The 115,343-nt window shown below is 28.7% G+C and carries 104 protein-coding genes, 1 tRNA gene, 1 other RNA gene and 1 pseudogene (2 of these 107 cut by a window edge); 96 read left to right on the forward strand and 11 right to left on the reverse strand.

Going from position 1 to position 115,343, the window contains the following annotated elements:
* The 11 genes from IPM32_10620 to ffs form a co-directional block, all read left to right on the forward strand.
* Positions 1–16: the 3' end of a glycosyltransferase gene (locus tag IPM32_10620; protein ID MBK8945706.1), read on the forward strand. Its footprint begins 1,076 nt before the window's first position; 16 of the gene's 1,092 nt are visible here — the last part of the coding sequence; its start codon lies beyond the left edge, outside the window; its stop codon occupies positions 14–16.
* Positions 16–996, forward strand: coding sequence for a radical SAM protein (locus tag IPM32_10625; protein MBK8945707.1), 981 nt, complete (start codon positions 16–18; stop codon positions 994–996). Before IPM32_10620 ends, IPM32_10625 begins: the two co-directional genes overlap by 1 nt.
* A gap of 5 nt (positions 997–1,001) precedes the next feature.
* Positions 1,002–1,889: a DUF1207 domain-containing protein gene (locus IPM32_10630; protein ID MBK8945708.1), complete on the forward strand. Its 888-nt coding sequence runs from the start codon at positions 1,002–1,004 to the stop codon at positions 1,887–1,889.
* A 123-nt stretch (positions 1,890–2,012) separates the two neighbouring features.
* The gene (locus IPM32_10635; protein ID MBK8945709.1) at positions 2,013–2,867 is read left to right on the forward strand and encodes a site-2 protease family protein; all 855 of its coding nucleotides are present in this window, start codon (positions 2,013–2,015) and stop codon (positions 2,865–2,867) included.
* Positions 2,868–3,065: 198 nt separating this feature from the next.
* Positions 3,066–3,860 (forward strand): hypothetical protein, encoded by a 795-nt coding sequence (locus IPM32_10640; protein MBK8945710.1) that lies wholly within the window; start codon positions 3,066–3,068, stop codon positions 3,858–3,860.
* Between the two features lie 2 nt (positions 3,861–3,862).
* Complete coding sequence (locus IPM32_10645; protein ID MBK8945711.1) at positions 3,863–5,428, forward strand: hypothetical protein; 1,566 nt, start codon at positions 3,863–3,865, stop codon at positions 5,426–5,428.
* A 41-nt stretch (positions 5,429–5,469) separates the two neighbouring features.
* Positions 5,470–6,441: a hypothetical protein gene (locus IPM32_10650; GenBank protein MBK8945712.1), complete on the forward strand. Its 972-nt coding sequence runs from the start codon at positions 5,470–5,472 to the stop codon at positions 6,439–6,441.
* 76 nt (positions 6,442–6,517) lie between these two features.
* The gene (locus IPM32_10655) at positions 6,518–7,417 is read left to right on the forward strand and encodes a PorV/PorQ family protein (GenBank protein MBK8945713.1); all 900 of its coding nucleotides are present in this window, start codon (positions 6,518–6,520) and stop codon (positions 7,415–7,417) included.
* Between the two features lie 95 nt (positions 7,418–7,512).
* Entirely contained in the window at positions 7,513–8,472 is a 960-nt protein-coding gene (locus IPM32_10660) for a GNAT family N-acetyltransferase (GenBank protein ID MBK8945714.1), read from the forward strand.
* 8 nt (positions 8,473–8,480) lie between these two features.
* A complete protein-coding gene (locus IPM32_10665; protein MBK8945715.1) occupies positions 8,481–9,599 on the forward strand; it encodes a glycosyltransferase in 1,119 nt (372 codons plus the stop codon).
* Between the two features lie 208 nt (positions 9,600–9,807).
* Positions 9,808–9,904, forward strand: an RNA gene (gene ffs, locus IPM32_10670) — signal recognition particle sRNA small type.
* 9 nt (positions 9,905–9,913) lie between these two features.
* Here ffs and IPM32_10675 read toward each other — a convergent pair.
* Positions 9,914–11,758: an excinuclease ABC subunit C gene (locus IPM32_10675; protein ID MBK8945716.1), complete on the reverse strand. Its 1,845-nt coding sequence runs from the start codon at positions 11,756–11,758 to the stop codon at positions 9,914–9,916.
* Positions 11,759–11,832: 74 nt separating this feature from the next.
* Complete coding sequence (gene glgC, locus IPM32_10680) at positions 11,833–13,068, reverse strand: glucose-1-phosphate adenylyltransferase (protein MBK8945717.1); 1,236 nt, start codon at positions 13,066–13,068, stop codon at positions 11,833–11,835.
* A gap of 143 nt (positions 13,069–13,211) precedes the next feature.
* Between glgC and IPM32_10685 the strand changes: the two genes are divergently transcribed.
* From IPM32_10685 to IPM32_10785, 21 genes and pseudogenes are all read left to right on the forward strand, one after another.
* Positions 13,212–14,882, forward strand: a complete 1,671-nt coding sequence (locus IPM32_10685) for a M1 family metallopeptidase (protein MBK8945718.1) — start codon at positions 13,212–13,214, stop codon at positions 14,880–14,882.
* A 63-nt stretch (positions 14,883–14,945) separates the two neighbouring features.
* Positions 14,946–15,668, forward strand: coding sequence for a UDP-2,3-diacylglucosamine diphosphatase (locus tag IPM32_10690; GenBank protein ID MBK8945719.1), 723 nt, complete (start codon positions 14,946–14,948; stop codon positions 15,666–15,668).
* On the forward strand, positions 15,668–17,953 hold the full coding sequence (locus tag IPM32_10695) for a PBP1A family penicillin-binding protein (protein ID MBK8945720.1): 2,286 nt from the start codon (positions 15,668–15,670) through the stop codon (positions 17,951–17,953). The genes IPM32_10690 and IPM32_10695 overlap by 1 nt, the downstream gene beginning before the upstream one ends.
* Before the next feature lie 176 nt (positions 17,954–18,129).
* Positions 18,130–18,312, forward strand: a pseudogene (locus IPM32_10700) (GIY-YIG nuclease family protein).
* A gap of 58 nt (positions 18,313–18,370) precedes the next feature.
* Positions 18,371–18,454 (forward strand) — tRNA-Leu (locus IPM32_10705).
* A gap of 25 nt (positions 18,455–18,479) precedes the next feature.
* Positions 18,480–19,352, forward strand: a complete 873-nt coding sequence (gene hpnC, locus IPM32_10710; GenBank protein MBK8945721.1) for a squalene synthase HpnC — start codon at positions 18,480–18,482, stop codon at positions 19,350–19,352.
* A 1-nt stretch (position 19,353) separates the two neighbouring features.
* Positions 19,354–20,208: a presqualene diphosphate synthase HpnD gene (gene hpnD, locus IPM32_10715; GenBank protein MBK8945722.1), complete on the forward strand. Its 855-nt coding sequence runs from the start codon at positions 19,354–19,356 to the stop codon at positions 20,206–20,208.
* Positions 20,193–21,479: an FAD-dependent oxidoreductase gene (locus IPM32_10720; GenBank protein ID MBK8945723.1), complete on the forward strand. Its 1,287-nt coding sequence runs from the start codon at positions 20,193–20,195 to the stop codon at positions 21,477–21,479. Before hpnD ends, IPM32_10720 begins: the two co-directional genes overlap by 16 nt.
* A gap of 244 nt (positions 21,480–21,723) precedes the next feature.
* On the forward strand, positions 21,724–23,043 hold the full coding sequence (locus IPM32_10725; GenBank protein ID MBK8945724.1) for a citrate (Si)-synthase: 1,320 nt from the start codon (positions 21,724–21,726) through the stop codon (positions 23,041–23,043).
* Between the two features lie 92 nt (positions 23,044–23,135).
* Entirely contained in the window at positions 23,136–27,917 is a 4,782-nt protein-coding gene (locus IPM32_10730; protein MBK8945725.1) for a GNAT family N-acetyltransferase, read from the forward strand.
* A gap of 93 nt (positions 27,918–28,010) precedes the next feature.
* Complete coding sequence (locus tag IPM32_10735; protein MBK8945726.1) at positions 28,011–29,639, forward strand: CTP synthase; 1,629 nt, start codon at positions 28,011–28,013, stop codon at positions 29,637–29,639.
* Positions 29,636–31,123, forward strand: coding sequence for a hypothetical protein (locus IPM32_10740; GenBank protein ID MBK8945727.1), 1,488 nt, complete (start codon positions 29,636–29,638; stop codon positions 31,121–31,123). Before IPM32_10735 ends, IPM32_10740 begins: the two co-directional genes overlap by 4 nt.
* A gap of 63 nt (positions 31,124–31,186) precedes the next feature.
* Positions 31,187–31,810 (forward strand): phosphoribosylglycinamide formyltransferase, encoded by a 624-nt coding sequence (locus IPM32_10745; protein ID MBK8945728.1) that lies wholly within the window; start codon positions 31,187–31,189, stop codon positions 31,808–31,810.
* Between the two features lie 2 nt (positions 31,811–31,812).
* Positions 31,813–33,327 (forward strand): bifunctional phosphoribosylaminoimidazolecarboxamide formyltransferase/IMP cyclohydrolase, encoded by a 1,515-nt coding sequence (purH, locus tag IPM32_10750; GenBank protein ID MBK8945729.1) that lies wholly within the window; start codon positions 31,813–31,815, stop codon positions 33,325–33,327.
* Between the two features lie 8 nt (positions 33,328–33,335).
* Positions 33,336–34,361, forward strand: coding sequence for a rod shape-determining protein (locus IPM32_10755; protein ID MBK8945730.1), 1,026 nt, complete (start codon positions 33,336–33,338; stop codon positions 34,359–34,361).
* The gene (mreC, locus tag IPM32_10760; protein ID MBK8945731.1) at positions 34,361–35,197 is read left to right on the forward strand and encodes a rod shape-determining protein MreC; all 837 of its coding nucleotides are present in this window, start codon (positions 34,361–34,363) and stop codon (positions 35,195–35,197) included. The genes IPM32_10755 and mreC overlap by 1 nt, the downstream gene beginning before the upstream one ends.
* Positions 35,188–35,679, forward strand: coding sequence for a rod shape-determining protein MreD (gene mreD / locus IPM32_10765; GenBank protein MBK8945732.1), 492 nt, complete (start codon positions 35,188–35,190; stop codon positions 35,677–35,679). Before mreC ends, mreD begins: the two co-directional genes overlap by 10 nt.
* 1 nt (position 35,680) lies before the next feature.
* Entirely contained in the window at positions 35,681–37,468 is a 1,788-nt protein-coding gene (gene mrdA / locus IPM32_10770) for a penicillin-binding protein 2 (GenBank protein ID MBK8945733.1), read from the forward strand.
* Between the two features lie 2 nt (positions 37,469–37,470).
* On the forward strand, positions 37,471–38,700 hold the full coding sequence (rodA, locus tag IPM32_10775) for a rod shape-determining protein RodA (protein ID MBK8945734.1): 1,230 nt from the start codon (positions 37,471–37,473) through the stop codon (positions 38,698–38,700).
* 14 nt (positions 38,701–38,714) lie between these two features.
* Positions 38,715–39,539 (forward strand): orotidine-5'-phosphate decarboxylase, encoded by an 825-nt coding sequence (gene pyrF / locus IPM32_10780; protein MBK8945735.1) that lies wholly within the window; start codon positions 38,715–38,717, stop codon positions 39,537–39,539.
* A gap of 66 nt (positions 39,540–39,605) precedes the next feature.
* Positions 39,606–41,075 (forward strand): DUF2851 family protein, encoded by a 1,470-nt coding sequence (locus IPM32_10785; protein MBK8945736.1) that lies wholly within the window; start codon positions 39,606–39,608, stop codon positions 41,073–41,075.
* A gap of 89 nt (positions 41,076–41,164) precedes the next feature.
* Here the strand turns inward: IPM32_10785 and IPM32_10790 are convergent, their stop codons facing one another.
* Positions 41,165–41,767, reverse strand: a complete 603-nt coding sequence (locus IPM32_10790; protein ID MBK8945737.1) for a bifunctional nuclease family protein — start codon at positions 41,765–41,767, stop codon at positions 41,165–41,167.
* Between the two features lie 99 nt (positions 41,768–41,866).
* Between IPM32_10790 and IPM32_10795 the strand changes: the two genes are divergently transcribed.
* The 5 genes from IPM32_10795 (at position 41,867) to IPM32_10815 (ending at position 47,105) form a co-directional block, all read left to right on the forward strand.
* Positions 41,867–42,172 (forward strand): ATP-dependent Clp protease adaptor ClpS, encoded by a 306-nt coding sequence (locus tag IPM32_10795; protein ID MBK8945738.1) that lies wholly within the window; start codon positions 41,867–41,869, stop codon positions 42,170–42,172.
* Positions 42,173–42,256: 84 nt separating this feature from the next.
* Positions 42,257–43,336, forward strand: a complete 1,080-nt coding sequence (ychF, locus tag IPM32_10800; GenBank protein ID MBK8945739.1) for a redox-regulated ATPase YchF — start codon at positions 42,257–42,259, stop codon at positions 43,334–43,336.
* 29 nt (positions 43,337–43,365) lie between these two features.
* The gene (locus tag IPM32_10805; GenBank protein MBK8945740.1) at positions 43,366–44,820 is read left to right on the forward strand and encodes an aminoacyl-histidine dipeptidase; all 1,455 of its coding nucleotides are present in this window, start codon (positions 43,366–43,368) and stop codon (positions 44,818–44,820) included.
* 107 nt (positions 44,821–44,927) lie between these two features.
* A complete protein-coding gene (locus tag IPM32_10810) occupies positions 44,928–46,631 on the forward strand; it encodes an AMP-binding protein (GenBank protein MBK8945741.1) in 1,704 nt (567 codons plus the stop codon).
* A gap of 210 nt (positions 46,632–46,841) precedes the next feature.
* Positions 46,842–47,105, forward strand: coding sequence for a hypothetical protein (locus IPM32_10815; GenBank protein MBK8945742.1), 264 nt, complete (start codon positions 46,842–46,844; stop codon positions 47,103–47,105).
* Here IPM32_10815 and IPM32_10820 read toward each other — a convergent pair.
* Both IPM32_10820 and IPM32_10825 read right to left on the reverse strand, forming a co-directional pair.
* On the reverse strand, positions 47,102–48,022 hold the full coding sequence (locus tag IPM32_10820) for a hypothetical protein (protein MBK8945743.1): 921 nt from the start codon (positions 48,020–48,022) through the stop codon (positions 47,102–47,104). The genes IPM32_10815 and IPM32_10820 overlap by 4 nt on opposite strands.
* Before the next feature lie 83 nt (positions 48,023–48,105).
* The gene (locus IPM32_10825; GenBank protein MBK8945744.1) at positions 48,106–48,303 is read right to left on the reverse strand and encodes a hypothetical protein; all 198 of its coding nucleotides are present in this window, start codon (positions 48,301–48,303) and stop codon (positions 48,106–48,108) included.
* Between the two features lie 516 nt (positions 48,304–48,819).
* On the opposite strand from IPM32_10825, the gene IPM32_10830 reads away from it, so the two are divergent.
* Positions 48,820–49,794, forward strand: a complete 975-nt coding sequence (locus IPM32_10830; protein ID MBK8945745.1) for an integron integrase — start codon at positions 48,820–48,822, stop codon at positions 49,792–49,794.
* Between the two features lie 476 nt (positions 49,795–50,270).
* Here the strand turns inward: IPM32_10830 and IPM32_10835 are convergent, their stop codons facing one another.
* Positions 50,271–50,594, reverse strand: a complete 324-nt coding sequence (locus IPM32_10835) for a hypothetical protein (protein MBK8945746.1) — start codon at positions 50,592–50,594, stop codon at positions 50,271–50,273.
* A 352-nt stretch (positions 50,595–50,946) separates the two neighbouring features.
* Between IPM32_10835 and IPM32_10840 the strand changes: the two genes are divergently transcribed.
* The 40 genes from IPM32_10840 (at position 50,947) to IPM32_11035 (ending at position 91,100) form a co-directional block, all read left to right on the forward strand.
* Positions 50,947–51,519, forward strand: a complete 573-nt coding sequence (locus tag IPM32_10840; GenBank protein ID MBK8945747.1) for a hypothetical protein — start codon at positions 50,947–50,949, stop codon at positions 51,517–51,519.
* 277 nt (positions 51,520–51,796) lie between these two features.
* Positions 51,797–52,393 (forward strand): hypothetical protein, encoded by a 597-nt coding sequence (locus IPM32_10845; protein ID MBK8945748.1) that lies wholly within the window; start codon positions 51,797–51,799, stop codon positions 52,391–52,393.
* 247 nt (positions 52,394–52,640) lie between these two features.
* A complete protein-coding gene (locus tag IPM32_10850; protein MBK8945749.1) occupies positions 52,641–53,003 on the forward strand; it encodes a hypothetical protein in 363 nt (120 codons plus the stop codon).
* A gap of 288 nt (positions 53,004–53,291) precedes the next feature.
* Complete coding sequence (locus IPM32_10855) at positions 53,292–53,738, forward strand: hypothetical protein (protein ID MBK8945750.1); 447 nt, start codon at positions 53,292–53,294, stop codon at positions 53,736–53,738.
* 297 nt (positions 53,739–54,035) lie between these two features.
* Positions 54,036–54,407, forward strand: a complete 372-nt coding sequence (locus IPM32_10860; GenBank protein ID MBK8945751.1) for a hypothetical protein — start codon at positions 54,036–54,038, stop codon at positions 54,405–54,407.
* 463 nt (positions 54,408–54,870) lie between these two features.
* On the forward strand, positions 54,871–55,128 hold the full coding sequence (locus tag IPM32_10865) for a hypothetical protein (protein ID MBK8945752.1): 258 nt from the start codon (positions 54,871–54,873) through the stop codon (positions 55,126–55,128).
* 251 nt (positions 55,129–55,379) lie between these two features.
* Entirely contained in the window at positions 55,380–55,739 is a 360-nt protein-coding gene (locus tag IPM32_10870) for an SdpI family protein (protein MBK8945753.1), read from the forward strand.
* A 244-nt stretch (positions 55,740–55,983) separates the two neighbouring features.
* Complete coding sequence (locus IPM32_10875; GenBank protein ID MBK8945754.1) at positions 55,984–56,568, forward strand: hypothetical protein; 585 nt, start codon at positions 55,984–55,986, stop codon at positions 56,566–56,568.
* Positions 56,513–58,153 (forward strand): hypothetical protein, encoded by a 1,641-nt coding sequence (locus IPM32_10880; GenBank protein MBK8945755.1) that lies wholly within the window; start codon positions 56,513–56,515, stop codon positions 58,151–58,153. The genes IPM32_10875 and IPM32_10880 overlap by 56 nt, the downstream gene beginning before the upstream one ends.
* 227 nt (positions 58,154–58,380) lie before the next feature.
* Positions 58,381–58,860, forward strand: a complete 480-nt coding sequence (locus IPM32_10885; protein ID MBK8945756.1) for a hypothetical protein — start codon at positions 58,381–58,383, stop codon at positions 58,858–58,860.
* A 269-nt stretch (positions 58,861–59,129) separates the two neighbouring features.
* The gene (locus IPM32_10890) at positions 59,130–60,560 is read left to right on the forward strand and encodes a TlpA family protein disulfide reductase (GenBank protein ID MBK8945757.1); all 1,431 of its coding nucleotides are present in this window, start codon (positions 59,130–59,132) and stop codon (positions 60,558–60,560) included.
* A 167-nt stretch (positions 60,561–60,727) separates the two neighbouring features.
* The gene (locus IPM32_10895; GenBank protein MBK8945758.1) at positions 60,728–61,702 is read left to right on the forward strand and encodes a hypothetical protein; all 975 of its coding nucleotides are present in this window, start codon (positions 60,728–60,730) and stop codon (positions 61,700–61,702) included.
* A gap of 249 nt (positions 61,703–61,951) precedes the next feature.
* Positions 61,952–62,290: a hypothetical protein gene (locus IPM32_10900; protein MBK8945759.1), complete on the forward strand. Its 339-nt coding sequence runs from the start codon at positions 61,952–61,954 to the stop codon at positions 62,288–62,290.
* A gap of 918 nt (positions 62,291–63,208) precedes the next feature.
* Positions 63,209–63,634 (forward strand): DUF3021 family protein, encoded by a 426-nt coding sequence (locus IPM32_10905; GenBank protein MBK8945760.1) that lies wholly within the window; start codon positions 63,209–63,211, stop codon positions 63,632–63,634.
* A gap of 388 nt (positions 63,635–64,022) precedes the next feature.
* Complete coding sequence (locus tag IPM32_10910) at positions 64,023–64,448, forward strand: VOC family protein (GenBank protein ID MBK8945761.1); 426 nt, start codon at positions 64,023–64,025, stop codon at positions 64,446–64,448.
* Positions 64,449–64,704: 256 nt separating this feature from the next.
* Positions 64,705–65,562, forward strand: a complete 858-nt coding sequence (locus tag IPM32_10915) for a hypothetical protein (GenBank protein ID MBK8945762.1) — start codon at positions 64,705–64,707, stop codon at positions 65,560–65,562.
* A 239-nt stretch (positions 65,563–65,801) separates the two neighbouring features.
* The gene (locus IPM32_10920) at positions 65,802–66,356 is read left to right on the forward strand and encodes a hypothetical protein (GenBank protein MBK8945763.1); all 555 of its coding nucleotides are present in this window, start codon (positions 65,802–65,804) and stop codon (positions 66,354–66,356) included.
* A gap of 943 nt (positions 66,357–67,299) precedes the next feature.
* Positions 67,300–67,974 carry a LamG domain-containing protein gene (locus tag IPM32_10925; protein ID MBK8945764.1) on the forward strand — a complete coding sequence of 225 codons (675 nt, stop codon included), beginning with the start codon at positions 67,300–67,302 and terminating at the stop codon, positions 67,972–67,974.
* A gap of 274 nt (positions 67,975–68,248) precedes the next feature.
* A complete protein-coding gene (locus tag IPM32_10930; protein ID MBK8945765.1) occupies positions 68,249–69,493 on the forward strand; it encodes a tyrosine-type recombinase/integrase in 1,245 nt (414 codons plus the stop codon).
* Positions 69,494–69,769: 276 nt separating this feature from the next.
* Positions 69,770–70,510 (forward strand): hypothetical protein, encoded by a 741-nt coding sequence (locus IPM32_10935; GenBank protein MBK8945766.1) that lies wholly within the window; start codon positions 69,770–69,772, stop codon positions 70,508–70,510.
* Positions 70,511–71,308: 798 nt separating this feature from the next.
* Positions 71,309–71,926: a hypothetical protein gene (locus tag IPM32_10940; protein ID MBK8945767.1), complete on the forward strand. Its 618-nt coding sequence runs from the start codon at positions 71,309–71,311 to the stop codon at positions 71,924–71,926.
* Positions 71,927–72,741: 815 nt separating this feature from the next.
* Positions 72,742–73,485: a hypothetical protein gene (locus IPM32_10945; GenBank protein ID MBK8945768.1), complete on the forward strand. Its 744-nt coding sequence runs from the start codon at positions 72,742–72,744 to the stop codon at positions 73,483–73,485.
* A gap of 254 nt (positions 73,486–73,739) precedes the next feature.
* A complete protein-coding gene (locus tag IPM32_10950) occupies positions 73,740–74,465 on the forward strand; it encodes a T9SS type A sorting domain-containing protein (GenBank protein ID MBK8945769.1) in 726 nt (241 codons plus the stop codon).
* Between the two features lie 254 nt (positions 74,466–74,719).
* Entirely contained in the window at positions 74,720–75,562 is an 843-nt protein-coding gene (locus IPM32_10955) for a class I SAM-dependent methyltransferase (GenBank protein ID MBK8945770.1), read from the forward strand.
* Between the two features lie 423 nt (positions 75,563–75,985).
* A complete protein-coding gene (locus tag IPM32_10960) occupies positions 75,986–76,942 on the forward strand; it encodes a cysteine synthase family protein (GenBank protein ID MBK8945771.1) in 957 nt (318 codons plus the stop codon).
* Positions 76,943–77,167: 225 nt separating this feature from the next.
* Positions 77,168–77,842 carry a DUF4332 domain-containing protein gene (locus IPM32_10965; GenBank protein ID MBK8945772.1) on the forward strand — a complete coding sequence of 225 codons (675 nt, stop codon included), beginning with the start codon at positions 77,168–77,170 and terminating at the stop codon, positions 77,840–77,842.
* 841 nt (positions 77,843–78,683) lie between these two features.
* On the forward strand, positions 78,684–80,789 hold the full coding sequence (locus tag IPM32_10970) for a methyl-accepting chemotaxis protein (GenBank protein ID MBK8945773.1): 2,106 nt from the start codon (positions 78,684–78,686) through the stop codon (positions 80,787–80,789).
* Between the two features lie 95 nt (positions 80,790–80,884).
* Positions 80,885–81,724 carry a diaminopimelate epimerase gene (locus IPM32_10975; GenBank protein ID MBK8945774.1) on the forward strand — a complete coding sequence of 280 codons (840 nt, stop codon included), beginning with the start codon at positions 80,885–80,887 and terminating at the stop codon, positions 81,722–81,724.
* Positions 81,725–81,732: 8 nt separating this feature from the next.
* The gene (locus tag IPM32_10980; GenBank protein ID MBK8945775.1) at positions 81,733–82,035 is read left to right on the forward strand and encodes a hypothetical protein; all 303 of its coding nucleotides are present in this window, start codon (positions 81,733–81,735) and stop codon (positions 82,033–82,035) included.
* A 29-nt stretch (positions 82,036–82,064) separates the two neighbouring features.
* Entirely contained in the window at positions 82,065–83,108 is a 1,044-nt protein-coding gene (locus tag IPM32_10985) for a PHP domain-containing protein (protein MBK8945776.1), read from the forward strand.
* 56 nt (positions 83,109–83,164) lie between these two features.
* Positions 83,165–83,848 carry a tetratricopeptide repeat protein gene (locus tag IPM32_10990; GenBank protein ID MBK8945777.1) on the forward strand — a complete coding sequence of 228 codons (684 nt, stop codon included), beginning with the start codon at positions 83,165–83,167 and terminating at the stop codon, positions 83,846–83,848.
* Between the two features lie 20 nt (positions 83,849–83,868).
* Positions 83,869–84,435, forward strand: coding sequence for an elongation factor P (gene efp, locus IPM32_10995; GenBank protein MBK8945778.1), 567 nt, complete (start codon positions 83,869–83,871; stop codon positions 84,433–84,435).
* 8 nt (positions 84,436–84,443) lie between these two features.
* Complete coding sequence (accB, locus tag IPM32_11000) at positions 84,444–84,914, forward strand: acetyl-CoA carboxylase biotin carboxyl carrier protein (protein MBK8945779.1); 471 nt, start codon at positions 84,444–84,446, stop codon at positions 84,912–84,914.
* A 13-nt stretch (positions 84,915–84,927) separates the two neighbouring features.
* Complete coding sequence (accC, locus tag IPM32_11005; GenBank protein MBK8945780.1) at positions 84,928–86,265, forward strand: acetyl-CoA carboxylase biotin carboxylase subunit; 1,338 nt, start codon at positions 84,928–84,930, stop codon at positions 86,263–86,265.
* A 15-nt stretch (positions 86,266–86,280) separates the two neighbouring features.
* Positions 86,281–86,661, forward strand: coding sequence for a glycine cleavage system protein GcvH (gcvH, locus tag IPM32_11010; GenBank protein MBK8945781.1), 381 nt, complete (start codon positions 86,281–86,283; stop codon positions 86,659–86,661).
* Between the two features lie 62 nt (positions 86,662–86,723).
* Positions 86,724–88,265, forward strand: coding sequence for a glutamine-hydrolyzing GMP synthase (gene guaA / locus IPM32_11015; GenBank protein MBK8945782.1), 1,542 nt, complete (start codon positions 86,724–86,726; stop codon positions 88,263–88,265).
* An 8-nt stretch (positions 88,266–88,273) separates the two neighbouring features.
* The gene (gene radC, locus IPM32_11020; GenBank protein MBK8945783.1) at positions 88,274–88,951 is read left to right on the forward strand and encodes a DNA repair protein RadC; all 678 of its coding nucleotides are present in this window, start codon (positions 88,274–88,276) and stop codon (positions 88,949–88,951) included.
* 102 nt (positions 88,952–89,053) lie between these two features.
* Complete coding sequence (locus tag IPM32_11025; protein ID MBK8945784.1) at positions 89,054–89,329, forward strand: hypothetical protein; 276 nt, start codon at positions 89,054–89,056, stop codon at positions 89,327–89,329.
* A 29-nt stretch (positions 89,330–89,358) separates the two neighbouring features.
* Positions 89,359–90,036 carry a LysM peptidoglycan-binding domain-containing protein gene (locus IPM32_11030; GenBank protein ID MBK8945785.1) on the forward strand — a complete coding sequence of 226 codons (678 nt, stop codon included), beginning with the start codon at positions 89,359–89,361 and terminating at the stop codon, positions 90,034–90,036.
* Positions 90,037–90,143: 107 nt separating this feature from the next.
* Entirely contained in the window at positions 90,144–91,100 is a 957-nt protein-coding gene (locus IPM32_11035; GenBank protein MBK8945786.1) for a PhoH family protein, read from the forward strand.
* Positions 91,101–91,156: 56 nt separating this feature from the next.
* Here IPM32_11035 and mazG read toward each other — a convergent pair whose 3' ends face one another.
* Positions 91,157–91,918 carry a nucleoside triphosphate pyrophosphohydrolase gene (gene mazG, locus IPM32_11040; GenBank protein ID MBK8945787.1) on the reverse strand — a complete coding sequence of 254 codons (762 nt, stop codon included), beginning with the start codon at positions 91,916–91,918 and terminating at the stop codon, positions 91,157–91,159.
* Between the two features lie 87 nt (positions 91,919–92,005).
* Between mazG and IPM32_11045 the strand changes: the two genes are divergently transcribed.
* The 5 genes from IPM32_11045 (at position 92,006) to IPM32_11065 (ending at position 95,590) form a co-directional block, all read left to right on the forward strand.
* Positions 92,006–92,458 (forward strand): RidA family protein, encoded by a 453-nt coding sequence (locus tag IPM32_11045; GenBank protein ID MBK8945788.1) that lies wholly within the window; start codon positions 92,006–92,008, stop codon positions 92,456–92,458.
* A gap of 51 nt (positions 92,459–92,509) precedes the next feature.
* Complete coding sequence (locus IPM32_11050) at positions 92,510–92,989, forward strand: hypothetical protein (protein ID MBK8945789.1); 480 nt, start codon at positions 92,510–92,512, stop codon at positions 92,987–92,989.
* 89 nt (positions 92,990–93,078) lie between these two features.
* On the forward strand, positions 93,079–93,573 hold the full coding sequence (locus IPM32_11055) for a LytR C-terminal domain-containing protein (GenBank protein ID MBK8945790.1): 495 nt from the start codon (positions 93,079–93,081) through the stop codon (positions 93,571–93,573).
* 2 nt (positions 93,574–93,575) lie between these two features.
* Positions 93,576–93,926: a ribosome silencing factor gene (gene rsfS / locus IPM32_11060; protein MBK8945791.1), complete on the forward strand. Its 351-nt coding sequence runs from the start codon at positions 93,576–93,578 to the stop codon at positions 93,924–93,926.
* A 32-nt stretch (positions 93,927–93,958) separates the two neighbouring features.
* The gene (locus IPM32_11065; protein MBK8945792.1) at positions 93,959–95,590 is read left to right on the forward strand and encodes an arginine--tRNA ligase; all 1,632 of its coding nucleotides are present in this window, start codon (positions 93,959–93,961) and stop codon (positions 95,588–95,590) included.
* Here the strand turns inward: IPM32_11065 and IPM32_11070 are convergent.
* From IPM32_11070 to surE, 4 genes are read right to left on the reverse strand one after another with little or no spacing between them, the layout of a single operon-like run.
* Positions 95,587–96,276 (reverse strand): ComF family protein, encoded by a 690-nt coding sequence (locus IPM32_11070; GenBank protein MBK8945793.1) that lies wholly within the window; start codon positions 96,274–96,276, stop codon positions 95,587–95,589. The genes IPM32_11065 and IPM32_11070 overlap by 4 nt on opposite strands.
* 12 nt (positions 96,277–96,288) lie before the next feature.
* The gene (locus IPM32_11075; protein MBK8945794.1) at positions 96,289–96,675 is read right to left on the reverse strand and encodes a hemerythrin family protein; all 387 of its coding nucleotides are present in this window, start codon (positions 96,673–96,675) and stop codon (positions 96,289–96,291) included.
* 16 nt (positions 96,676–96,691) lie between these two features.
* Positions 96,692–98,791: a hypothetical protein gene (locus IPM32_11080; protein MBK8945795.1), complete on the reverse strand. Its 2,100-nt coding sequence runs from the start codon at positions 98,789–98,791 to the stop codon at positions 96,692–96,694.
* 20 nt (positions 98,792–98,811) lie between these two features.
* Positions 98,812–99,576, reverse strand: a complete 765-nt coding sequence (surE, locus tag IPM32_11085) for a 5'/3'-nucleotidase SurE (protein MBK8945796.1) — start codon at positions 99,574–99,576, stop codon at positions 98,812–98,814.
* A 112-nt stretch (positions 99,577–99,688) separates the two neighbouring features.
* Here surE and IPM32_11090 point away from each other — a divergent pair, with 112 nt between their 5' ends.
* The 13 genes from IPM32_11090 to IPM32_11150 all read left to right on the forward strand — a co-directional run.
* Complete coding sequence (locus IPM32_11090) at positions 99,689–100,516, forward strand: hypothetical protein (GenBank protein MBK8945797.1); 828 nt, start codon at positions 99,689–99,691, stop codon at positions 100,514–100,516.
* A complete protein-coding gene (locus IPM32_11095) occupies positions 100,517–101,377 on the forward strand; it encodes a site-specific DNA-methyltransferase (protein MBK8945798.1) in 861 nt (286 codons plus the stop codon).
* Positions 101,377–102,555 (forward strand): exodeoxyribonuclease VII large subunit, encoded by a 1,179-nt coding sequence (locus IPM32_11100; protein ID MBK8945799.1) that lies wholly within the window; start codon positions 101,377–101,379, stop codon positions 102,553–102,555. Before IPM32_11095 ends, IPM32_11100 begins: the two co-directional genes overlap by 1 nt.
* Positions 102,552–102,764: an exodeoxyribonuclease VII small subunit gene (gene xseB / locus IPM32_11105; GenBank protein ID MBK8945800.1), complete on the forward strand. Its 213-nt coding sequence runs from the start codon at positions 102,552–102,554 to the stop codon at positions 102,762–102,764. Before IPM32_11100 ends, xseB begins: the two co-directional genes overlap by 4 nt.
* Positions 102,765–102,781: 17 nt before the next feature.
* Entirely contained in the window at positions 102,782–104,698 is a 1,917-nt protein-coding gene (locus tag IPM32_11110; GenBank protein ID MBK8945801.1) for a 1-deoxy-D-xylulose-5-phosphate synthase, read from the forward strand.
* Positions 104,695–105,699 (forward strand): Gfo/Idh/MocA family oxidoreductase, encoded by a 1,005-nt coding sequence (locus IPM32_11115; GenBank protein MBK8945802.1) that lies wholly within the window; start codon positions 104,695–104,697, stop codon positions 105,697–105,699. Before IPM32_11110 ends, IPM32_11115 begins: the two co-directional genes overlap by 4 nt.
* A gap of 2 nt (positions 105,700–105,701) precedes the next feature.
* Positions 105,702–106,391 carry a response regulator transcription factor gene (locus IPM32_11120; GenBank protein MBK8945803.1) on the forward strand — a complete coding sequence of 230 codons (690 nt, stop codon included), beginning with the start codon at positions 105,702–105,704 and terminating at the stop codon, positions 106,389–106,391.
* Positions 106,387–107,418 carry a GHKL domain-containing protein gene (locus tag IPM32_11125; protein ID MBK8945804.1) on the forward strand — a complete coding sequence of 344 codons (1,032 nt, stop codon included), beginning with the start codon at positions 106,387–106,389 and terminating at the stop codon, positions 107,416–107,418. The genes IPM32_11120 and IPM32_11125 overlap by 5 nt, the downstream gene beginning before the upstream one ends.
* A gap of 132 nt (positions 107,419–107,550) precedes the next feature.
* Positions 107,551–110,445: a TonB-dependent receptor gene (locus tag IPM32_11130; protein ID MBK8945805.1), complete on the forward strand. Its 2,895-nt coding sequence runs from the start codon at positions 107,551–107,553 to the stop codon at positions 110,443–110,445.
* 12 nt (positions 110,446–110,457) lie between these two features.
* Positions 110,458–112,137: a T9SS type A sorting domain-containing protein gene (locus IPM32_11135; GenBank protein MBK8945806.1), complete on the forward strand. Its 1,680-nt coding sequence runs from the start codon at positions 110,458–110,460 to the stop codon at positions 112,135–112,137.
* 80 nt (positions 112,138–112,217) lie between these two features.
* Entirely contained in the window at positions 112,218–113,852 is a 1,635-nt protein-coding gene (locus IPM32_11140) for a M28 family peptidase (GenBank protein MBK8945807.1), read from the forward strand.
* On the forward strand, positions 113,849–114,664 hold the full coding sequence (locus tag IPM32_11145; GenBank protein MBK8945808.1) for a phosphate ABC transporter substrate-binding protein: 816 nt from the start codon (positions 113,849–113,851) through the stop codon (positions 114,662–114,664). The genes IPM32_11140 and IPM32_11145 overlap by 4 nt, the downstream gene beginning before the upstream one ends.
* 110 nt (positions 114,665–114,774) lie before the next feature.
* Positions 114,775–115,343: the 5' portion of a phosphate ABC transporter substrate-binding protein gene (locus tag IPM32_11150; GenBank protein ID MBK8945809.1), read on the forward strand. The gene runs 328 nt beyond the window's last position; 569 of the gene's 897 nt are visible here — the first part of the coding sequence; the start codon lies at positions 114,775–114,777; its stop codon lies off the right edge, out of view.

The raw sequence follows: 115,343 nt of genomic DNA on the forward strand, positions 1-115,343 counted from the left end.
AGGTAGGGAATTTTAATGCTGCTTTTGTGTAACTATTATGTTACTTATAGATGCAATGCTTTCTGCGAGTTTTGTCATTTTGCGGAACATGGCAAATTTAAAAACACACCTCATGCAAATATTGAAGATTTTAAAAATAATATTTCGCAACTTTATGAATTAGGTGTAAAATTTATTGATCTAACCGGCGGCGAACCTTTGCTTAATAAAGATATTGCAGAAATGGTTACGCTTGCAAAAAGTTATAAAATGCAAACCAGCATTACTACAAATACATTATTATATAAGAAATTTGCAGAATCTCTTGCTGGAAAAGTAAATTTGCTTCATTTTTCTTTGGATTCACCAGATGAAGATGAACATAACAAAATTAGAAAAATAGATTGCTACAATTCTGTTTTGAAAAGTGTTGAAATTGCAAAAAGTATTGGTGAATTTCCGGATATACTTTTTACTGTTACGAATGATACTTACAAAAAACTTCCGCAAATGCATGAGTTAGCTGCCAAAAGAGATTTAGTTTTATTGGTTAATCCAGTGTTTTCATATTTTGGAAATCCGGGCTTATCAAATGAAGCAATGGATTTTATTGATGAGTATGTTGATGGCAAATTGGATATCTATATAAATCCATCTTTTTTAACATTGCGCAGAAATGGTGGAAATGATATTCAAAATCCTTTGTGCAAAGCAGTTTCAAGAGTAATTGTAATTTCGCCGTTTAACGAAATTATTCTTCCTTGCTATCATTTTGAAAGCGACAAAATTAAAATTGATAAACCAATTAAAGAAATTATGCAAAGTGAAAAGTATAAATACTTTTTTAAAATGGAAGGAAGATTTGAGTTTTGTCAAGGCTGTACAGTAAATTGCTATTTTGAACCATCGTTTGCATTCCCAACAAATTTATATGGATTGGCAAGTGTAACTTCCAAATTTAAATATGGTTACAACAAATTAGTTAAACAGAAAATTAAAAAGATTATCAAAAACTAAAATTCATGAAATATTATTCACACAATCACACTAATAAAATTTTAGAAAATTATTTATCAAGAAAAAATATTTTACTGATTTTTTTCATATTAAATATTTCTTTTAGTAAAAATTTTGCACAAGATAATTTGGAATTATTTCCTTCGAATTTATTAGTTCATCCATTTGTTGCAAATACTTTAGAACCAAAATTGGGCTTTGAGTTTAAAACTGATAAAAACGAATTAAGTCTAAATGTTGGAAATTCTTTAGATATTCTTCATTACAGTATTGATGAGAAAAATAAAATTTCTATTGGTGCAGATTTATTCACATATACTTTGTTAAGAAGTCAAAATGATTTTCATTTTCCGGTTGATGCAGTTGATTATTTATTCGGTGTAAATTTTGGCTATAAAAAAATATTTAATAAAAATGAATTTGGCACAAGATTAAGATTAAGTCACATTAGCGCACATTTTGTCGATGGCCATTTTGATAAAGATTTGAATCAATGGAGAGATAATAGAAATCCAAAAGTTTATAGTAGAGAATTTTTTGAACTTATTCCTTTTATTAGAATTAGCGCTTTAAGAATTTATTTTGGACTTACATACATTTATAAAACCGATCCGAAAAATATTGGTCAAGATCAATATCAAATAGGATTTGATTATTTTATATCAGATTTAATTTCTGAAAATTTAACTCCATATTTTGCATATGATTTTCGTTTAATAAATATTTACAGTTACACTGGAAACAATTCTTTAGAAACCGGATTAAAATTTGGGCAACAATCTGGAAAAGGTTTAAAAATTTATTTAAGATATTTCAACGGATACAATATTCATGGTGAATATTTTGATATTAAAGAAAATTTCACTTCATTTGGTTTTAATCTAGATTTATAGTTTTAGGAAAAAATTTAATTGCAAAAAAATAAATTTTATCAAAATCCCATTTTTCATTTATTACTTTTTGTTATAACTTTTATTACAACTGTAATTGCCGGAACAGAATGGGTAACAGGAACCATGGGACCGTACGATTTAGAATCTTTGGCAATCGGGCTTCCATATTCACTTTCCGCATTATTCATTCTTGCAACTCATGAATTTGGGCATTATTTTGCTGCAAAATTTCACAAAGTAAAAGCAACACTTCCGTATTTTATTCCAATTCCGCCAATTCCGGAATTTTTTAATTTTGGAACAATGGGGGCAGTGATCAGAACTAAATCGGAAATTCCTACAAACAAAGCAATGTTTGATATTGGAGTTGCCGGACCAATTGCCGGATTTGTTGCATCAATAATTGTTTTGGTTTATGGATTTACACATCTTCCTTCGCAAGATTATATTCTTGCAATTCACCCCGATTATTTTTCACCGGATTATGGGAAAAATACAATCTCGTTAGAATTTGGAAACAGTTTGCTTTTTCTATTTTTAAAATCAGTTTTAACTTCCAGCAGTGATTTTATTCCTCCTATGACTGAAGTTTATCATTATCCATATTTGATGACGGGCTGGTTCGGACTTTTAATCACAGCAATGAATATGATTCCGGTTGGGCAATTAGATGGCGGTCATATTGTATTTAGTATGTTCGGACCAAAAATTCAAGAAGCTGTTGCTAGTATATCTATGATATTTTTAGTTGTATTTGGAATTTCCGGAATTATTGACGGATTTTTAGAATTAGGAATCGGTTTCGGCTGGACCGGCTGGATGTTTTGGGCAGTAATTCTTTTCTTCATAATAAAAGTTAAACATCCACCAGTTAGACATTTTGAAAAACTAGATTTGAAAAGAAGAATTTTAGGTTATTTCAGTTTGTTCATTTTATTAATTTCATTTTCACCATCACCATTTTATATAAGTTTCTAAAAGGCAATAAAAATTGTACTTGATAGTTTACAATCACTTATCTAAATTTTAATCTACAAAAATCAAAAGGTGACCATAGAAAAATTTGCTACTTTTTAATTAAATTTTCCCAACAAAAATAAGACAGTAAATTTTAATGTGGTTTCTAATCAATATTCTTCAAGCAATTACATCTTTTTTAATATGAAAATAAAATTGATGAAAATATTTTACATCGTTTCAATCGCAATATTTTTAAGTTGCGAAGAAATTCCTAACGATGTTATTGAAAAGGAAAATGCTGATTATTTTGTTGAATCTATTTCCTCGCCAGATGAATTTGCTTATTCCGCAACAAATACAAAATTGCAAAATTTTGTTTCAATAAATAAATCGCAATCAGTAAAATCGGTTTGGTTTATTTTATTTAATGAAGACGGAAGTGAAGAAATTACTGATAGAATTTTAATGAATACAAATAGTTCAAGTATTAAAAAAACATATTCGGGTGAAATTATATTTAGCGAAAGTATGCTTCCGGGAAATTATGAAATTGATTTTTATGTTGAAGATAATGTAAATCCGGCTGGTGAAAATATTAAGAAAATTGGCGTTAAAAAGTTTAAATATCTAAGCAGTGCAGAAAATCTTCCTCCGGTAATTTCTGATTTAAATATTCCTTCTTCAGTAGATAGAAATACAACATTTGTTTTTACTTTAAAAGTAAATGAACCAAATGGATTGAGCGATATTCAACAAGTATATTTTGAATTACTAAGACCGGATAGCTCTGTTGTTTTTGTTGATGCTAACAATACAATCACAAAATTTCCAATGTTTGATAATGGGGATGTTTCCGGTTCCGGTGATGAAGTTCGAGGTGATGGAATATATTCTCTAAAAAATAGTTTTGGGCAATCATCTCAAACCGGATTTTGGCATTTCAAATTTAATGCTGTTGATAAATCCGGATTAGTAAGTAATACAATTAATTTTTCACTAAAAGTAAATTAATTTTGAAAAAATATTTTATCACAATTTCGTTAATGTTTGCAGTAAGTTTGTTAGCACAAAAATTACCAAATAAATTTACTTTAGATAAATTAAATATGGCTAAGATTTTAGCAGACCCAACTCCAAGCGGAAACGCTGTGGAATATATTGATTTTATGGGAAATGATATTTGGGTTGCTACAACATTAGGTTTAGGTAAATCGACAGATGGTGGAGAAAGTTGGACAAATTATAAATTTGGTGAAGAAGGAATATCTGCTCTTGCAATAAATAATGATACTATTTGGTGCGCAACTTGGCACCCTCTTGAAAATTCCGATGATGTTGTTCCTGTTGGTTCCGGGCTTCACTATTCCGCTGACAAAGGAGAAACATGGATTGATATTCCTCAACCAGTTGATGCTGAGGATGATTCATCAATTGTATACGGAATTAATACTTTGCGTGCATTGCCAATTCCGGTTGAAGAAGGAAATTTTACAAGAAGTATTGCATTTACAAAAAATACAATTTGGATTGCATCTTTTTATGGCGGATTTAGAAAAAGTACAGATGTTGGAAAAACTTGGCAAAAAGTTGTTGTGCCGCCGGATTATCTTGATTCTATTAAACCAACCGATGTTTTAGATTTTACTGTTTCTCCATCTTCTGGAGCTTTAGGATTTGAAGATAATTTAAATCACAGATTTTTTTCACTCAAAACTTTGAATGATTCTACAATTTTAGTCGGGACGGCAAACGGAATTAACTTAAGTAACGATAATGGAATTAGCTGGAAGAAATTTAATCATACAAATCAAGAAAATTCTATAAGTGGAAATTTTGTATTAAAAATTGATTACGATTTTTCTAGAAATACAATTTGGGCTGCAACTTGGAAAGCTGAAGGAACAACAGAATATTATGGATTAAGTTCTTCATCAGATTTTGGTGAAAATTGGAATACATATTTGTCTGGTGAAAATATCCATGATATTGATTTTACATTTCAGACAAATGGTGCCGAGTCTGATGTAATTGTGGCAACAGATAATGGAGTTTTTCGTTCAAATGATTTTGGAAAAACTTGGATAAATATTCCGCAGATTCAAGATTCTGAAACAAATGTTTTATTGAACACAAATAAATTTAGAGCACTAAATTGCGTTCTTGATATTTCACAAAATAATAATATTTGGTTGGGTTCTGAAGCTGGAACGGCAAAACTCACTGAAACCGATGGAATATGGATGGGAACGTGGAAAGTTTTTCTTTCATCACCAAAAGTAAATTCGGGATCAGAAGCGATTGCTTTTCCGAATCCATTTAAACCAGATGAAGAACAAATTAATATAAAATATAATTTTGATGGCGAAAATCAAGAAGTTACAATTAGAATATTTGATTTTGGGATGAATTTAGTTAAAACTATTATTCAAAATGCAAATAGACCGGGAAGCAAAGATAATATTGATTATTGGAACGGACGCGATGAGAATAATGAAATAGTTCCAAACGGAGTTTATTTTTTCAGAATTGATATCGGGAAAAGTAAACAAACTTATGGTAAAATTATGGTATTGATGTAATGAAGAAAATGCGTAGAATATTTTTTGTCGCAATATTTGGAATGTTGATTTTAATTTCCTCTTCTATTTTTGCTCAACCGGAATTTTCTAAATTAAATAGTATGGCTGGAGCTTTTACCCGCATGGGTTTTGGTGCGCGCGGAATTTCAATGGGAAATTCCATCTCGGCTTTAGATGAAGGAAATTTAGTTTCATATTACAATCCGGCATTATCCGCATTTCAAGAAAAAAATTATTTTCAAAGTTCATATTCGTTCTTGTCATTAGATAGATCATTAAATTTTCTAAATTTTACAAGAAAAATTGAATTTGGGAAAAGTAAATCCGCTAATGGAAAACCTCGATCAATTGCCGGAATAAGTTTTGGAATAATCAATGCCGGCGTGAGCAATATCGATGGACGTGATAGTCAAGGTGAAAAGTTTAAAACTCTTTCAACATCAGAAAATCAATTCTTTCTAAATTTCTCAAACAGATTTTCAGAAAAATTTGCATTGGGTGTTGGACTCAAATTATTCTATTACAAACTTTACGAAGATATTACTTCATCGGGATTTGGATTTGATATTGGCGCTTTATATAAGTTTAATAAAAATCTAAATTTTGCATTTGTAATGACTGATATAAATACAAAATACAAATGGGATACAAGTGAGCTTTACGGAACCGAAGGAAATTCAACAATAAATAATTTCCCTTTTTTGATGAAAATATCTTCTGCATATAAATTCGATGATCCGAAATTAGTTGCAACAATTGAATTTGAACACAGTAATGCGGAAACAGATTTTGTAAGATTAGGTACAGAATATAATGTAATTGAAAATTTCTTTTTAAGAGGCGGAATTGATAGAATTAGTGTTTCCAATTTTGATATTCCGTTGAAACCAGCATTTGGATTTTCATATTCTAAAACGTTTAGTGAAATTTTAATTGGTGTAAATTATGCCTATTCCATTGAACCTTATGCATCTTATGATCATCATATAATTGGAATTGAAATTTTATTTTAAATTCTATTTTTGTGATCTTTGAGAATAACTTTGTGTCCTTTATGGTTAATTTTTTGAAGAATTATTTGAAAACAAAATGATAAAAAAAATATTTGCTTTAAATTTCATAATTGTCTTTTCAGTGTTTGCACAAAATGCAGGTGAAAGCGGATTATCTTTTTTAAAAATTGGACCAAGTGCAAAAACAATAGCCGTTTCTGATATTGGATTTTTAGACGGAAATGTTTCTTCGGTTTATTATAATCCGGCGGCAGTAAACCTAAATAATACTGCCAGCATTATGTTTTCACACCAAGCTTGGATTCAAGATTTATCATGTCAAGTTGTTGGTTCAAATTTTATTTTATGGGGAATTCCATTATCAATAAGTGCAAATACTACAAAGATAAAAGATTTTGAAGTAAGAACTCAACCATCAGAAAAACCGCAATCAACTTTTGATGTAAATTATTTTTACGGAAATTTATCATCCGGATTTGGTTTGACTGAAAATATTTACTTCGGCTTTTCAATCAAATATTTATACGAAAGTATTTTTACAGATGATGCGACTGGTTTTGGATATGATTTAGGTTTAATTTATGCAGATATTTTTGAAAATCTGAATTTTGGTTTATCAGTAAGAAATTTAGGAAATATGAATAATTTAAGATTTGAAAAAACTAAATTGCCATCAGATTTATTGTTAAATGCTACCTATAAATTTTCGGTTGAATCAGCTTCATTGGAAATTATTCCGGTTTTTGGAATTCAAAATTATTTCGATGCTGAAATTATACATATTCATTTCGGCTCGGAAATTGGGTACGATAAACAATTCTTTTTAAGATTAGGTTATGTAAATGGAATTGAATCTCGCAATATTTCTTTCGGTGCTGGAGTTTTCTATAATGGTTTTAATTTGGATTACGCATTTACTCCATTTAATTATAATATCGGAAATGCTAATACAATTTCCCTTCAATATGTTTTCTAAATATGTTTCAAAATATTAATTAGCTTTTTTTTAATTATGTGAAACATATTCTTATTTTGTATTTTTAACCACCGAACAACATACTTTTGGTAATTATGGAAATTATTGAATACGCACCCGAATGGAAAGAAAAGTGGGATGAGTTTGTTCTAAAATCAAGCAATGGAACAATGTTTCACATGCAGAAATTTTTTGATTATCACACTCCAGGAAAATTCAAATTCAATCATTTATTATTTGTTGAAAAGAATAAAATCAAAGCACTTCTTCCCGGAAGCTTAATTGATAAAACTCATTTTGAATCACCAATTGGAGCAAGTTACGGCTCAATTGTTATACCGGATATAACTTTTAAAGAAACGATGGAAATTGTTTCTGCACTTTTGGAATATTCAAAAAAAAATGGAATTAGTGAATTAACACTTACAGCAGCTCCAATGATTTACGAAACTTTTCCAAATCATAATCTAGATTTTGCAATGTTGTGGCAAGGTTTTAAATTTCAACTACATTATATTTCTAGTGCAATAAAACTAAATCCGAACATTGATATAATTTCTAGATTTACACAAACTACACGAAGAAATATTCGTCATTCAATTAAAGAAGGTGTGCGAGTTGAAGTAAATGAAAAATATGATGAATTCTATCCGATATTAATTGAAAACAAAGCAAGACATAACGTAAAGCCAACTCATTCTTATGAAGATTTGTTGAAATTAAAGCAACTTATGCCAGACAGACTTAAACTTTTCATGGTTTATCTAGATGAAGAACCGATCGCCGGTTCGTTAATGTTTTATGCAAATAAAAATGTTGCAATTTGTTTTTACAATATGCTGCGTTATGAATATGCCGAATACAAACCAATTCAGCGCGTAATGTTTGAAGTTGTAAAAGATGCAACAGAGCGCGGTTATAATTATGTTGATATTGGAGTTTCACAAGATACATCTGCTGAAAATCCGATGACTCCAAGTATAAGTTTAATTGATTTCAAAGAAAAATTTGATGCAAAATCAATTATGAGAAATACACTTCACATAAAATTATAGACATTCAAATGTCCTATAAAAAATCTGCAATAATTACTTTTCTCGGTAATGCAAATCAAGATTCGCGCGTTGTTAATTTGATTGAATCTTTATCGAATTTAAATTACATTGTTCAAACAATTTCATTTGATTGGAAATCTGAAAATTTCAAATCCCAACTTGGCAAAACGAATATTTATAAACTTGATAAATCGAAATCTAGTTTAAAATTTTACTTCTCATTTTTTTATTTACTGATAAAAGATCTATTAAAAAATAAATCAGATATATACTTTGCTGAGGATGTTTATACACTTCCTGTAACATATTTTTTTGCAAAATTTAATAAAGCAAAAATATTTTATAACAGCAGAGAAATTTATGCTCATTTAGCTGGATTAAGAAATAAAACAAATGTGCAAAACATTATTGCAAAAATTGAAAGTAAGTTTATTGGAAAAGTTGACAGTGTTTTTGTTACCGGAGAAATGGATAAAGAATTTCTTGAAGAAAAATATGAGTTAAAAAATATTCTTGTATTGAGAAATTTGCCAAAGTATAAAAATAATTTTGAAAAAGTTGATTTAAGAAAAAAGTTAGGAATTAATTTAGATCAGAAAATTTTGTTGTATCAAGGAGTAATTTTAGAAGGCAGAGGAATTTTAAAATTAATTCAATTATTGAACAAAATTGAAAATGTGCATTTTGTAATTGTTGGTGACGGAGAATTTAAATCAAAATTTGAAAATGAAACTATAAAATTAAATTTGCAAAAAAGAGTTCATTTTATTGGTTCTGTAAATCATAATGAACTTTTAAATTACACAGCTTCTGCGGATTTGGGAATTGCATTAATTGAAAATATTAGTCTAAGTTATTATTACGCACTACCAAATAAAATCTTCGAATATATTATGGCTGGTGTTCCAGTTTTGTGCAGCGATTTACCGCAAATGAAAAAAATTGTTGATGAATTTAATGTTGGTAAATACATAAATGTTGAAAATGATGATGAAATTATTTCTTCAATTAATGAACTTTTGACGAATGAAAATTTACTTTTACAACTTATTGAAAACTGTAAAAAATCTTCTAAAGAATTAAACTGGGAAAATGAATTTAAAAAAGTGATGAATGAATTGACATAGTTTCATTATTTTCTTAATCTTACTCGTAATCCTAATCTTACTCTTTTTTTCTTTTTCTAAAAATCATGCTTTTAATTTAACTTGTGACAATTATTTATATAATAAAAATGAGTAAGATTATGAGTAAGAATAAGAGAAATGAAAATCAATTAAGTATAGAAAAGAATTTTATCTAAAACAATAAATAATTATATTTACACCTCAATTTTGCCAAGCACATTTTAACAAGTTGATGCCCAACTCCGTGAGGTCCGGAAGGAAGCAGCGGTCAGTATTCAATTTGTGTAATTTGCTGCTTGGCTTTTTGTTTTAAATTATAATTCTTGATCGATGCTAGTTTCTTGATTTGAGTAAAATTCAGTAACTAACTTTGCTTTTGTTTTTCCAATTATTTTTGCTAATTCTTCTTCACTTGCTGATTTTATATGGTTTACACTATTGAAATTTTGTAGAAGTTTTTCTGCAACTTTCTCTCCAATTCCTTTTATCTCAGTTAATTCAGTTTGAAGAGTTCTATTATCTCTTCTTTGTCGGTGAAATGTTATTGCGAATCTATGAGCTTCATCTCGTAAATGCTGCAATAATTTTAAACTTGAAGAAGTTTTAGGAATTGATTGAGCTTCGGAAATTCCCGGGAAAAATACTTCTTCTAATCTTTTTGCCAAGCCAATAATATTATATTTTTTAATCTCAAGTTTATCTAAAATTTCCACCGCGCTTGAAAGCTGACCTTTACCACCATCAACCATAATTAAATCCGGAAGCTGTTCATTTTCTTCAATTAATTTTGAGTAGCGTCTTTCGATTACTTCTTGCATACTCGCAAAATCATTTGGACCTTCAACAGATTTAATAATGTATTTTCTGTACAAAGATTTTTTAGGTTTTCCATCAACAAATACAACCATGCTTGCAACGGTATCAGTTCCTTGAAGATTTGAAATATCGAAACATTCAATTTTTCTAGGAAGATCATTCAATCGCAAATCTCTTTTTAAGGAAGATAAAACATAAGGTAAATTTCCATCCTTTTTCATTTTCTGAAGCTGAATATCTTTCAGTTGCAAAATTGCATTTTGTTTACACATTGTTAAAAGCGATTTTGCTTCGCTCTGAATTTTAGGAATTACAAAATTTACTTTTTTATCAGATTTTGAGTTGAGCCAATCAAGTAATGTTTTATCGTCATCCGGTAAAATTTCAAGAATTATTATTTTTGGAATTTCAACATATTCGCCGTAATAAAATTTTATTGCTGAGCTGTAGATTTTTTCTAGTTCTTCATCTAATTCCACACTTAATTTTAATTGTCGTTTTCCGACTAACCTTCCGGAACGAATGTTCAAAATTGTGCAAGCAACATCTTTTGCTTCAATTGCCAAAGCAATAATATCTTTATCATCAAAATCATTTGTAACAATTTTTTGTCTTTCCGAATAAACATTTAACTGCTCAATTTTATCTCTAATTTCTGCCGCTTTTTCAAATTGTAATTTTGAACTAACTTCATTCATTTCTGATTTTAGTTCATCAATTAAATCCGAAGTTTTTCCCCTCAAAACTTTTACAACTTGATTAACCATTTTAGAATATAATTCTTCCGATACCAAACCTTCACAAGGTCCGTCACATTTTTTTATGTGATAATCCAAACAAACTTTTATCTTTTTTTGTTCAATAACATTTTGATCAATGAAATAAGAACAGCTTCTTATTTTGAATAATTTATTAATCATTCTCAAAGAATTTTTCATACTTTTTACTTCTGTGTAAGGACCAAAATATTTTGATCCGTCTTGAACAATATCTCTAGTTGGATAAACTTGAGGAAAAGGTTCTTTTGTAACTTTTATATAGGGATAAGATTTATCATCTTTTAAATTTACATTATAACGCGGTTTGTGTTTTTTGATTAAATTATTTTCGAGAACCAAGGCTTCAATTTCGTTTTCTGTCGCAATTATATCAAAATTCTCAACTTTGCTTACAAGCGCTTGGGTTTTGGGCGAATCAACTTTTGATCTAAAATATGATTGAACTCTGCTGCGTAAATTTATTGCTTTCCCGATATAAATTATTTTTCCTTCCGAATTAAAAAATTGGTAAACTCCAGGAAGTGAGGGAATTGCAGAAATTTTATTTTTTAATTCGGTATTCATATCATTGCAAAAAAAATGCGAATAATTTTTTCAAACTATTCGCAATTTAAATTTTTTATTAATGAAACGTAAACTTAGAATTTATAATTTTTTGGAATAACAACAATGCCGGTTTCAGAAACTGTAAATCGTTTTCTATCAATATCCGGATCAAAACCAATTTCTTCTCTTTCCGGAACGTGAACATTTTTATCAATAATTGCACGGCGTATCTTTGTGTGCCTTCCGATATTGCAATTATCCATAATTATGGAGTCTGTGATATAAGTGTAGCTATTTACTTTTACATTTGGCCCAATAATTGACCTTTCCACCAAACCACCAGAAATAATTGTTCCATCAGTAACTAAAGAATTTATTGCTCTTCCAACTCTTTCACCTTCATGAGAAAGTGTTTTTGCCGGCGGCATTTGTCTCTGCATTGTTCGCAAAGGCCAATTGGAATCGTATAAATTAAAATCCGGATTTACACTTAGCAAATCCATACTTGCTTTGTAATAACTTTCAATTGTTCCAACATCAACCCAATAAGGTTTATCGGGATTATTTTCATCTTCAAATCTAAATGCACGAACTTTATAATGTTTTTCTACCATTAAAGGAATTACATGTTTTCCAAAATCTAAATTTGCAGTATTCTGATCAACAAGTTCTTCTAAAACATCGGTTAAAGCTTTCACGTTAAAAATATAAATTCCCATATTTGCAAAAGAGAATCCGGGTTTGCCCGGAATTTCAGGTGGATCTGCCGGTTTTTCGATAAAAGATTTTACATTGTAATCTTCATCAATTTCAATAATTCCAAAACGCGTGGCATCTTCTTTGTGAGTGATAATATTTGCAATGGATAAATCTGCTTTTTTCTCAATATGATATTGAAGCATTTTCATATAATCCATTTTGTAAATATGATCACCGCCCAGAACTAAGCACCAAGAATAATCTCTCTGTCGCATCAAATTTAAATTTTGATAAATTGCATCTGCTGTTCCTTGGTACCATTCATTTCCGGTTTTTTTCTGCGGTGGAATTGAATAAATAAATTCGCCAAGTTCCGGATTAAAAATATTCCATGCTTCATACAAATGCTGATTTAGAGAATCAGATTTATACTGGGTTAGAACATAAATTTTTCGCAAACCGGAGTTCAAACAATTTGATAAAGCAAAATCAATTATTCTGTATTTCCCGCCGAAAGGTACGGAAGGTTTTGTGCGCATTCCGGTTAACGGATGAAGTCTTTCACCTTGTCCACCGGCTAAAATCATTGTTAATGTTTCTCTTTGAAGTGCTGAACCTGTAAATGCCATAGTGAGCTCTTTTTATTTTACAAAATATATTTACTATTATTGAATTGTCATTTGAAATTTGTGGAAAAATATACTCTGTTTTAGTTCACTAATTACTTTTTTTAACAATGAAAGTCAAGAAAAAATATTTCTTTTTTGGATGTTTGACCTTAATTTTATTAAGTCTTACAGTATTAGTTTTTGCATTAAAAAATATATTTAATGTTTCCACGGATGACGGAATTACATTTATCGAAAATGGTTTTAGATTTAACCCTTCTCAAATTTCTGAAATTGAAAAATATATATCAGAAAACCAAAGAAAGCTCGATATTTTACATTATCAAATAGAAATAGAACTTTTACCAGAAAAAGAAGAAATCTTTGGAACAACAATAATTACCGGAATTTCGCGTAGTAAAAATCTTAATAAAATTGAATTAAATTTCCATGATAATTTTGATATATCGCTTGTGGAATTCAACAACAAATCCGCAAATTATTTGTATGAAGATGATAAAATAATTGTAAATTCTAAAGAAAATTTGGCTGATACATTTTCAATAAAAATAAAATATTCCGGAACTCCTAAAAGTTTGGGATTTGGTTCTTTTAGATTTGCTGAAAATAATAAAACGCCAGTAATTTATACTTTGAATGAACCAATTTATGCTTCAACTTGGTTTCCGTGTAATGATTTTCCGAATGATAAAGTTTTGGCTGATATTAAAATTATTTGTGATTCTTCATTAACCGCAGTTTCAAATGGCATTTTGGAAAATGTAAAAACGGAAAATGATAAAAAAACATATCATTGGAAAACAAATTATCCGATATCAACTTATTTAATTTATTTTTCTGCGGCAAAGTATAAAATATTTGAAGATTATTATGTGAATGATAAAAATGATTCTATGAAAATTCTTTATTACGTTTTTCCAGAAGATTTAGAAAAAGCAAAAAAAGATTTCAGTATTCATCCAAATGCAATAAAATTTTTCTCCCAAACTTTTGGAGAATATCCTTTCATAAATGAAAAATACGGAGTTTCAGAATTTTTATGGAGTTTCGGCGCAATGGAAAATCAAACAGTAACTTCCATTGGAAAAAATTTCATAAGCGGCTCACAATTTTTTACGGATATTTTAGTTCATGAACTTGCACATCAGTGGTGGGGAAATGCAATCACTTTATCAAATTGGAAAGATATTTGGCTTAATGAAGGATTTGCAACTTACTCAGAAGCTTTGTATTGGGAAAATGAAAGTGGATTTAGTTCACTGCAATCTACAATGCAATCTTTTTTAACAGATTTTAATGGAACAACTTTGTACAATCCGGAAAATTTATTTGATAGAATAATTTATAATAAAGGCGCTTGGGTTTTACATATGTTAAGAAAAGAAATTGGTGATGAAAATTTCTTCAAACTTCTCAAAAAATATTATGAAAATTACAAATATAAAAATGCTTCGACTAATGACTTTATAAAGATTGCAAAAGAATTTAGCAAAAATGATTTAACAAAGTTTTTTGATCAATGGGTTTTTAATGGAAATGGTTTGATAGAGTTAGAATATTCAATAAATAAGGGAAACAATCCCAATGAAATTTTGTTAAAAATAAATCAAATTCAAGAAGGTTATGAAGAATACAATTTTCCGCTTGAAATAAATTTCGAATTTGAAAATGATTCAATTATTACAGAAAATATTATTGTTAATAAACGAGAAAGTATTTTTAATTTTAATTATAGTCAAAATGTTAAAAATTTAGTTCTTGATCCAAATGGGTGGCTGGCTTTTAGAAAAAATCAAATAATCAAAGAAAAATAAATTTCTAAAAAATAGAACAATAAAAAGTGTTAAATTTACAATCTGATAATATTCGAGATTTAATTGGCATCAATTTTTATATCTGATTTGCATTTTGGATTACTTTCTCAAGAAAATGAAAAATTAAGAGAAAAGAAATTCGTTGATTTTTTACAATTTGCTAAAAATAATTGTGATCAGTTTTTCATTTTAGGTGATTTGTTTGATTACTGGTTTGAGTACAGACGCGTTATTCAAAAAGGATATTTTAGAACTTTAACTTCAATTGCGGATTTGGTTGAAAGCGGAATTGAAGTACATTATATAATTGGAAATCATGATTTTATGCACAGAGATTTTTTTGAGAAAGAAATTGGCGTTAAACTTTATGAAAATGAATTGAAAATCGAAATTGAAAATAAAAAGTTTTTTCTTGCTCACGGCGATGGTTTGGTTGAAAATGATTTGGGTTATAAAATTCTGAAAAAAGTTTTAAGAAATAAAAATGTTCAGAAATTTTATTCACTAATTCATCCGGATTTAGGAATTTGGCTTGCAAGTTCATCAAGTAAAAAAAGCAGAAATTATACAACGCAAAAATCATATGGTGAAAATGACGGATTACTAAATTCCGCAAAAAAAATAATTGTTAATGGTTACGATTTTGTAATTTTCGGGCATTCGCATGAACGTAAAAATGAAATTTATAAAAGTGGACAATACATAAATTTAGGAACTTGGTTGGATAAACCTTGTTACGGAATTTTCAAAAATCAAAAATTTGAAATTATTGAGTGGAATAGTTAATGGCAAAAAAGAAATCGGGTTTTCTTAAAGTAAAAAATAAACAATTAGTTTACACACTTGGAATTGGATTTATAGTTTTTTTTCTTTTAATCGGATATTTATTTTACAATCATATTGTTTCCGGTTTGCCTTCGTTAGATCAGCTTGAAAATCCCAAACAAAGTTTAGCTAGTAACGTAATTAGTATAGATAATGAAATTATCGGTCAATATTATAGAGAAAACAGAAGAGAAATTAGTATTGATAGCATTCCATCATTTGTAGTTGATGCTTTAATTTCTACAGAAGATAGAAAATTTTATGATCACTGGGGAGTTGATTTAGGCAGATTTATTAAAGCAATGTTTAAAACAATTTTCCTTGGTAAAAAAGAAGGCGCTAGTACAATTACACAGCAATTAGCAAAAAATTTATATGATCTTAAAGTTGCCCGCGAAAATTTATTTCAAACCGGCGTAAGAAAAATTAGAGAATGGTTTACTGCAATTCAAATTGAACAAACTTATACAAAAAGAGAAATTCTTGAAATGTATCTGAACAATTCCTTTTTCGGAAACAGAGCATATGGTATTGAAATGGCAACTCAAAATTATTTTGGGAAAAGTGCAAAATATCTAACGCTTCCGGAAGCTGCAGTTTTTATTGGATTGCTGAAATCACATGTTTATTATAATCCGATTCGCCGACCAGAAAATGCTCTGAGAAGAAGAAATGTGGTTTTGTATAATATGGTTGATAATGAAATGTTATCTGAAGAAGAATATGAAAAATTAAAAGATGTTCCGTTAAAACTTACTGCTGAAAATTTGAATGACGGAATGCAAAGCTCAATGGCACCTCATTTTGTTGAACATGTAAGAAAACAATTGGAATCAATGGCAGATAAGTATGGTTATAATCTTTATGAAGATGGTTTAAAAATTTATACAACAATACATAGTAAAATGCAGAAAATTGCAAATAAAGCAGCTGAAGATCATTTGAATGAATATCAAAAATTATTTGATAAATATTGGAAGTGGGAAAGTAATAAATCTGTTTTAGATGATTTAGTTGATAAAGCAATTAAGAATGATAAAAATTATCAAGCGGTGAGAAGCGAAGAAAAGAAAAGAATTTATAGAAAATTAAAAAATTCAAAATCATTTATTGATTCCGTAAAAACTATTGCGCAGACAATTGAGGTTGGATTTGTTTGTTTGGATGCAACAAATGGTGAAATAAGGGCTATGATAGGTGGGAAAAATCAAGATTTCAGCTACGGTATAAATCATGCCACACAAACTAAAAGACAGCCCGGATCTTCATTCAAACCAATTGTTTATACTACTGCACTAGAAAATGGATTATATCCGGCATTCCCAATTATAAATCAAGAATTCAATTACGAAGGCTGGAATCCGCACAATTTTGATAATACTACTGGCGGATTTATGACACTTCGAGACGGATTGAGAACCTCAGAAAATTTAATTAGTGCACGAATAATTATCGAAGGTCACGTTGAGTTATGGCAAGTAGGAAGAATTGCAAATAAATTAGGAATAAAAACTAAATTAAATTTAGTTCCGTCAATTTCACTTGGAACTTCTGAAGTTACTTTAATGGAATTAACTTCTGCTTATGCAACTTTAGCCAATAAAGGAATTTACAACGAACCTATTTCAATTCTCAAAATTGAAGATAAAGACGGAATAATGATAGACCAGTTTTCACACAGTTCCAGAGAAGGATTATCTGCCGAAACTTCATTTTTAATTACAAACATGCTTGAAACTGCATTAAATGAAGGAACCGGAGCAAGAACAAGATCAATACATAAATTTTATAGACCAGCCGCTGGGAAAACGGGAACTACACAAGATTATGGAGATGCATGGTTTATGGGATTTACTCCGCAATTAGCTGCTGGAGTTTGGGTTGGTTTTGATGATAGACGTGTTTCATTTACTGGAAAATATGGACAAGGTTCGCAAGCTGCAAATCCAATTTGGTCAAATTTTATGCGCGAAGTTTATGCACAACTCGATTTTCCATTTGAATCTTTTTCGTTTCCTGAAAGTGGAAATATCACGACCGTTAAATTTTGCAGAGAATCTATTTATCAGTTTGGAAATCCAAGATTATATTCAAGCGATTGTTCTACTGGTGAATTAATTGATTATATAAATCTTAAAGACATCCCAATTCCTTTTGTAAAAGGAAGAGATACAAAAGTGAATTTATATACTAAATTTTATAAACCGGATAGTAATTCCTATGAAGCACAAGAAATTGACGAATAATTTTTCATAGTTACAAAGGAAAAAATATTTCTTGGATTTCAAAATTAGAAGCACGAAAGAGAGAAAAATATTTAAAATCTGGTATTGGAAAAGAATTTCTAAAAAGATTAATAAACAAAAGCCCGGATGGCGAAATTGGTATACCTACCTGCCGGTAGGCAGGCGCGCTAAGATAAATGTTTAAAGTATATGCAATAAAAAGTACTTGTAAAAATTATATTTAAGTTGGATTAACCAACAATCTTGAAAAACGATTAATTCAACATAATAAAGGTTTAGCAAAAGCGACAAAACCCTATAAACCATTTGAATTAATTTATTTTGAAAGTTGTGATAATAGAATTGAAGCACGAAAGTGAGAAAAATATTTAAAATCTGGCATTGGAAAAGAATTTCTAAAAAGATTAATAAACAAAAGCCCGGATGGCGAAATTGGTATACGCGCTAGGTTCAGGTCCTAGTGGGAGCAATCCTGTGCAGGTTCGAATCCTGTTCCGGGCACGAATTTTATAATGTGGTAAAATTTTTGAGTAACGAAAATAATAATTCCGAATTATCACATCTTTATAATCAAGCAATTGAATTTACAAATTCTCATTACGAAAACTTTCCCGTACTATCATTTTTTACTCCAAAACATTTAAGAAAATTTATTGCTGTTGTTTATCAATTTGCCAGACAAGCTGATGATATTGCTGATGAAGGAAATTTTTCAAACCAAAAAAAAATAGTTGAACTTGAGAAATATGAAAATGAATTAAATTTAGCTTTCAATCAAAATTATGAAAATGATTTTTGGAAAGTTTTTCATCACACCATAATCACAAAAAATTTAACAAAAGAAAATTTTATTAATTTGATAAAAGCATTTAAACAAGATTTAATGAAATTTAGATATAATGGTTTTGATGATTTATTAAATTATTGTAAAAATAGTGCTGATCCGGTTGGAAGAATTATTCTTGAAATTTACGGCGTTAAAAATAATGAAATTGAAAAATATTCCGATTTTATTTGTACTGCACTTCAGCTTACAAATTTTTATCAAGATGTTTCTGTGGATTTTCAAAAAGGAAGAATTTATATTCCTCAAAATGAAATGCAAAAATTTTCAATCGAAGAAACTGATTTTCAAAATACTTCGAGTAATAAAATTCAATTCGTTGAATTAATGACGTTTCAAATTGAACGTACAAGAAAAATGTTTTCAGAAGGAAGAAAATTATTAAACTTTTTACCATTAAGATTGCGCATGCAAATATTGGTTACAATTAAAGGCGGTGAAGCAATTTTGCAGAAAATAGAAAATATAAATTTTGATGTATTAAATCAAAGACCAAAATTGAATAAATTAGATTTCGTAAAAATATTTTTATCAGCTTTAATTTTCAGGAAATAATATAGAAACAGCACAACAAATATCAAAAAAAAGTAAAAGCAGTTTTTACTACACTTTTGCATTTTTACCGAAACAAAAACGCAATGCAATAAAATCAATATATGCATTCTGTCGAATGACAGATGATATTGTTGATAACTCAAAAGAATCAAAAGAACAAAAAATTGCTAATCTGAAAATATGGAAAAATGATTTTGAAAAATCTTTAAATGGAAAATCAGAAAATCCATTACTAATTGAATTATACAATGTTATAAAATTTTATAAAATTCCTACTCAACCGTTTTTTGATTTGATTGACGGCGTTGAAATGGATTTAGAAAAAAATAGATTTGAAAATTTTGAAGAGTTAAAAAAATATTGTTACAATGTTGCATCCACAGTTGGACTAATGACAATTCCAATTTTTGGGTATAAAAATTCAACCACGGAAAAATTTGCAGTAAATTTGGGAATTGCTCTTCAATTAACAAATATAATTCGTGATGTAAATGTTGATGTAAAAAATGATAGAATTTATTTACCGAAAGAAGATTTAGAAAAATTCAATTATTCAGAATTTGATTTAATGAATTCAGTTTACAATGAAAATTTTTGTGATTTAATGAAATTCGAAGCTGAAAGGGCAAGAGAATTTTATAGAGATGGGGATAAGTATTTATCAAAAGAAGATAAATCAAATATGTTTACTGCACGAGCAATGGAATATATTTATTTACGGCTTCTAGATAAAATTGAAATAGAAAATTTTAATGTTTTTTCTAAAAAAATTAGCGTGTCAAATTTCAACAAAATTTTTATTGCTTTATTTGTTTTTATAAAATATAAAACGTTTTGTAAATGGCTAAAACTATAATCATTGGCGGCGGGTTAGCCGGATTATCAGCAGCAGTATATCTATCCAAGAATAACCGCAAAGTTGAATTAATTGAATCATCACCTAAACTTGGCGGAAGAACATATTCTTTTTTTAACAAAACTTTCAATTCAGAAATTGATAATGGGCAGCATTTACTTTTGGGTGCATATAAATCAACATTGGAATTTTTGAAAATTACCAATGCAATTAATAAAATAGAATTTCAAGATAATTTAAAAATTATTTATAAAAATAAAGTTGGTGAAAGTTTTACTATTGATGCTTCAAAATATTTTTATCCAATAAATTTACTTTCTGCTATTTGGAATTTTAATTCGCTTACGAAAAAAGACAAATTTAATTTTATAAGATTTGTCAGTTCAATTTCATTTCAAAATGATAAAAATTTAGAAAAAATTTCTGTCAAAAAATATTTGATAAAAAACAACCAATCAGAAAATGCAATAAAATCCTTCTGGGAAATTTTAGCAATTAGTGCACTAAACACCAATATTGATGAGGCTTCTGCTGTATTATTTAATAAAATGTTGAAGAAAATATTTCTTGCTGGAAATAAATCAACCACAATTTTAACTCCAAAAGAAAATTTAAGTAAGATTTTTATTGATCCTTCTTTAGAATATTTGAAGCAAACAAGTTTTAATTATTCCATTTCCGAAAAGTTAGAAAGTATAAAAATTTATAATAATATTATCACTGAATTAAAAACTGATTTACGAACTATTACAGATTTTGAAAATGTAATTTTAGCTATCCCACCTTATCAAATACTCAAATTAAATTGCAATGAGAAATTACTTCAAAGTGATTTTTTAGAGTTTGAATATTCAGCAATTATTTCGGTAAATATGAAACTGAAAAAAAATATTTTCACGGAAAAGTTTGTTGCGTTAATTGATTCTGAAGTAGATTGGATTTTTAATCATAATAAATACATCTCAATTGTAATAAGCGACGCAAATAAATTTGTTGAATTATCAAAAGAACAAATTTTGGAAATTTGTATAAATGAACTTCAGAAATACTTTAAGAATTTTGAAAAAGATCTAATCATAAAGAGTTTAGTGATAAAAGAAAAAAGGGCAACAATAAAATCGACACCTGAATTTGAAAACTTTCGAAATAAAATAGTAACGAAAATAAAAAATCTTTCAATTGTTGGAGATTGGACAAATACCGGTTTGCCACAAACTATTGAAAGTGCAATTCTTAGCGGAAAGTTGTCGGCATTCAAATTTATAAAATAAAGTTTTCAAAAATTTCGTTATCCCTGTTTTTAATTAGCGGAAAATATTATATTAGGTTATAAGAGTATTTTTATAGTATAAAGTAATAATCAATAACTTCTGAAGATTTATTTGTTTTTCTGAACGAAGTGAAGAATCTCTTTAATTCAAAACTTAAGATATTTCGTTTCGATCAAAATGGCATAATAAGTACTTCGGAAGTAAAAAAGTTAATTAATTATTTGAATTCAAACCGGAGGTTAACATGTCAGATCTAAAAGAAAAGTTGTTTAAGAAAATTGAAGCATGGCGCCCGCGTACCACTCGTCTTTTAAAAGAATTTGGAAATGTTAAAATTGATGAAGTTGATATTGGTCAAGTTATTGGAGGTGCGAGAGATATTAAAAGTCTTGTTACCGATATTTCCTATCTCGATCCGTTTGAAGGAATTAGATTCCGTGGATTTACCATTCCCGAAGTTTTAGAAAAACTTCCAAAAGTACCCGGCGGAGAAATGCCATATGTGGAAGGATTTTTCTACTTTTTGTTAACTGGCGATATTCCATCGATGGAAGATGTTCAAGCTGTTGCAGAAGAATTTAGTAAACGTCATGAAGTTCCGCAATACGTATTTAATATCTTAAAAGCTATGCCGGAAGATTCCCATCCAATGGTAATGTTTTCAACAGCAATTTTAGCAATGCAAAAAGAATCTGAATTTGTTAAAGAATACAATTCCGGTCATTTAAAGAAAAATGATTATTGGGCTCCGACTTATGAAGATGGGTTAAATCTTCTTGCAAAAATTCCGGGAATTGCTGCATTCATTTACAGATTGAAATATAAAAATGGTGACATTATTGAATCTGATTCAAAATTAGATCTTGGCGGAAATTTTGCTCATATGATGGGAATAGCAAAACCTTATGATGATGTTGCAAGAATGTATTTCATTCTTCACAGCGATCATGAAAGCGGGAATGTTAGTGCACACGCTGGTCACTTAGTTGCAAGTGCACTTTCGGATTTATATTACTCAATTTCTGCAATGACAAATGGTCTTGCCGGACCTTTGCACGGACTTGCAAATCAAGAAGTACTAAGCTGGCTTCATGGTGTTTATGATCAAATGGGCGGAAAAGTTCCAACTGAAGCTGAGATGAAACAATTTGTTTGGGATACATTAAAAGGCGGACAAGTAATTCCTGGATTTGGTCATGCAGTTTTAAGAAAAACTGATCCACGCTATATGGCGCAGAGAGAATTTAGTTTGAAACATTTACCAAATGATCCGCTTTTCCAATATGTTGATTTACTATTTAAAGTTGTTCCTCCTATTTTGTTAGAACAAGGTAAAGCAAAAAATCCTTGGCCAAATGTTGATGCACAATCCGGAGTTATTCAATGGTATTATGGATTAAAAGAATATGATTTCTACACTGTTCTTTTTGCAGTTGGAAGAGCTTTTGGTGTTGTTGCAAATATTATTTGGGATCGTGGACTTGGTTACCCAATCGAACGTCCAAAATCTGTTACAACAGAAATGCTCGAAGAAGCTGCTGGGATTAAAAATGCAAATTCATAAATTGATTTTATTTTCCTAATTTCTGGAAACTGAATAAAAGGGATGTATTCGCATCCCTTTTTTTTATTACAAATTTTTGAGGATTATTTTCAATGATTTTAGAAAATTTAATTGAACTTAGACAAAAATTTCAAGCTGGAAAATCAACATTATCAAATGAAGAAATAAATGAACTAATTACTAAATTAATTGATTTCATTAATGATTTTCAAAATGACTTATTCATCAATTTTGAAAATGTGAGTGAACTTTCACAGTTATTTACATCAATAGATGAAGGAGATTTTGTAAAAGTTTTTGTATCTAAATTTGATGAAAAATCATTTTATAAATTCGGTGAAAAACTTTTTGAAAGTTTAAACACAAACAATGAACCAACTAAATCTATTATTGAAAACATACTTTACACTTTTCTAAATTTTATCAGAAACTCAGAATTTTTAAGAAAAATTTTTGATGATAAAAATTGGACAAACTTAATTTCTAAAATTGTTGAAGAAACAAATTTCAATACAAGAAAATTGTTTCAACAAAGAACAAATCAATATGGGAAAAAAGTTTTATTTAAAGTTATAAAAGGTGATAAAGTTCAAGATTACACTTGGAATGAAACAAATAAAATTATTGGAAGTTATTCGCAATCGCTTTCTGTTTTGCTTAGTGAACACATAGAAAAACCAAGAGTTGCATTTTTACTTGAAAATAGTTTAACAATGGCTTTGCTGGATTTGGCTTGTCTCAATAGCGGAATTATTAATGTTATGATTCCAGCAAATTCCGTTTCCCAACATATTTTATATATTCTAAATCAAACCAAGTGCGATGTTATTCTAATTGCAAATGACAAACAATTAGCAAAATTAAAATCAATAAAAAAAGATTTGCCATATTTGAAAAAAGGTGTGCTCATTGACGGAACGAGCGCGGAAGATTGGGTGATTTCATTTAATGAATTTTTAAATCTTCATCCAAAAGAAAATAATGAATTGGTCTTTAATGATTTACAAAACACTGATACAGCAACACTGATGTATACTTCGGGTACAACCGGTGAACCAAAAGGAATTATTTTTTCGCAAAAAAATATTGTGTTTAAAAGATTTTGCAGAGCAATTGCATTGCCTGAAATCAGCGATTCAGATTTATTTTTAGCTTATCTTCCACTTTATCATACTTTTGGAAGATGGCTTGAATTGGTGGGAAGCATTTTTTGGGGTGCAACTTATGCTTTTATGGAAAATCCTTCTGCAGAAACTATGATTGCAAATATGAATTTAGTTCATCCTTCTGTGTTTATTAGCATTCCTAAAAAGTGGATACAGCTTTACGAATTTATATCATCAAAAGTTGATGTTGAAGCAGATTCTGATGAAAATATTTCTAACGAAGTTAGAAATATTACCGGCGGAAATTTAAAATGGGGACTGTCTGCTGCCGGTTATTTGCCTTCCGAAGTATTTCAGTTTTTCCAGAAAAATAATATTCAACTTATGAGCGGATTTGGAATGACCGAAGCTACTGGCGGAATAACCATGACTCCACCCGGAAAATATATTCCAAATTCATTAGGCAAAGCGCTACCGGGAATAGAAATAAAATTAGGCGATGACGGTGAACTATTAGTTAAAGGCGATTATGTTATGCCTGGATATTTTGATCAAACAAAAGAAGAAACATTTATTGATGGTTGGTTTCCAACCGGTGATATTATGAAAATGGATTCTAATGGATTTATTGAAATTATTGATCGCAAGAAAGAAATTTACAAAAACATAAAAGGTGAAACCATTGCACCTCAACGAATTGAAAATCTATTTAGAGATTTTGAAATTGTTAAGCAAGTTTTTGTTGTTGGTGATCACCGACCTTTTAATACAGTTTTAATTCATCCGGATTTTGAAAATCAGATTTTTATAAACATGAATGAAAATCAGAAGAATGAATATTTTTCTAATCTGATTGTAACTATAAATAAATTTTTAGCACCATTTGAAAGAATAGTTGATTTTAAAGTTATTGAAAATCCTTTTACTTTAGAGAGCGGAGAACTAACTCCCAAAGGAACTTTTAAGCGCAGAGTTATTGAAGAAAATTATAAATCGTTAATTGATCAGCTTTATAAAAAGGATTTTTATTCACTTTATCTAGAAAATATTGAAATAAAAATACCTAATTGGTTCTTGCGAGAAAGAGGCTGTTTAAGCGGAGATTTAAAAGTTGAAAATGGATTTTTATCAATACCAAAACTTGATAGAAAAGTTACAATTCAAAAAAATGATAAAAATAATTTTAGAATAGGAAATTTTAATTTTAGAATCAGTAAACCATTTATTGATCTTCACGAATTTTTAATAAATCCAATTTACTGGATTGGCAACGATGAGTTTGTAAAATTTACGGATGATACAATTCTGCAATGGTACAGACAAAATATTGAAGATGAAAATATTCAATTTACGGGAAATAATTTTGCAGAATTTGATTATTCGGAAAGTTATTTACAGCTAAACAAAATTCATCAAGCAGGAGAAAAATCATTATACGGTTTGCATCTTGCAATTCATTTAATTCAATCAGATAATTTTGACAATGGAAATTCTTCAATTGAATATTTGAACTCGCTTTTTAAAGATGAACATCAAGAAATATTTAAAATTGCACTTTACTTTTTAGATAAACCAAGTCTTGTAAAAAATTTTGAAGTAAGAAAACAATTATTTCTTCTTGCAATAAAACACACAAAACAAAATAATATTAAAAAGATATTTGAAATTTATTTGAAAGACGGACAAGCTCTATTCGATGAAAATATTATTGAAAATATTGTGAGCAGCAAAAAGATTTTGGATTCATTGGATTTACTTGATGAAATTTTAAATGAATATGTTCAACTTAAATTTAAAATTGAAAATCTTAATGAAACAATAATTTCCACCTTACTAAAAATTCTCTCGCAAACGGGAATTAAACATCCTACAAGATATGAAGAAATGCGAAGGAAACTTGTAAAGATTCAATTGATTGAAGATTGGCCGGAACTATCTAAATTAGCTCAAGATTATAGAACAAAAATGCGCGATGGATTTAGAAAATGGCTTGGAATAAATGAAACGGTTGCAGTTGATAGTGAAACTGGTGAAGAATATGGATGGGATGAAGTATTAATTTTTGAGGAAGATTTAAATGATGATGAAAAATTACTTTTAAATAAAGTTATTTCAACAACTCAAATTATTAAAGAAGCCGTTTTTCTTTTTTCAAAAGGAGTTTTAATTAGTTTAAATAATATTTTACCAAGAGGCATTTGGATAAGCAAAATAAGGGATGAAGAGCAATTAATGCTTTACAGAATTTCAATTCAAACACGTCTGCAAGGCTCGTTTGATATTATTTTTCATCAAAATAAAAATAGAAATGTTGCTGAAATTAAATCCGAAGTTAACTGGTTAATTCTTGCTGGCTCCAGATTTTTTGTTACTGAATTAGTTGAAGACTTTGGCGGATATTGGGATGAATATAATGTTTGGACACAAAAATATCAACCCGGATTAAATGTTGAAAATTTATTTGCAAGGGACGTGAAAAAAGACGAACAAAATGCAATGGAAAAATATTATTACATTTGGCCGTTCTTTATTTGGAATGCAACTGCCGCATACATTAATTTTTGGAGGTTAACTTCTGGAAATCTGCAATTAACAAACCCAACTCCCGATAAATTAATTATTCCATCACATGATTATCAGCTTGGAACACGATTTACATCTTTATCGGATCGTTCCCAGTTTACAGATTTTTCAAACTTATTTTTTAATTTCTACAATAAATTTGTTGTTCCAATTGAAACAAAATATCCTTGGGTAAAAAAAGATTCGTCATGGAAATATATTTTTCCGGGCTTAATAAATGCCGAAGGAGAATATGAAGGTGTAGAAATTCTTAGTCTATTTTTATTGGAATTGAAAAATGATACTGAAAAAAATCATGAAATAGTATTTCAGTTGGAAAAATTTTTAGCAAGCATTAAGAAAAACGGATATATTCCAAAACAGCTATACTTCGCAGTTAAAAGATTTGGAAGATGGAATAATCTCAATACTGAAGCCTCTTTTGAAGCTCAAGCGCAAATGTTAAATGAACTTTATGATACTTATAATTTAGTTGGATTAGAAAAAAAGCATCCGGAAACAAGAACGAGATTTTTCCTTCACACAGTATTTAAAGAATCAAATGAAGATTTTAAAAATTTGATTAGAGAGTTATGTCTTTTCCAACATGATGGAAAAATTACCAAAGATGAGTTTTTGCGGGAATTGTCAAGAATTCAAAGTGAATTTGAATTGAGCGATAAAGAAATTTATTTTCTTACTCGATTAAGTTATCCGCATTTAAAACCTACTGATTCAGCATCATTTTTACATCTTGCAACAGAAGGAGATCACGCAGCTAATTTAGTTGTTCAAGTTGATGATCATGAAGGAAATCCATTCTATATCAGAAAGCCGATTACACCAAAAGAAATTTCAAAATTATATCAATTATTTATTGATGGAAATATGCAAGTTAGTTTTAAACCAGAACATAAATTTTTGGTTGCAATTTCTGATAGAGGATTTATAATAGGAGGAATGTTTTATAATCAATTTGAAGAAGAAGTTGTTCATATGGAAAAAATTGTTGTCTCAAATAGATTTAGAAGAAAAGGTGTTAGTGAAGCTTTGATGAATGAATTTTTTAATAGAATGAAAGATGAAGGATTTGCTTATGTTACAACCGGATTTTTTAGACCGGAATATTTTTACAAATTTGATTTCAAAATTGAAAAAAAATACTCGGGATTAGTAAAAAAATTATCTGAAAATTTAAAAAAGTAAACTTTTTTTAGAATTAGTTTATCACTTGTTTTTTAGCTAAAGAAAAATTCCTATTTTTACACTTATTTTAAAAAATATAAGGTCATTTTCGAAATGAGAATTAAGAAAAAAGTGAAGTTTGTTTTTGTTACCGGAGGTGTTGTTTCTTCACTTGGAAAAGGAATAACGGCAGCTTCTTTAGGTTTATTGCTAAAACAAAGAGGATATTCCGTAACAATTCAAAAATTTGATCCTTATATTAATGTTGATCCGGGAACCATGAGTCCGTTTCAACACGGTGAAGTTTATGTAACCGATGATGGGGCAGAAACCGATCTTGACCTTGGACATTATGAAAGATTTTTAGATGAAAATATGTCCAAAGCAAATAATACCACAACCGGACAAGTTTATCATGAAGTAATTTCAAAAGAAAGACAAGGTGATTATCTTGGTGCAACGGTACAAGTAATTCCTCATATAACTGATGAAATTAAAAGAAGAATGTTAGTTCTTGCAAATACCGGAAAGTATGATATTGTAATAACCGAAATTGGCGGAACAGTTGGCGATATTGAAAGTTTACCTTTTATGGAAGCAATGCGTCAACTGATGATTGAACTTGGAAGAAAAAATGCAATAAATATTCACGTAACTCTTGTTCCATATATTCAATCGGCTGGTGAATTAAAAACAAAACCAACTCAACACAGTGTTAAGGCTTTACTTGAATTAGGAATTCAGCCTAATATTTTGGTATGTAGATCTGAATTGGAATTATCGCAAGAAATAAGAAAGAAAATTGGCTTATTTTGTAATGTTGATTCAAATGAAGTAATTTCTGCTTACGATTGTTCTACAATTTATGAAGTGCCTCTTAATTTACACAAACAAGAATTTGATAAACTTGTTCTAAAAAAGTTAAAACTTTCCGATATAAATATTCATCTTGATAAGTGGGAAGAATTTGTTTCAAAAGTGAAAAATCCAACTGGTTCTGTAAATATTGCTGTCTGCGGAAAATATACGGATTATTTAGATGCTTATAAAAGTATTACGGAATCTTTCATTCACGCCGGCGCAGAAAATGATGTTAAAGTTCACGTTAAATATATAAGTGCTGAAGATTTTACTAAGCGCAAACCAGAAAATCTATTAAAAGGAATAGATGGAGTTTTGGTTCCTGGCGGTTTTGGCGAGCGCGGAATTGAAGGGAAATTAGTTGCAATTCAGTATGTAAGAGAAAATAAAATTCCCTTTTTTGGAATTTGTCTTGGACTTCAATGTGCAGTAATTGAATTTTCTAGAAATGTTTTAGGAATTAAAAAAGCTAACAGTGCGGAATTTGTTAAAAATCAATTTAGCGTAATTCATATAATGCCGGAACAATTAAAAATTAAAGCCAAAGGCGGCACAATGCGGTTAGGTTCCTATCCATGCATTGTTACAAAAGGCTCTAAAACAAAAAGTGCATACAAAAAAGAAAAAATTAATGAACGGCACAGACATCGTTATGAAGTAAATAATAAATACAGAGAAGATTTAGAAAAAAATGGTATGTTAATTAGCGGAGTTTCTCCAGATGGAGAACTTGTTGAAATGATAGAACTTTTTGATCATCCATGGTTTGTAGGCTGTCAATTCCATCCCGAATTAAAATCAAGAGCAACTAATGCTCATCCACTTTTTAGAGATTTTGTAAAAGCTGCTGTTGAATATTCATTAGGGAAAAAAGAGAATTGATTAAAATATTTTTACTTTTATTTGCTACTTTAAGTTTTGGGCAAAATTTAAAGAATTACCAAAATTTAGTGGAAAGAAGCGATAGACTGATTTATAATTATGAATTTGAAAAAGCTATCGATTTATTAAATTCTGCAATTGAAAAAAAACGTGAAAGACCAGAAGCGTTTTTAATTCTTTCAAAAATTTATTTGTGGTATTATTTAGGAAGCAGTAATTCTTCCGATTTAAAACAATTTGAAAAATATTCAGATTCAGTAATAACAAAATGTAATGAAATTATAGATGAAGAAAACGATATTCACATTTTATATTTGCTTGGGAATATTTATAAATACAAAGCAATGATGAGTGCTGCAAATGCAAATTCCTTGGATGCATTTTGGGCAACAAAAACTTCAGTTGGCTATTATGAAGATGTTTTAGAAATTGATTCAACATATTATTCAGCTCAAGGCGGAATCGGAATTTTTGAATATGCACTTACTTTTGTACCCTCGTTTTTTTCTTGGGCGTTAACTTTCACCGGACTTTCAGCAAATGATAACAATGGTTTCGAGCTTGTTAAAAAAGCTTTTTACAAAGGCAAAAAAGACAAAATTGAGCTTCAATTTCATCTTGCAAAACTTTATGATGAATATTTAAGTGATTATAAAAATGCAATTATTTTACTTAATCCTCTTATTAAAGAATTTCCAAAAAATAATATTTTAGTTTACCAAAGAGCAATTGAAAATATTAAATCAAAAAATTTATATAAAGCAAAAATTGATTTAGAAGAGATTCTAAATAACGGACATCCAAAATTTTCGCAGACAATTTCATTCTCTAAATTCTTATTGGGCGATGTTTATTTTAGACAAAACAATTTTGAAAAAGCTTTGGAATACTATCATCAATTTTTGCAGACAACAAAAACAATAGATTATACCGGAATTGCATCTTTGAGAGCCGCAATTTGTTATCACTTTTTAAGTAATCCAAATGAATATAGAAAATATACAGTACTTGCATCAAATGGAAATTTGGATATTGAAGATGATAATTATGCTAAAGAATTAAGTTTGAAATTTTTGGAAAAAGGTATTTCAAAAGAGTGGGAATTTCAAATTAAAATTGAAAATTTATTTTTATCTGGGAATGATAAAAAAGTTATTGAAAGTGTAAATGAAATTATTGATTCTGTTGAGTCCAATGAAATCAAATCACTTTTGCTCACATATAAATCTTCTTCTTTAATTGAGATGAATAAATTTTCCGAAGCAAAAGAAATTTCAAATAAGCTTAAAAATTATGATTTACAAAGCTCATTTTGGATAAAACCAATGGCTTATGTAAATTTAGCAAAAATAAGTATGTCGGAAAAAAAGTTTGCAGCAGCAAAACAATATATTCGTGCAGTTTCGGAAATAGATAATTATAGAAGAAAAAATCAGATAAAATCTTATATCAATAAAATTAAAATTGAACTAAAAGATAAGTAACTATATAATTTACAATAACTTAGAAATTATCTAAATTATTCGGTAACTAAATAAAAGTTTATTATGCTCAATTTGGCAGTATTTGTTTCAGGAAGAGGTTCAAATTTATCTGCAATTATTCAAAATATAAAATCTGGGAAATTGAAAGCAGAAGTTTTAATTGTTGTAAGCGATAAAAATGATTGTAAAGCTTTTGAAATTTGTGATGATGAAAAAATTAAGAAAATAGTTTTAAACAATAATTTACAAAATTCTGAAAATGCTTCTTACAATGAATTGTTGCAAAAGTTAAAAGAATTAAAAATTGATCTAATAATTTTAGCGGGTTTTCTAAAAAAAATTCCGGTTGAATTAATTAGTAATTTCAAAAATAGAATTATAAATATTCACCCAGCGTTACTTCCTGCATTCGGCGGAAAAGGAATGTACGGATTAAATGTTCATAAAGCAGTTTTTGAAAGTTCAGCAAAAGTAAGCGGCGCAACAGTTCATTTTGTTGATGAAATTTACGATAACGGAAAAATAATTGATCAAAAAGTTGTTGATATTTCTTCAGTAAATTCTCCTGAAGAAATTGCAGAAAAAGTCTTGAAAATTGAGCACGAATTACTTCCATATGTAATTCAAAAATTTGCAGAAAATAAAATTAGTATGGTTGATAACAGAGTAATAATAGATCGGGATTAATTTTGAAAAAGAAAGCATTAATTAGTGTTTCTGATAAAACGGGAATTATTGAATTAGGAAATTCATTAATAAAAAATAATTACGAAATTTTAGCAACAGGAAATACATCAAAATTATTGAAAGAAAATAATATTGCATGTACTGAAATTTCTATTTACACCGGTTCTCCGGAAATATTTCACGGAAGATTAAAAACGCTTCATCCAAAAATATTTGGCGGAATTTTGTACAGACGTGATAATGAAAATGATTTAAATGAAGCTAATGAAAATTCAATTGATCCGATTGATATTGTTTGCGTTAATTTATATCCATTTGCAAAAGTTGTAAATCAAGATGTTGATCAGCAAACAAAAATTGAGAATATTGATATTGGAGGGCCAAGTTTAATTCGTGCTGCAGCAAAAAACTTTAAATTTATTTCAGTTTTAACAAATTCAGACCAATACTTATCATTTATTGAAGAATTAGAAAAATCAGAAATCAGCGATACAACAAAAAGTAAACTTGCGGCAGAAGCATTTTCACACACGGCTCAGTATGATAAAATAATTGCAGATTTTTTTGAACGCGAAATAACAAACCAACAGAAAAATTTAAGAATAAGTTTTCCATTACATAGCGAATTAAGATATGGAGAAAATCCACATCAAAAAGCATATTTATATGGAAATTTCTACGAAAATTTTATTCCACTTCACGGAAAAGAACTTTCGTACAATAATATTATTGATCTAGTTGCTGCTGTAGATTTAGTAAATGAACTCGATAATAATTCATGTGCAATTATAAAACATACAAATCCTTGCGGTGCTGCAACCGGAAAAAATGTTTTAGATGCTTATGTAAAAGCATTATCATGTGATCCGGTTTCTGCTTTTGGTGGAATTGTTGCTTTCAATAATGAAGTGAATGTTGAAACTGCCGAAAAAATAAATGAAATTTTTACCGAAGTAATTTGTGCTCCTTCATTTGAAGAAAAAGCATTGGAAATTTTAAAGCAAAAAAAAAATAGGAGAGTTATAAAATTTACTGCCGAATTTAGTAATCAGAAATTACAATTTAGAAGTATTCCGAATGGAATAATTGCTCAAGAAATCGATAATAGTATTTTTCCGGAAAATACATTGCAAACTGTAACTGAAAAACAAATTACCGAAGATCAATATAAAGATTTAAAATTTGCGTGGGTTGTTTGTAAACATACAAAATCGAATGCGATAGTTTTCTGTAAAAATCAAATGGCAATTGGAGTTGGTGCGGGACAAATGTCAAGAGTAGATTCATCAAGGATTGCTGTTGAAAAAGCTATGCAGAACGGACACAATTTAGATAATGCAGTAGCTGCATCTGATGCATTTTTCCCATTTGCTGATGGAGTTGAACAAATTGCGGATAGCGGAATTACAGCAATAATTCAACCCGGTGGCTCAGTAAGAGATGAAGAAGTTATTTTAGCTGCAAATAAAAAAAATATTTCAATGTTGTTTACCGGAATTAGAAATTTTAAACATTAAGAGGGTTTATGGGAATTTTCGATTTATTTTCAACTGATATAGCAATTGATCTTGGAACTGCAAATACTGTAATTTATGTTAAAGGTAAAGGTATTGTATTAAATGAACCTTCAATTGTTGCATTTGACCGAAACACAAAAAAAATTATTGCACTAGGAAATAAAGCTAAAGAAATGCAAGGTAGAGAACACCGTCAAATAAGAGTTTCCCGACCAATGCGCGACGGTGTAATCGCCGATTTTGAAATTGCTGAGGGAATGATTAGAGAGTTTATTAAGAAAGTAAACCGCGGAGCATTTTCGAGTAGGAGAATTGTTGTTGCGGTTCCAAGCGGAGTAACAGAAGTTGAAAAACGCGCTGTAAGAGACAGTGCAGAACATGCTGGTGCAAAAGAAGTTCATCTAATTGCGGAACCAATGGCTGCAGCAATTGGAGTTGGAATTGATGTTAGTGCACCAGTTGGTAATATGATTCTAGATATTGGTGGCGGAACAACAGAAATTGCTGTTATTGCATTGGATGGAATTGTAAACGAGGAATCTTTAAGAATTGCCGGCGATGAAATGAATAATGCAATAATTCAATTTTTTAAGAAAAATTATAATCTCTTAATTGGTGAAAGAACTGGTGAGAAAATAAAATGTGAAGTTGGTTCTGCCGTTCCGTTAAAAGAAGAAATTACAATTCAAGTTAAAGGTCGTGATTTAGTTGGCGGAATTCCTAAAACCGTTGAGGTTAGTTCCGTAGAAATTAGAGATGCATTAAATGAAAATATTACGCAAATTGTTGAAGGTGTTAAGCAATCGTTAGAAAGAACTCCACCGGAACTTTCCGCTGATATTTTGGATAGAGGTGTAATAATAACCGGGGGCGGGGCTTTATTAAAAGGATTAGATGAAAGAATTCGTATGGAAACTAATTTGCCGGTACACGTTGCAGAAAATCCATTATTAGCTGTTGTCAACGGAGCCGGAAAAGTTATCGAAAATATGAATAAGTATTCCAAAGTATTTATTCGAAAAAGAAGTTACTAATGTCAAAATTTGTTAGAACATTTTTAAACAGTTTTAAAGAATATATTGTATTAATACTACTTCTAATTTTAAGCCTTCTTATAATAACCTTAAACGAAAATCAAAAGGTTAAAAATGTTAGACTCTTTTCACTTGGAATATTTGCAACTTTTAACAAAATAGTTTTAGATATTAGTAATTATTTTGAAGATACTGAACACATTGAAGGATTGTTAAAAAACAATGCTCAGCTTATGCTTCAAGTAAATGAACTTAGAGATTATGCTTATGAACTTGATGAATTAAAAGGGCAATTTGAGTTTAAAACAAAGTCGGATTATAAATTAATTTCTGCTCAAATTGTATCACGACTTGTATCAAAAATCAGCGGTTATTTCATAATTTCAAAAGGTTCAATAGATAGTGTAGAAATTGGGCTTCCGGTAATAACGGATAAAGGTTTAGTAGGAATTGTGACGGATGTTTCAAAAAATTATTCTACAATAAGAACATTGGAAAATAGTTTATTTAAAGTTGCAGTAAGAGATCAAAGAAGTAATGTAGATGGAGTATTAAATTGGGATGGAAAAGACTTACAAATTAAAAATGTTCCAACAACTGAAGATATTGAAGTGGGTGACAGAGTTATTGTGTCTGAATTAAGTACAATAATTCCTCCGGCAATTCCGGTTGGAGTTATATCAAATAAAGAAAGTACAATTTCCGGAATTCTCAGTAATATAAAAGTTAAACCTTTTGTGGATGTAAATAAAATTAAAAATGTTTTGATCTTAAAAAAGAAGAAGGATTTTGAACTTGATTCTTTAATCACAAAAGTTAGTGGAGGATTAAAATAAGAATTTTCAAAATCATATTACCAATTTTCATTTTTTTACCGGTACTTTTTTTGCAATTTATTTTTGTTCCGATGATAGCAATTGGTTCAATAATTCCAAACTTAATTATTATTTTACTAGTTTATTATTCGCTTAAATTTGGGCAATTAACCGGAACTATATTAGGTTCTATTTACGGAATTTTATTTGATATTATTTCCGGAGGAATTTTGGGAACTGCAATGTTTTCCAACACTATTGCTGGATTTTCAGCCGGATATTTTTATAATGAAAATAAAATAGAATTTAATTTAGAAACAATGTTTTTTATTGTTGTAGTATTTATTTCTTCCTCGTTAAACTCGCTATTCTATTTACTTTTAACAAGTTCCGAAATCAAATTAACTTCATCATATTTAGTGTTTGAAAGTGGTCTTCTACCCGGAATTTATACTGCTGCAATCAGTATTCCGTTTGTAATTTTTAACAAAACTAAAAAATAATATGAGTGATAAAATATTTGGATCAAGATTAAGAAGAAATATTTTTATTGCCGTAATAATTTTTGTTGGGGTTACATTTACTTTTCAACTAATTAAAATGCAGATACTTGAACATACTTCATATACTTTGCAATCAGATAACAATTCAATAAAAAAGAAACCGCTGCAAGCACCAAGAGGGATTTTCTTTGATAGAAATTTAGATGTTTTAGTAAGCAACAAACCAACTTATAATTTGCACATTACTCCGGAATTATACGATACAAATTTTAACTCTACCATTGAGCAAATAATTGATATTGAAAAAGGTACAATAAATAAAATTTTTGACAAGAATAAAATTTATTCAAAATATTTACCGCGTATTATAAAACGAGATCTAAATTTTAGCAATGTTGTTTGGTTTGAAGAGCATAGTGAAAAATTAAAAGGTGTAGAAATAATTGTTGAAATGCAGCGAGATTATTCATATGGAATAAAGGGATCTCACATTTTTGGATATCTTAGAGAAATAAATTCAATCCAATTAGAAAAGGAAAAAAATAATTATGATTTAGGAGATTTTATTGGAATTAGCGGGATTGAAAGATCATATGAAAAAATGCTTAGAGGCTCAAAAGGATATGAATTTATTTTAGTTGATTCCAGAAGAAAAACAATTGGCCGATACCTTGAGGGTTCACAAGATATAAATCCAACCAAAGGAAAAGATCTGATTTTAACAATAGATAAAAATGCTCAACAAGTTGCAGAAACAGAGTTCGAAGGGAAAACCGGATCGCTTGTTGCAATTGAACCATCAACTGGAGAAATTTTAGCATATGTTAGTGCGCCGGAATATGATTTAGAAGCCTTTGCAGCGTATACTTCGCGAGAACTAATAAACAAACTAAGCTCTGATCCGCAAAAACCGTTGTTTGATAGAGCAGCTAATTCAATTTATCCTCCTGGATCAACATATAAAATGTTAGGAGCAATAATTGGTTTAGAAGAAAAAATAATTGATGAACATTCAACTGTATATTGTCGTGGCGGATTTCAATTTGGGAATAGATTTTTTAAATGTCATGGAAATCATGGCAGTATTAGTGTTATTCCGGCAATTGAAAAATCGTGTAATACATTTTTCTATAAATTAATTTTAGATATTGGTTTAGATAGATGGGCTAGGTATTTAAGAATGTTCGGATTTGGAAATAAAACCAGTTTTGATTTAAGTGCTGAAGCAAAAGGAATTGTTCCGGATACGGAATATTATGATAGAGCGTTTGGTAAAAACAAATGGACAAAAGGAACACTTGTAAGTTTAGGAATTGGTCAAGGTGAATTTAGTGTTACAACTTTGCAGCTTGCTCAATATGCAGCTTTGTTAGCAAATTCAGGTAGAACAAAAACTCCACATGTTTTGCAAGGATATATAGAAGGAATAAAAAACGTAGATTTCAATATTGATTATAAAGATAAAATTGTAAATATCTCTCAAAAAACATTTGATATTGTTCGAGAGGGAATGTTTAAAGTAGTTAATGGATATGGAACTGCAAGACATATCAAACTACCGAATATTAATATTGCAGGAAAAACCGGAACTTCGCAAAATCCACATGGTGAAGATCATGCATTATTTATTGGGTTTGCACCATATGAAAATCCAAAAATTGCCGTTGCAGTTATAGTTGAAAATGTTGGTTTTGGTGGAACTCATGCTGCCCCAATTGCCCAAAAAGTAATAAAAGCATATTTAGAGAATTTAGAAGGAAATAATTTTCCAATTTCAAGTGTGAATTAAATTTGGAATCAACAAATAAAATATTAGATAAATTTGATATTATTGTATTCATCACCATAACATTATTAACTGCAATTGGTTTAGCTGCAGTATATAGTGCAACATACACTCATCCAACGGCATATGGAAATTTTAATAAGCAACTTTTTTCTGCATTTATTGCATATATTTTATTTTTTATTGCTTACTTAATTCCCTATAAAACATATAGATTTATTTCAGTTCCGGTTTATGCATTTACGTTATTAGGCTTGGTTGCTGTAATATTTATTGGGAAAACAGTTTATGGATCTAAAAGCTGGGTTAGTTTTGGACCAATTGGATTTCAACCTTCTGAATTTGCAAAAATTGGTTTGATTCTATTTTTAGCATACTTTCTAACTAGGAAAAAAAGAAATCCTAATAATGTTTCTGATTTATTTTTGATTTCGGTAATTACCCTAATTCCGGTCGGACTAATTCTGTTGCAGCCAGATATGGGAACAGCAATTGTATATGTAATTATTTCGTTAATAATGGTTTTCTGGAGTGGTGTAGATTTGTTTTGGTTCTTTTTAGTTATATCCCCTGTAATTGTTGTATTTGCTTCACTTTTCGGTCTTGCAACTTTTTTTATTTCAATGGCATTAGTCATTGGACTTTTAATTTACTTTAGAAGAAATATTTTTGTCAATGCATCAATTATTGTTTTAAATATATCCGCTGCATTTTTAATGGATTACGGAATAAATTTTTTAAAACCTCACCAGCAAAAAAGAATTGAATCATTTATAAATCCGTCTGCAGATCCACTCGGTGCCGGATATAATATAATGCAAACAAAAGTGGCGATTGGCTCCGGTGGAATTATGGGAAAAGGTTTTCTACACGGAAATCAAACTCAATTAAGATTTATTCCAGAGCAATGGACAGATTTTATTTTTTGTGTAATTGGCGAAGAATTTGGATTTGTTGGAAGCATTATTACTATTTCACTTTTTATAATTTTATTTATCAAACTTGTTAGTATTGCAACACACACAAAGAATATTTTTGGCAGTACGGTTGTTATTGGAATTTTAGCTTTAATGTTTACACATTTTGCAATTAATATTGGGATGAATATTGGCGTTGCACCGGTTATTGGTTTACCTTTACCTTTCTTAAGTTATGGCGGAAGTTCACTAATTGTAAATATGACTTTAATTGGAATTGCTTTAAATTTTTATAAAAATAGACGCGAACAAATTTAATTATCGAGAAATTTATGACAGCTCAACAAAAACTTGAATCGAAAACAAAAAATAAATTTCACATATGTGTAGGATTGGATACAGATTTAAATTTGATTCCATCACACTTTGAAAAAAAACTAAACTCTGTTTTGGAATTTAATAAATCAGTAATTGAAGCAACATTAAATTATGCATCATCATACAAAATTAATTTTGCTTTTTATGAAAAATTTGGAACAAAAGGATTTGATATTATCGAAAAAACTGTTGATTTTATTGGTCGAGAGACATTTATAATTGCGGATGCAAAAAGAGGAGATATTGGAAACACTTCGCAAAAATATGCTGAATCAATTTTTAAATATTTTAATTTTGATGCGGTTACATTGCATCCATACATGGGAAATGAATCTGTTAATCCTTTCTTGGAATTTAAAGATAAAATAAGTTTTATTTTAGGATTAACATCAAACAAAAGTGCTGAAGATTTTGAAAAATTAAAATTGGAAAACGGAAATTATCTATATCAAGAAGTAATTAAAAAAATCAATGAATGGAATATTCATAATAATTGTGGGATCGTTTTTGGTGCTACAAAACTTGAAGAATTAATTCAAAGTTTAGAATTGTTTAATAACATGCCGATATTGCTTCCCGGTGTTGGTGCGCAAGGCGGAAGTCTCGAAGATGTTGTTAAAACATTTTATCTGAATGGGAAAAGTAATTTTATAATAAATATGAGTCGCGGTTTATTATTTGTTGATGATTCAAAAAAATTTCAAAAAAGTATTGAAGAAAAAATAATTTCATTAAATGCAAGTGTGAAAAATCAAATTGATGATTTGAGTATAAAATAATTATATTTCAATAAGAATTTTTTGAAAACTTAGATTTGCCATTTTACTAATTATTTTAGAAAAATAATGCAGTCTTCACAAAAAATATCCGAGAAAAAAATCCACCAAATTTGGGCACACCAAAATTTTACAAATGAACTAAAAACTTTTTCCGGTGAAGAAATTGAAGTTCTGTTTCCCGGTGAATATAATAATGATGAAACCGGTCCCGATTTTAAACATGCCAGAATTAAATTAGGTAATCTCACTTTTATAGGCGATGTTGAGATTGACCAAGATTATTCGGATTGGAAACGGCATGGGCATAATATAAATAGAAATTATAACAAAACTATTTTGCACATTTGCGTAACAAACAATTTAAAACAAAATTATGTTTATACAAGTGATGGAAGAAAAGTTCAATCATTATCTTTGGAGAATTTTATTTCAATTGATGAAATTGAACCAATGAATATGAGTAATTCAAAAAGTTCGGACAAAAATTTTGAGCTGCGATGCAGTTCGGAAATTAATTCAATCGATAAAAAAATAATTGAAAATGCTTTATTAAATTATGGATTAAAGAGATTTGAAAATAAATGTTCAAATGTATTTACTCGGTTAAAGGAATTAAAATTTCTAAATGATCTTAAACTTAATGAACCGGTAATTAGATATGAATTGACTCAAGAATTTAATAATAAAGTTTTTTTGCAATCAGAATTTAGAGATAAGGAAATTTGGAAACAGTTACTTTATGAATTTATATTTGAAGCGCTTGGATATTCGAAAAATAAAAAGATTATGCAGAAGTTGGCTCAAAATGTAAATCTGAAATTTATTTCAAAAATTAATTTAGATGAAAAATTCCAATTAAAGTTAGAATCAATTTTGTTCAAAATTTCCGGTTTGCTTCCGGAAAATATTTCTTCAGATGAAGAAAATTATGTGAGAAATTTGAATGAAATATGGAATCAAGAAAAACAAAATTACGATGGTAAATATTTTGATGAAACTCAATGGCACTTTTTAGGTCAGCGACCACAGAATTTTCCAACTATTAGAATTGCCGGCGGAATAAAAATAATTGAGGCAATTTTAAATCATAATTTAATTGGACATTTAATTAGAAAATTTTCGGAAATAAAAAAGGAAGCGGTTTTAATTAATTCAATAAGAAGCTTGTTTGTAATAAAAGCTAATGGATATTGGGCTGAACATTATGTTTTTGATAAAAAATCAAATATAAAATTGAATTATTTAATTGGCGTTTCACGTGCCGATGAGATATTCGTAAATGTGATTTTACCTTTTTTATCTGTTTATTTTGAAGTTTTTGGAAATCATAATTTATCTAAAAAAGTGTTAAAAATTTATAATGAGTACGAGCAAAAATTGGATAATAAAATTGTAAGGGATGTTGCACATGGTTTAAATTCTGTAGGAATTGAAAAGAAAACAATTTATGCTCAAGGTATGATTGAAGCTTTTAGAAATTATTGCAGTAAAAATAAATGTTTGGAATGCGAAATTGGGAAAACAATTTTTAATTAACTGAACGGAATTTTACGTATTTCTATTTTAAGATACTTTGTTTAACTCAATAAAAAATTACATCAAAATACTTAATTTTGCTAAGGAAATTAATTATTTCCTTTTAGTCGATTTATTTCATCTCTTAATTTTGCAGCTCTTTCGTAATCCTCTTTTTCCAATGCTTCTCTTAACTGATCTTGCAAAGAAGCAACTTTAGTTTCAGAAGATTGCTTTGGAAATTGTTTAGCTTCAAAATCATTCGCAATTTCAAAAGATTCTTCAGATTCATCATTTTCTTCACCGGAAGGTACAAAAGATGCAGCACGCATAACTTCTTCAGAAACAAAAATTTGTGAACCCGTTCTAACTGCCAAAGCTATTGCATCACTTGGTCGTGCGTCAATTGTATTTGTTAAAGTTGACATTTCAATTATAATTTTTGCATAAAAAGTGTTATCGCGTAATTCATCGATATAAACTTCTAAAATTGTTGCGCCCATATCATCAACTAAATTTTTCATTAAATCGTGAGTCAACGGTCGCGGAGGTTTTATTCCTTCAATTTCCAATGCAATTGACTGAGCTTCAAATGATCCGATAATTATTGGTAATCTTCTTGTGCCGAATGATTCTTTCAATAACAAAGCGTATGCTCCGCCGGCTGATGGACTTGATGATAATCCTAAAATATCTACTTGAACTTTTTCCAAACCGAATCTATACCTTAATATGTTTAAAATTACTAATTTATATGAGCAATATAAAAAAAAACATCTTAATTTAATATTTAATCTCATTTATAAAAAATGATGCAAATTTCACCAAAATTAAGTTTTGAAAATCCAGATCAACAGCTGAAACCGGAATTTTTTGAAGATACAATTATTGATGCTGGATATAGAGTTTTCTTATTTAACGATGATATTCACACATTTGAAGAAGTTATAATTCAGCTAATTAAAGCAATAAATTGCTCGTTTGAAAAAGCTAAATCTCTTGCATTTGAAGTTCATGTAAAAGGCAAAGCAATGGTTTTTGCGGGTGAAATGATAAATTGTTTAAAAGTTACATCTATTCTTGAGGAAATTGGACTTCATACTCAAATAGTTGGATAAAACTAAAAATTTATAATTATCGTAATTGCAAATTGGTTTTGTTAAATTTGTTCTTTCAATAATTCAAAAAAGGATAATTAATTTATGCAGATTGGTTTAGTTGGATTGCAATATTCTGGTAAAACGACACTTTTTAATATACTTTCCGGAACAGAAAATAATCCAAATGTAGTTTCAGATAAAGCCGCAGTAGAAGTTGTAAAAGTTCCCGATGAAAGATTGGATTTACTTACTGAAATATTCAATCCAAAAAAAACTGTAAATGCCACTATTGAAGTTTATGATATTCCCGGTTTACGTACGGCTGACGATGGAAAATTACGAATTACATCTTCGTTCTTAAATGAAGTTAAAAATAATGATGCACTTTTCTATGTGATAAGAAAGTTTAAAGAAGATTCTGTTCCTCATCCCATGAATAAAATTGATGTTTGTGAAGATATATCATTTTTGGAAAATGAATTTTTATTTCATGATATGGCGTTTTTGGAAACAAGGATGGAAAAAATTAAAAGAGAAATTCTGAAAATAAAAGATGAAAGATTAAAAAGAGAAATTCCGGTTATTGAAAAATGTATGCAGCATGTTGAAAAGGAAAAACCATTAAGAAGTTTAGATTTGGATGAATCTGAAAGAAAATTACTCTCAGGCTATCAGCTAATGACGTTGAAACCTTTAGTAATTGCAATTAATTTTGATGATGGCTCTATGGATATTATTAATTCTGAAATTCAAAAAGTTGCAGATTTATTAAATGATACGAATGTTAAAATCATTCCTTTTTTTGCAAAACTTGAGTTGGAGCTTTCCAAACTGGAAGATGAAGATAGAGAATTGTTTATGGCAGATTACGGAATAAAAGAATCTGCATTAAGCAAAATTTTAAAAGCTTCGTATGAAGCATTAGGATTGCAAAGTTTTTTTACAGTTGGGGAAGATGAAAATAGGGCGTGGACAATTAAGAAAAATTATACAGCGCAAGATGCTGCCGGTGTAATACATTCGGATTTTTATAGTAAATTTATTCGTGCGGAAGTTGTTGGATATGTAGATTTTATGAAATATAAAACTTTTGCAAAATGTAAGGAAGCCGGAGTTTGGAAACTTGAAGGCAAAGAATATATTGTGCAAGATGGTGATATTTTGAATATCAGACATAGTTAAAAATTTATTATTAAAATAAGGTGAAAATCATGGCAAAAAAAGCAATTGAAGGATTAAAACCGGAATTATTATGGCAGAATTTTTATGAATTAAGTCAGATTCCAAGACCATCAAAACGAGAACGTAAAGCTGTTGAATTCGTAAAACAATTTGCGCAAAAAAATAATTTTAATTTTAAAGAAGATAAAGTTGGCAATATTGTAATTTATATTCCGGCAACAAAAGGAAAAGAAAAATCTCCTATAATTGTTTTGCAAGGACATGTAGATATGGTTTGCGAAAAGAACAAAGGTACAAATCATGATTTTGATAAAGACCCGATTAAACTTATAAATACCGGTGAATGGATTAAAGCAGACGGAACAACACTTGGTGCAGATAACGGAATTGGAGTTGCTGCGGCTATGGCAATTTCATTAGATAAATCAGCTGTGCACGGACCGTTAGAATTACTTTTTACAATTGATGAAGAAACCGGAATGACCGGTGTAAACGAAATTCAGCCGAAGTTTATTTCCGGTAAAACTTTATTAAATATGGATTCCGAAGAAGATGGAGCTTTTTATGTTGGATGTTCTGGCGGACAAGATACTGCGGGTTCATTTGAAATTGAGTTTAAAAAATTAAAAAAAGATTTTATTCCCTTTGAAATTTTAATTACTGGTTTAAAAGGCGGTCATTCCGGATTGGATATAATTCAGCAAAGAGCAAATTCAATTAAATTACTTGGACATTTTTTATCACAAATAAATATAAAATATAAAATTGCTCAAATTGGCGGCGGCTCATTAAGAAATGCAATTCCCCGAGAAGCCGAAGTAATAATATTAATTGATCCAAAAGATGAAAAAGAACTTAAAAAGTATGCAAAAGATTTTGTTGCTAAATCATTGCTTGAGTTTAAAACCGTTGATCCAAATTTGAATATTGTTTTGAAAAAATCTACGAATAAATTTTCAAAAGTATTTAAAACCGAGTTTACTGAAAAATTAATTAATGTATTACTTGCGTTACCTCATGGAGTAATTTCTATGAGTCCGGATATACCAGAACTTGTTGAAACATCAACAAATTTAGCAACTTTAAAAATGGATAATAAAATTTTAACAATCGGAACAAGTCAAAGAAGCTCAATTGAAAGCGCAAAAAATAAAATTGCAAATTCAGTTAAATCCATATTTAAACTTTCCGGTGCAAAACTTACGGAAGGTGATGGATATCCGGGATGGCAGCCGAATATGGAATCAAATTTATTAAAAGTATCTAAAAAAGTTTATAAACAAATGTTTAAAAAAGAACCAGAGATTAAAGCAATTCATGCCGGATTAGAAACCGGATTGCTTGGTGCAAAATTTCCCGGACTTGATATGATATCATTTGGCCCAACAATTCAAGGCGCACATTCGCCAGATGAAAAAGTAAATATTAAAGATGTAGAAAAATTCTACAATTTACTTAAAGGAATTTTAAAAGAATTAAGTTAAATATTTGTGTTAACTAAAGCACAAATTTATATTTGATTTAAAAATATCTTTACAAAAGTTGTATATCAAAATAGGATATAAGAATCAAAATATATTAAGAGGGTAAAATGAAAAGTAAAATTAAATTATTTGATGTTCCTAAAATCTCAAGTGTTCAAGAAATGATTTTGAGATCATCCGAAGTTTACAAAGATAAACTTGCCCTAGAAGATTTGCAGAATTATCCAATTTCAAAAGTTACATACGCTGAACTAAAAGATAATATTTTAAGATTTGGAAAAGCTTTAAAAGCATTAGGCTTAAAAGAACGAAATCACATTGCTCTTATTGGCGAAAACAGAGTTCAGTGGTCAGTTTCATATTTGACATTAATGTGCTTTAATTATGTTGTTGTGCCGATTGATAAAAATTTAACCGAAAATGAAATTCTAAATATCATTCACGAATCTGATTCAGAAGCAATTATTTTTTCCGATACTTTTGCAAATATAATCTCGGAAAATAAAAATGTTCTAAAAAAATTGAGAATCTTTATCAATATGGATAAAGCTGATACAGACGGTAAATTTTTAAGTATGAAAAGTCTTATTGACAGTCAAATTATTGGTGATACAACAATTCTTCCAAATATTAATCCGGAAGATTTAGCGGAAATAATTTTTACTTCCGGTTCATTGGGAAGAGCAAAAGGAGTAATGCTTTCACAGAAAAATTTAGCCTCAAATTTGGTAGATATGTTAAGTATGTTGATGATGTATCCCGAAGATAGATTTTTATCAGTACTTCCAATTCATCATACATATGAATGTACATGCGGAATGCTGTGTCCGCTTTACGCCGGGTCATCAATTCATTATGCGCGCTCGTTAAAAACTGTTGCCGAAGATATGCAAAAAGTAAAAGCTACAATTGTACTTGGCGTTCCTTTGTTATTTGATAAAATGTTTAAGAAAGTTATGAAAGCAATTAACGAAGATAAAAAGAAAGCTTTCCTAGTTCCAAAATTAATTAAACTTACAAACTTTACTCAAAAATTTGGAGTAAAAGATTTAAAGAAAAAAATATTCAAAGAACTTCAAGAAAAATTTGGAGGAGCAATTAGAATATTTATTGTTGGAGGAGCTGCCGCTGATCCGGTTGTTGCGGAAGGTTTGCAAGGATTTGGATTTGCATTTTTACAAGGTTACGGCTTAACAGAAACCTCTCCAATTTTAGCTTTAAACCAAATAAATAATTTTAAAAATGATGCTGCCGGAGTTCCACTGCCGAATGTTGAAATAAAGATTGTTAACAAAGATGAAGACGGAATTGGAGAAATTTACGCTAAAGGAAATAATGTTATGCTTGGATATTACAAAGATGCGGAAAAGACAAAAGACGCATTTTCTGATGGATGGTTTAAAACCGGTGATTTAGGATTTTTAGATTCAGATGGATTTTTGCACATCAGCGGAAGAAAGAAAAATGTAATTATATCAAAAAGTGGAAAAAATGTTTTCCCCGAAGAAATTGAAGATCAGCTAAATCATAGTCCGTATATTTTGGAATGTTTAGTTTACGGCGAAAAAAATGAAAAGCAAGATGAAATAATTGCGGCACAAATTGTTGTTGATGCAGAAGCATTCATTCTTTATTCTCAAGAAAAAAATATTCACATTACGGATAAAATTATAAACGAAACAATTGAACAAGAGGTTGCAAAAGTTAATAAAAATCTTGCATCACATAAAAAAATAGTAAAATTCTACATCCGTGAAAATGAATTTGTGAAAACTACAACACAAAAAATTAAAAGATATTTGGTTGAATAAATTTTGGCAAAAAAAATGGCTCTAAATAAATTTTACTTAGAGCCATTGAGGACCAACAAATCAAAAGGAAGTTATTTAAGTCTTTTAAAGACATAACAAATAAATATAAAAATTGATACAGATATTGTGATGTAAAACAATTTTGCTTTACTGAACTTAAATAATTTTTAATTCAGCCGATAATTACACTTAAAAACTAACGGCGGCAAAATGGATGCATATTTTGAACCTTCTATTTCGGCATATTTTTTAATAAATGAAGTTAGCAGAAAACTTTCGATAAATGAAATTCCGGAAATAAGTGTTAAAAACGGAAATGTAAATAAAATAATTTCCGAATGTGTTAGAATTATTGAATCAAATTATGATGAAAAAAGAATGCGTGAATTACTAAAATATTATGTTGCACACAGTTTTTTTGAAGATTACGATCTGGAAAATGATGAACCATTTGCAAATCAAATTGTAAATTAAGTTTTAATTTTTTCAAATGATTTTGAGTAAAAATTCTTAAGTAAAATTTTAACGCTAAAAATAAATATCAGAAATAATCCAATATAAGAAGCGCCGTCTCTAACAATTCCTAAATTCTCTTGATAATCAAATACTTCAATTAAATTGCTTTTTATAAATTTCCCTTTTACCGAAATTGTACTGGAATTTATTTTCCCAATATTCGTAAGATTAATCCAATCTTTATTGAAAGATTTAATCCGGTAAGTTTGATATTCCGGAATCAATTCAATTTTCTTTCTATCCATCTCAACATATTTCCCAATTCGATTTTCATGATTTTTCAAAGTTTGAATAAAATGATTATCAGCTTGATAAACTTGATTTATAAAAGTTAAGGGAAGAAAAATGTATAAAAATAAAATTGCGATGAAATAATAAATTCTTTTTGTAGGGAATGAAAAAACCGGATATGAATTCTCAATATTCTTCCAACTCCAAACAAAAAATGCAAGTCCGAAAAATCCAAGAACATGTATAATTATATTATTGGGCCAAATAATTCCAAAATTTATTAAATCCCAATTTAGCGGAGCAAAAAAGTGAACACCATTTGCCCATTTTGTTTCTAATGAATCAGCGGCTAAATGTAAAATTGAACCGGCAGAAAGAATTATAAAAGTTTGCAAAATATTTTTGGATAGAAATGAAAGTGATAAACTTAAAATTATGCTGAATATAAGAGTTGCTTGAATAATCGAATATGCTTGCAGATCATAGCCATTTATTTCGGGAATAAAAAGCTCAAAGAATTTTTTTGAAATCCATGGAATATCCGAAATTATACAGCCCAAATAAATCCAAAATAAATTAGATTTTTTTGATACGGATTTTATTAAAAATCCGTTTATTCCAATGTGTACAAGAGTATTTGGCATTTAGAAAAAATTCATTTTATTAAGACAAATATAATTTAATTACACAAAACTTTATCTAAATGCCAAAAAAAAATTGTTAAAATTTATTTCCCTTTTTCGGAATATATTAATTCTTCATCAAGATCAATATAATCAGTTACTTCATCAGCAGATAATTTAAAGATTTGAATATGAGAATCACCTTCATCAATCCATTCATCTGCAATTTTTTTTGCTTCTTCAAAAGTATCAGCAAATTGATCATGATGATCTGCTCTGGCATGAAAACAAATATGCGTCATTTTTTCACCTAAATTTTAATTGTAAAATTGGTTGAGTTAAAGATTTGTAACAAACTGACTTAAATTTATTTGTAACTATTTGTAAAACAGAGAAGTTTTTAATTGAGGTGAAAACTATTACAGATGAAGATACTAAAGTCATCGTAAAATTTTATCAAAGTTTAATTCCATTTACAAGTTAGAAAAATATTTTTTTTAGAGCAATATTAAAATTTTAGGGCAAAAATACGGTGTACGTACTTATACGTATTTACAAAAGATAAAATATTCATTATATTAAATTAAATACTTAAACTAATTTAATTTATTAATAATGTAAGTGATTGTGCGAAGCAGTGAGAAAAATAAATAATAGTTTATATCTTTTTATAATTAAGAAAGTTTAATATTTTTTAATAGATAATTAGGAAATCAATAATTTAATAATTGAAATTTAATTATAAATTATTTAATTTCATGTCAAAATTCAAAAAAATATCTGCATAATTGTTAGAAAGTAAACAACATAACAAAACTATCGTAACAAAAAATCCTAAACTTCTTGATAAAGTTAGATTAACATTAAAAGCGCATAGATATAGCAGAAAAACAGAAGAAGCTTACCTAAGGTGGATTAAAAATTACATTATATTTAATGGAAAAAAACATCCAGAAGAATTGGGCAAAAAGGAACTGGAAAAATATCTTACATTTTTAGCTGTAAATAAAAAAGTTTCGGCTTCTACACAAAACCAAGCAATGAATGCTATTTTGTACTTATACAGCAAAGTTTTGAATATTGATTTAGGTTTGCTAGAAGATGTAAAAAGAGCCAGAAGAAGTTTAAAACTTCCTACAGTATTCTCTCAAAATGAAATTTCGGAAATATTCAAACAATTAAATGGAGTTACCAAAATAATTGTTTCAATTTTATACGGCGGCGGATTAAGATTAGGTGAAGCATTAAGATTACGTGTTAAAGATATTGACATAGATTACAAAATGATAACGGTACGTGATTCCAAAGGAGAAAAAGACAGACAAACAATTTTGCCTACTGCACTAATTCCGGAAATTAAAAATCATCTGCAAAAAGTTAAAAAATTGCATGAGAGAGATTTAAAATCTGGAAAAGGTGAAACTATATTACCAAGCGCATTAAAAGATAAATATCCAAACGCCGGCAAAGAATTTGGATGGCAGTATGTTTTTCCATCGGATAAATTTGTTTTAGCAGAAAAATATAATTTTTATTACAGACATCATTTGCATGAATCAACTGTTCAAAAGAAAATTAAAGATATTTTGAAAAAAGCTGAAATTACAAAACACGCAGGATCTCATGCATTCAGACATTCATTTGCAACTCACTTGCTTGAAAACGGTTACGATATAAGAACAATACAAGAATTATTAGGACATTCATCGGTAAAAACAACAATGATTTATACACATGTTTTAAACAGTGGAACCGGAGTTAGGAGTCCACTAGACGCAAATATTAGGTATTGAAAAACGGAAGAAAAAAAATAGATATTAGGGAATGAAAAGCGGAAGAAAATTCCGTATAACATACCAAAATTTAAGTTTGAAAATTTTTTATAAAAGTATATTTTATAACAAGTTATAAAAATTTTAAGTAGATATTAGAAAAACAAAAAGAAGAATAAACTTCTTTATTTGCTCTTTTGAATATGAGAAGGGTATTCTGCTTAATATATAGTTATCCACAGCCTCTGCCGTTATCTTCACGGTGAGGCAAGCAAAGCGATGTTGAATAAATTATAGGATATAAAATAATGGACATCAAATCATTTCTGCCTTATCTAATCAATGCAACAATTTCTTTAATCGTTGGATGGTTCGTTGTTAAATTTCCGCACGTAAGAAACGTTCCACCACTTAAAATACCATTTTGGATAATTTTAGCCATAATTTTTTCAGTTCCATTTACGATACATTTTGTTCAATCGTCGGATAACTATATTTCATTTGAGACGATAGAACATAGAACCTTTACCAACGAAAGTATTGTGCTTGATGGCAAAGCCTTTAACAATTGTAAGTTCTACCGATGTACGCTTATTGTCTATGGAGAAAAACCTTCTCAAATCCTTAACTGTGAGTTGATTGAACCTATATTTGCTCTCGAGGGGTACGCTGCCAATACCGCTGGTTTTTTCACTGAACTTTATAGCGATTCCTCCTCCCAATATATTGTCATGGATATATTGAACAGAAAAATCAATGATAGAAATCGCTACAATAAGCAGAAAAGTTTTTAATATTTTTATTGCTACAGTTTTCCCCATCGCTTTGCTCCTATGTGTTTTTAATTATGCTAAAGCAGCAAAGTGACCGAACTTGAGGCTGTGGATAACGGCGCACGCTGCTAAAAAATTTTAATGCTTTTAGCATAAATTGGTTTGTTAAATGTATTATTTTAATGTTCACTGTTTTGTTACCACTTAAATATTCTATTTTGTAAAATTTATATGACGATAAATAATTAACGTATTTACGCATCAAAATTTTTGTTATTCAGACTAACCGAACAGCAGTTTAGAATCTATCCATCGCCAGAGGCTATGGATAACCAACTGCTCAAGCAGCATAAACAGAGTATCTGCTTAGCAGCGTGCGCCGTTATAACGATAGAAAAATATGGGTAATAAAAAGGAAGAAATTGAGATTCTTGAAAGTTTCATTGACGAATATGATAATAAAATATCAATATTATCAACAAATGAAGCGAAATCAATTTATAGTAATTATAATGAGGAAAATCCGGACTTCATTATTAAATCTAATAATGTAAATATAGGGATTGAATTATTTGAATTGGTTTCATCGCATAATTCAAATTTATTAATGTCTCAAGAAGAAAGAGAACTTGGTTGTGTAAATCAGCATCATTTGAAAAGTATTAGAAAGAAATTAAAAACAAATTTACTTTATGAAAATGAAGAATTGTTAAATGTTGCTGTAGAGCGAATAAATGATAAAATAGAAAATAAACTTCAAAACTATGTTTCTAATAAAATTTGGCTTTTAGGTTATGCTAATAAAGAATTTAATTTTAAATTACTGGATACTGCATTGGAAGACTACTCAATTAGTTTTATCCAACAATATATAATTGATAATATTACTTATTCTGAAAGAATCGAAAAAGTAATATTATTTAAATGTTTTGGTAAAAATAAAATTATTGAGATAATTCCAAAAGCGTTATAACAAACAAATCAACCCGACCGCTTCGCTCAATTCTGGTTTGGTTTGTAAACTAAAAGTTTGGGAATCTATTTTAGTCTTTTGTTAAAGATAAGTGCAATTCAGAAAAGTTAGTCGCAGTTTTTGCTGGTGAAAATTAAAAACTGCTCTTTAAAATAAATCAATCGTTATTTAATAAAATTGTTGTTATTGGCGGACGGGTTATTTGCCACGCCGTTAGGCAATACTAAAAGAATTATTAAGAATTTATATATAGGCATGTGATATGATGTTCTACAGAATGTTCATAGGATTATCTTTATTGTTGTCTTTATTCATAAGTTGTTCAGATAATGTTAGTCCTATAGAAAACGACCAATTAGAAATAATACCTCTCAAAGTAGGTAACGAATGGAAATATGAAACAACTACTTCTGATTCAACCGGCAAAATTGACTTTATTGAATATGATATTCAAAGTGTGTTAAAAGACACAATCATTTCCGATATCAGATGGTATCAGTATAACAATTCAAATTCTATTTGGTATACTAATAAGGAAGATGGCTATTGGGTGTATAAAGTAGCTGATCCGAAACTGATCACTGATCGGGATACTTCACATATTGTATTTAAACATAATTATGACAATGTGGCAGAATATAATGGATTTGAGGTAATTTCGGTTGACACTATGATTGTTGTTCCAGCAGGTAATTTTAACTGTATTCATTTGAGTTGGAAATGGAATAATTCTAATAATTATTTATTGTACTCTTATGAAATATTTTTATCACCAGGGATAGGTCAAGTAAAATGGGAACAAGTAGGTGAATTATCAAATAATCAAAAATTCATACCATATAAAGGAGAATTGACACGTTATTTATTGAAATAAAAGATTGCCTAACCAACAAATCAACCCGACTGCGCGCGCAGTCTGGAATTTGTTGTAAAAATTAAATTTGAAAGTTCACTTAAAATTGTTGTTCAGCATTGAAAGTAAATTTAAATAACCAAAAAACTGTTGTTTCAAAAGAAAAGTTAACAACAGTTTTTTATAAACTTTGGCGGAAACAAATAGAATTAAGTTTGCCGTTTTGGGCAGCGGGTTATTTGTGTCGCCGTTATATTGCTAAAAAAATATGAATTACGAAAAATTATATCAAAAAATAAAATGGCATGATTTATCAGTTGATAAAATTATTATTGATACTGAAAAAAAAGTATTACAAATAATTGTATCAGAATTTGATGAAAATGAAAAAGACTTTAAATTGGTTCAAATTATATTCAGTGAAATAATTAAGATTAGTTCTAATGATATTTCATTTTCTGATTTAACTAATTTTGACAAAGAATATTCAGCAGAAATATTTTCATTTGAAATCAATAATAAACCAAATGGTGATCTTCAATCATTATTAAATATACTTTTGGGTTTTGGTAAACCAGATCTTATTCTAAATATTTTATCAAGAAAAATTGAAATTAAATATTGTGATTAATAAATGTATAATAAAAGTATATAATGCTTTATCTAATATTTATGTAAAATTAAAAAGCAATATAACCAACAAATCAACACGACCGCCGTTTTCATTCGGTGGAAATTTGTAAATAGAAAGTTAGAAAGGATTACTAAAGTTATTTGTTAAAGTTTGTTCAATTCAGAAAGTTTAAAAACAATGTTTGTAAAAAAGTTAAACATTGTTTTGTAAAATTAAAAATTCGTTATTTAGTAAAATTTAAATTATTGGCGGCGTGTTATTTGCCACGCCGTTATAAGGTTAGAAATGAAATTTAAATATTTATACTTAATAATATATTTACTATCGACAATTGTCTGGAGTCAAAATTATAAGTATAGAATTTATAACCTAACAGAGCAAAATCTTAACTTTATAGTTTTTAATACAGAAGATCACGAAATAGTTACTTCAGATTCAAGTTTAGGAATCGAACTTATGAGAATTTGGACTGTCCCAATAATCGATTCAAAAAATTATCCAAATCCATTCTCTCCTAGTCAAACATTTCAATTTGTTGTTGAAGATTTTGATACTGTAAAACTTGAATTGTTAAATAAAAATAGAGAGCTACTTTCTGTAATATTTAATGAAAAATTTTTACCTGGTAGTTATAGAATGGAATTGTTAAAAAACAGTATAAATACTGAATATTTCATTTTGAAATATTATAAAAACGATAAAAATTGGGAATATCTTCTAGGAATAAATTAACCTTATAACAAACAAATCAACCCGACCGCCGTTCCGGCTTGGGTTTTGTGCAAAATAAAAGTTTGAAAGTAATTTTAAGTATTTTGTTAAAGTGAAGGGCAATTCAGAAAGTTTAAAAACAATGTTTGTGAAAAAAGTTAAACATTGTTTTGTAAAAATATAAATTCGTTATTTTGTAAAATTTAAATTTTGGGCGGCGTGTTATTTGCGCCGCCGTTATACAACTTCAAAATGAATAAAAATAATCTATCATATTTCTTCATATTACTCTTGTTTAATGGGTGCTATACGGTTCTTATGAAGTCAGATCCAAAAACAAATTGTGAAAATTTAACTAATAATATTTGGGAAAAAACAATAAGTTATTATCATGAAGATCATAACGGTGTTTCAAGAAATGATTATACTAGATTTACAATAGATTTTTATAGAAATGGCGAATTTTATTTTGGTATATATGAATTACCCAATATGCCAACTGGAAAATATATATGTAATAATGACACATTAAAATTATTCAGTGAAACAACAACAGAATATTTTATAATAAAATTTCAATCTGCCAAGCTTGAACTTATTAAAATAAAAGATAAAAATTCATTAGAAAAAAATAAACTATATTTCGGTAATTTAGAAGGTGTTTGGAATCGCAAGAAAAAAGTTGTATAACAAACAAATCAACCCGACCGCTTCGCTCAATATTGGTTTGGTTTGTAAACAGAAAGTTTGAAAGTAAATTTCAGTTTTTTGTTAAAGTGAAGTATAATTTATAAAAGTGAGACGCAGTTTTTGCCAAAGGAAAATTAAAAACTGCTCTTTAAAATTAACCATACGTTATTTAGTAAAATTGTTGTTTTGGGCGGACGGGTTATTTGCCACGCCGTTAGGTTGCTAGTTAAAAAGACAAAAGGAGTCAGTTATGATTACTCAAAGGAACATATCTTTACTACTAATAATATCGATATGCATAACTGCATTAATTACAACATGCTCAGATTCACCAACAAAATCTACTGAACAAGAAATTGAATTCTCCTCCCATCAATTGCCTGGATGTCAAAGTAATTCCACATTATCTAAAGTAACCCATTATGATTCACTTTTTAATTATTCATTTAATGATACTTTGAAAATGAGTTTGGGAGTATGGGGAAATTGTGGTCCAGATTCAAACAGATTTGAAACAACATATAGAATAAGCGAAGATTCGATATTTATTAGTGTACAAGATACTGCAATAGATATGTATTATTGCAATTGTGACTATATTGTAAATATTATTCTTATTGGTTTACCAGATGATAAATATTACGTTAATTGTACTTTCCCTGAAGACTCAGTTGTAGTAGGTAGAATACTTCAATACAAAGAAATTGTAATTAGAGAATAAATTAAAAGCAACCTAACCAACAAATCAACCCGACTGCGTTCGCAGTCTGGCATTTGTTGTAAAAACATAAAATTAAAGTTCATTGTAAATTGTTGTTCAACATTGAAAGTAAATTTAAATAACCAAAAAACAGTTTTTGCTAAAGACAATTTAAAAACTGTTTTTATAAACTTTGGCGGAAACGAATAAACTTAAGTTTGCTGTTATTGGCAGCGGGTTATTTGTGCCGCCGTTATACATTTGGAGGAAATATGGAAATATCATTTCTAATTTCTGGCTTTGTTGGAATTATAATGATTGCACTATCAATTCCATTAATATTGCAAAAAGTAAAAATTAATCATTGGTACGGAATAAGATTACCAGAAACGATGAAAGATGAAAAAATTTGGTTTGAAACTAACAAATTTGGTGGAAAATACTTATTTAATATTGGTGCTAGCATTGTAGTTATAAGTATTGTTTTATATTTCCAAAAAATAATTCCAGATATTTATGCTTTTATATTTATTACAATATTTATATACGTAAGTGTAATTGGCTTCGCAATAAAATCGAGTAAATTGGCAACAACAATATCAAAAAAGAAAAACAAAACTGTTTTAGAGTAAAAATGTATAACAAACAAATCAACTTGACCGCCGTTCTGTTTTGGCGGAAAATGTAAAATTTGGCAGTGAAAGTTTATTTTAAGTTTTTTGTTAAAAGTGAACAATGTTCAGAAAGTTAAGTCGCAATGTTTGCAAAGAAAATTAAACATTGCTCCGGTAATTTTGCAATTAGTTATTTTATAAAAATTTAATTTTGGGCGGCAAGTTATTTGCAACGCTGTTATGTACCTAAAAATGAGAAATTATGTTACCTGATTTTATAAATGCAAAGAATATTTTCAGAGATGAGTTGTTTAATTATTTTTCACAACGTGTTAAAATTAACAATCCATTCGCTGTAGTTCCATCAAAAGCTGTTGTAGAGGGTGATGGTGCTAAAATTATTAGAGAAGATGGTGATGAAGCTCCTTTTGATTTCAAAAGAATCTCAACAACAATTGAGCATGAATTTAAAAATATACCTAATCAGACAGTTGATGATATATATAAGATATTTGATAAGATGGCAGCCGACTTTGCTAGACAACAATTCCAAATTGCAATTGAAGAAATTGATAAATCAACTAAAAAAAGTGGCAATCGTACGGAAGGACCTTTAACACCTAAGTTATTTTTCGAAACAATCAAAATGAGATTGATTCCATTTAACGAAAAAGGAGAAACAGAAAACCAAATGCTTATACTACATCCAGATAAAATGGAGGATTTTGAAAAAATGTTCAAAGAGATTGAAGAAAATGAAGAACTAAGAAAAGAATATGATGAAATAATTAATGAAAAAAAACGAGAATGGCGTGATCGAGAGAATAGTAGAAAATTGGTTGATTGAAGCAAACGAGAGATTATTCCAGTATCCTTTTTGTCAAATTCTTACAAACAAAGGGCATACTGTTTTACACATGACACGTCATTGTGCAATGGAGCAAGGGAAAGATATTATCTCCATAGATACAGATGGTAATATATGTGCTTTTCAATTAAAAGGAATAGCAAGTGAAAGAATGACATTATCAAAGTGGGAAGAAAATTTAACTCAAATTAATAAATTAGTTTATCAAAGTCCTATACATCCTTCTATCAAAGAACCAAAACCACATAAATCATTTTTAGTTATAAACGCGGATATTGATGAAGAAGTTCAATCTTCAGTTAATGCTTACAATCAAAATTTAGCAAATCAAGGGAGAAATGATAAATTAGAGGTTATTGTTAAAGGTAAATTTCTAGAAGGATTACAATTACTAGGCAGTGATTTTTGGCCAATAAAACCATCAAATCTAAATCAATTTTTAGAACTTTATTTGCAAAACGGCAAGGGATTTCCAGATAAAGAAAAATTATCCATATTTATATCAGAAAATTTTGGTATGAATAAAATGGAGAGATTAAAAATATCAAAAAATCAAGCACGTAGATTAGCACTTTCCATTTCATTTTTTAATTCTTTTTTAGCCACTCCGTTTAATAAAGAGAATAATTATGCTTCTGAGTTTGAATGCTACGTTATATATCTTTCTCATTTGATGGGATTTATTGAGAAGCAAAATTTGCAATATTCTTTTTTTGAAGATATAATAAGTTTAACTATTCAACATCTTTATAATCTACTTATCAACATTGCCGAAGAATTAGAACAACTAGAATATTATCACACTAATTATTTATTAGAAGCTGAATCAATAGCTTATCGTCCTCGAATAACTTATTTAATTGCCTTAACAAGTCTTTTATATTTATGGAATCATTTTTATAAAAATGATGATTATATAATTACTCAATACGATGAATTTCTTAAAAAATTTATTAATGATAATTCTAAATATCTTTACTATTGGGGAGAATATGCTTCACCACAAATGTTACTGTTCTACTTATTTCAAAGATACACTAACGGTTCCGCGTTCATTGATTTATTCTTAAGAGACATTGTCAATGTCATTATTGCTCATAGTAAAGACAAAAAATCAACTTTCCCGGATCCATATATTAACTATGATAATTATATTAAAAATCTATACGATAAAAAAAATGATCCACAAGAAAAAATATTTAATGGAGAGTCATATTCTGTCGAGTGTTTTGTGCACCTTTTTGCAATGAAGAATTTTAAAAACGAAATGAAATTTTTATGGCCTGGTGTATCAAGACTTCAGCACCATAAATTTGTTTTAAAAAACGAATGGGAATTTTATAAGTGGAGAGCAAATGAAGGGACTACAGTTTATGAAGTCCCACCACTTCAAAAGAGTTGGTCTGAATTACACAAAGAGTCCAATGACCATTCTGGAAATGTTTTGCCTACAATAATTAAAGATAATCCAATTTATTTTTTATGCCATCTTCTTGTTTATCCCCATAGATTAAATTCCGATGGTGGCAGATGGTTAATAAAAAAATTATATAGTTTACGCTAAAAAAAGGTACATAACAAGCAAATCAACTTGACCGCCGAACTTAGTCGGGTGAATTTGTAAATAGAAAGTTCGAAAGTTTAACTTAAGTATTTTGTTAAAATGGAGCAATGTTCAGAAAATTAATTCGCAATGTTTGCGAAGAAAAATTAAACATTGCTCAGGTAAATTTACCACTCGTTATTAAATAAAATTTTTGTTTTGGGTGGCAAGTTATTTGCCACACCGTTATGTGTATAGGAATTATGAAAGAACATAGAGATGCATCAAATAAACTTTCAATTGAATTATCTAATACTATGGATGATCATTTATTTGTTTGTTTATCAGATACAATTATCAAAGAGTTTAAAGCGAAGATAACAAATAAATTAGATGGTATTGATCAACATTATTGGGATTTCAATATTCGCGAAAATAAAATAGTTTTACATTCCGATTCAATGGCTGGCATTTCTATTTATGCTGAAAACGATTCTGATACAGAGTTGTTAAGAAAAATCGGTCAGAAATTATTTGATGTAGTAAAAGTCTCGGAAATCCAACGTATTGAAGGCCTTGCCAGTATGACTGTTAATGAAAGATTGTATGTCAGTGGTTTAATGGCTGAGTTTGATATCGCTAAAAAGAATAATAAAAATCGTGCAAAAACAATTCTCCGCTGGCTTGGTGTAGATGAAGGAAGCATAGTAAGAATTATAGAAGTATGAGAATAAATTTTAAAATATACACATAACCAGCAAATCAACACGACTGCCTTTCTCACTTGGCAATTGTTGTAAAAAATTGGTTGAAAAGTTTTAATAAAATAATTTGTTAAAGTTTGTGCAATTCAAGGAAAAGTTAGAAAACAATGTTTGAGTAAAAACAAGTTAAACATTGTTTTGTAAAAATTATTATTCGTTATTTATAAAAATTAAAATTATTGGCAGCGTGTTATTTGCAACGCCGTTATACAACAAATCAAAAAGAGGAAAATATGAAAAATAATTTGGCGTTTCTTTTTATTCTTATTCTTCTTAATTCATGTGCAAATAATAAAAAATCAAATGAAATATTAATAACTGGTAAATTATTGGATAAAGGTATTGAAGAAGTTAAATTAAACTTATATCCGACTGATATTGCAATTAATAATATTGAATATTTTGCCAAAGTTGAAAAAGATTCAACGTTCTTGTTTAAAATCTCATCTGATGTAAGTCTATATGGAAATATTCATATAGGTAATTTTTATCACAAAATATTTCTATCGCCAAATGATGATTTGTTTATTACAAATGAACAAGATACTATCAGCTATTCCGGACAAGGTTCAGAGAAAAATAATTTTCTTTACCAAGTAGTTGAAGAAAATGGATTATACCACTATTCAAGAATTTTACAAAAGAACGATACAACAAAACATCCAATAATTTTAGCTAAAGAAGAACAAATAAAGTTTGTTAAAATAATAGAAGAAAATAAAAACAAATATAAACTAAGTTCTGAATTTGTAAATTTTCTTAAACTAAACGATTTATCTTCATATGAAGGATTTTTAATGTATTACAAACTATTTAGTAATAAAAAAAATGACAAAGTTGAAGACTCATTAGAAATTAATAAAGAATTTGAAAGAATAAAATTTGTAAACAAATTTATTGACGATAAAAAGTTATCTACACCCGAATACTTTTATAACATGAGAAATTTTGTCTATGCAAAGACTAATATTTTTATGAAAAAATCTGAGCTTAAATATCAGTCAGATTTGCAAAATACAGTTCAAATTATTTTCTTTGATTCATTAATTGGTAAATCTAAATCATACGCAATAGCTGATTGGCTTATAAATGATTTTAATTTTAATATTTATGACACAATAATCTATGATAGATTTAAAAAAGAAATTAAAGATTCACTTGCGTTAAAGGTTGTTAAAAAAAGTTACGACAAATATGTATTAAAACAACAACTTATAAACAAACCACTGAATGAAGAATTCAATAAAACCGAATTAGAAGATGATAAAGGAAATCTAATATTATTTGAGGATATGATAAAGAAGTACAAGGGGAAACTTGTTTATTTAGATATTTGGAGTTTGGGCTGCGGTCCTTGTATTGCAAATATGCCAAGATCAAAAGAATTAAAAGAAAAGTTGAAAAATTACCCAATTGAATTTGTATACCTTACCACAGATAATAAGTTTGATACTCTTTGGCAAGAAGTATATAAAGTTTCACTAACAAATGAAAATCATTATAGACTTGTAAAAGGTTTTGATTCAAGAATATTAAAATTTCTAAATATAAATTGGGTTCCTAATTATATGTTAATTGATAAAGACAATAAGTTAATAAGTTTTAATGCTTTAGGACCACATGATGCAAAATGCGAGGAAGAAATAAGAAAATATCTAAATTAAATTGTTGTATAACCAACAAATCAACCCGACTGCATAAGCAGTTTAGCATTTGTTGTAAAAATTAAATTTGAAAGTTCGTTTAAATTTGTTGTTTAATATTGAAAGTAAATTTAAATAACCAAAAAACAGTTTTTGTAAAAACAATTTAAAAACTGTTTTTATAAATTTTGGCGGAAACAAATAAACTTAAGTTTGCAATTTTGGGCAGCGGGTTATTTGCGCCGCCGTTATATTCTCAAAAAAAGGATAGTATAAATTTAATGTATCATAAAAGATTTGAATCCTTCGGAATTACTCATATCAGAATAATATTTAAATGCATTATTTGTAATAATATTATTGAAAGTGAATCTTTTTATATCCCAATTCCAAATTTTATTTCTAACTTTTTTAGTAAAACTTCATCTGGTTATTGGACAGAAGTTAAATGCAACTGTGATGAAATTTATGAATTAAGAATTGGCTCAGATTTAAAAGGTGGATTTATTGAGATAGAAGGATTGTTAGCTAATGATGAAAGTGTAGAAATAATAAAAGAAGTTAAGGCTTCGAATAATTTTTACAGTGAACAAATAGACTCGATGTTGACTTCTAAGAACAATTATGAATTATTCTTAAATGAAATAACTAATGTGAGAAATCTCAATAATGTGATATTAGAAGATGTAAAATTACAAAAGACATTACAAAGGCAAATGTATTCAAGCACTATAACTTGTTTAGAGGATTATTTATCTTCAACATTAGTACGAGAAGTATTCAGAAATGAAACCAATTTTAAAAATTTCGTTAAAACATTTCATGAAATTAAAAATCAAAAATTTTTGATTGGAGAGATATTTGAAAAATACGACCAATTGAAACTTATAGTAACAAAACATTTACTTGATGTAGTTTATCATAATTTAGACAAAGTAAAAGGTATGTATGAAGATAGTTTGAATATTAATTTTCCTACAATCTCTGATTTAATACTTGCAATAGAAATTCGTCACGACTTAGTTCATAGAAATGGGAAAAACAAATCTGGCGAAACTATTCAAATATCGAAAATTGATGTTGATAATTTAATAAAAAAAGTTGAGAATTTTGTTTACAGTATTGAGCAAGAATTGAAAAGTAAACGTGAGTTTGAAGAATGAGAATATAACCAGCAAATCAACCCGACCGCCGCACTGGTTTGGGTTTAGTGTAAAAATATAAATTGAAAGTTGTTTAGGCATTTTTGTTAAAAGTGAACAAAATTCAGAAAGTTAAGTCGCAAAGTTTGCTAAAGGTAGGTTAAACTTTGCTCCGTAAATTTAAACAATCGTTATTTTATAAAATTGAGTTTTAGGCAGCGGGTTATTTGTCACGCCGTTATATGCTTCAATAAATATAGGAACACAATTATGAGTTGGTACAAAATTAAAATCACAGAAAAAGAATTTACTAAAAGTGGTCACGGTTTTATTTTTCGTGACCTTGACGATTGTATTAAGCATAATCCAAAACTCAAAAATGTTTTCTTTGCAGTAAAAGAGCATATTTATGGCGAAGGTCATTTTTATTATTTTTGTAATCCGCCCCAAGATTGTATTCTTAGCCATCTTTTAAGTCTTGGTGCTTCGGTGTGCGATCAGCCAAATGATAGCTCTGGTCTACACCATTGTTATGCCAGTTTTGAACTTTATCAAGAATATTTTGACAATCTATCCGATCAAGATACTCGCAAAGAAAGTTCCGAATAAAGACATCTTTTATACCATCGAGAGTGCCATTTAGGTAGATTGTTATTAAATCACCCTTTTTGAATGATTGCTCTTTAAGGAATTCCATTTGATAAATTCTAAGGTTATTCATATTCAACATATTAGTGTCCATAATAATAAAACGCATATAACAAGGCAATCAACCCGACTGCTTCGCAATTACCAAGTTGTGCGTAAGTTGTTAAATTAGTTATTTGTGTTTGTTTGTTGTTTAGCATTTTTTAGTTATTTAATTTTATTTTAATTTTTATCATTCATTAATATTTATAAATTCAACTTCTGGCAGCGGGTTATTGCCCACGCCGTTATACACGGTTTAAAATATATTTAAAATTGTCTTTTAGGTTTTGTAAAGTTTTAAGTTTTCCAACTTTTGTAAAATCAAATTTTAGTTTTTTACAAAAATTATAATTCGTAAATCATTTCTAAAAATTAGTTTTCGTTCTTTTAATAATTTTTGTTAAACATTTATCAAAGTTTAAGTTTTTCTAAAATGTAAAATTGCTGTTCAAGTTTTTCTATACAAAAAATGTACTTAAAATTTAGAGCTGTTAAAAATTTTCAATAAATAAATATTTCGTAAAAATTTAAAAATCTGTTAAATAAAATTTCAAAAAAAGTTAAAACAAAATATTTATATAAAAGTGTATAACCCGCAAATCAACCCGACCGCTCTGCCACGGCAGACAAGTTCGCTAATTTGGGTTTGGTTTGTAAACAGAAAGTTTGAAAGTAAATTATAGTTTTTAGTAAAAGTGTAGTGCAATTCAAAAAGTTTTGTCGCAAAGTTTGCAAGGAAAATTAAACTTTGCTCTTTAAATAAATCATTCGTTATTTAGTAAAATTGTTGTTTTGGGCGTCGGGTTATTTGCCACGCCGTTATGCATATAAGATCAAATGAGATTAAGTAAAATAATTCGATATTTATTTTTAACCCTATATGGAATTATTACTCTTCTATTTTTTGGTTCAGCTATAAGATTAATATTAAATTATTACTTGCAGTTTTCACCTGATAAAATTTCAGTCGAACTTGAAGCAACTTTATTATTCTCATTTATTTCAATAGTGATAGGTTTAATATTTGCTGTTCTATTTTATTTGTTCTACAAAGAAAAGAAGGAAACTTTAATTTTATTTTCTATAATCTTTTTTGTTTGTTTTGTTTTCTTTATAACTAATATATTTTCTGCAGATTGGAGCAACAATAAAGAAGTAATATTTATTATTGGAGTTATCTTCTTTCCATCCTTAAATCTAATTTATCTAATTAAACACTTCACAAATTTTAAGTTAAAAAAATTATTAAAAAAATATGCATAACAAGTGCCTCAACCCGACTGCTTCTTTTCATTTGGCGAATTTCATTTTTTAAGATGAGTGCACTCAACAAGTTTTATGTTAAACATTGTTCTTCTAATTAATTAACTTGCCTCCGGTGCGTATGAAAATGAAAGTTACTCACCTCCGGCTTAATCATTGGCAGTTGTGCATAATTTAGTATTGCTGTTATGGGCAGCGGGTTAGGCACAAGGCCGTTATGTGCTAAGTGAATTTAATAATTTAACAAATCCGTTTACTATATTTTAGAAAAGGAAATTAGATGAAAAAACTGATGACAATTATACTCTTATCTTTGTTAATCTCAAGTTGCAGCACAAGTGATAGTTTAAATAATAATATAAATACAAATAAGGGACTGAAATTAATTATGAACGACACAATACCAAAAGTAACCGGAATTGGAGGAATATTCTTTTTTTCTGACAATCCAAATGAAACGAAAGAGTGGTATGCTAAGAATTTAGGACTTGAAACCAATGAATGGGGATCAAGTTTTGAATTTAGAAATGCAAACAGACCTGACGAAATTAATTATTTACAGTGGAGTCCTTTTAAGAAAGGTAGTGAATATTTTGCTCCATCAAAAAAGGAATATATGATTAATTATCGAGTTCAGAATATTGATGGTTTAGTAAAAAAGTTACAAGCAAATGGCGTGACCATTCTTGACAAAATCGAAACCTTTGAATACGGGAGATTTGTTCATATTCTGGACTCTGAGGGAAACAAATTAGAACTATGGGAACCAATTGACAGCGTTTTTACGAAAATGGGTGGTAAGACAACCAAATGATAATTATAAGAATTAAACAAAATTATAATTTTTATAACGGGAAGAAGCAATCGCACATAACCCGCCGCTCAACGCGGACAGCGTTTTACAGTGCGGCATTTGTGTAATTATAAAGTTGTGTTTGCAAAACTATGTTTCTCTTTAAGATAGTTAGTTCTAAGAAACATTTTTATAAATAAGAAAGTAGTTGCAAGTATTCGGCATTCTTGTTTTGGGCTGCCGGTTAGCGGCAACGTCGTTATGTAGCAAAGGAAATATGAAATCATTATTATTAGTTTTTCTAATTAACTTATTGGTTTATGGTCATGATTCTTTAAAGACTGATACCAATTATTATCAACAAGATTCAATTACACAAAAAACTGAAATACAAAAAGTTTTTATTACTAATGAGAAAACTCTAATAGAAAAATATGAAGGATTTATAGGTGCATTTTTAGGAGCATTTTTTGCTTTCTTATTTTTCAGAATTGGTGAATTTCTCAATAGGATTGTCAGGCGTAAGAATTTACATATAAGTGCTTTGGTTAAAATTGATAGGAATTTAAATGAAATTCATGATGTTATACATGGAAATACTTATATATATGACAAAATAATTGAACAGAATCAAGAAGCAGAAAAACTTGGAGTGCCATCAATTACTAACAATAACTTTCAAAAACTTTCTTTTGATGAATTAATTATTCATGATTTAATAAATACGGATTATTTTAAAGAAATTTTTAGTCTCAAAGTTAAAATTCGCAAATACAATTCTGATATAGAAACAATATTTGGGTTATTAAAAAGTTTGGGTGATTCTTATCTTAGTAAAATGATAGACAAGGATACTTATATTTTTAATCATAATAATGCTATTAACAAACTTGGCGAATTAAAAAAATATAATGTGTTTTTACAAAAACTTGTGAAAGAACTTATAGCTAAAGCAAGAACTTTAGTTGCAATAGAAAAAACAATTACTCAAAAAATATATTTCTCAATTGTTAAGAAAAAGTACAATAAGAAATTTCATAAAAAATATCCTACCGAATTAAATAAAATATCGGAAGATATTGAAAAGGGGCAAGAGAAAGACAAATCACTATTGGATGAAATATTTAATAAGTAGCTACATAACCAGCAAATCAACCCGACCGCTTCGCTAATTTGGGTTCGGTTTGTAAACAGAAAGTTAGAAAGTAAGTTTAGTTTTTTGTAAAAGTGTTGTTCAATTCTGGAAAGTGAGTCGCAGTTTTTTGTAAAACAAAATTAAAAACTGCTCTTTAAAATAAATCATTCGTTATTAAATAAAATTGTTGTGTTGGGCGGACGGGTTATTTGCCACGCCGTTATACTGTTTAGATTATTATGAAAAAAAAATATTTAAATAATTTATTTTTTCTCTTAATGTTTTTTCTTTTAACAAACAATTCAAATGTTATAGCTCAGAGGAAAGGTGAAGTTGTATTTGGTGTGAGCTTAGGAATTATTTCGAAAGGTTTTTTATCCTTGAAATATTTTCCAGTTGATGGAAATGCTATTGAAATTCATGGAGGAATACTTCCTGGTTTATATAATTATGGATTAGCATTACATCATTATTTTGATTTATCAAGACCAAATTCATTTATTCAAATAGGTATTTCGAATTTTGGTGGAATTTCTGAAAATATTTCAGATGATACAACAAATAATATTGATACATTGGGTTCTTCAATTTTAGGAATAAATATAGGTTTTGGAAGAGAATTTACTTCTGAAAAAGAAGTATATTTTTTTGCTGGTGGACCAACATTTGTAATTGATAAACATATAAATTGTTTTGACAGAAAGTCAAATAAATATTTCGAAGAACAAGAATTAGATTTTGGTTTAATTGGATTTATTGAAGTTGGTCGTAGTTTTTATCCTAAAAAGAAATAAAAACAGTATAACCAACAAATCAACCCGACCGCCGTTACGGCTTGGGTTTTGTGAAAAATAAAAGTTTGAAAGTTCATTTAAGTTATTTGTTAATGTTAAGTGCAATTCAAAAAGTTTTGTCGCAAAGTTTGCAAGGAAAATTAAACTTTGCTCATTAAATAAATCAATCGTAATTTAATAAAATTGTTGTTATGGGCGTCGGGTTATTTGCCACGCCGTTATACACGGTTTAAAAACTATTTAAAATTGTCTTCAAAGTTTTACAAAGTTTTAAGTTTTCAAACTTTTGTAAAATTAAATTTTAGTTTTCCACCAAAAATTAAATTCGTAAAATATTTCTAAAAATTAGTTTTCGTTCTTTTAATTATTTTTGTTAAACATTTTTCTAAGTTTTTCATTTGCCTAAAATGTAAAATTGCTGTTTAAGTTTTTCTATTCAAAATATGTATTTAAAAATTAGAGCTGTTTAAAATTTTCAATAAATAAAAGTTTTCAAAAGATTTAAGAAAAATCTGTTAAATAAATTTTCTAAAAAAAGTTAAAACAAAAAATTTGTATAAAAGTGTATAACACGCAAATCAACCCGACCGCTTCGCTAATTTGGGTTTGGTTTGTAAATAAAAAGTTTGAAAGTTCATTTTAGTAATTTGTTAAACTGAAGTGCAATTCAAAAAGTTTAGTCGCAAAGTTTTCTAAAGAAAAGTTAAACTTTGCTTTGGTAATTTTACCAATCGTTATTTAATAAAATTGTAGTTTTGGGCGGACGGGTTATTTGCCACGCCGTTAGCTTTACTGTAAAAATTATATGTTATAATTATACTCAGAGGAGAATTTTAGAAAGATGTATTTAGTTATTAACAAATTCCACAAATCTATTTTTATATTTATTATTATTTCCATATTACTGTCTGGTGGTTGTGAAGAAGAGATTTACAACTCAATTGTGGAACCAAAAAATTATTTGGAATATGGCAATGTTGTAAAAAGTGGACTTATTGCATATTATCCTTTTAATGCGGACGCTTTAGATTACAGTGAAAATAAAATGCATGGAATTGTAAAGGGAGTTTCTTCTTCTATAGGTAGGTTCGGGCAACCAGATGGATCACTAAAATTTGATGGAAATGATGATTTTGTTGAGATTCCAGGATTTAAATATACTAGCAAAAATAGTGGTACACTGTGTTTTTGGTTAAGAAAAATCTTAGAGATCAAAGAATATGATGAATCATCAATCATTTCTAATACAGATACTACAGGAAAAGGTTATGTGATCAGTATTCATGGTTTTAATAGTTTTTGGTTTGAAATAAAGGATCAATATTTTCAATCAGGAGGTATTTGGCGTACTAATCAAATTCCAATAGAAGAATATATTTTCCTTGCAATAACATTTTCTGATGGTACAATAACAAAATACTCAGATGGGTATCCTGTTGAGGAAATCATTTACACTCCAGATGATTATATAAAATTCAACAATAATCAATCATTGTATATTGGAAAAAGTTTATTTTCATCTCGATATAAATATTTTGAAGGAGAAATAGATGATTTATTGATATATGATAGAGCTCTTAATGAAGAAGAAGTATTACAACTTTATAATTGGGAATAGTAAATAGTTTTAATTAAGGCGTAAAGCTAACAAACAAATCAACCCGACCGCCGTTTTCACTTGGCGGAATTTTGTAAAAAGTTGATTTGGAAGTTTAACTAAAGTTTTTTGCTAAAGTGAAGTGTAATTTAGAAAAGTGAGTCGCAGTTTTTCTTAAAACCAAATTAAAAACTGCTCTTTAAAATAAATCATTCATTATTTAATAAAATTGTTGTTTTAGGCGGACGGGTTATTTGCTACGCCGTTATGCCATTAAACCAGTATGAAAAAATAAATGGTAAATTTTGAAGACATACTAAAAAGAAGAGGTTACAAGGAGAAGACTGTTGAAAGTTATTCATTTTGGATAAAAGATTTGAATAATTTCTATCATCCACAAAACCTTGATACGCTTAAACAAGAACAAATTATAGAATATCTACAGCATTTAAAAAATGTAAGACATTTATCAATAAGTTCACTTAAATCAGCAAAATATTCTATTGATCTATTTTTTTTATGGTGTCTTGAGAAGAAACTTGATTTTAATAATTTCAAAATAGGTTGGGTAAGAAGACCAGTAGTAAAAATTCTTAATCAGTCAGATATATTTGCTATTGTTAAAAATCTTGAAACGAGTTTTCATAAACTTGCGGTTTCTATGATTTATGCTCATGGGCTTGAGCTTAATGAACTACTTAATTTAAAAATAAAATCAGTTGATTTGAAAAATCAAGTACTAGAGATTCCAGTTGCAAGGAAAAAAGAAATCAGAAAATCGGTTATCCCTCAGAAGTTAATATCAGAAATTACTTTATTCATTTCTAATAGAGACAAAAACGAATATTTATTTCCTGGACACAGTGGGAAGAAACTTTCTGAATCTACTTTGCAAAAGTCATTTGGAAGGGCAAGAAAAGAAGCAAACATTTCCGAAGAATTCTCAATCCGATCATTGAAGACTGCTTATATCATTCATTTGAAAAGATTGGGTATTCCAATTGCAAACATCGTGGAGAATTTAAAAATTGCAAGTAAACATTCTCGTGAATATTATAATAGCTTAGACTATAGGAAGATAGAAGTTGATTTTAGTCCTTTTGATAGAGATCTTTCCAAAATAGAAGAATTAGATGATGTTATAAATGAATCATATATTTCAGAAAAAAGAATAACTGAATTATCATTAATCATTAGTGAAAAATACGACTTAACAAGACTAATAGAATTATTACGTGAACTTAATATTTCTTATCAGAATAATTCACTTATGTCAATTGCTTTAATTACAAGGGCAATTATTGATCAAATCCCACCTATTTTTGGATTTGATACCTTTAATCAAGTTGAGAATAATTATCAAAGTTCTAAATCTTTTAAGAAAGCAATGAATCATTTAAATAACTCGTTACGGAATGTTGCAGATTCATATTTACATATTACAGTAAGAAAAAGGGAGTCAATTCCTACATTCCAGCAAGTAGATTTTAGATCAGACCTAGATTTACTTTTATCTGAAATAATAAGAATAATTAAATAATGGCATAACCAGCGCCTCAACCCGACCGCCATTTTAGTTCGGCGGATTTATAATTTTTGGCGTTTGGTTTTTGTTCGGCATTTTGTTCTAAGTGTTCGTTCTAATTAATTAACTTACAAACTGCACTTGCTGATGCAAGTTAAGTGCAGTTTGTTTAATCATTGGCGTTTGTGTTTTACTCGGCTTCCCTGTTATGGGCGGCGGGTTAAGCGCAACGTCGTTATGCAATTAAAAAAAAACAAAAAAAATATGAATAATATCGAGGACAATTTTATAATGAATTTACTGAAGTTTTTCTTTATAAGTATTTTTTTACCGTTAGTTTGTTTTGCAAATCAAACTGACACATTATTGGTTAGATTAAATAATGGAGGTAGATTAAAAGGAGAAATTATTCTTACAAATCAACAATATTTAATTTTAAAAAATGAAAATATTGGAGAAAAGAAAATTTATTGGAATGAAATATCTTTTATTTCATCAATTGAAGTTTATGACTCATTACAAGAAAATAAATCATTTATAGTTCTACCAGCTCCAAAAATTAAAAAAGAAACATTTTTAGAAAATTTGTCGGCAGAATTCATGATGGGTAAAGGATTTAATTATGAAAGATTTATTGGTTTTGGAGTTAGAGCAAATATTTTAATTTCAGAAATATTTGAACTTGGAGCAACATCAATTTATCATTTGGGGATTCAAGATGTTTCATCATTGGATGGATATGGTGCTTTATTTTTATGGGGACCAGAAATTGGAATTAGAATAGATACAAAAAATTTTGTTTTTGAACCAACTTTAAGTTTTGGAGAAGGAACATATCAAGTTGGGAATGAAGTATCGACAAATCTTTACGATATTAAATATATTGATACATCAACAAAAAGTGATTTTTATTTTTCACCGGGATTAGGTTTAAAAATAAAATATTATGATATGTTAATAGGAGTTCGTTTTCAATATTTAGCAATTAATAATAGAAACACATTTGGGTTATATATTTCATTTGGTAAGTAAAATTGCATAACAAACAAATCTACCCGACCGCTTCGCTAATTTAGCGGGAATTTGTAAAAAGTAAATTTGAAAGTTTGTTAAAGTTTTTTGTTAAAATGAAGTTCAATTCAGAAAAGTAAGTCGCAAAGTTTGCTAAAGAAAAGTTAAACTTTGCTTTGGTAATTATAAAATTCGTTATTTAATAAAATTGTTGTTTTGGGCGTCGGGTTATTTGCCACGCCGTTATACACGGTTTAAAATCAATTTAAAATTGTCTTAAAAGTTTTGTAAAGTTTTAAATTATTATTCTTTTGTAAAATCAATATTTAGTTTTTTCAAAAATATAAATTGTAAATCATTTCTAAAAATTAGTTTTCGTTCTTTTAATTATTTTTGTTAAACATTTTTCAAAGTTTTACATTTTCTAAAACGTAAAATTGCTGTAAAAGTTTTTCTATTCAAAAAATGTATTTATAATTTAGAGCTTTTAGAAATTATCTTTTAAATATTATTTTCAAAAAAACCTTAAAAATTCACTAAATAAATTTTCAAAAATAGTTTATAAAAAAATACTTCAATAAAAATGTATAACAAACAAATCAACCCGACCGCTTCGCTCGTTTGGGTTTTATGTAAATTAAAAAATTTAAAAGTTCATTTTTGTTTTTTGTTAAAGTTAAGTGCAATTTAGAAAATTTAGTCGCAGTTTTTGCATAGAAAATTAAAAACTGCTTTTTAAAATAAATCATTCGTTATTTAATAAAATTGAGTTTAGGGCGGCAAGTTATTTGCGCCGCCGTTATGCATTTGGGAAGTAAATTGAGAATTAAACAAGTAATAATTTTCATCTTCATGTTTTCAGACTTAATATTTTCTCAAAACAATGATGATAACAAAATTGAACTTTCCGGTACAATAAATTATTCGTATGTGAAAAATAAATATGATTTAATGGAAGGATACAGTTTCTTAAAATATAATATATCACAAGTTATTGAATTCCAACCAAGTTTTGCTTATAAATATTTTCAAAGTTTTCAACTATTGGTTAGCCCATTTTATAACTATCAATTCAGTGAGTATAACTTAAATAGTGGTTATAGTGAATCAATTGAAAAATATGAGAATCATTTAATTGGATTTGAAATTGGTTCAATATACAATCTTAGATTAAAAGAAAAAATGATCATTTTTACTGGAGCAAAATTAGGTTTTAATTGGTCCAAATATAGAAATCTTGTTCGCACAAATAATTATAAATGGAGTAATCTGAGAATAACATTTCCAATATTATTAGCTGGAGCAAAATATTTTGTAAGTGAAAATTGGGCAGTAATATTTCAACTACAATATAAATATATGCCAAATCAATCTGGTTGGTCAAACATAAATTCAACATACATTATCGCTGGATTAGGTATAGCAACATATATTTAAAAATGCATAACCAACAAATCAACCCGACCGCTTCACTCAATTTCGGTTTGGTTTGTAAACAGAAAGTTTTAAAGTTAGTTTAAGTTATTTGTTAAAGTGATCCGTCAGCTGACGGAACAATTCAGCAAAGTAAGTCGCAAAGTTTGCAAAAGAAAATTAAACTTTGCTCTTTAAATAAATCATTCGTTATTTAATAAAATTGTTGTTTAGGGCGTCGGGTTATTTGCGCCGCCGTTATACACGGTTTAAAAATTATTTAAAATTGTCTTTATAGTTTTGAAAAGTTTTAAGTTTTCAAACTTTTGTAAAATCAAAAATATATTTTTGCAAAAAATTAAATTCGTAAAATATTTCTAAAAATTAGTTTTCGTTCTTTTAATTATTTTTGTTAAACATTTTTCTAAGTTTTATATTTTTCTAAAACGTAAGATTGTAGTTCAAGTTTTTCAATTCAAAAAATGTATTTATAATTTAGAGCTGTTTAAAATTTCAATAAATAAAAGTTTTCAAAAAAAATTGAAAAAAATCTGTTACATAAATTTCAAAGAAAAGTTAAAACAAAAAATTTGTATAAAAGTGTATAACACGCAAATCAACCCGACCGCTTCGCTCGATTTGGGTTTGGTTTGTAAACAGAAAGTTGGAAAGGTAATTTTAGTTATTTGTTAAAGTGAAGTGCTATTTAGAAAAGTAAGTCGCAGTTTTTTGTAAAACCAAATTAAAAACTGCTCTTTAAAATAAATCATTCGTTATTTAATAAAATTGTTGTTATGGGCGGACGGGTTATTTGCAACGCCGTTATATGCGAGAAAAATATGTCAAAGATTGAAGACCTAAAAACTCGTTTATTACCTTTGATTTCTAATCATAAAAAGTTAGAAAAATTTTTAATTGAAAATTCTAATCTCCCTGGGCCAAGAGCGAATCTGGAATTACTATTTGCATTATCTGAAGTATATGAAGATTTTGATACGATACTGGAATGGTCGAAAATCTCGGAAGAACAAGCAGACACAAATGCTCCTAAATCTTTTTTAGTCGTATGTTCTTTAGTTTGTATGGGAAGAATTTATACAAAAAATAATGACAAGAAAATTATAGAAATTCTTAAAGAACAATCAAATGATAAAAGATGGAGGATTCGAGAAGGAGTTACATTTGGGTTACAAATTATTGGAGAATCAAATTTTAATGAATTAGTAGAAATAATAGATAATTGGATAAAAGATTCAAGTAATTTGGAGAAAAGAGCAATACTAGTTTCTTTGGCACATCCAAAATTCTTAAACAAAGAAAATGCAATATACTGCTTTAATATTGCTGATCAAATATTAAGTGAATTAAAAAATGATGAAGATTATACTGTATTAAAAAAAGGGTTAGAGTTTACAATTAGTGTTTTTGTTGCGGCAAATGATGTATTAGGGTTTGAATTTTTGGAAAAATGGATAGGTAAGAGTGACGTAATTGACAGAATTATAAAAGAAAATTTAAAGAAGAAAAGAGTAAAGAGAATCGATGTAAAAAAAGTAGAAGTTTTGTTAAAAAAAATAAAATAAATTCGCATATAACCAACAAATCAACCCGACCGCCGTTCCGGCTTGGGTTTTGTGCAAAATAATAGTTGGAAGGTTAATTTTAAGTATTTTTGTTAAAGTGAACTTCAATTAAAGGAAAAAGTAAGTCGCAGTTTTTGTTAAAGATAAATTAAAAACTGCTTTGGTAATTTTACCAATCGTTATTAAATAAAATTGTTGTTTTGGGCGGCAAGTTATTTGCGCTGCCGTTATGCGTTAATAAAAGTGGAGATAATATGGAAAAATTAAAACGTATTATTTTTATATTTTTTATTACATTTATCTATTTTCAAATAAATGCACAAAATTCTGATTTAAGCGAGTTGATTATCTTAACAGATACAACAGAATATATTAGAAATGATTCGTCAAAGAGTTATTTCGCCATAATAAATAATTCTACTGAAGATGTATATTTTTTTATTTGTGGTAATATCGAGTTTGAAATCCAAAAAAGAAAGGATAATATTTGGGAAAGATTTGGTGGAGTTATTTGTGATGGTTTTAGTGCTTATCAAAATATAAAAGTTGAAGCGGGAAAATATTATTCATCATATTTTACAATATTTTATGAACCTGGAATTTACAGATTAGTATTTTTTTACAATTTAGATTCGAATATAATAAATTATGATTCATTAAAATCAAATGAGTTTACAGTTTCTGAATTATCAACATCAATTGATAAAGAACAGAAAAATGAATTAAGTATTAGTAATATTTATCCTAATCCTTGTAATCCAATCTCTATAATTGAATATTCTGTTAACAAAGAAACAAATATAAAAATTGAAATTATTGATATTCTTGGACGTTGTATAAAAATCCTTAGTGAGACAAGAATTGTAGCTGGAAATTATAAATTACGATTTTCTGTAGATGATTTAAGAAGTGGAATTTATTTTATTAAAGTAAGCTCAAATAAGTTTACAAAAATTCAAAAATTAATAGTATTAAAATAAAAAGCATAACCAACAAATCAACCCGACCGCTTCGCTTAATTCTGGTTTGGTTTGTAAACAGAAAGTTTCGAAGTTCATTTAAGTATTTTGTAAAAGTGGAGCAATGTTTTAAAGGTTAAGTCGCAAAGTTTGCTAAAGAAAAATTAAACTTTGCTCTGGTAATTTTACCAATCGTTATTTAATAAAATTGTTGTTTTGGGCGCTGCTTATCGGCAAACTGTTATATGTCTAAAATAGTAAGGAGATAAATAGTAATGTTTAGTGAATTAGAGAAAATTAACTTACGACCGAAACCATTTGAATTTTATACTGCAGATGAGTTGTGGACTGATGAACATACATCGAAAAAGATGTTAGAATTTCATCTTAATGAAGATATAAATGTTTCTTCTCGAAATCTAAATTTTATTGTCCATTCTGTAAATTGGATTACATCAAGTTTTGTTATAAATAGCCATTTTAGTATATGTGATTTTGGTTGTGGACCGGGATTATATACAACTCTTTTTGCTGAAAAGGGAGCAAAAGTAACAGGTATAGATTTTTCAAAAAGATCTATTGAATATGCAAAGAAAGTAGCAGAGGAAAAGTGTTTTGAAATCGACTATGTAAACCAAAATTATCTTTTATATGAAACAGACAAAAGATTTGATTTAATTACAATGATAATGTGTGACTATTGTGCTTTAAGTCCTGATCAAAGAGAAATAATGCTTCAAAAATTCTTTAAAATCTTAAAACCAGAAGGTTCAATTCTTCTTGATGTATACACTTTAGAATTATTCAAAAAAAGGTTGGAACAAACAGTATATGGAATTAATTTACTTAATGGATTTTGGTCAAGTGAAAAATATTATGGATTCCTAAACACATTTAAATATGAAGAAGAGAAAGTTATTCTTGATAAATTTACGATAATAGAAAAGAATAGAAATCGTAACATTTATAATTGGTTACAATATTTTAATATTGAATCGATATCAAAAGAATTTGAAAGAAATAAATTAATAATTGAGAATTTATATTCGGATGTTGCTGGTAGCACATATGATTTGAAAAGTGACGAAATTGCAATTGTTGCAAAGAAGGCTATATAATACTCAAACCAACCCGACCCCCGATGAAACGAGGCAAGCTGCTTCGTATGTTTGTGTTTTGGGTAAAATAAAAGTAGGAAAGTCAGTTTTAGTTTAGTGGAGTACACTTCAGAAATCCGTTAGATAACGAAGTGTCGCAGTTTTTCTAATGAAAATTTAAAACTGCTCTTTAAAATAAATTATTTGTTAATTTATAAAATTCTTCCGTCAGCTGAAGAATTTGGGCATCAGGTTGTCCATTATCTAAGGTAGCCACATCGTTTTATGCTAAATATTGTGTGAAATAGAATAGATAATTCTATACTGATAAAATAAAAATTAGATAAACAACTAATAAATGAATTATATGTTTTAGCATTTGTTAAAGTGATTTTAATTATGAATATTAAAAGAAATTTAAGTGAACTTATTGGTCAAACTCCCATGCTTATAGTAAAGTCGGTGAGAACTGATTGGGAAATTTATTTAAAATTAGAGTATTTCAATCCAGCAGGCAGTTTTAAGGATAGGACAGCTCGTGCTCTTATTAACGCTGCTGAAAAATCTGGGAAACTAAAAAAGGGAATGACAATTTTTGAATCTTCCTCTGGCAACACCGCTAAAGCTTTAGCTATGCTTTCCGCCGCAAGAGGATATAAATTTGTCGCAATTGTTGATAATCATGCTCCTTCTGATAAATTGAATGCAATTCGCGCATATGGAGGTGAACTTTATTTCTGTGGAGATGACGAAAATAGCAAAGGAGGACAACTTGTTGATATACGTCGAAATTTAGCAAAAAAACTTGCTAAAGAAAGTAATGGATTGAATTTGGATCAATATGACAATCCAGAAAATCCTAAAGGATTCTATGATACTCTTGGAAAAGAAATTATCAAACAAGTACCAGATATAAATTATTTAATTGGAACAGTTGGTACCGGAAGTTCACTTTCTGGATCTGGTCGCTATATTAAAGAACATTCAAAAGCTAAAATTATTGCGTTAGAACCAAAAGGTTCAAGTCATTTTTCTCCTCACGGGCATGGTTACTTTATTTCAGGTCCTGGCTATCCAGTTGGTGCTGTTTTACCTAAAAATATTGATGTCTCTCTTTTCGACAAACATGATTATGTTTCTGATTCAGAAGCATTTAACACAATGCGATTTTTTGCTCATAATAAGGGTTTACTTTTTGGAGATTCGAGTGGAATGCTTCTATATTATTCTATGAAATTTATTAAAGATAAACCCAAATCAAAAAAAATAAAGAAAATGGTTCTCATTGTAGGTGATAGTGGAGAGAGTTATCTATCACATGCTTTTAATGATAGTTGGATGATACAAAATGAGCTTATTAACAATCAGATTATTAATGACTTATCGAAATTTTATATTTAATTATTGAGAAGTATTGTAATTAAAACAAGATATTTACTGTGGCATATAATTAACAAATCAAATAGACTTTTTGGCTGATCTTGACTTTGTTCTAATAATAAATTTGAAAATCTAAAATCTGGAACACTTATTTTGCATTTCTAACAGAGGCGAATTTCTAAATTTTAAAGATATTTTTGTCAATATTTTGTTTTTTTTGCAAATTGAAAATAAATGGAATTTTACATGAGTTATTACCTTGAACTATATAACATTAGCATCGATTACTATCAAAATAATTTAAAAACAAGTGATCTTTTACCTAGTCGGAATATCTTAAAAGAAAATATTGAAAATATATTTAAAAAAATAAAAGATCAGAAAATTCAGAATTTGAATGAACTATTAAATCAGTTAAAAGATAAAAAGAAACTTCAGAATTTTTCAAAACAAACTGGAATAGCAGAAGAGTACCTTACAATTCTAGTTAGAGAAATAAAAAGTATTCAACCCAAACCAAATAATTTTATTGATTTTCCAAATGTTTCAAAAAATATTGTATCGAAACTTGAAAAACATGGTATTAAAAATACTTTACAATTATTTGATCAAGTATTAACAAAAAAAGATAGAAAAGAATTAGCAATAGAAATAGGAATAAATGAAATAGAAATTTTACGACTTACAAAGTTAACAGACCTTTCAAGAATTAGGTGGGTCAACCATACATTTGCATATGTATTATTAGAAGCCAATTATGATACCGTTGAAAAAGTAGCAAATGCTGATTACCGTAAATTGTATGATGATGTAAAAAATCTTAATGCAGAAAGAAAAATATATAAAGGAAATATTGGCTTGCATGATATGAAACTTTGTGTTGAGTCTGCAAAAAATTTATCACTTGATATAAAATTTTAGTGTAAAATATACTTTCTAAATAATAACTTATTTGGTTTATAATAACCAAATTTATTTTTTATCCAAAAATATTCTGAAATTTGAACAACTATATTTTACACAGAAAATTTTTGAATTAAATTTTATATTTCACAAAAAAACAAATTACTTTAGGAATTATTACATTAAAAATTCTAATGAGTTTTAAAAATTATTATAATTGTGAGTTATTAAATTCTACTCAGCATTAATTACATTACAAGTAAAAATATAAATTAGCTTCAAATTGAATAACCACTCATTAAATTCACACCAAATTTCATTTCTAAATTCCGCAAAATTATTTTAAAAGTTAAATTCTTGCAATATCTAAAATCCTTCGTTTTATAATCGATAATACGAGCATATAATTCAGAATATCATTTTTCAGAGAATAGTAAGTCTTTTTGGGGGGAAGTTAGAAAATTGATAAAAATTTTTCTATTATTTTTTTGTCAATTAGGTTATTCATTTATACAACATTTTTCACACAAATCACTCCAGAAATTATTGCTATTAATTGAACCAAAATTAAACCAAAGGACAATTTTTATTAAATAATCGTAAATATGGTTTACTTGCGAAATTTCAATAACTATTTATATAGAAGTTTAAAATAAGACACACTTTCCGAACATGATGGTACTTGTATTCAGGTTAAAAAGTGAAGCGATTCGTTATATATTGAATTTTTAATAAATAAGACAATTGTAAAGAGAAATTTTTGATCTTGATAAAAAAACTTTAAAGTTAAACTGTGTCTGTTTCGTGGTTAAGATAATGTTAAATATTATAAAATGATTTATAAACAAAAGGATTCAAGATGTATAATAAAATTAAAAATTTAAAGGTTAATCAAAAAATATCACTCATATTTTCAATTTTTATTTTTCTTGTATTATTCGTTGGTGGGGTAGGAATTTATAATATGAGTAAAATCCATAACCACTTAATAGGAATTGCAGAAGGAGATTTGCCAAGTTTGGATTTAATAATCCAAATTGATAGAGATATGCAACAGGCTTTAGTTGCCCAAAGAACAATGATTTTTTCAAATGTTGAAAGCGATGCATATAAAAGTTTATTAAAAGATTACAATGAAAATATTGCTCAGATAAATGAAAGATGGGAAGAAGTAAAAGAATTGGGGCATCATGAAATTAGTGATGAAAAAATCCAAGAATTTGAAAATGCAAAAGAAAACTGGATTAAAATTTCTCAAAACATAGTTGATGCAATAACTTCATATTCACCAGAAGGAAAAACAAATGCAATAGAGTTATCTTTTAATGAAGGTTCTAATTCATTTGAAAAAGCAAGGGATTTTATAAATGAATTCACTGAAAATTTAGAAAATGTTTCCAAAGGTGATATAGAATTAAGCGAATACTCTTACAATAATGCAATTATTCTAATTGCTATAGGAGTTGGAATTAGTATAATTTTATCAATTATAATTGGAAAATTAGTTCAAAATTTACTTGGGAAACCAATAGTAAAAGCTTCTGAAATGATGAATGAACTTAAAAAAGGAAAATTAAAACATAGACTTAAATTAGATTCCTCTGATGAAATTGGAGTTTTGAGCACATCAATGAATTCATTTGCAATAACACTTGAAGAAATTACTAATAAAATGTACAAAATTGCAAATGGTGATTTTGACATTGAAATTAAGCACTTAAGTTCAGAAGATGAAATTAGTCCGGCGCTTCATAAAACAGTTGAAACATTACAAAATCTTAAGGGAGAAACGGATTATTTAATAAATAGCGCATTAGAAGGAAAACTAAAAAACAGAGGAAACAGTTCAAAATTTAATGGCGGATATCAAGAAATTGTAAAAGGAATTAATGATACATTAGATGCGGTTATACTTCCAATTGAAGAAGGAGCAAAAGTTCTAAAGGAAATGACCGAAGGTGATATGACAGTTCGTGTTGATGGCCAATATAAAGGTGATCATCAATTAATTAAAAATAGTATAAATTCTTTAGCTGATTCTTTTAATTCTTTACTTGTGCAGCTTTCAGAAGTTATTCATGCAACAGCTAGTGCATCAAATCAAATAACTTCAAGTGCAGAAGAAATGGCTGCAGGTTCCGAAGAACAAAGTTCACAAACAAGCGAAGTTGCAACTGCAATGGAACAAATGGCAGCAACAATTGCAGAAACTACAAGAAATGTTATCAAAACAAACGAAGCTGCAAAAGATTCAAAAGATCTTGCGTTGGAAGGAAAAAATATTATTGATTCCACAATTAATGGTATGAATAAAATTGAAAATGTTGTAAAACAAGCTTCTGATATTATTCTAGAATTAGGACAAAGCAGCACGCAAATTGGTCAAATTATTAAAGTAATTAATGAAATTGCAGACCAAACAAATTTATTGGCACTTAATGCAGCCATTGAAGCGGCGAGGGCAGGAGATCATGGACGTGGTTTTGCGGTTGTTGCCGATGAGGTTAAAAAATTAGCTGAACGAACAACTGTTGCAACAAATGAAATTGCCGGAATGATTACAAAAATTCAGCAGGATAGCAATAATGCGGTTATTGCTATCAAAAAAGGAAATGATGAAGTTTCAAAAGGAATGGCAGAAGTTGTTAACGCTGGTGAATCGATGAGAAATATTGTAACTTCTTCTGATAAAGTTCTCGAAATATCATCGCAAGTTGCAACAACAAGCGAAGAACAGTCTTCAACTGTTGAGCAAATTAGTAAAAGTATTGAACTTATTAATTCGGTTTCTCAGGAATCTTCAGCTGGAATTCAACAAGTTGCCAATGCCACAAATGATTTAAATGTTCTTGCAGAACAACTTCAAACAATAGTGGGAAAATTCAGATTGGATAACACTTCAAACTCATCAAGTTTTAGTAAAACGCACAGCATAAATAAAAAAGGATTATTGGTTAATTCGTAATAAAAAACTAATCTAAAATTTTAATCCCATAGATTTTTTTATTTATGGGATTTTTTTATTTCTACCAATCGAACAAAAATGTTAATTTGCAGAATATGGAGAAAATCAATTTTATAAAAATGAATGGTGCAGGAAATGATTTTGTTTTGGTTAACCAAATTGAAAATCCAAACTTTGTTCCAAATTCCGATTTGATAAAAGAAATTTGTAATAGAAGAAAAGGAATTGGTGCCGATGGATTTTTATTTATTAAGAAAAATGTTAATTATGATTTTGAACTTGAATATTATAATTCGAATGGTAAACTCGGTTCCTTGTGTGGAAACGGTGCAAGATGTTCAATAAAATTTGCGCTCGAAAATTTTAACATCAAAAATGCCACTGCAACATTTTTGTGCAATAATAAAATTTATTCCGGTGAAAAAGTTAATTCTGAAATTATCAAATTTAATTTGAATGAAATTTCTGAAATAAGATTAAATCAAAAAATTTTGTTTGAAGGAAAAAATCTAAAATTTCATTTTGTTGATAACGGTTCACCTCACGTAATAATTTTTTGGGAAGATTTTGAAAATTTCACAAAAGAAAATTTTGATGAATTTGATGTTTTCAATTTTGGAAGAAAAATTAGATATTCTGATATTTTCAAACCTTTTGGAACAAATGTAAATTTCATAAAAATTGAAGAAAAAATTAAAATCAGAACTTACGAAAGAGGAGTTGAGGAAGAAACTTTTGCTTGCGGAACTGGGGTTGTTGCATCTGCAGTAATTCTAAGTTTACTTAAGAAAATAAATTCGCCAATTACATTTTTAACAAAAGATTTTGATGTTCTAACTGTAGAATTTGAGAAAAAAAAAGAAAAATTTGAAAAAATTACCTTAACAGGACCTGCAAAAATTAATTATATTGGAGTTTACAATTTTCAAAAATAGGGAGTTACATGGGGAAAGTTATATTTTCTATTAGTTATGATATAATTCCAGAAAAAAGAGTTGAATATTTAGGAATTGTGCGTGAATTAAAAAGTATAATAAAATCTGAAGGTTTAGAAAGTTATTCTGTATTTGAGCAAAAATCAAAAGAAAATAGTTTTCAAGAAATTTATGTTTACAAATCTCAACAAGCTTGGGAAGATTCTGACGAATCTGAAAATGAAAGAGTAGATATTTTAATGACAAAATTATCAGATTTGATTAAAGAAAAATCAACTCAATATTCTACTTTATTCGAAATCGAAAATTAAAATTTCCAATAAATTTAAGAATTTCTAAAATGTATGAATACATTGGCGCAATTCATATGCATTCAAAATTCTCCGATGGTTCAGGAGATCCCGCCAAAATAGCTCAATTTGCTGATGAAGTTGGGCTTGATTTTATAATTCTTACCGACCATAATACATTGCGTGCTTTAAATGAAGGTTATGAAAAATGGTATGGTCAAACTTTGCTATTGGTTGGCTGCGAATTGAATGATAAATTCAATAAAAATCACTATCTCGCAATGAATATTTCTGAAACTTATTCCACGCGCCAATCTGCAAAAGAATATGTGAAAAAAGTAAAAGATGCCGGGGGAATTGGATTTATTGCACATCCGTTTGAAGAAAGAAATTCGATGAAGGAACACCCACCTTATCCTTGGACAGATTGGGATGCGGGAGACTTTACCGGAATTGAAATATGGAATCACATGTCTGAATGGATGGAAGGACTTACTGAACAAAATAAATATGCACATTTTATTCATCCACTAAGATCAATTATTGCTCCAAATAAAAAATCATTGCAAAAATGGGATGAACTAAATAAAAAAAGAAAAGTTGTTGGAATTGGCGGAATAGATGCGCATGCACATAAGATAAATGTTTTAGGTTTTGTAGAAGTTGAAGTTTTTCCATACAAAGTTTTATTTAAATCTATTAGAACACACATTCTTACTGAAAAAAAACTAAGATCGAAAAATATTTCGGTAAATACTGCAAAACAAATAATTTATGAAAGTTTGGAAAAAGGGAAATGTTTCATTTCAAATGATTATCACGGTGATGCAAAAGGATTTAAATTTTATGCAAAAATTGGGAATGAACATTTCCAAATGGGTGAAACCGTGAAAAAATCGGGAAAAATTAATCTAAAAATTATTCTTCCCAATAAAATTGGAAAAATTACATTAATTCATAACGGAAAACCGATTAGTGCGGTTGAAAATATGGAAGCAGATTTTATTGTTCAAAAATCCGGACAATATAGAGTTGAAGTTTACCTAAATAATCAAGCATGGATTTTTTCTAATCACATTAGGATTGAAAACTAATATTTATTATTTTTCCCGTTCAAAATTGAATCTCATTCAAAAATCCAAATAAAATTATGATAGGAAAAAAGAAAAAACTTTCGAAAAAAGAAATTCAAGAAGACAAACTTGTAACTAGTTTTTATAAAACTCAAGGCTTCTTTGAAAAAAATCAACAAAATTTATTAATCGGAATTGGCGCAATTGCAGTGATTGTTTTAGCAATTTTTTGGTATAACAGCAAAGTTGAAGACGATAATATTCAAGCAACAACACAACTTGCAAGTGTAATTCCTCTTTATGAACAAGGTCAATATCAAAAAGCTATTGATGGAGAACCCGGAACAAATGTTACTGGTTTACTTTCAATTGTAGAGAATTTCGGCAACACTTCCCAAGGCGAAATTGCAAAAATGTACTTAGCAAATTGCTATTTTTCATTAGGAAACTATGAAAAAGCAAATGAATATTATTCTGATTATTCTGGGGATAATGATTTATATAAAGCAAGTTCATTAGCCGGACAAGCTGCTTGCAATGAAATGAAAGGTAATTTTGAAGATGCAGCTGATGATTATAAAAAAGCAGCAAATGTCGTTAAAATGGAATCTCAAGCAGCATCATATTTATTGAGTGCAGGAAAAAATTATCTTAAAGCAAATGCCGCTGATAAAGCAAAAGAATTATTTGAACAAATAACAAATGATTATAAAAACACGAATGCAGCTAGAGAAATCGAAAGATTTTCTTATAATTTTTAATAACAAAAACAATTAAGGGTATGGCAGATACATCAGATTTCAGAAATGGATTAATCATTAAATTCAAAAATGATTTATATACAATAACAGAATTTCAGCACGTAAAACCAGGAAAAGGCGGGGCTTTTGTTAGAACAACTTTAAAAAATTTACGCTCCGGAAAAGTTCTTGATAATACTTTTAGATCCGGTGAAAGTGTAGAAGTTGTTAGAGTTGAAAGAAGAAAATATCAATATTTATTTAGAGAATCTAACGATTTAGTAATAATGGATAATGATACTTACGAACAAATTAATGTTTCGGAGAATTTATTTGATGGCGGTGATAAGTTTCTTAAAGAAGGTGAAGAAATTGATTTACTTGTTGACGATAAAGATCAAATTATTACAGTCGAAATTCCTTTATTCGTTCAGTTAAAAGTAATTGAAACCGAACCGGGTTTTAGAGGAAATACTGCAACAAATGCAATGAAACCCGCAAAATTAGAAACCGGAGTTACAATCAACGTTCCACTTTTTATTGATCAAGATGATGTTTTAAAAGTTGATACAAGAACCGGTCAATACATGGAAAGAATTAAAAGTTAAGGGGAAAAATGGATATTAATGAAATTAAAAAACTTATAAAAGTTTTTGAATCAAGCACGATAACGGAATTAACAGTTCACGAAGGTGATTTAAAAATTAAAATTTCTAAAAACGGATCCTTTAATACTCCAATTTATACAACTCAGAATATTCCGGTTCAAAATCAAATTTTAACAAATTCTTCCGAATCAAATAAAATAATTACTGTTTCAGAAACTCCCAAAGCAAAAGATGAAAATTTTCATATTATTAAATCACCCATTGTTGGTACATTTTACCGCGCTCCTGCACCTGATGCAGATGCATATGTTCAAGTCGGTGATAATGTAAATACCGGAACTGTGCTTTGTATTGTTGAAGCAATGAAATTGATGAATGAAATTGAATGTGATACAAATGGTAAAATTGTACAAATTTTAGTTGAAGACGGCACACCAGTTGAGTATAACCAACCGTTATTTAAAATTGAGAAAAGTTAATTAGGAGTTCTATTTGTTCAAGAAAATACTGATTGCAAACAGAGGCGAAATTGCACTTAGAATAATTAGAACTTGCAAAGAGTTGGGAATTCCTACTGTTGCTGTTTATTCTGAAGCAGATAAAGATTCTCTTCATGTTGTTTTTGCCGATGAAGCAGTTTGTATTGGTCCAGCGTCTTCAAAAGAAAGTTATCTAAAAATTCCAAGTATTATTTCTGCAGCTCAAGTTACAGGTGCAGACGCAATTCATCCGGGTTATGGTTTTTTAGCCGAAAATTCAGAATTTTCTGAAATTTGTGCTGAATCAAATATAAAATTTATTGGTCCATCTCCGGATATGATTGATAAAATGGGTGACAAAGCATTTGCAAAATCAACCATGAAAAAATGTGGAGTTCTGGTTGTTCCAGGCAGTGACGGCGCAGTTTCCGATGTTGAAGAAGCAAAAAAAATTGCTCAAGAAATTGGTTATCCTTTAATGCTAAAAGCATCAGCTGGCGGCGGTGGAAAAGGTATGAGAATCGTTTGGAAAGAAGATGAAATTATGAAGGCTTTCCAAACAGCAAGCAACGAGGCATTTGCTGCATTTAATAATGGTGAACTATACCTTGAAAAATTTATTGAAAATCCTCACCATGTTGAAATTCAAGTAATGGGAGATCAATTTGGAAATGTTTATCATTACGGCGAAAGAGATTGCACAATTCAGCGAAGACATCAAAAATTAATTGAAGAAACTCCAAGTCCAATAATTACTGAAGAAACAAGACAAAAAATGGCTGAAGCAGCAATCCTTGGTGCAAAATCAGTCAATTATGAAGGAGCAGGAACTATCGAATTTTTGGTTGATAAACATCAAAATTTTTATTTTATAGAAATGAATACAAGAATTCAAGTTGAGCATCCGGTTACGGAAATGGTTAATAATATTGATTTAATAAAACAGCAAATTTTAGTTGCTGCTGGAAATAAAATTACAGAAATTCCTAAAAAGCCAAACGGACATTGTTTTGAATTTAGAATCAATGCCGAAGATCCGGATAATGGATTTCGTCCTTCTCCCGGAAAAATTAATTATCTACATTTCCCCGGCGGATTTGGTGTTAGAGTTGATTCACATATTTACAATCAATATACTGTTCCTCCAAATTATGATTCTTTACTTGCAAAATTAATTGTTTGGGGTGGAGATAGAGAACATGCTATTTCGAGAGCGCTTAGAGCATTTGAAGAATTTGCTGTTGATGGAATTAAAACAACAATTCCATTTCATATAAAAGTTTTACAAAATGAAAAATTTAGAAATGCTGATTATGATACTTCTTTTATCGATAAATATTTTGCGAAATAAATAATAGAGGTTAATATGAATATTCCATCAGACTTAAAATATACAAAAGATCATGAATGGATTAAAGTTGAAGGCAGTGAAGCAAAAATTGGCATTACAGAATATGCACAAGGTGAATTAGGAGATATAGTTTTTGTAGATATTTCTCCCGATCTAAGTGAAATTACAAAAGGTGAACCTTTTGGAACAATTGAAGCCGTTAAAACCGTAAGTGATTTATTTGCTCCATGTAACGGGAAAATTTTAGAAATTAATTCCAAACTTGGTGATAAACCGGAATTAATAAATAATGATCCATACGGCGAAGGATGGATTATAAAAATTGAAATTACATCTCAATCAGATTTAGAAGAACTACTTGATAACGTTACTTATCAAACTCAAATTACTGCATAATATTTCTCAAAGCCGGAATTCATTCTGAAAGCCGGCATTTTTTAATTTTTCTATTAAATAACATGCAAACTCATAATACAATTTTAGTTTTGGATTTTGGTTCTCAGTATACACAATTAATTGCAAGAAAAATTAGAGAACAAAAAGTTCGCTCAATAATTTATCCATACTTTACTTCGCTTAATAAAATTAAGGAATTAAATCCAAAAGGAATTATATTTTCCGGAGGACCAACCAGCGCATATGAGAAAGATTCACCACAAGTTGATCCAGAAATTTTTAATCTGAATATTCCCATTCTTGGAATTTGTTACGGTATGCAATTAGTAACCTTACACTTTGATGGAAAAGTTGAACCAGCTCAAAATAGAGAATATGGCAAAGCAAATATTCAAATTTTGAAAAATGATGGATTGCTTAAAAACGTTAAGGAAAATTCAATTGTTTGGATGAGTCATGGTGATTATATTACAAAAATTCCGGATGGATTTGAAATAGATTCGCAAACAGAAAATTCACCAATTTGCTCAATTTTTAATAATGAAAAAAAAATTTATGCTTTGCAATTTCACCCAGAAGTTGCTCACACAGAAAACGGTAAAGAAATTTTAAGAACATTTATTTTTGATATTTGTAATTGCAATCCAGATTGGACTCCGACCAATTTTATTGAAGATTCCATAAATGAAATCCGTGAAAAAGTTAAAGATTCAAAAGTAATTTGTGCTTTAAGTGGAGGAGTTGATTCATCTGTAGCTGCAATTTTATTAAACAAAGCAATTGGTGATAACTTAACTTGCGTACATGTTGATAATGGATTGATGAGAAAAAACGAAAGCGAAAAAGTAGTAAAATTATTTAGAGAAAATTTTGAACTAAAAATCATTCATATTGATGCATCAAAAGAATTTTTAGCAAAATTAAGTGGAATTTCAGATCCCGAAAAGAAAAGAAAAATTATCGGAAATACATTTATAGAAATATTTGAAAGAGAATCTAGCAAAATTGAAAATGCTGAATTTTTAGTTCAAGGAACTTTATATCCCGATGTAATAGAATCAGCATCTGCTGGAACTGCTTCACATAAAATTAAAACACATCATAATGTTGGTGGTTTGCCGGAAAAAATGAATCTTAAATTAATTGAACCATTCCGAGAATTATTCAAAGATGAAGTTAGAGAAATTGGTGAAATTTTAGGTTTACCTCACGAATTTGTTCATCGTCATCCATTCCCGGGTCCGGGTTTAGCTGTAAGGGTTTTGGGAGAAATTACAGAAGAAAAACTTAGAATTCTAAAAGATGTTGATGCAATTTACATTGAATCCTTGAGAAAATTTGATTTGTATTATAAAATATGGCAAGCATTTGCAGTTATACTTCCGGTTCAATCCGTAGGTGTTATGGGTGATGCAAGAACTTACGAATCTGTAATTGTTTTGCGAGCGGTAACTTCCACAGACGGAATGACTGCCGATTGGTACAGATTTGATAATTCATTTTTAGAATATGTTTCAAATAAAATTATTAGAGAAGTATCTGGTGTAAACAGAGTTGTTTATGATATAAGTTCCAAACCGCCATCTACAATTGAGTGGGAATAATTTAATAAATGTTAAAAGTTAAAGAATTACCAATTGATGATAGACCACGTGAAAAATTAATATTGCGTGGTCCGCAAAGTTTAAGTGATTCGGAACTTTTAGCAATTTTATTAAGAACTGGAACAAAAGGTGAATCTGTAATTGAATTAGCTCAGAAATTAATTCAAAAAGATAATTTAGCTTTACTCGCATCAAAAACCATTGAAGCATTTACAAAACAAAACGGAATTGGAAAAGATAAAGCCGCTACATTAGTTGCAGCGTTTGAACTTTCAAGAAGAATAAAATTTAATGAAAAATGGTTTTCGCAGAAAAAGATAAAATCTCCGGAAGATTTAGCAGAAATTTTCATTCCTTTGTTAAAAGATGAAATTAAAGAAAAATTTATTGTGGTTTGTTTAAATACTTCAAACCAAATTATAAAATTCGAAATAATTTCTATTGGAAATTTAAATTCAAGCATAGTTCACCCGCGTGAAGTTTTTAAAGTTGCAATTGAAAATAATTCTGCGAGTATATTTTTAGTTCATAATCATCCAAGTGGAAATACAGAACCAAGCAAGGAAGATATTTCCATTACAAAAAGATTAGTCGAAGCCGGAAAGATTTTTGATATATCTGTTTTAGATCATTTAATAATTGCCGGAGAAAACTTCACAAGTTTGGTAGAAAAGAGAATTATTTAGTTTTACAAAAAAATGTTATATTTTAGCTACATTATTAATATATTTACTTAAAGAATTTCACAAACAAATAAATCATTCTTTTATATTAGGAGGATTAACAAAATGACAAAAATCAAAAAACTTCTCACTACTTCATTAGCGGTAGTATTTGTTGCTGGTTCGTTAAGTTTAACCGGCTGTGGTGGTGTTAGTGACGAACAAATGGCAGAATTAAATGCTTTAAGAAGCGAAGTATCTGCATTGGGTACAGAAGTTAATGCTTTAAAAAGTGAAAAAACAAAGTTAGAAAGAGAAATTGCTGAAATGGAAGCTAAACTTGCACAATGTGCAAAAGATAAAGAAGCTACTAAAGCAAATTTACAAAAATTAGGTTTATAAAAGTTTAATAATAAAAGGAGAGTATATAAATGGCACAAATTAGAAACATACTTGCATTATTAGCTTTATTGGTTTTCCTTTCAACAAATGTTTTTGCACAAGAAGAAATGACAACTGATGAATGGGAAGCAGAAATTGCAAGATTAACACAAGAAAAAGCTGATCTTTCAGCAGAATTAGAAAGTTTACAAGCTTCAGTTAATTCATTAAAAGAAAAGAAAAATTCATTACAATCTTATGAAGATTGCCAAAAAGATATGTATGCTTTAGTTGGTGCTTCAAAAAGTGATGTTGAAGCTTATGATGCAAAAGTTAAAGCTTTAATGGCTGATATTTCAGCTAAAAAACCAACCAAAGCTGATAGACAAGCTGAATTAGATGCTTTAAAAGCAAGCAAATTAAGTGCTTTACCACAATTTTATGATATAGTTCATGGTCAATTGCAAAAAATGTTAGATGCTTGGCCACCAGAAGAAATTAATTACACAGTTGTTCGTGGCGATCATCTTTGGGGAATTGCTAAAAAGAAAGATCATTATGGAAATGGTTTTGCTTGGCCAAAAATCTATAATGCAAACAGAGATAAAATTAAAAATCCAGATTTAATTTATCCAAAACAAGAATTTACTATTCCTAATTTAACTGAAGAAGAAGCTGCTAAATACAATAAATTGAGAGCAAATTATAAACCAGCTCCAATGCAATAAAATTTAGTTTGTTCATATATTCTTATAGGATATTCTAAAAGATATTGCAATTTTATTTCGAATTTTGCTAAAACTTTTAGAATATCCTTTTTTATTTTGAGGAAGTTATTTCACAGATAGAAAAAAAAATAAAACTAGAAAATGTTGATTTAGTTTCACTTTTCGGATTCAATGATGCAAATCTCAAACCTTTGGAAGAAAGATTGTCTTCATCAATTTCTATCAGAGGTGATATTGCTTTTATAAAAGGAACTGCTGAAGAAGTTGATTCAATCGAAAAAGTATTCAAAGAAATGATTTTTGTTCTGAATACTACGAACAAACTCACACCAAATGATGTTTCAACAATAGTTGATCTAACCTTATCTGGAAGAGATATAATAAGTAATGAAGATTATAATTCAATAGTCCTTTATACAAAAAAGGATGTAATTAAAGCCAAAACAGATACACAATTTGAATATGTAAAAGCAATGAGTGAAAATGATATTTGTTTTGGAATTGGTCCAGCTGGAACCGGAAAAACTTATTTAGCTGTAGCATTTGCAATAGCTCAATTGAAAAAAGGAATTGTAAAGAAAATTGTTTTAGCTCGACCTGCAGTTGAAGCCGGAGAAAGTTTGGGATTTTTACCAGGTGATTTTAAAGAAAAAATTGATCCATATTTGCGACCTTTGTTTGATGCATTGCAAGATATGCTTCCAACCGATCAATTGAAAAATTATATTGAAAGAAATATTATTGAAATTGTTCCATTAGCATACATGCGCGGAAGAACTTTGAATAATTCGTATATTATTCTTGATGAAGCACAAAACAGCACAAATATTCAAATGAAAATGTTTTTAACAAGAATTGGCCCAAATTCTAAAGCTACAATTACTGGCGATATTACACAAATTGATTTACCGAAAAAAACAGAAAGCGGTTTAATTTTAGTTAAAGATATTCTTCAAAATGTTGATGGAGTTAAGTTTGTTTATTTCAATAAATCTGATGTGGTAAGACATAAGCTTGTTAAAGATATAATACATGCTTACGAACAATACAACAATGGAAATTAATTACTGATTTTAGATTTCAGTTTGTAATTCTAAAATTTCTAATCACAAATTTATTATTAATAGAATTTTTTGCTTTCTTCCCAATATTTATCCATTTCTTCTAAATTTGATTCGGTAATGGATTTATTGTTTTCTTCCAATTTTTTTTCGATATAATTAAATCTATTTAAAAATTTAGTATTGGTTCTACGTAAAGCATTTTCCGCATTAATTCCAAGAAATCTTGAATAATTTATTAAAGCAAAAAAAACATCACCCATTTCTTTTTCTAACAAATTTTTATCGCCGGTTTTCTCTGATTCATGCATTTCCTCAATTTCCTCAATAACTTTTTTCCAAACATCATTTTTATTTTCCCAATCAAATCCAATTTTTGAAACTTTTTCCTGCATTCGTGCAGATTTTTGTAATTCGGGAAGATTTTTTGGAATTCCTTCGAGAATAGATTTTCTGCCCTCTTGCATTTTTATTTTTTCCCAATTACGCTCAATTTCCTTATTGTTCTCTACCGCAAGATTTTCAAAAACATGAGGGTGACGTCTTATCAATTTTTCACTTATCGAATCAATAACCTCATTTATAGAAAATAGATTTTTGTCTTCAGCAATTACTGAATGAAAAACTATATGAAGTAAAAGATCACCCAATTCATTTTTAAGTGCAGAATAATTTTGATCATCAATGGCTTCTAAAACTTCATAAGTTTCTTCTAAAGTTGCAGCTTTTATTGAATCAAATGTTTGAACTTTATCCCATGAGCATTCTTTTCTAAGTTTACGCATTATGTTAACAAGATTATCAAATTTTTCTTTATGCATTTTTTCCTTAAATATTTTTAACAGAAAATTAGGATTTTTTATTTCAAAAAATGAGTTATTTTTATACAACTACATCAGAGAATTAAAATGATTGAAGAAAAATTAAATAAGATGAATATTTCAATTCCGGAAGCACCAAAGCCATTAGCTTCTTATATTCCAGCATTAAAATCTGGAAATTTAGTTTTTACAGCGGGACAAATTCCTCTAGAAAATGGAACTGTAAAATACAAGGGGAATGTTGGAGGTTCTGTTTCATTAGAGCAAGGGAAAGAATCGGCAAAACTTTGTGCAATAAATTGTTTGAGTGTTATAAAATCTGAAATCGGAAATCTGGATAAAATAAAAAGAATTGTAAAAGTTACGGTTTTTGTAAATAATGTTGATGGATTTTCTGATCAACCAAAAGTTGCAAACGGAGCTTCTGATTTTTTGGTTGAATTATTTGAAGAAAAAGGTAAACATGTTAGAAGTGCCGTTGGAGTAAACGGTTTGCCTTTAGATGCAACCACCGAAGTAGAAATGATCGTGGAAATTTAATTTCTTAATTAATTTTTGAAACAAATTTTAATTTTTTTGGTCTAACAAAACATGAAAAAAATAATTCTATTATTGATTTTTATTTCATCAATTACCATTGCACAATTTAAAGGTGATGAGAGTAAACCGTTAAATATTCAAAGTGGAATTTTAAACGATAACCCGATTAGCTCAATTTTTAGTTTTATCAATCCAGAAAATTTTTCAATGAGTCATAGTTTTGGAATGTCTTATTCAACCTTTGGAAAAAACGGAATGGCGCTTGGCGTTTATACAAATCACCTAGCTTATGAATTTAGTGAAAAATTTAATTTTGAACTTGATGCAAGTTTAGTTAACAGTCCGTATAATACTTTAGGTGATTCATTCACAAAATCAATTAATGGGTTTTATATAGATCGTGCTCGGTTAAATTACAATCCTTCCAAAGATTTTAACATCAGTTTGATATTCTCAAACTCACCTTATGGTTATTACAATAACTATGGTTACGGAAGACTTTCTCCATATTCTAACAGATGGTTTGATTAGAAAATAGACTAACAAAATTTATTTTATTATTTTTAAGTACAAAATCTGATAAGTTTTGTTAACTTATTTTCTAATAAATTTCAGTTACATTGAAAAAATCTATAAAAAAAAACAACGAACAGAAAGCTGATATAAAAACTTCCACAGTAAATTTATTTTACAATATTTTAATTTTTTTTCTGATTGTACTTATAGTTTATTTAAGTTATTCTGCTTATATGAAATTGGTTAAAGGTTCTGAAAAAATAGATGAACTTAAAAACAATGAAATTGCAGCAGAAATAATTCAGCTAGATGTACTAAATGGATGTGGAGTTTCCGGCGTAGCGGATAGATATACTGACTTTTTACGCTCAAGAGGATTTGATGTGGTTGAAATTGGGAATTATGTTTCATATGATGTTGATGAAACTTTTGTAATTGATAGAATTGGAAATAAAGCAAATGCGCTAAAAGTGGCTTCTGCTTTAGGTATTGAAAAGGTTAAAGTAATTCAACAATTGAATGAAAATTATTTTCTCGATGTATCGTTAGTTATAGGGAAAGATTATTATAAATTAAAACCAATTACGGGTGAAGAATAAATTTGGAAACAAAAAATTTAGTAAATGAAATTGTAGAAATAATTCAGTCAAAAAAAGGTTATGATATTACTATTTTGAATTTGACAAACTTATCTGCCGTTGCTGATTATTTTATAATCTGCTCCGGTGATGTTGATGTTCACGTAAAAGCTATTGCAGATGAAATAGATAAAAAACTAAGAAAAGATGGAATTAAATGTTATAATAAAGAAGGTTACACTGCTTTAAATTGGGTTTTGATTGATTATTTTGATGTTGTTGTTCATGTATTTAAAAAGGATGCCAGAATTTTTTATAATTTAGAAAAACTATGGGGCGATGCAGAAATTACCGAAATTGAAAACTCCAACTAAAACTTGCCAGCTAAAAATTTTGTGAGAAAAAAGTGAAAGAATATTTACAAAGTTTGTTTAATCAAGCTTCAGAAAAATTAACTTATTTAAATGAAATTCCTTTATTCTTTAATGTTCCGCAAGATGAAGAGCATGGTGATTTATCTTCTAATGCAGCAATGCTTCTTACAAAAATTCTTAAAAAAAATCCGCGACAAATTGCAGAAGATATAATTTCTAATTTAAATTACGATTCAAATATTATTACTAAAACCGAAATTGCGGGACCGGGATTTATAAATTTTTATTTCAATCCAAATTTTGTTAATAAAAAAATTGAAACAATAATTTCTCAAGGCGATAATTTTGGTTATAGCAATGAATTCAACGGTAAAAAAGCAAATGTTGAATTTGTTTCGGCAAATCCTACCGGACCTTTAACAGTTGGACATGGACGCAATGCTGTATTGGGTGATACATTTGCTAATTTATTGGAAGCAATTGGTTATTCTGTTGATAGAGAATATTACTTTAATAATGCTGGCAGACAAATGCGTGTTTTGGGAGCTTCGGTTGCTGCACGTTATTTAGAACTTCTTGGTATCAACAAAGAATTTAGTGAGGAATTTTATCAGGGCGAATATATTAAGGAAATTGCACAAAAAATTTGTGTTAAATTTTCCGATAAATTTAAAGATGATTTAGAAAATGAAATTTTTAAAAATACTGCCGAAGAAGAAATTTTTAACGATATAAAATCAACATTAAAAAGAATTGATATTGAATTTGAGCAGTTTTATAATGAAGATGATTTATATAAAAATGGCAACATTGATTCCTTACTAAAGTTTTTTGAAGTGAAAAATCTTTCTTATAAAAAAGATGACGCTATTTGGTTAAAGTTCAGCGAATTGGGACAAGAAGTTGATAAAGTAATTGTGAAATCAACCGGTGAGCCAACTTATAGGCTACCCGATATTGCATATCATAAAACAAAGTTTGAAAGAGGTTATGATTTAATTGTTGATATTTTCGGATCGGATCATAATGCAACTTACACTGATGTGCTTGCCGGAATTGAAGCTTTGGGTTACTCAAAAGAAAAAGTTAAAGTAATTATTTACCAATTTGTTACTATAACTCAAGGCGGCGAAGTTGTAAAAATGTCAACTCGAAAAGCAAATTTTATTACATTAGATGAATTAATTGATGAAGTGGGAAAAGATGTTGTTAGATATTTTTTCATTATGAGAAATTATTCTTCGCACATGAATTTTGATTTGGATATTGCTAAAAAACAGTCAGATGAAAATCCGGTATTTTATTTAAAATATGCACACGCAAGAATTGCTTCAATCTTAAGATTAACTAAAGAACAAAATCTAAATCTTTCTTTAGAAAATTTAGATTTATTAGTTGAGCCAATTGAACAAAAGTTAATTAAACATTTACATAGATTTGAAGAAGAATTAAAACTTTCTGCAATAAATTTTGAGCCGCATAAACTCGCTAACTATTTAGAAAATCTTGCTTCATTATTTCATAAATTTTATACTGATTGCAGAATTATCGGTTCTGAACAAAAATTAGCAGAAGCAAGAATTGCTTTGATTATTGCAGTTAAAACTGTATTGAAAAACGGATTAACAATCCTAAGTATTGAAGCTCCGGAAAGTATGTATTAATCTGCAATTGCAACAGATAATGCAAAAATATTTTTTGCACCGTTATCTGTTAAAATTCTTGCACATTCGCTTACAGTTGCGCCGGTTGTGATTACATCATCAACAAGAATAATATTTTTATTCTCAATTAATTTTTGATTTTTTAACTTAAACGCATCTTTCATGTTTTGTTTTCTTTCAACAAGATTTAGTTTAGTCTGTGAATTTGTAAATCGTGTTCTTACTAATATATTCTTCCCATAATTTATTTTAAGATTTTCTCCTATTTCTTTTGCAATAATATCAGCTTGATTAAAACCTCGTTCAGCCCTTCGTAAACTGTGCAAGGGAATTGCAATAATTAAATCTGCATTCCAATTATTTATTTTTTCCATTAATATTTCTGAAACTTTTTTACCAAGATATTTTCCAATAAAAAATTTACCATTGTATTTTAATTCATGGATAATATTTTGGATTGGTGTTTCATCTGCAAAAATAAATGCCGATTGAAAATCTTTTACTATATTTTCTTTTGTAAATTTTCTTTCATATTCCAAAGTAATTCTTTCTTGTGAAGCAAATTGAAGAAGGTTAAAGCAGTTTGAGCAAATTATTTTTTCATTATCTAAAATTTTACTTTTACAGTTTATACAAATTCTTGGAAGAAAAAAATCAAGCAGATTCTGGAAATTCTCTTTAATCAAAATTAAAAAATCTTAGTTAGATATTTGTTTTAATTTTATATCTTTTTTTTCAAAATGATTTTCAAGCCAACTTTTAAGTGAATTAAGAATTTCAATATCCAACTTAGCATTAGCTTTTTTATAATTTTTAAAGTATGTAGAATATTTTTCTAAAGCGCGGTCATGTTCAAGTTTATGTGAAATAAATTCAACAACTTTATTTTTCTTCATCAAATTTTCTTCAGTTTCAAAATGAACTTTTAATTTTTGTAGTAATGATTGGAAATTTTCAAGAATTTCTTTTTTATCTCCATCCTTAATTTCATATAAATAACTTACAGATTTGTAAATTTCTTTATGCTGTGAATCAATTTCTTTAATACCTAAAATATGTTCCTTTTCAAATTTTATGAAATCCATTTTTACCTCAAAATTATTATAACATTCGCAGTGCCTTTCTTAAAATCCATTCTATAGAAAAAAGAAGAACAATCATTAATAATATAAGATGTAAAAAAGATATTCGCAACTCATTATCTATAAAATTATAACTTATTTTATTATTAAATAAAGTTTTAATTTCATCTTGAAATCCATTTATTGAATTTATATCAAAATATTTTCCATTTGTGGAATTTGATAATTCGCGAAGAAAATTTCGGTCAGATTTTTTTTCAAGAGATTCCAATTCAATTTGCTCAACAAAAAATGTGCTAGAGAAATTTAGATTTTTATTTTCCGATTGAATTTTGTAATTGTAAGTTCCGGCAAAATTTGGTGTAAGCTCAGTTTCATATATACCATTTCCTATTGGATTAAGAATAATTTTTTGCGAAGATTTTTCATGCTGGATTTCAATTTCCAAATTTGCATCAATAATGGGTTCAAATGTATCATCATAATAATTTGCATTAAAAATTACTTTTTCGCCAATTGAGAATATTTTTTTTTGCGTTTTTAAACTGAATTTTTGCCTATCAGCATTAAGCGAAAGCCACTTAATTGAATTTATTAAAAGATTATCAAATGTTAAATTTTGTTTCTCAAAATTTTGAATTTGCCACTTCCAAATATTTGCTGCTGTTAAAACAATAAATTTATTTTTGGATGTATTTAAAAACATAACTGGCTGTTTGGAAATTTGATCAACAAGTAAAATTTGAGATTCAACAGAAGGAATTATTTTTGTCTTTGGAAAATTAATTGGTGGAAAATTTTTCCAGTTTTCTGTTTCTTCTTCATTTCCGATAATTGAGTAATTTACATTTTGTGCCGAAACTTGAGATTCAGAAAAACCATTTGAAATATTTGAGTAATTAAACGGTAGAAAATTTTTAATGGAATTTAATTTTGTTAAATCAATATTGTTTGAGAAAACGAAAAAGATTGGTTTATTATGATTTGTTATTTCATTAAAAACATCTTTAAGAAAATTTAAATTTGTACTTTTTGATGGAAACCCAATAAGAAAAATTACATCTGAAGATTTAATTAATTTCAAATCCGAATTATCATTCAAAAATTTATTTTCACTAAGCTGGATTATTTTGTGTAATTCATAATCTTCCAAACTTGATAAAGTGCTTGTAATTATTGATAAATCGGAACTTGGTCCGCCGCTTAAAATTGTAATTTTCTTTTTTGCTGCAAGAACATTAATTAATACTGTTTTTGAATTATTGTTTTTATTTTTCTCTTCACCTTTAAGAATTGAGTTTACTATTATTTTATGTTCACCTTCAATATTAGTTTTAAAGGGAAATAAAATTCTATTAATTCCGGTTTCACTTAGTTTTATTTCTTGCTGTGCAATTATTTTCCCATTTTCAATTAATTGAATAATAGAATTTTGATCAGATAAATTTTTATTGGAAATTAAAACTTCAATATCTGTTTCTCTATCTGTGTAAATAAATTCGTTTGTCGTAATTTTTTGAATTTCAATATCTTTATCAATTGTGGTATCACCCAATCCTATTGTAAAAATTGGAATTCCCAATTCACTTGCGGTGTTTACTGGATTTGATCCTTGATTATTGATCCCATCACTTAAAATTATTGCTGATGAAACATTTTTCATTTGTTTAATTAATTTAAAAATATCATCAAATTGTGTGGAAGAATTATTAAAAAAAATCGAATCAAAACTATTTATATTTTTTACTTTGTTACCAAATGAATAAAATTCATTGTTGAAATCTACGTTTGAAAATTCATTAAAAATTTCTCGTACTTTTTTTATATCATTTCCTGAGCTAATATTCCTTACTGATTTAGAATTATCAATAAAAAATAAATTTACCGGTTCATTAATTTCTTTTGTGGTTGTTGTTACAACCGGATCAAAAAGTAAAATAAAAATTAAAAACAAACTTGCTGTACGGAGAAAAATTAAAATTGATTTTAGAAATAAATTAATTTTTGGAAGTGTTTTTTTGTATATGTAAAATGAATATACAAGAATTATTAATAAACCCAAAAAAAGAAAAATTGGATTCCCGGAAATTGAAATATTAATATTCTCAAATAAATTCATTTTTTCTTTGGAAGGGAATTCTACTTAATAGAAGATAAATCCCAATTTTGCAATTCTTCAAAAGTTTTATAATCTGTTAAATCAAAATGAACCGGTGTTACTGCAACATAATTATTTTTAATAGCAATTTGATCTGATTTAATATCCTTATCAAAATCAATCATTTCACCGGTTAACCAAAAATAATTGTTTCCGTAAGGATCGATTCTTTTTTCGTAAATATCAGCCCATTTTGAATTACCTTGCTGAGTTGCAATTATTCCTTTGATTTCATTCTCTGGTAAATCTGGAATATTTACATTCAATAGTGTTCCTTTTGGAAGTCCGTGCTTTACAACCTTTAATGTAAGTTCTTTTGCAACTTTTCTTGCAAAATCAAAATTTGTTGGTTTGTGATTTGTTAGTGAAAATGCGATTGCCGGACAATCCATAATTGCTGCTTCTCGCGCTGCAGAAACTGTTCCCGAGTAAATTATGCTAATTGCGGTATTGGATCCGTGATTAATGCCAGAAACAACTATATCCGGTGGAGAATCTAGTAGATTTTTTATTCCAAATTTAACACAATCTGCGGGAGTTCCATTTACAGCGTAACCGGTAAATTTATTTCTCAAATTATATTCGGAAATTCTGAGAGGAACTTTCATTGTAATTGAGTGACCAACTGCACTTTGCTCTGAAAGAGGAGCGACAACAGTTACATCTCCAATTTCACTTAAAGCATCAGCAAGCTGAAAAATTCCTTCTGCACCAATTCCATCATCATTACTAACCAATATTTTCATAAATAAATTTCCTATATTTTGAAAGACAAATTTTACTGTAGAAATAAATATACCAAAGTTTGTTAATTAAACTGTTATATATCGATAAACATTGAACTTAAATAAAATTATTATGAAAAAATTACTTGGCAAATTATTTTTAACTTTAATATTAATTTCATCCCCGGTTTTCGCACAAAACGATGTTGAAATATTTATAATTGATGGATTTGTTACGCCGGAAATTCCTCACACATTTAAATTAAGTTTTTATTCATCAGTTCCAATAAAGTCGAAAATATTAATTGATGATAAATATGAATTTCAAATTTCAAATGAATATTTAGAAGATCACAAAATTGAAGTTGATTTTAGCACATACAAATTCAGAAAAAAAAATATTCCATACAAAATAATTTCAGAAAACGAATCTGGCGAAAAATTTATTTCCGAAGATTTTGAAATTATACTTCCTTATGATGAATTTATTTTCACAAAATCCGGGAGCAATCCGGTATCTACAATTTTACTCGGACTTTTACTCTATGTACTGCCATCGCCAAATTTAGCAATTATTGATAAAGAAAATTATTTCAGTTTAACAAAAGAAATTCCAATAATTACATTTTACGGTTCTGGATATAATTATCCCAGCGGCAATATTGGTTTTGAATATACTCACATTTATAAATCAAATTTGCGTGATTTAGTTCGTTTAGGTTATCAACATATAATTCCAATTAAAGGAATTGAATACATCTCTCCGGGAATTTCCGGATTTAGTAATTTAAAAGGTTTTAACGGAATCGGAGCAGAAATTTCAATCGGATTTTTTAAAGTTTATGATGTATTTACGGTTTATTCGAAATATCGTTATAACTTAAAACCAAACGATCCATCAAAATATTTTCAAGAAATTTCTGTTGGATTATTTTCTCATTTTTTTACAATTGATTTTTAGATGAATAAACAAAACAATATTGTTGATTTTGGTGATCGCGGAAAGTTTAATCATAATAACAAACTTAATAACTTAACCGGAAAAGAATGGATAAAGTTTACCAAATCATGGTTTATTCATAAACCAAAAAAAAGAAATAATGAAGAAATACTTCATCCCGCAAAATTTCCGGAAAGTTTAGTTGAAGAATTTATTTCTTTTTTTACAAAAGAAAATGATTGGGTTTTTGATCCTTTTTTAGGAACGGGAAGCACATTAATTGCATCCGGAAATTTAAATAGAAATGCGATCGGAATTGAGTTAATTGCAAAGTATCATAAAATTTCTCTAAAAAGAATTAAAGAAAATAATTTTGAAAATTCTGTTATTGCCTTAAAAGGCAATTCAAGTATATTATTAGAATTGTTTGATAAAAATAACTTTACAAGGAAAATTGATTTTACGATTACTTCTCCGCCGTATTGGAATCAGTTGGAAAGAAATTCTATCCGACAAAAAAAACGAAATGAAAACGGGCTTGATACAAAATATTCACAAGAAAAATCAGATTTAGGAAACATTAATAATTATGATGAATTTCTGGAAGCTCAAGCAATTATTTTCGATCAAGTTTATGACATTACAAAAGATAAAGGTTACTTGGCTATAATTACGAATAATATTTTTTTCCAAAGTAAAATTTTTCCTTTGGCATTTGATACTGCAGTTTCTTTAACAAAAAGAGGAAATAAAAGCTGGGTTTTAAAAGATGAAAAAATTTGGCTTCAAGATGATAAACCGCTTATTGCGCTTGGTGTAAACAGTGCTTGGGTAGGTAATAGACATCATCAATATTGCTTAATTTTTAGAAAGGAAAGTTAATTTTGGAAAATGCAATTTCTGTAAGTGAATTAACTTCTCATATTAAACGAGTAATTGAAGAAAGTTTTGATCAAGTAAAAATTATTGGCGAAATTTCCAATTTTAAAGCTCATGTTTCCGGTCATTGGTATTTTACACTAAAAGATAAAAATGCGCAAATTAGTTGCACAATGTGGAAAGGAATTAACAATTTTGTTTTTTTTACTCCTCAAGATGGAATGCAAATTATTGTAACCGGCAAAGTGACTGTTTATCCACCAAGAGGAAATTATCAATTAGATGTAAAATCAATGAAACCGGCTGGTGAGGGTGAATTACAGAAAGCATTTGAACAGTTAAAGAGAAAATTATTTGATGAAGGTTTATTTGACGAAAATTATAAAAAACAAATTCCAAGTTTTCCACAGACAATTGGAATTGTAACCGGATGTGAAACAGCAGCATTAAAAGATATGCTTAGCGTTGCAGCAAGAAGATTCCCTTTGGTTAAAATTATTGTTGCACCAACAAGAGTTCAAGGTGATGGAGCTGCTGAACAAATTGTTAAAAGTATAGAAAATTTAAATATGCTTAATGAAATAGATTTAATTATTATTGCAAGAGGTGGCGGTTCATTGGAAGATTTGTGGGCTTTTAATGAAGAAATTGTTGCGCGTGCAATTTTTAATTCAAAAATTCCCATAATTTCCGGCGTAGGACATGAAATTGATTTTACAATTGCTGATTTTGTTTCTGATTTGCGTGCGCCAACTCCTTCTGCCGCAATGGAACTAGCAACGCCAAGCAAAGATGAGATTTTTGTCTTTCTTGATGAAATTTCATATAATATTACAAGTTCAGTTTTAGAGAAAATTGAAAACCTGAAATCTGAAATTCAAATTCTGCTGAAATCTTATGGATTTAAAAATTTGACAAGTATAGTAAATTCAAAAAAACAAACAATTGATAATTATATTTTTAGAATTCAAGTTATTATTGCTAATTTTTTAAAAGAGAATAAAAACAATTTGGAAATTTTAACTAAAATTATTTCCGGTAATAATGTAAATTCAATTTTGAAAAAAGGATTTGTTATTATAAATCAAAATGAAAAAGTAATTAAAAGAAAAAATGAATTTAATAATGAATCCAATTTTGAAATAAAATTTTATGATGGAAATGTGAGAATTTACAAATGAGTAAAAAAAATAAAAATTTTGAAGAATCATTAAATCGTTTAAGAGAAATTGCAGATTTGCTGGAAAATGATGATGTTTCGCTTGAAGATTCAGTAAAAATTTATGAAGAGGGAATTAGATTATCAAAATTCTGCACAGAACTTTTACATAATGCTGAAATGAAAGTTCAAGAACTTAACAATGAACTTAAAAATGATATTGATAATTAAAGAAAGAGTGTAATTAATTGGTTGACGAATCACAATACAAAATTCTGTTTAAAGTAAATTCACCAAAAGATATTAGGAATTTTTCTGTATCTGAATTAAAAGATTTATGTTCTGAAATCAGAAATTATATGGTGGATGTAGTTTCGCAAATCGGTGGACATTTCGGCGGCGGACTCGGAACTGTTGAATTAACCGTAGCACTGCACAAAGTATTTAATACTCCAGTGGATAAATTAGTTTGGGATACGGGACATCAAGCATATCCGCATAAAATAATTACGGGAAGAAGAGATAAACTTAAAACTATTCGAAGGCTTAATGGAATCAGCGGATTTTTAAAAAGAACTGAAAGCGAATATGATGAATTTGGTGCCGGACATGCATCAACTTCAATTTCCGCAGCATTGGGAATTGCAGCAGCAAATAGATTAAATGGAGAAGATAACAAAAAAGTTATTGCAATAATTGGCGATGGTGCAATGACTGGCGGAATGGCTTATGAAGCAATGAATAATGCCGGATTCCAAAAACAAAATTTAATTGTAATTCTTAATGATAATAATATGTCAATTGCTCCAAATGTATGGCAAATTTCAAATTATTTTAATGAAGTTATTTCGCATCCGGAATACAATAAATTTAAAGGTGCAATTTGGGATTTAACCGGAAAATTGGATCAGTTTGGTGATAGATTAAGAACAGTTGCCGGAAGAGTTGAAGCTGGGATTAAAGCAATTGTTACTCCGGGAATGTTATTTGAAGCTTTAGGTTTTAGATATTTCGGACCAGTTAACGGACATAATATTTCAAAACTTATAACTTTGTTTGAACATGTAAAAGAACTTTCTGGACCAATTTTAATTCATGTTATTAGCGAAAAAGGAAAAGGCTATAAACCCGCAGAAGGTAGCAAAGCTGAATTTCATGGAGTTACTCCATTTGATAAATTAACCGGCGAAATTCCTAAAAAATCCGGAGCTCCATCTTATACTTCAATATTTGGCAAAGCTCTTGTTGAAATTATGCAAAATGAAGAAAAAGTTGTGGGGATTACAGCCGCAATGCCCGATGGAACCGGACTTTCTTTCGTTGAACAGAAATTTCCCAAAAGATATTTTGATGTTGGGATTGCTGAAGAACACGGTGTAACTTTTGCTGCGGGATTAGCAACTCAAGGAATAATTCCCGTTGTAGCAATTTATTCAACATTTTTACAGCGAGCAATTGATCAAATAATTCATGATGTTGCTCTACAAAAATTACACGTTGTTTTTGTTATGGATAGAGCTGGATTAGTTGGTGCCGATGGGCCAACGCATCACGGAACTTTTGATTTATCATATTTGCGCTATATTCCAGGGATTGTTATAATGGCTCCTAAAGATGAAGCAGAACTGAGAAATATGTTATACACTTCTATCAAATATAAAAAGGGACCAATTGCAATTAGATATCCTCGCGGAAATGCTTTAGGTGTTGAAGTAAAAGAAAATTTTGAACAATTAGAAATTGGTAAAGCAGAAAAATTAAATGATGGAAATGACGTTGCAATTTTAGCAGTTGGATCAATGGTAACTTATGCAGAAAAAGTTGTTAACATTTTGAAAGAAAGAAATATTTCTACTGCACTTTTTAATATGAGATTTATTAAACCATTAGATACAATTTTATTAGATGAAATTGCAGAAAAGTTTGATAAAATTATTACACTTGAAGAAAATTCTATAATCGGTGGATTTGGCAGCGCAATTTTAGAATACATGAATTCTAAAAATTATAAAAATGATATTAGGATTTTAGGAATTCCGGATAAATTTATCGATCACGGAACTCAGCAAGAATTGCATAAAATTATTGGAATTGATCCAGATGGAATTTCAGAACAAATTCAAAATTTCATTAATGTAAAAATTATTCAAGAGGCTGCTGATTGAACCAAAAAACTAAAATTGCTGTAATTGGATTAGGAACTGTTGGGCAGTTAGTTCATCTACCGATTTTATCTAAATTAAATTCGGTTGATCTTGTTGCAGTTTCTGATATTAACAAAACTCGATTAAATTCAATTGGTGAAAAATTTAATGTAAAAAATAGATTTACAGATTTTACCAAAATGTTGGAATCTGAGGAAATTGATGCAGTAATAATTTCAACCCCGACAAATACGCATAAAAATATTGCGGTTGAATGTTTATCAAAACAAAAACATGTTTTAATAGAAAAACCAATTGCATTAAATTTGGAAGAAACAAGAGAAATTGATACTGAAGCAAAAAAGAATAAATGCCTTGCTATGGTTGGAATGAATTTTAGATTCCGCCCGGATACAATGCTTTTGAAAAGTTTAATTAATAGTGGTGAACTTGGAGATATATTTTATATAAAATGTGGATGGACAAGAAAGCAAAGCAGTCAAGAAAAATGGTTTAACAAAAAAAGTTTAGCTGGCGGCGGAGTAATGTTTGATCTTGGAATAGTTGTTATTGATACTGCACTTTGGCTTTTAGATTATCCAAAAATTAAAAATGCATCTGCGCAACATTTTTATCATGCAACACAGAATATTGAAGATTCTTCAGTTGGATTTATAAGAATGAACAATTCTGCAGTTGTAAATTATGAAGTAAGCTGGTCATTCCACGATGAAACTGAAAGTTTTAAATTAACTGCTTACGGAACAAAAGGTACCGGACATTTAAATCCTCTACGGGCTTATAAAAAAATGGGTTCAAATAGAATTGATTTAACTTCGAACTCAAGTTTGCAAATTAAAGATTTATTCAAAAAATCATACGAAAATGAATTAAAACATTTTATAGGCGCAATAAAAGATTCTGTTCCATTAATTTCATCAAGCAATGAAGCATTATCAAGAATGAAGTTAATCGAAAGTTTAAATGAATCAGCAAATTCACAAACTGAAATAAGTATTTAAAAATGGCAAAGATATTATTAGTTGATGATGAAAAAGATATTGTAGAATTTCTACAATATAATTTAGAAGCAGAAGGTTTTGAAGTTATTTCGGCAAATGACGGCGAAGCGGCATTGGAAAAAATGAAAGAAAATCCCGATGTTGTTGTTCTTGATGTTATGATGCCAAAGATGAATGGCTATGAAGTTTGTAAAAATATAAGACTCAATGAAAATTATAATGATATCCCAATTATTTTTCTAACTGCAAAAACCAGCGAGTTTGATGAATTAAAAGGATTTGATCTTGGTGCTGATGATTATGTAAAAAAACCTATATCTCCTAAAATGTTAGTTGCAAGAGTGAAATCTAAAATTAAAAAACTTTCACAATCTGATGATAAAGAACAGCAGAATGCTTCCGTACTGAAAATTGGACCGCTTGAAATTAATAAAGATAAATTTGAAGTTAAGGTAAATGGGAAAAATATAATTCTTCCCAAAAAAGAATTCGCAATACTTTATTATTTAGCAAAAAGACCGGGAAAAGTTTTCCCTAGAGATAGAATTTTGAATGATGTTTGGGGTGAAGATATATATGTAATTGAAAGAACCGTTGATGTTCATATCCGTAAAATAAGAGAAAAAATGGGCAATGAAGCCGATATGATTGAAACTATTAAAGGTGTTGGTTATCGCTTCCGAGAGTATTAATAAAGTCATTTCTAATTTAAAATTTTCCGTCGTATTTGCTCGGGAAATTATTCTTCTTAGTATTTTATTTGAAGTTTTAATTATTCTTCTTTTTGAAATTTCTTCACCTCGTTTTTTAGGAATTACTTTTACAATCATCATTTTCGATTTTATAATTCTTTTTTTTATTGGTCGAAAGAGAAAAAAAGAAATTGAAGAAATAAAATCTGTAATTAGATCAATACGAAAAAATATTTTGCATAGTGAAGAAGAAATTAAATTAAGTAAATCATTAATTGATTTGGAAGGCAATATTAAAGCCATGTTCAGACGAACTCAGAAAGATCTGGCAGCAATGCAAAAATTAGCTCAAGCCAGAAGTGATTTTCTCGGTTACGTTTCGCATGAATTAAGAACTCCAATTTTTACAATTCAAGGTTACTTAGAAACTTTGTTAAATGGTGCGATTGATAATCCTAATGTAAATAGAAAATTTCTTGAAAAAACTTTAACACATTCTAATAATCTAAATTCATTGTTGAATGATCTTATTGATATTTCAATGATTGAATCCGGATTAATGAGTTTAAGTTTCCGTTTTTTTAATCTAAATAATTTTCTTCAGAACATAGTTAATGAGATTAAGAGTTTAACACAACTAAAAAATATTGAATTATTATTAAGTGATTTTGACAAAGAAATTGAAATTTATGGCGATAAAGAAAAATTAACTCAAGTTTTAAATAATCTTTTATCGAATGCAATTAAATACACGGAAAAAGGGAAAATTGAAATTTTAGTTTTAGAAAAAAATAAAACAGTAACAATTAGCGTAAAAGATACCGGAATAGGAATTCCGGAAAATGAAATTGATAGAATTTTTGAAAGATTTTACAGAACTGAAAGAGATAGATCAAGCACAATTCCGGGAACTGGGTTAGGTTTATCAATTGTAAAGCATATTTTGGAAGCACATAACTCTGCAATCGAAGTAAAAAGTATTTTAAATGTTGGATCAGAGTTCTCTTTTAAACTAAAAAGAGATTAGTGAAATTTTTAATTAAATAAATTTCTTAACAATTTCTTAACACAGACTTAATACTTTCTTAACAGCCTCATAACAATCAATTAACAATAACCGCCTAAGTTTCGATCAAAACTAATTCTAACATGAGGGGTCATGGAAAACTTAAAAACTACTTGGCATAATTGTGCCATTGTTATGAAAAAATATCTAAAATTTTTAATCCTAATTATAAGTGTAATTCAGACAAATTCTATATTTGCCCAAAATGGCAATCTAACTGGAATTGTTGTGGATAAGGATTTTGGAGATCCGTTAATTGGTGTAAACGTTTTTATTGAAGGTTCAAATAGAGGTGCAGCAACGGATATTAACGGAAGTTATACTATTGAAAAAATTTCAGAAGGTACTTATACAGTTTCGTTTTCTATGATTGGATTTCAGAAAAAAACAATTTCTGATGTTAAAATTATTAATGGCGAAACATTAAAAATGGATGTTGTGTTAAGTACAGAAACCTACGAGACCGAAGAAGTTGTAATTTCTGCAAAAGCTCTAACAAACACAGAAGGTGCTTTGTTGGCAAAACGACAGAAATCAATTTCTGTTAGTGATGCAATTAGTGCTGAAGCAATTTCAAAATCCGGCAGCAGTGATGCAGCAGATGCAATGAAAAAAGTAACCGGTGCTTCTGTTGTTGGAGGAAAATATGTATATGTAAGAGGATTAGGTGAAAGATATTCTGCTACAACTTTGAATGGTGCAGAATTACCAAGTGCTGATCCGGATAAAAAATCATTTCAATTGGATTTATTTCCTTCCAACTTACTTGAAAATATTGTTACGATTAAAACATTTACTCCTGATAAACCAGGAACTTTTACCGGAGGTTTGGTCGATGTAACAATGAAAAATTTTCCAGAAAAATTCTCATTGAATTTTTCAGTTTCAACAGGGTATAATTCAATATCAACTTATAATGATAATTTTATTTTACCAAATTCCGGCGGATATGACTGGCTTGGAATGGATGATGGGACTAGAGAATTATCGAATTTGTTAAGCAACTCCAATATTACAATTCCGCGTTATACATCTATTAAAACAAAAGAAGAAGCTTTGTATTTAGACCAACTTACAAAATCTTTTAATACAAATATGACTCCAATTTCTGCAAATGCAGGTTTAAATAGTGGAATGTCGCTCTCAGCGGGAAATCAGTTTGCTTTTGCAAATCAAACATTTGGATATTTAGCATCATTAACATGGGGACAAAAATATTCATTCTACGAAAATGGTGAAATTGGAAGGTACAAATTACCTGGTACCGTTGAAGATATTGAGTCATTGAATATTGAAAGACATTTCAAAGATACTCAGGGAACCTATGAAGCAAATTGGGGAGCAATTGCATCCTTATCAATGAAAAATGATAGTTACGGTCAATTTAAAGCTTCTTACCTCCGAACGCAAAGTGGGGAATCTACGGCAAGATATATTACAGGTTCATGGACGGATATTCCATCAACTGCAACTTATGAAACAAGAGTTTTACAATATACGGAAAGAGCTCTAGATACTTATCAGCTTGAAGGCGATCATTTAATGAAGTTTCTCTCAGATTTAAAGATGGATTGGAAAATAACATACTCAGTGAACGAACAAGATGAACCGGATTTAAGATATTTTTCCAATCATTGGTCTGTTAAAGCATCAACCGGTGATACAATTTATCAAAGTCCATCTTCACTTTATCCGCCGCCAATCAGATATTTTAGAAATTTATCCGAAGATAATTTATCGGGAAATTTAAATTTTTCAATACCATTTAATGTTTGGAATAATTATTCTGCAAAATTACAATTTGGTGCTGCATATACAAATATTGATAGAACATATAATCAACGTCGGTTTGAGTATGAAGCAGATGCAATTAGATTTAGTGATTATAATGGTGATATTGATGCTTATTTCAATACAATTGGAATTCTGGATACAAGTGAATCTTACTTTGAATTTGGAAATGTAATCGGTGAATCAAAGTCGTTAAAAAATATTTTTACTGGTGATCAGAAAACCGCTGCGGGATATTTGATGATTGATTTGCCAATTTCAAGAGATTTAAGATTTGTAGGTGGTGCAAGATTAGAATCAACCGAAATGAATGCTGTTAGCGGTGATCCTGCATTAGCTAAAGGATATTTGGATAATACTGATATCTTGCCTTCGATAAATTTTATTTATCAATTGCAAGAAAATATGAATTTACGTGCAACTTATTCACATACAGTTGCTAGACCAACTTTTCGAGAACTGGCTCCATACACCAGTTTTGAATTTATTGGTGATTACCTATTTGTTGGAAATGCAAATCTTAAACGAACATTAATTAAAAATTATGATTTGCGCTGGGAATGGTTTATGAATCCTGGAGAAATAATTGCAGTTAGTGGATTTTATAAATCATTTACTGATCCAATTGAGAAATATCAAGATAATAGCGTTCCTAATGGATTGCTTTCAGTGCAAAATGTTAGTGAAGCTAGTTTATATGGTTTGGAATTTGAAATGAGAAAAAATCTTGGAAGCATTTCTGATTTAATATCAAATTTCAGTATAGGCACAAATGTGTCATTAGTAAATTCTAAAACAGAAATACCAGAAACAGAATATTTTCTTATTGAGATTTCAGATCCGACTGCATCAAAAACCAGACAGTTCATGGGACAATCACCGTATCTTTTTAACTTAAACCTTGCGTATGATAGTTTTGATTTAGATATGAGTGCCGGAGTTTTCTACAATATTTTTGGTAATAGATTAGCAATTGTTACAGAAGGCGCAAGTCCAGATGTTTATGAACAAGGCTATGGCACATTGGATTTTAAGTTCTCAAAAGGATTGTTTGATTTATTTAACCTTTCGTTTACTGCTCATAATATTCTTGATCCGGATATTAAATTTATACAAGAATTTAAAGGACAAGAATATATATATAGTAAATTAAGTAAAGGCAGAACGTTTTCAATTTCATTAAATGTAAAAATATAAAAGGAGAAAAACATGTCTAAAAAATTAAAGACAATTTTGATAACTATGTTATTTTTTGTGGGAACATTATCTGCACAAAATGTAATCACAATCACGGATACAGATATACCGGTAGGGAGTCAAGTAACATTTACATCAGATAATATATATTTGTTAGATGGGATGGTATTTGTAGATAGTGCAGCAGTGTTGACAATAGAGCCTGGAACAATAATAAAAGCAAAAGAAGGTCAAGGTAATGCAGCAAGCGGATTGGTAGTAACAAGATATGGAAAGATCTATGCAGAAGGTACATCAGATAGACCAATAATCTTTACTGCAGAGAGTGATAATTTGGAAGGAAATTTAAGTCACACAGATAGAGGATTATGGGGTGGAGTAGTAATGTTGGGACAAGCTTCAACCAATAATCAAACAACAGATGGATTGAAAGCTGTAGAAGGAGTAAATGAGATAAATGCAGAAAAATCATTATACGGCGGAACAAATGATGAACACAGCAGTGGAGTGTTTAAGTATGTATCAATAAGACATAGCGGAATAAATGTGGGAGATCAAGCCGGAAATGAGATACAAGGATTAACCTTAGGCGGAGTAGGCAGTGGCACAGTGATAGAATATGTAGAAAGTTATGCAAGTGCAGATGATGGATTTGAATTTTTTGGAGGAACGGTAAATACAAGATATATGGTAGCAGCATTTTGTTCAGATGATGCATTTGATACTGATGAAGGATTTAGAGGAAAGGGACAATTTTGGTTTGGAATACAAGCGGAAGATCAAGCTGGAAGAGTAGCGGAGATGGATGGAGCAACGGGAGATGAATATTATACACCATTTTCACATCCGGTATTATCAAATGTAACATACATTGGAGCTGGATTAGGAAGTGCACCTGAAGGAGATGGAGCTGAATGTATAATCTTAAGAGATAATACAGCGGTAGAATATCACAATAGTATATTTACAGAATATGATGATGCAACAAGTGGTTATGGATTAACGATAGAAGACGTTGATAATAGTGGATCAAAGACAGAAGATAGTAGAAAGAGATTTGAAAATGGTGAGATAGTATTCCAGAATAACATTTGGTATAATATGGGAGCTGGAAATGAGTTGACACAATTTATATATCAAGATTTTGCACAAGGATATTTCCAAGATGGAGGAAATGCAAATAGTGTAGCAGATCCGATGTTAAAAGGAATAAGCAGAACAACAGATGGCGGATTAGATCCAAGACCAGAAAGTGGAAGTCCGGCATTGAGTGGAAGTAAAACAATAGAAGATAATTGGTTTGTACCGACAAGTTATGTAGGAGCATTTGGTGGTAATAACTGGTTATTGGGTTGGACTGCATTGGATCAATTAGGTTATGCAGGTAATATTACTGGAATTAAAGAAGAATATTTAAACATTATTCCAGCAGATTTTAAACTTGCTCAGAATTATCCAAATCCGTTTAATCCGACTACAACAATTGAATTTGCAATTCCACAAACAAGCAAAGTTCAATTAAGTATTTATAATGTTTTAGGTCAAGAAATTCAATCACTTTTAAGTGAAGTAAAGAATGCCGGAACTTATAAAATTAATTTCAATGCATCCGAACTTTCAAGTGGAACATATTTTTATAGATTGCAAGCAGGTTCAAAAGTTTATGTAAATAAAATGATTTTAATGAAATAAACCCCTCAGCTAGAAGTACCCTAATCGGGAAAAAAAGGGATGTGCTTTATAGTATGTCCCTTTTTTATTATATTTTTTAAATGAAAAACATAATTAATAGAATTTTAATTGTTCTTTCGTTTATTCCCACTTTAAATATTTTTTCACAAGATTTTTTAGAAAAAATTAAATTCAATTTTGACTCAAATTCATATAAACATCATATAGAAATTTTAGGTAGTGATTTGTTTGAAGGAAGAGGCACCGGCACAAAAGGTGGTGAACTTAGTGCAAATTATATTAGGGAAAAATTTGAAGAAATAAATTTGCTCCCAATTCCAAAAACAAATTCATACTTTCAAGAAGTACCGCTTCATGGTTCTATCCCGCTTGAAAATTCTAACCTAATCATTTTTTCAAATTTAGATACTTTCAGATTAGCGCATCAAAAAGACTATGTAATTATAAATACTGGTGAGCAGACAATAATACCTTATCCCTTAGAAATTTCTTTTTGCGGATATGGAATAAATGCACCGGAATTTGATCACTTTGATTACAGCGAAAATGACGTCACCGGTAAAATAACAATGATTTTAAATGGCGAACCTAATTCAGATGATGTTAATTATTTTAACGGAGCAGAACCAACTATTTATAGTTATAATGATGTTAAAAATAGAATTGCGATTAGTCGCGGTGCTTCTGGAACAATTATTTTGCCAAATACTGAAATTGATAATTCAAACTTTTGGATGAAATTAACAAATGATTATTCTTTTGAAGATGTAAATTTACTTTATACTCCTTCTGAAAATTTTTCAATAATTTTAAATCCTTCAACTGCAAAGAAAATATTTAATATATTACCAAATAATTCTACTCAAGAAATTTCTAAAATAATGAATGAAAAAAAATATTATTTAAGTTATGAAGGAAATTTTCATGAACGAGATTTTATTTCACGAAATGTAATTGGTATTTTAAAACCAGATAATGAAACAAAAGACGAAGTTATAATAATTTCTGCACATTATGATCATTTGGGAATTGGACCAAATGTAAATGGAGATTCAATCTATAACGGTGTTTTGGATAATGCAGTTGGAATAAGTGCATTAATTGAACTCGCAAAAATACTTAAGCAAAATCAATATTTACTTGAGCGCACAATTATTTTTATTGCGGTTACTGGTGAAGAAAAGGGATTGCTTGGCTCAACTTATTATACTGATCATCCAATTTTCCCTTTGTATAAAACAATTGCAAATTTAAATATTGATGGAATTGCATATTTAGATGATTTCAATTCAGTGATTGGAATTGGTTCCGAATTATCACAATTAGAACAATTTTTATTTTCTACTGCAAATTTGCTTAAACTAAAAATTTCGAATATTCCAAAAGAATTTTTTTATCAAGAAGCATTTAATAGGTCTGATCAAATTGCTTTTGCCAAAGCTGGAATTCCTTCAATTTTAATTTTGGATGGAATTGATTATTCAAATCTCTCGCATCAGAAAGCTTTGGAAAAAATATTTTATTACAATGAAAATATTTATCACACTCCTTTTGATGATTTAGAAATTAAGATAAATTATTCAGCTGTTGAAAAACACATTAAATTTTTAACTTATTTTATTTTTCAAGTTTCAAATACAGAGTACGAAATTACTTGGAATCAAAATTCGCCATATAATCTAATTAGACTTCAAACCAAAGCAGAAAAAAGATGAAAATATTTGTAACAATAATTTTATCAATTTTTGTTTCTTCTTGCAGTTTAATAAACGTGGAAAAAACAAATGTATTAAGAATAAAAGGCTCTGATACAATGTTTTTGTTAAATCAAAAACTTGCGGAAAAATTTATGATTGAACATCCGGATATTTCTGTTTATGTTGAAGGCATGGGAACAGTTGAAGGAATAAAATCACTACTAAATTCAAATATTGATATTTGTGCTTCATCCCGAACACTGAATCCGGATGAAGTAAAAGAATTTGCGGCAAAATTTAATTCAGTTGGTATGTCATTTCTAATAGGCAAAGATGCATTATCAGTTTATGTAAATCAAAATAATTCTATTAAAAATATTAGTGTAAATAATTTAGCTAAAATTTTTACTGGAGAAATTAATAATTGGAAAGATATCGGTGGGATCGATTCTGAAATAATTGTAGTTACAAGACCAAATTCATCCGGAACTTATGGATATTTTAAAAAACATGTTTTATTGGATGAAGAATTTAGTGAAAAAGCAATTGTAATTTCTACAACAAAACAAATTGTTGATTTTATAAAAAATAATAAAAATGCAATTGGTTATGGCGGAGTTGGTTACGGTGATGAATCAATAGAAATTTCCATAAATAATTTTAAGCCTTCTGAGGAAAATGTAATTAATGGAAATTATCCTCTTGCAAGATATTTGAGATATTATACGGCAAATAAAATTACTGGAATTACGCAAGAATATATTGATTGGGTTGTAAGTGAAAAAGGTCAAAAAATAATTAAAGAAAACGGTTTTTTCCCGCTATATTAAAAAATTAACAATTATTTAACAATAAATTAACATCACTACTATGTGATGCAGATATATTTAGTTTCTAAAATTTTTTAAGCAATTCAAAAGAAAATTATGAGGAAAATTAAATGAAAAACAAATTGTCATTAGTTGTTACAGCAATATTGATCAGTTTAGTTTTATTTGTCGGTTGTAAGAAAAAGGAAGAAGTTGAGAAATCAATTGTTTCGGTAAAAGGTTCTGATACTATGGTAAATTTATCACAGAAATGGGCTGAAAACTACATGAAGAAAAATCCAAATGCATCAATACAAGTTACTGGCGGCGGTTCTGGCACTGGCATAGCTGCGCTTTTAAATGGAACTATGGATATTGCAAATTCGAGCAGAGAATTAAAAGAAAAAGAATATGAATTAGCAAAAACGAAAAATATTTCACCTAAAGAATTCAAAGTTGCATTGGATGGAATTGCAGTTATTGTAAATCCAACAAACACAATTAATGAATTAACTATGACTCAAATCTTGGAAATTTTCACCGGAAAAATCACAAATTGGAAGCAACTTGGTGGTGAAGATTTGCCTATTGTTTTATATGGAAGAGAAAATAGCAGCGGAACGTATGAATTTTTTAAAGAACATGTATTGGGAAAAGATGAAAGAGGAGAAACTCGAGATTTTGCAAATACAACACAAGT

This window comes from Ignavibacteriota bacterium (assembly GCA_016716225.1).
Classification (GTDB): domain Bacteria; phylum Bacteroidota; class Ignavibacteria; order Ignavibacteriales; family Melioribacteraceae.

What these genes read in the sequence shown, in the direction of transcription:
- xseB (MBK8945800.1), top strand. Translation starts at nt 102,552, where the DNA reads ATGAGTAAAAAAAATAAAAATTTTGAAGAATCATTAAATCGTTTAAGA.
- mazG (MBK8945787.1), bottom strand. Translation starts at nt 91,918, where the DNA reads ATGCATAAAGAAAAATTTGATAATCTTGTTAACATAATGCGTAAACTT.
- IPM32_11140 (MBK8945807.1), top strand. Translation starts at nt 112,218, where the DNA reads ATGAAAAACATAATTAATAGAATTTTAATTGTTCTTTCGTTTATTCCC.
- IPM32_10915 (MBK8945762.1), top strand. Translation starts at nt 64,705, where the DNA reads ATGAAATCATTATTATTAGTTTTTCTAATTAACTTATTGGTTTATGGT.
- IPM32_10785 (MBK8945736.1), top strand. Translation starts at nt 39,606, where the DNA reads ATGCAGTCTTCACAAAAAATATCCGAGAAAAAAATCCACCAAATTTGG.
- IPM32_10885 (MBK8945756.1), top strand. Translation starts at nt 58,381, where the DNA reads ATGTGTATAGGAATTATGAAAGAACATAGAGATGCATCAAATAAACTT.
- IPM32_10880 (MBK8945755.1), top strand. Translation starts at nt 56,513, where the DNA reads ATGAAAAAAAACGAGAATGGCGTGATCGAGAGAATAGTAGAAAATTGG.
- accB (MBK8945779.1), top strand. Translation starts at nt 84,444, where the DNA reads ATGGATATTAATGAAATTAAAAAACTTATAAAAGTTTTTGAATCAAGC.
- IPM32_10755 (MBK8945730.1), top strand. Translation starts at nt 33,336, where the DNA reads ATGGGAATTTTCGATTTATTTTCAACTGATATAGCAATTGATCTTGGA.
- IPM32_10890 (MBK8945757.1), top strand. Translation starts at nt 59,130, where the DNA reads ATGAAAAATAATTTGGCGTTTCTTTTTATTCTTATTCTTCTTAATTCA.
- IPM32_10950 (MBK8945769.1), top strand. Translation starts at nt 73,740, where the DNA reads ATGGAAAAATTAAAACGTATTATTTTTATATTTTTTATTACATTTATC.
- IPM32_10635 (MBK8945709.1), top strand. Translation starts at nt 2,013, where the DNA reads ATGGGACCGTACGATTTAGAATCTTTGGCAATCGGGCTTCCATATTCA.
- IPM32_10905 (MBK8945760.1), top strand. Translation starts at nt 63,209, where the DNA reads ATGAGATTAAGTAAAATAATTCGATATTTATTTTTAACCCTATATGGA.
- IPM32_10920 (MBK8945763.1), top strand. Translation starts at nt 65,802, where the DNA reads ATGAAAAAAAAATATTTAAATAATTTATTTTTTCTCTTAATGTTTTTT.
- IPM32_11030 (MBK8945785.1), top strand. Translation starts at nt 89,359, where the DNA reads ATGGCACAAATTAGAAACATACTTGCATTATTAGCTTTATTGGTTTTC.
- efp (MBK8945778.1), top strand. Translation starts at nt 83,869, where the DNA reads ATGGCAGATACATCAGATTTCAGAAATGGATTAATCATTAAATTCAAA.
- IPM32_10630 (MBK8945708.1), top strand. Translation starts at nt 1,002, where the DNA reads ATGAAATATTATTCACACAATCACACTAATAAAATTTTAGAAAATTAT.
- mrdA (MBK8945733.1), top strand. Translation starts at nt 35,681, where the DNA reads ATGAGTGATAAAATATTTGGATCAAGATTAAGAAGAAATATTTTTATT.
- IPM32_10795 (MBK8945738.1), top strand. Translation starts at nt 41,867, where the DNA reads ATGCAAATTTCACCAAAATTAAGTTTTGAAAATCCAGATCAACAGCTG.
- IPM32_10845 (MBK8945748.1), top strand. Translation starts at nt 51,797, where the DNA reads ATGTTCATAGGATTATCTTTATTGTTGTCTTTATTCATAAGTTGTTCA.
- IPM32_10820 (MBK8945743.1), bottom strand. Translation starts at nt 48,022, where the DNA reads ATGCCAAATACTCTTGTACACATTGGAATAAACGGATTTTTAATAAAA.
- IPM32_11120 (MBK8945803.1), top strand. Translation starts at nt 105,702, where the DNA reads ATGGCAAAGATATTATTAGTTGATGATGAAAAAGATATTGTAGAATTT.
- ychF (MBK8945739.1), top strand. Translation starts at nt 42,257, where the DNA reads ATGCAGATTGGTTTAGTTGGATTGCAATATTCTGGTAAAACGACACTT.
- IPM32_10735 (MBK8945726.1), top strand. Translation starts at nt 28,011, where the DNA reads ATGAGAATTAAGAAAAAAGTGAAGTTTGTTTTTGTTACCGGAGGTGTT.
- IPM32_11025 (MBK8945784.1), top strand. Translation starts at nt 89,054, where the DNA reads ATGACAAAAATCAAAAAACTTCTCACTACTTCATTAGCGGTAGTATTT.
- IPM32_11050 (MBK8945789.1), top strand. Translation starts at nt 92,510, where the DNA reads ATGAAAAAAATAATTCTATTATTGATTTTTATTTCATCAATTACCATT.
- IPM32_10935 (MBK8945766.1), top strand. Translation starts at nt 69,770, where the DNA reads ATGAATTTACTGAAGTTTTTCTTTATAAGTATTTTTTTACCGTTAGTT.
- IPM32_11075 (MBK8945794.1), bottom strand. Translation starts at nt 96,675, where the DNA reads ATGGATTTCATAAAATTTGAAAAGGAACATATTTTAGGTATTAAAGAA.
- IPM32_10970 (MBK8945773.1), top strand. Translation starts at nt 78,684, where the DNA reads ATGTATAATAAAATTAAAAATTTAAAGGTTAATCAAAAAATATCACTC.
- IPM32_10720 (MBK8945723.1), top strand. Translation starts at nt 20,193, where the DNA reads ATGGCTAAAACTATAATCATTGGCGGCGGGTTAGCCGGATTATCAGCA.
- IPM32_10870 (MBK8945753.1), top strand. Translation starts at nt 55,380, where the DNA reads ATGGAAATATCATTTCTAATTTCTGGCTTTGTTGGAATTATAATGATT.
- IPM32_10655 (MBK8945713.1), top strand. Translation starts at nt 6,518, where the DNA reads ATGATAAAAAAAATATTTGCTTTAAATTTCATAATTGTCTTTTCAGTG.
- gcvH (MBK8945781.1), top strand. Translation starts at nt 86,281, where the DNA reads ATGAATATTCCATCAGACTTAAAATATACAAAAGATCATGAATGGATT.
- IPM32_10675 (MBK8945716.1), bottom strand. Translation starts at nt 11,758, where the DNA reads ATGAATACCGAATTAAAAAATAAAATTTCTGCAATTCCCTCACTTCCT.
- mreC (MBK8945731.1), top strand. Translation starts at nt 34,361, where the DNA reads ATGTCAAAATTTGTTAGAACATTTTTAAACAGTTTTAAAGAATATATT.
- IPM32_11135 (MBK8945806.1), top strand. Translation starts at nt 110,458, where the DNA reads ATGTCTAAAAAATTAAAGACAATTTTGATAACTATGTTATTTTTTGTG.
- pyrF (MBK8945735.1), top strand. Translation starts at nt 38,715, where the DNA reads ATGACAGCTCAACAAAAACTTGAATCGAAAACAAAAAATAAATTTCAC.
- IPM32_11145 (MBK8945808.1), top strand. Translation starts at nt 113,849, where the DNA reads ATGAAAATATTTGTAACAATAATTTTATCAATTTTTGTTTCTTCTTGC.
- IPM32_10625 (MBK8945707.1), top strand. Translation starts at nt 16, where the DNA reads ATGCTGCTTTTGTGTAACTATTATGTTACTTATAGATGCAATGCTTTC.
- guaA (MBK8945782.1), top strand. Translation starts at nt 86,724, where the DNA reads ATGCAAACTCATAATACAATTTTAGTTTTGGATTTTGGTTCTCAGTAT.
- IPM32_10985 (MBK8945776.1), top strand. Translation starts at nt 82,065, where the DNA reads ATGTATGAATACATTGGCGCAATTCATATGCATTCAAAATTCTCCGAT.
- IPM32_10990 (MBK8945777.1), top strand. Translation starts at nt 83,165, where the DNA reads ATGATAGGAAAAAAGAAAAAACTTTCGAAAAAAGAAATTCAAGAAGAC.
- IPM32_10900 (MBK8945759.1), top strand. Translation starts at nt 61,952, where the DNA reads ATGAGTTGGTACAAAATTAAAATCACAGAAAAAGAATTTACTAAAAGT.
- IPM32_10855 (MBK8945750.1), top strand. Translation starts at nt 53,292, where the DNA reads ATGAAATTTAAATATTTATACTTAATAATATATTTACTATCGACAATT.
- radC (MBK8945783.1), top strand. Translation starts at nt 88,274, where the DNA reads ATGTTAAAAGTTAAAGAATTACCAATTGATGATAGACCACGTGAAAAA.
- IPM32_10810 (MBK8945741.1), top strand. Translation starts at nt 44,928, where the DNA reads ATGAAAAGTAAAATTAAATTATTTGATGTTCCTAAAATCTCAAGTGTT.
- IPM32_10865 (MBK8945752.1), top strand. Translation starts at nt 54,871, where the DNA reads ATGAGTTTGGGAGTATGGGGAAATTGTGGTCCAGATTCAAACAGATTT.
- IPM32_10695 (MBK8945720.1), top strand. Translation starts at nt 15,668, where the DNA reads ATGGCAAAAAAGAAATCGGGTTTTCTTAAAGTAAAAAATAAACAATTA.
- IPM32_10660 (MBK8945714.1), top strand. Translation starts at nt 7,513, where the DNA reads ATGGAAATTATTGAATACGCACCCGAATGGAAAGAAAAGTGGGATGAG.
- IPM32_10910 (MBK8945761.1), top strand. Translation starts at nt 64,023, where the DNA reads ATGAACGACACAATACCAAAAGTAACCGGAATTGGAGGAATATTCTTT.
- IPM32_11130 (MBK8945805.1), top strand. Translation starts at nt 107,551, where the DNA reads ATGGAAAACTTAAAAACTACTTGGCATAATTGTGCCATTGTTATGAAA.
- IPM32_10815 (MBK8945742.1), top strand. Translation starts at nt 46,842, where the DNA reads ATGGATGCATATTTTGAACCTTCTATTTCGGCATATTTTTTAATAAAT.
- IPM32_10850 (MBK8945749.1), top strand. Translation starts at nt 52,641, where the DNA reads ATGAATTACGAAAAATTATATCAAAAAATAAAATGGCATGATTTATCA.
- IPM32_10980 (MBK8945775.1), top strand. Translation starts at nt 81,733, where the DNA reads ATGGGGAAAGTTATATTTTCTATTAGTTATGATATAATTCCAGAAAAA.
- surE (MBK8945796.1), bottom strand. Translation starts at nt 99,576, where the DNA reads ATGAAAATATTGGTTAGTAATGATGATGGAATTGGTGCAGAAGGAATT.
- IPM32_10875 (MBK8945754.1), top strand. Translation starts at nt 55,984, where the DNA reads ATGTTACCTGATTTTATAAATGCAAAGAATATTTTCAGAGATGAGTTG.
- IPM32_10745 (MBK8945728.1), top strand. Translation starts at nt 31,187, where the DNA reads ATGCTCAATTTGGCAGTATTTGTTTCAGGAAGAGGTTCAAATTTATCT.
- IPM32_10955 (MBK8945770.1), top strand. Translation starts at nt 74,720, where the DNA reads ATGTTTAGTGAATTAGAGAAAATTAACTTACGACCGAAACCATTTGAA.
- IPM32_10650 (MBK8945712.1), top strand. Translation starts at nt 5,470, where the DNA reads ATGTTGATTTTAATTTCCTCTTCTATTTTTGCTCAACCGGAATTTTCT.
- IPM32_10805 (MBK8945740.1), top strand. Translation starts at nt 43,366, where the DNA reads ATGGCAAAAAAAGCAATTGAAGGATTAAAACCGGAATTATTATGGCAG.
- IPM32_10825 (MBK8945744.1), bottom strand. Translation starts at nt 48,303, where the DNA reads ATGACGCATATTTGTTTTCATGCCAGAGCAGATCATCATGATCAATTT.
- IPM32_10975 (MBK8945774.1), top strand. Translation starts at nt 80,885, where the DNA reads ATGGAGAAAATCAATTTTATAAAAATGAATGGTGCAGGAAATGATTTT.
- IPM32_10930 (MBK8945765.1), top strand. Translation starts at nt 68,249, where the DNA reads ATGGTAAATTTTGAAGACATACTAAAAAGAAGAGGTTACAAGGAGAAG.
- IPM32_11045 (MBK8945788.1), top strand. Translation starts at nt 92,006, where the DNA reads ATGATTGAAGAAAAATTAAATAAGATGAATATTTCAATTCCGGAAGCA.
- IPM32_10835 (MBK8945746.1), bottom strand. Translation starts at nt 50,594, where the DNA reads ATGGGGAAAACTGTAGCAATAAAAATATTAAAAACTTTTCTGCTTATT.
- IPM32_10665 (MBK8945715.1), top strand. Translation starts at nt 8,481, where the DNA reads ATGTCCTATAAAAAATCTGCAATAATTACTTTTCTCGGTAATGCAAAT.
- IPM32_10960 (MBK8945771.1), top strand. Translation starts at nt 75,986, where the DNA reads ATGCTTATAGTAAAGTCGGTGAGAACTGATTGGGAAATTTATTTAAAA.
- IPM32_10730 (MBK8945725.1), top strand. Translation starts at nt 23,136, where the DNA reads ATGATTTTAGAAAATTTAATTGAACTTAGACAAAAATTTCAAGCTGGA.
- IPM32_10860 (MBK8945751.1), top strand. Translation starts at nt 54,036, where the DNA reads ATGAAGTCAGATCCAAAAACAAATTGTGAAAATTTAACTAATAATATT.
- IPM32_10640 (MBK8945710.1), top strand. Translation starts at nt 3,066, where the DNA reads ATGAAAATATTTTACATCGTTTCAATCGCAATATTTTTAAGTTGCGAA.
- IPM32_11090 (MBK8945797.1), top strand. Translation starts at nt 99,689, where the DNA reads ATGAAAAAATTACTTGGCAAATTATTTTTAACTTTAATATTAATTTCA.
- IPM32_10965 (MBK8945772.1), top strand. Translation starts at nt 77,168, where the DNA reads ATGAGTTATTACCTTGAACTATATAACATTAGCATCGATTACTATCAA.
- IPM32_10840 (MBK8945747.1), top strand. Translation starts at nt 50,947, where the DNA reads ATGGGTAATAAAAAGGAAGAAATTGAGATTCTTGAAAGTTTCATTGAC.
- IPM32_10725 (MBK8945724.1), top strand. Translation starts at nt 21,724, where the DNA reads ATGTCAGATCTAAAAGAAAAGTTGTTTAAGAAAATTGAAGCATGGCGC.
- IPM32_11095 (MBK8945798.1), top strand. Translation starts at nt 100,517, where the DNA reads ATGAATAAACAAAACAATATTGTTGATTTTGGTGATCGCGGAAAGTTT.
- glgC (MBK8945717.1), bottom strand. Translation starts at nt 13,068, where the DNA reads ATGGCATTTACAGGTTCAGCACTTCAAAGAGAAACATTAACAATGATT.
- IPM32_11080 (MBK8945795.1), bottom strand. Translation starts at nt 98,791, where the DNA reads ATGAATTTATTTGAGAATATTAATATTTCAATTTCCGGGAATCCAATT.
- IPM32_10945 (MBK8945768.1), top strand. Translation starts at nt 72,742, where the DNA reads ATGTCAAAGATTGAAGACCTAAAAACTCGTTTATTACCTTTGATTTCT.